The organism is Photobacterium chitinilyticum, assembly GCF_004104355.1.
Lineage (GTDB): Bacteria > Pseudomonadota > Gammaproteobacteria > Enterobacterales > Vibrionaceae > Photobacterium > Photobacterium chitinilyticum.
Genome location: NZ_RJLM01000008.1, coordinates 1 through 115343 on the forward strand (window position 1 = coordinate 1; position 115343 = coordinate 115343).

Consider the following 115343-nt stretch of genomic DNA (forward strand, 5'->3'; position numbering starts at 1 on the left):
GCTAGTAACGAGAACTCGAATTGACTGTGCCAAATAATAAGTAAACTTAAAATTTGTATTGGTCACTCAGTTCATTGATAAATCTTTCGACTTAACTCTTTCACGAGTGCCCACACAGATTGCATGGTCAAATTGTTAAAGAACGTTGTTGCCTCAGCTATCTACTAAGTAGTTTGTCGTGACAACGGAAGCGAATTATAGGGAGATATTTGGTAGAGGCAATAGTTTTTTTAAGAAAAAACACCGAACGCACAAACTTTATACGATTATGGTTATTATTGAATAAATCAAAAACGAAAACAGCACTAATTAAACTTCGAGCGCATTGTCGATAATGCAAGACTCTGCTTCTCTCCCTGCCTATCCGACCAAGTAACCGTCACTTGAGTTTGCTTCGCGCTACCTGACATTACAGCCTTATATGTACGAACCCAGTCATAAGTTCCATCAGAACGACTAATACTACCTGTTGCACCAGAGATTGAAGCAAACGCCAAGCTCTGGACATACTGCATATCATTTTCGGCTATCTGTAGGGCAGCAAGCCCCATTCGGGCATATTCACTTTTCTGCTCAAGGAAGATTTGCATTTTTACCAAACCCAAAATCGCTATGGCAACAACTAACATAGCCACGACAACTTCTACCAGTGAAAAACCACAGATTTGTTGCTGCTGTTTATTGATCACGCCAAGTTCCTTCTTTCCATTTAACAGAACTGCCACCAGACCCAGCCCCTCCCCCTGGCGAAATAATTCCTTGCCACTTGCTGATATCGTATTCCGCCCAAAGCGAGCCAAAGACTTCAAAGACTAAATCAGGCATATCCACTGCCAGTCCACCAAACGCATAAAGAGCACCATGGGTATAGAACGCTTTATTTTTATAGGGTGCACTATGAGCAGAACTTGAGCAAAATCCCGCCTTCTCACAAGACGTAACCATATCAGCCGTCATCGCGCTATCCGCTCGATCTCCCGTTTTAAACTGATAGACCAGCCCTGAAATACCAACCTGCCCTGCCGAATAAATAATGCCGTCGCGTACAACGATCATCACTTCCATACCAGTCTTATTATCCGCAGGCGTATTCAAATCTATCGGCATCCCGTCTGTTGCAGGTGTATCAGTACTCCCTAAATTACAGCTGCCATCAATCCAGATACGTTTAGCACCATTTTTATAAGCCTTGTTAATTTTATCAGCACAGTTTTCAACCATCACCCCGGTGTTATCTTTGTTAATGATGGCTGCATGACTCCCAGTAAATTGTGAATCCCGCACTTCTTTCCATTTATCCTTGCTTACCCCAAACAAGTCTTTGAACATATCCATTGTCGGGTCTTCATCAATATCGTTCGCCAGGTATTCACCCTCCCTTGTACCTACCTGGTTAAAACTTTGATATCCAGGAGCACAAGAAAAATCACCAAGCTTTGCGCTGTTATTTAGTACGGTTAAATCGACGCCGGGGGGAACCTGACCCTCGCTATATCCATCATTATCGCGAATAATCAACTTAGAGTTTGCGGTACTGTCGCTATGCACAAAATTCTTCTTGTCCTTTACCACCATGGTAATGCATTCGTTCTTCCCATCCTTGTTGGTGTTTTTATTAGGGAGCAAGGCAAAGTCGCCCGTAAGGCGAAGCATGGAGGAAGTCTTGAATATTCCGGGCATCACGGATTTCGTCGTCACTTCTATATTCTTTGAAACATTGCGATCCCCTCGGCCATTACTTTCTGATGCTTGACTCATCAAATCATAAAGTGAACCGCTCACGGTTTTTGCCGTCACCAATAAATCAAGCCTCCCCCGCTCGCCAACTGGCAATACTTCTTTTTCACAGTCGGTATAGCTTTGCAAAGTGGGAAGTACCCCGGTATTTTGCTTATTCACGACAAAGGCACATTCAAGTCCTCCCTGCGCAGCCCAGTGCAGTTTCTTAGCTACCAAGGTATTTTGGAAACGCTTAATAAGAAAAAGACTGATATCGGCAGATTCAAAAAAGGCATAACTACCGACAAGCAGCAACATAACGGCGATCATTAGCGTTAGAAATCCTGCCGACTTCTGGTTTTGCTTCATCATCCCATCCTTTAATTCATCAGGAAAACCTGAAATGCCATAACATCATCTTGGCCAGTTAGCTTAGAGTGCACTTGAATATCGACTTCATATAACGGAGCGTTAGTCCCATCAAAGGTTAACGCCTTAACCTGCATACTTTTGTTATCAGTAATCGCTTCTCCCCAGCGATCTCCCTTACCACAAGCCTCGGTTACATTAGGGATAAGTGTTGTCGTATCCTTAATTTCTTTCTCAAGTGTATACAGGCGTATAACCTTGTCAGCAGCAAAGTAAAACACAGTGGAATAGCGGATCATCTCCGTACCCGAGTCGTCAAACTCATAGGCATAAGCGATACACTGGTTGCTGGATAATATGGACAGTTCTGAAGTGGCCCCTGCCCACCTTACTGATCCTGTGCGTGCACCTTCAATCGCATAACCGGCTCTGCGCATATCATCGAGAATAAAACGAGAAACATCGTAAAACTCGCTGGAAAAATACGAACTATCAGTGATGCGCACCGCCGTTTTGGTTCCGGTCAAAAAGGTCGAGACCATTACAGATAAAGCCAGAATACCGATAGTCGTTGCCACCAGTAACTCAATCAATGTCAGCCCACGACATTTAGCAAGATTCGAAACCAACGATACCTCCCAAGCCACAGCGCCGTATACGGGACTTGTTACTCACCTTAACAATGAGAGCCTGACTAGAGGTCATGCTGTTTGTTGTAATTGTATAAGTCATACCTTGGTTAATGATGCTGCGGGATGCATCAAAATAGCCGTTACTTTTATTATTGCTAATTGAAAGAGAGGGAAACTCACTACCATCAATCACAGTCAACGCCTGCGTCAGATCCGATGCAGAACATCCACCCGGCGTTGTTGGTGTGGCTGTCATCACCACGCACCAACCAGTGCTGGTCGGCGATCCCATATTCACATTGTGAACATAAATGGTTTGGTTGATACGGATAGCTTCAGTACGAGCCAAGTGCAAATTCGTCGTCAATTGATTGGCCAGGCGCCTGAGCTTGTAATGTTCAAGTGTCGATGTAAAAGATGGTGCAGCCGCTGTAAGCAAGATAGTGGTTACAGAGATAACCACAAGCAGCTCAAATAAGGTAAAGCCTTGATCTGATACCCAATTTCGCATGCAACCCACCAAGCAACAATAAAACAAGTTGCGTAAACAGTATCACTCTTCAAAGATAGTCCTACCGTTCATCAATGGGTTAGCGATACACCTCGGGAGATAGCAGTGAACAAATTTAACAATTACCAAAAAGGTATGACGCTGATCGAATTATTAGTCACTATCGCCATTATCGGAATTATCACCACGTTTGCCTATCCGGCCTATACCGGACATATTGCCAAGAGTTATCGTGAAGATGCAAAAGCGGGACTGGTCAAGTTACAGCTATGGATGGAGGAAGAATACAGCAAGAGCGGCAGCTATCCGTCGACTGTTGATAACGCCAGCTGCCCGGGATGTAACCTGAACCTTGAACGGTATGACTACGGCGCGACATCTGGTACCGGAGCCAATATTTATAAGTTATCGGCAACACCCAATATTGATGACACATGCGGTACACTTTCTTTAAATGCCGCCGGAGTTGGCACTGCATCAGGAAGCGGTGATTGCTGGTAAGAACAAGCGGCTAAAAACAGGCACAAAAAAGCCGACTTTCGTCGGCTTTCAATAATAACATTAGACTAGCGATTAACCTGTCAGATCATCAAAAAACTTCTTCACACCATCGAAGAAGCCTTCCGATTTTGGCTTATGTTTTTTTGCCGCAGTGCCGCCTAGAGTATCTTCCAGCTCTTGCAGAAGCTCCTTCTGGCGCGAACTCAGTTTAACTGGCGTTTCAACCACTAGCTTACAAATCAAGTCGCCAACAGTACCACCGCGAACAGATTTCACCCCTTTACCGCGCATACGGAACATGCGGCCAGTTTGGGTTTCTGACGGTACTTTCAAGTTTACACGGCCATCCAACGTTGGGACTTCAACTTCGCCGCCGAGGGCTGCCATTGTAAAGCTCACCGGTACTTCGCAGTAAAGGTTGCTGCCATCACGCTCGAAGATATGGTGCTGGGCAACATGAACCTGTACATACAGATCGCCAGCTGGTGCACCGAACTCACCGGCTTCACCTTCACCAGACAGACGAATACGGTCACCCGTATCAACGCCCGCCGGGATCTTGACAGACAAGGTCTTGGTTTCTTCTTTACGACCCTGACCATGACAGGTGCCACAAGGCTCCTTGATGATCTTGCCGCGACCATGACAGTGCGGACAAGTCTGCTGTACGGCAAAGAAGCCCTGGCGCATCTGCACTTGGCCTTGACCATGACAGGTGCCACATGTTGTCGCTGACGTACCTTTCTTGGCACCAGAACCGTCACACGTATCACAACCCACCAAGGTTGGAACACGGATTTCTTTAGAACAACCACGAACGGCTTCTTCTAAAGTCAGCTCCATGTTGTAGCGTAAATCAGCACCACGCTGCGCACGCTGCTGGCCTCCACGACGGCCACCGCCGCCACCGAAGATATCGCCGAACACATCACCAAAAATATCGCCAAAGTCTGCGCCGCCACCGAAGCCGCCGCCGCCGCCCATTCCACCCTGTTCAAAAGCAGCATGACCGTACTGATCGTATGCAGCTTTCTTTTGAGGATCAGTCAAGATCTCATAAGCGGTTTTAACTTCTTTGAATTTGTCTGCAGCCTGCTCGTCACCCTGATTACGGTCGGGGTGAAACTTCATCGCAAGGCGCTTATAGGCCTTTTTAATATCACGTTCTGACGCGTCACGGCCAACGCCAAGAACTTCGTAAAAGTCACGTTTTGACATACTTAACTGTCACCTGCCTGAATACAGCTACGGGCGCAAGAGTATTCCTCCAACGCCCGCGCGAAAATAAGATTATGAAATAACTATCTTATTTTTTATCGTCTTTAACTTCTTCGAACTCAGCATCAACAACATTTTCATCTTGCTGTGCTTGCTGCTCGCCTTCGCCTGCTTGTGCCTGCTGAGCTTGAGCTTGCTGCTGAGCGATTTCCATTAGCTTCTGAGAAGCCGCAATTAGCGCTTGAACTTTCGCGTCGATCGCTTCTTTATCTTCACCTTTACGAGCTTCTTCTAGCTCAGAAATAGCGGTTTCGATTTTTTCTTTCTCATCAGCAGGAAGTGCTTCACCCGCTTCTTCAACTTGCTTACGTGTACCGTGAACTAGTTGGTCAGCTTGGTTACGCGCAGTTACTAACTCTTCAAACTTCTTATCAGCTTCTTTGTTAGCTTCTGCTTCTTGTACCATTTTCTCGATGTCTTCGTCGCTCAGGCCGCCAGAAGCTTGGATAGTGATCTTCTGCTCTTTGCCTGTGCTCTTATCTTTTGCAGATACGTGAAGGATACCATCCGCATCAAGATCGAAAGTTACTTCGATTTGAGGCATACCGCGAGGTGCAGCCTGGATACCTTCAAGGTTGAACTGGCCAAGAGACTTGTTGTAGCCCGCTTGCTTACGCTCACCCTGTAGAACGTGGATAGTTACCGCGTTCTGGTTGTCTTCTGCCGTTGAGAATACCTGGTTTGCTTTCGTTGGGATCGTGGTGTTCTTCTCGATAAGCTTAGTCATCACGCCACCCATGGTTTCAATACCAAGAGATAGTGGAGTAACGTCTAGTAGAAGAACGTCTTTCACGTCGCCCGCAAGAACACCGCCCTGAACAGCCGCGCCAACAGCAACAGCTTCATCTGGGTTCACGTCTTTACGTGGTTCTTTGCCGAAGAATTCAGTTACTTTCGCCTGAACCATTGGCATACGAGTCTGACCACCAACTAGGATAACGTCAGTGATATCGCCAACAGAAAGATCGGCATCTGCCAGAGCAACTTTAAGTGGCTCAAGAGAACGCTGTACCAGATCTTCAACAAGAGACTCAAGCTTCGCACGAGTCACTTTGATGTTCATGTGCTTAGGACCTGTTGCATCAGCAGTTACGTAAGGTAGGTTTACGTCAGTTTGCTGTGCAGAAGACAGTTCAATCTTCGCTTTTTCAGCCGCTTCTTTAACACGCTGCATTGCAAGAGGATCATTCTTAAGGTTGATACCTTGCTCTTTGTTGAACTCATCTACCAAGTAGTTGATCATGCGGTTATCGAAATCTTCACCACCAAGGTGTGTATCACCATTAGTTGCTAGAACTTCAAATGTTTTCTCGCCTTCAACTTCATCGATTTCGATGATTGAGATATCGAACGTACCACCACCAAGGTCGTAAACTGCGATAGTGCGGTCGCCGCCTTTCTTATCAAGACCGTAAGCCAGCGCAGCTGCTGTTGGTTCGTTGATAATACGCTTAACTTCAAGACCTGCGATACGCCCAGCATCTTTTGTTGCCTGACGTTGTGCATCGTTGAAATATGCAGGAACGGTTACAACTGCACCAGTTACTTCCTCACCAAGGAAGTCTTCTGCAGTTTTTTTCATTTTCTTAAGGACTTCAGCTGATACCTGAGGAGCAGCCATTTTCTGGCCTTTCGCTTCTACCCATGCATCACCGTTGTCTGCCTTAACAATCTTGAAAGGCATGATTTCGATATCACGCTGTACTTCTTCGTCTTCAAAACGACGACCGATAAGACGCTTGATAGCAAATAGCGTGTTTTCAGGGTTTGTTACCGCCTGACGCTTAGCTGGCTGACCAACTAATGTTTCACCATCTTGGGTGTAAGCGATAACAGATGCCGTTGTACGCTCACCCTCTGCATTTTCAATTACACGTGGTTTTTCACCATCAAGTACTGCTACACAAGAGTTAGTTGTACCCAAGTCAATACCAATGATTTTACCCATCAGGCTTTCTCCGAAATTCGTTTAGTTCTACTGACCTGCCCTAAATGTTGGGACAAGCGATGCGGACTCAACCGCAGAAATTAATTTACGATGTCGTATGACTACTAAATAAGGGCAGCCATCTTGTTTTCAAGGGCAACACCGAAAAAAAAACATAAAAAAATAAAAACCCGCCTCATCACGGGTTTTACGATCCTAGTGGCTCAGCTTACGCCTGGGTATCAACGTTACCCGCAGCCGCTTTAGAAACCATAACCATTGCTGGACGTACAACACGGCCATTTAGCTCATAGCCTTTTTGCATTACCAGAATCACAGTATTTGGTTCATGGTCTGCACTTTCCTGGATCGACATTGCCTGATGGAACTCAGGATTAAATGCTTCGCCCACAGGGTTAATTTGCTTAAGGCCGAACTTCTCGACAGTATCTGTCATCGTTTTCAATGTCAGTTCAACACCTTCAAGCATTGGCTTAATTGCTTCATCAGTCTTGTCAGACATTTCGATAGCACGTTCCATGTTATCGATAACTGGCAATAGCTCTTCGGCAAATTTGTTCAGAGCAAACTTACGAGCCTTGTCAACTTCCTGCTCGGTACGGCGACGCATATTGTCGATATCAGCGCGAGCACGCAATACACTGTCTTGCTGCTCTCTCACTTTAGCTTCGCTGGTTAGTAGAGCGGCTTCAAGTTCTGCAATACGTGCAACCTGAAGCTCCTCTGCCGTCATTTCTACTACTTCTTCCTCAGCAGATTCCGTTTCAGCTGCATCCACAGTGTCTTGCTGCAGCTGTTCGTCCTGTACTTTTTTCTCTTCGTTGCTCATGCTTTCGCTTCTCCGCCAAGATAATATTGTTCGTCGAATAAGTGGAAAAAACACTCAGATCCCACTCTTAAAAAACGTTCATGCGCATATTATGGGGATGAAGTTCAATGATTCAAGCCGAGATCGATCACAAAGCGCGACAAGTGTCTAAACCTAGCGCTATACTGGCCCCACTATCATCTGTCGGATCAAGGACATGAAGCGCATTTTTCAGACAATCGCGTTAATTGGTAAACCGAGAAACCCTGACGCCCTGCAAACACACAAAAGTCTCTATGACTGGCTGAACACCAAAGGCTATGACGTATTGGTGGATCACCGGTTGGCCAACGATCTGGACGTTCCTCAAGCAGCATTGTGCGATCTACTCACTATTGGTGACAAAGCCAGCCTGGCTATTGTTGTCGGCGGTGACGGAAATATGCTAGGTGCGGCCCGGGTACTTTCACGTTTTGATGTCGCAGTGATCGGTGTGAACCGTGGCAACCTCGGTTTTCTGACCGACCTTGATCCCGATGCCTTTGATTCAGAACTCGAACGGGTGCTGGAAGGCGATTTTATCACCGAGGAACGTTTCCTCCTTGAAGCCGAAGTACATCGCCACGGCCTGATCAAAAGCCGTAACGCGGCATTAAACGAAGCTGTGCTACATCCCGATAAAATTGCCCATATGATTGAATTCGAGGTATATATCGACGATAGCTTCGCCTTCTCCCAGCGCTCAGACGGCCTGATTGTCTCGACCCCGACAGGCTCAACCGCGTACTCGCTATCAGGCGGTGGCCCTATTCTGTCACCGAGCCTGAATGCCATCTCCCTGGTGCCGATGTTCCCGCATACGCTGTCATGCCGACCGCTAGTCGTCGACGGCAACAGCCGGATCAAGCTTCTGGTGTCGCCAACCAACGGCAGCACCCTTGAGGTCAGCTGCGATGGCCAGGTTTCTCTGCCTGTCAGCCCCGGTGACGAGATCCATATTTACCAAAGCCCCGATCAGCTCAAGCTGATCCACCCAAAGAACTACAGCTACTACAACGTACTGCGAGGAAAACTAGGCTGGTCAAGCAAGCTCTTCTGACAGCCCCTCCTCTGCCGTTTTGCAAAGCCAGCTCCCTGCTGGCTTTTTTATTTTGGCAATTCATCAGCTTAACCCACACCAAATTTTCTAAAGAAAACTTCACCCCACATCTTTACTGTATGTAGATACAGTATATACTGTATGAAAAAACAGGTGTTGATTTAGACAGGTGAACACATGCTTGCACATATGACGATCTCTAACTTTGCTATTGTCAAAAACCTCGAATTTGAACTGAAACCAGGAATGACAACCATTACTGGTGAAACGGGTGCCGGTAAATCTATTGCCATCGATGCGCTTGGTTTATGCTTGGGAGATCGAGCTGATGCCGGCATGGTTCGCCCGAATGAGGATAAAGCTGAAATATCGGCCGCCTTTTCACTGCAAAACAATCAGGCAGCCCGCCGCTGGCTGGAAGACAATGAGCTGATCGACGGCGAAGAATGCATTTTGCGTCGGGTGATCACCAAAGAAGGCCGCTCCCGCGGCTTTATCAACGGCAGCCCTGTTCCTGCCTCACAACAAAAAGCCCTCGGACAGCTATTGATCAACATTCATGGTCAACATGCGCACCAGCAGCTAATGCGGGCTGAATATCAGCAGCAGATGCTGGACCAATATGCCGGGCATCATCTGTTGATGGAAAAAACCCGAAAGGCCTATCAAATCTGGCGTCAGGCCAACAACGAGCTGAAACGCCTAACCCAAAACAGGGAAGAAAACGAAGCTCAGAAGCAGCTAACTCAGTATCAAGTCAAAGAACTCAATGAGCTTGCACTTGGCGAAGACGAATTTACCGAGATCGAAGAAGAACACAAACGGCTGTCAAACAGCGGCGAGCTTGCCGTATCAAGCCAGACGGCCCTGTCCGTCCTGTATGACAATGACGACGGCAACGCCCTGCAACTACTGCAAATGGCCAGCCAGCAAGTCATTAACCTTGGCGAGATAGACAGTAACCTAAGTACTATTCCGGCCATGCTCGATGAAGCCATTATTCAGGTTCAGGAAGCAAGCCAGGAGTTGCGCTGCTATCTGGACAACCTCGATATGGATCCCCAGCGCCTGATTTATCTTGAAGAGCGCCTGGCCAAAATCATGTCCCTGGCCCGTAAACACTATGTCATGCCAAACGAGCTCTACCAGAAGCATCAGGATTTATTAAAGGAACTCGATGAGCTGGATTGCAGCGACGAACGTCTCGAAGAGATTGCCGAGCAGGTAGAGGCCCAGCGTCAGAAATTCCTTGCCACAGCAGAAAAGCTCAGCAAGAGCCGTCAGCGATACGCCAAAGAGCTGGACAAGAAGATTTCCAACAGCATGCACGAACTGAGCATGGAGAACGGTATTTTCAAGATTGATATCCAAAGCGATGCCGAAGGCATGCTTAGCCCACTGGGCTTTGACAACATCACCTTCCTGGTATCCACCAACCCCGGCCAGCCGCTTCAGCCATTAGGCAAAGTTGCCTCCGGTGGTGAACTGTCACGTATTTCTCTGGCTATCCAGGTGATCACCGCACAGAAAGTCGAAACGCCAAGTCTGATCTTTGATGAAGTGGATGTGGGTATCAGCGGACCGACTGCGGCTATCGTCGGCAAGATGCTGCGCACCTTGGGAGAATCGACTCAGGTCATGTGTGTCACTCACCTGCCGCAGGTTGCCGGATGTGGCCACCAGCAAATGTTTGTCGCCAAAAAGTCGACCAAAGGCCAAACCGAGACCAACATGTTCCCGCTGGATGACAAGGCCCGGGTTTCCGAGCTGGCGCGCCTGCTCGGCGGCAGTGAAATTACCGAAAGGACACTAGCCAACGCAAAAGAACTGCTGTTTGCGGCATAAATGGAATAAACTTAATCCGTGATGCAACTATTTAGCTAGCTCACAGTCTCAATTACAGTTTTTTTCTTAACCGCTTTTTTTACTTCTGCCAAGAGCTTGTTTATCATCGCAGCAGTAAAAGCGAATTTGCCGGGATGCTATGAGTTGGAAAAACATTGCTGCACTAACATTAGCGGTAAGCCTGTTAGGTGGCTGTTCAGTCGTTGAAAGACTGGTCTATCGAATCGATATCAATCAGGGCAACTACCTTGATCAAAATGATATCAATACCCTTCGTCACGGTATGAACAAAGAACAGGTAAGCTATGTTCTGGGATCGCCAATGCTGGTTGAACCTGAATATCCAAATACCTGGTACTACGTTTATTACCACAAGCCGGGGCACGATGAGCCTGTTCAGAAGAGCTTGGTGATAACCTTTGATACTCAGAACAAACTTTCTGGGCTATCGGGTGATTACCAGTCTGGTCCAAACTTTATGGATCCTATTAACTGATACACACAAAAAAGCTCGCCTATGCGAGCTTTTTTATTCAATCCTGTAAACCACCCGACAATACGGTTAAGCTTTTTGTGCCGCTTTTGCGTCCAAGGCTTCCTGCTTGGCTTGTTCGGCACGCTTGCGGCGGATCTCTTTCGGATCGGCCAGCAGAGGGCGATAGATTTCAAGCCTGTCACCATCATGGACAGTCGCATTGAGCTTCACATTACGACTGTAGACACCTACTTTGTTTTTCTTCAGGTCTATCTCCGGGTACATTTCCAGCACACCAGACTGCTCAATAATTTCCTGTACCTGGGTATCTGGCGTAATCGCCAGCTTGATCACTCGCTGGGCTTCAGGTAGTGCATACACCACCTCAACATGGATCAACTTTTCTTCAGAAGTCATAGATCTCTCTGGCTCTTTGGGTAAACGCACTCACCATATTGCTGGTTAAATCGCGGAACACCTTGCCAAAAGCGGCTTCCACCAGCCCATTGGTAAATTCAAAATCCAGCTTCAGCTCAACCTTACATGCCTCAGCATCCAGTTCAGTAAAGTGCCATCCACCGACCAGGCGCTGGAAAGGGCCTTCCACCAGCTGCATGTCAATTTTATTCACCCCAATAAGCTGATTGCGGGTAACAAAGGTTTTCTTAATTCCGGCCTTGGATACATCGACAGATGCCATCATATGCTCATCAGAACTTTCTAATATTTTGGTCCCGGAACAACCCGGCAGAAATGCAGGGTAAGACTCAACATCATTAACAAGTTCAAACATTTTCTTCGCACTAAAAGGGACCAGTGCAGAGCGGCTAATCTGAGGCATAGTTTCTCCTTTACCCATCACAAGTGCCTCATCCCACAAGTATTTACATAGATAAACACCAATACCTATGAGAAGAGGTAGGCCAATGATACCATTACTCAGCGTACAGCCAAAATCCGTGCAAACTTGTATGGTGGTAGCCTAATAAAATACCGCAACAAGTATTGCACTTCGACCAAGAGATCAACGCATTATCTTGGGACCGCAACAGAGCGAAACGAGTAATTATGGCCAAGAAAAAACCAAACAAACCGGGTAGCAATACCATTGCAAAAAACCGCTCAGCGCGACATGAGTTCGCGATTGATGACGAATACGAAGCAGGCCTGTCTCTTCAAGGGTGGGAAGTAAAAGCGATTCGTGACGGTAAAATCAACATTTCTGAAAGTTATGTGTTCCTGCGTAACGGTGAAGCCTTTATCTCAGGCGTTACCATTACACCGCTAAATGCCGCATCCACCCACGTGGTTGCTGATCCAACACGTGTTCGTAAGTTACTGCTTAACCGCCGTGAAATCGAAAAGTTAGAGCACGCTGTACACCGTGACGGTGAAACAATTGTGGCATTAACCATGTATTGGAAGGCATCCTGGGTTAAAATAAAGATAGGTACCGCGCGAGGTAAAAAATTGCACGATAAGCGTAGTGATAGTAAAGATCGTGATTGGCAGCGTGATAAAGCGCGCATCATGAAACACAGCACAAGATAGTAAGCTCGTGGCTAAGTGTTCGCTTTTTATCCATAAACACTTTGCTACAAGGTAATTATGTTGACGCATATGTTTATTATGCTACTATCCAACGCGTAACAACTCTGGGGCTGATTTAGGATTCGACAGGATCACGAAGGCTTTGGGAGCATGCCGTGGGGCGGTTGGCCACGTTAAAAGCCGCAAAAAAATAGTCGCAAACGACGAAAACTTCGCACTAGCAGCTTAATACCCTGCTTAGAGCGCTCCTGCCCTAGCTTCCGCTTGTAAGACGGGGAATAACAGGGGTTCAAACCCAAACGAGATAGCGAGGGAACCTTTGACTAGAGAGGTGAACCGCGAAATAGAATTCTGGTATGTACTTGCATAGCGTGTCTGTTCGCAGTGTCGGGTACGAGAATAAAGACAGACTAAGCATGTAGCGCCTCTGGTTAGACTGATTTTGGACGCGGGTTCAAATCCCGCCAGCTCCACCAAACATACGTATGATAACGTCCTAGGACGTTCGGAAGGCCCGGTAAGCTGTTGCGCTGCCGGGCTTTCTTGTATCTATAGCATCCTAATACATCTTTTAACATCCTACCTTTTTAGCTATCCTTATAGCCATCCCACTTAGTTATCCCGCCACTGGGATAACTAAACACAACACCAGTGAAGGATAGCTATGGCAAGGATCACCAGACCCCTCACCAATACTGAGGTTAAGCAGGCGAAACCCAAAGACAAGCAATACACCCTCAGTGATGGTGGTGGCTTATTCTTACGGGTACGACCCAATGGTGCCAAGAACTGGATGTTTGACTATTATCAGCCATTCACCAAAAAACGTAGTGTTTTAAGCTTCGGTGCCTACCCCAGTGTTTCAATCGCTGATGCACGTAATAAACGTTCTGATGCCAAGACACTGCTCGCACAGGATATCGATCCCAAGCAACATCGCGACTCGAATATTCAGCTCCAGCAAGAAGCCAACGGTAATACACTTCAAGTGATCGCTGAAAAGTGGTTTGCAGTAAAAAAAAGCCAGGTTACCCCCGACTATGCCGAAGATATCTGGCGTTCATTGAACCTTCACATCTTTCCCTCTCTGGGCAAAGTTCCCATTGAGCAAATCAAAGCAACGGTTGTTATTGAGACAATCAAGCCAATTGCCGCCAAAGGCAACCTCGAGACAGTTAAACGCTTATGCCAGCGATTAAATGAAGTAGCAACCTTTGCCGTTAACACGGGCGTGATCCACTCGAATCCACTGTCCGGCATTAAAGCGGCATTCGCGGCTCCGAAGAAGAATCACATGCCTACCCTAAAACCTGCAGAGTTGCCCAAATTAATGCGTGCTTTATCCACCGCAAGTATCACAACAACAACTCGCTGCCTTATCCACTGGCAACTGCATTCCATGGCACGTCCAAGTGAGACCGCAGGTGCTCGCTGGGATGAGATCGATTTCGATAATAAGCTGTGGAACATCCCAGCAAGCCGGATGAAAAAGAATAAGCCACACTCTGTCCCTCTCACGCCAGCGACACTGGAACTGCTTGAAATCATGCGTCCGATTAGTGCCCGACATGAATTTATCTTTCCCTCGGACCGCATCCCAAACAAACATATCAATGAGCAAACGGCAAACGCAGCTTTAAAGCGAATGGGTTTCAGCGGCATTCTGGTTGCTCACGGCCTAAGGGCACTTGCTAGTACCACCTTGAACGAACAAGGCTTTGATCCTGATGTTATTGAAGCAGCACTTGCCCACGTGGACAAAAATGAAGTCCGTCGCGCATACAACCGCGCAGAATACCTGGAAAAACGCCGCGAACTAATGACATGGTGGAGTAACCACATTGTGGCTGCATCCCAACATGTCCTGATTTAATCCCCTCCCTATAATCAATTAGGAAGAACAATGAAGAACTGGTTAGACTACACCCAAGATATTGGCCCCATTATGCGCTTCAGTGTGGTAGTAAACGGATTTGCATTCGATGGCCTTGAGCCTGGTGACTACCCCTCTTGTGATATGCTTGATGACAGCCAAGACTTTATCTATCGGGCAATTCTTGCTGGTGAATTACGACACTTTAAGGACGGTAAAGCAATTGTTGGCGGTGAAATTCCTGCCCCATGCGAGCTTATCCTTCGCCGCACTGACTTAAGGGAGTGGTTACTTCACCACTATCCTGATATGAAGCCAAAATTCTTGTTTTGTGATTCAGAAAGGGCCGAAGTTGACGCTTTCACTCAACTAGCAGCTCTTAAAGAACAACTGGCTGAACGCAACAAACAATTAAAGATAGCAAACGATTACTGGAGTGATACTTACCCCTTGCTCGAACAGCTGAAAAAAGAAAATGAGCAATTGAAGCAAGAGGTTGAGTCAATAAGTAAGTTAAACAGCTCACAAAATGGCCGCGTAATCAGGACTAAAAATAACATAATTGCAGCCTTAACAAAGCTACTTCTCGAGCCATCCTCACTTAGCTCGACACCGTTGTGTAGCAGCCTACGTGAAGTTATTGATGCTATCTCGAATGACTATTCAGACACTAACCCTTATGGTTTATCTGAACGCAATTTGTTCAAACACTTACCGGAATCCTTAAAACAGCTAGAAAACGAAACCCTTACCTAGACTCCCCCCCCTCAACTTCGGGTACTGCAATTGCAGTGATTCAAAGATAGCTACCCCGTAAATTTACCCCATCAGTTAACAACATCCTAAGTGGGGTAAAAATGAACAACACCATCCAACTGAAGATTATTGACAAAAAGTCCGTACTAGAGCGCTTTAGCTTTTCAAATTCAACGCTATACCTACGCATTAATGCAGGGCTTATGACCCCCCCAGTGAACCTAGGTGGCCGCCGCGTTGGCTGGCCGGAACATGAGGTAGCCAATATTTTGGATGCAATGGTTGCAGGAAAGAACGCGAACTACATCAAGAAACTCGTTGCCTTCCTTATTAAAAAACGTTCGGCAGCATGGAGCGACCAGTAATGAACGAAAAGCCCCTTACTGTTGCAATGCATGAAGCTGGATGCTTCCCTGCCTCTCAGGCAGATACATCTTCTTCAACCTCGACTCTTCTTCACGAACTGTTTAACGTAACTGAAGAGGAATTTACCCTCATCACCGATAACTTATCGGTACAAGATCAAACGGCTGTGATTAATTCTCGCAACCAAGTGAGTACAATTGCTGAAATGACCCGCGGTAAATGGGGATATGTTCTCAATGCATTGGGGATCATCGTGGATGAAAAGGGCGGGCATACCGCCTGCCCTATCTGCGGCGGCAAAGATCGATTCCGGTTCGATGACCTAGAAGGGCGAGGTACATCATTCTGCAATCAGTGTCCCGAGCAGAGTCGAGATGGTCTGGCTCTTGTCCGTGATTATTACGGCTGTGACATTAAAGAAGCAGCTAACAAAGTGGCTGACACTTTGAACGTAACGAATGACGACCACATACCCAACACTCCTTCTCTGGGCTGCCAGAAAGAGAAGCTGGTTAATAATTTTGCACCTGAGTTCGATCTTCTGCCCGATGCTGATAGCAATCACCCTTATCTGCTAGCCAAGAAGCTGACTAGCGATGGCTTAAAGCAACAAGGTGGGGCGTTAGTCGTCCCTGCCTATAACGCTGAGGGAGTCATGACGGGCTTGCAGCGTCTATTTCCCAACGGAGATAAGCCATGGTTTAAAGGGTCAACAAAACGTGGTTCTTTTCTGGCACTAGGTGAAGGTGGTGACTACGGGGTCATCACCGAAGGCTGGGGCACGGGTCGTACTATTTACGAACAAACCGACATAACAACATATGTAGCGTTTGATGCTGGCAACATTAAGAACATTGTTCCAGTAGTTGCGGAAAAGCACGATTATGTGTTTATTGCCTCCGACTTTGACATGCCCGGCTTTAAGGCACTGGAAGAAGCTCAGGCGACTGCTCCACAAGCACCTGTTCTGAGCCTTATTCCGCCCGAGGATGGCGAGATACCAGAAAGCGGCGGTACAGACTGGTCTGATTTATACCTTTCTGGCCAGCCGATCAAAGCAATCATCGAAGCCAACATTGAAGCAGAGATTGGCGAGTATCATCAGGCAAGTAATCCAGTTGATGCCGAGAACGCCAGCCAAGATGATGAGCAGGAATATCCAGACTTTGGTGCCGCCATTCAAGCTTTAGAAGAAGACAAGTACAACGAACGTGCCTTTGACGCCGTGATTGGTTTTATCCATAAAGCAAACTTTATTGATGTAGGCCGAATGCGTCACCAACTTAAAGATATAACAGGCGTAGACATAGCTGATATCAAAGCCGCAGTAAAGGAACGCAAAGCCGCAGAAGAACCGATTCCACTGACTCATGGTGAGATGGCTGACAAGTATATTGAGAAACTCGGCGACGTCCGCCCAATTGGCGAATATGGTCGTCTATGGTTGTACAATGAAAATAATGGTATTTGGGTAGACACCGCACTATCACGAGTTGGTGTTGCTATTGCCAAGCTATTTAAAACCGAGGATCGCTGTAAGCGAGAAACGGACTATAAAGCGATTGCGTCACACAGCTACAACACAGTCGAGCAGAAAGGCTTCTTTGCCAATGCACCGAAAGGCATTTACGCCCCATCCGGTTTCATCTGCGTTCAGAATAGAAAACTAATGAACCTGCCACCATCGCCAGAACACCATGCTCGTTTCCGGTTAGAGATTGAACCTGTATTTGGTCGCGAGCCGGAACTTCTGCTTGGTGTCCTTCGGGAAGCTTTTGATTCGACTGACGTGGACGGGCAGATTCGTCAACTGCGGATGCTAACGGGCTTGTCCCTCCTGGGCTTACAAGCTCAAACACAACGAGCAATATTCTTATTCGGAGCTGGCGGCTCAGGTAAATCACTATACTTGAAGATCTTGGAGGCATTGGTCCCCAGCGAGTACAGGGCAAGCGTCAGCCCACATGAGATGGACAACGACTACAAAGTCGCATCGTTGGCCGGAAAGCTATTGAACCTTGTTCCTGAAATCGACAAAGACAAACCTGTGCCGAGTGCGGCATTTAAAGCGATTACTGGAGGTGATACAAAATCAGCCCGCGAGCCATACGGCAAAGTCTTTACTTTTATTCCCGATGCCGGGTGCTGGTTCAACGGTAACTTTTTCCTGACCACCAAAGATCATAGTGAAGGTTTCTGGCGACGCTGGGCTATCATTCACTTCGCAAACAGCAAGCCAGAGAGTGAGCGAGATCCAACATTAGTTGACCGCATTATTGATGATGAGTTACCAGCAATATTAGGCTGGGCAATCATGGGGGTGAAAGATTATCTCGATAACGGTCTATATTTGTCAGCGACACATTATAAATGTCTCAATGAATGGCAGCGAGAGGGGGATAGCGTAGCTTGCTGGCTTAATGATGACGACAGCGACATTGGGAACCGCAAAACGCTTAAGGCACGCCCCCCGTTAAAAGTTAGTCACGCTTATACGATTTACCATGATTGGTGCCGCCATAACAACAGGAAGCCGTACAGCAAGCAGCAATTCAAAGCATATATGGCGAACCATGGACACGTAGCTAGCCTTAACAGTGGGTATAGCTGCTATCCGTCACTCTATGACGATCGATCTTTACCGAGGTTCTAACGAAATATAATCGGGGAATAGGGGGCACTTCGCAGCCCCTTTCCCCTAGCCTTCTCACCCTATAAGATGTTGCGGCATTGCATCATTAAAGAACTACCCGGCAATCTAACCTGTCTAGGTGGAAAAAGTGGACTTTTTTCTTATTAATAACTTCCTATAATCACACACTTATTCAGCTTTTAACCAAGAACAACGAACGTGCGTTTGTACTATAGGAAAGGTGCCAGCTGAAAACCCACTTTTTCCACCTAACATGACCGTTCTATCTCTGGCTAGCCTAAAGTGAATACCGCAACACGGCCAAACCATCACCACCACGCTTACAAGCTAACAAATGTACAGCCGTGAAGTGTTGAAAGTTCAAAATGCAGCCAGCTTCCCCAATGAGGGTCCAGCATTAAGCTTCACTTACCGAACGGCCTCAAGCTAGCTGTATCCCATAACTCATAGGAAGGGGGGGATGGACCACAGCAAAATACCCCCTCCCCCCTTCACATATACCTATCCAAGATGTAACCGATTTTTCGAAGCCGGAAACTTTGATAATCTCTGCTAATATCTGGACTAGTTATATAGGAGGTATCAGCATGAAGCTATCTGATTGGAATGCAATGTGGCACAAAGCAGTTTTTGAAAATAATAATGGTGAGTCTGAGGGGCTCCCTCATGCCATTGAAAAAAGATTAAGAACAGAATTAACAAAAAGCAGGTTAACGGAAAAGACGTTTGATGATGAATGGATTTGTGTTGACGAAATGGAAGAGCGTGGCTGGTCAAGCGTAATGCGTAGAGAGCTCCTTCCTGGTAAGGAAGAAGTAAGGCTCTTGGGAGAAGAGTTGGTACATGGTTGCTATCCAAGAAAAGAGGTATTCAAAGTAGAGTCACAATCGAAATTCAACATAATGCAAGAGGAAATCACGGCGCGTCGGGATAGAGGTAATGCTCGCAGAAAAAGCCGTATTGTAGCTAAGCCTGAGAACACCGTAGTCAAAGACCTTCCTTGGGAAGATTGCATTACACAAAGTAAACTCCTTTCAAAAGGCGAGTGGACCTCAGCTATGACAAAAAGACACCTTCCAGCTCCAACAAAAAAAGTGTCCACTAATGGTAAGTTAGTAAAAGCCTATGCAATGGCAGACGTGCTAAAAGCCTTGGAAGATCAAGAATTACAACAATGGATGGCAGATCGTCAGGCCGATGATGACGAATATCACTGTCACTAAAAAATAATTGCAAAAGTTAGGACGTGTGAACCTATTTGAGCGCCCCCTCCCCCCTACAAAACCGAGAAACTCATTAGTCATGTCAGTTTGTAGGGTTTATAGGGTTCGTAGTAGGCTGGGGGTACTCTTGACGGAATAACTTGCCCGAAGCTCTGGCTTGCTTATGCCCCAAAGCGAGTTAATGCGACCTAAAACTAGTTCCTGAATATCAATATTTGCGATACTTAAACTAATCGAGACAAAAAGAAAGGCCTGACCCTCGTCATTCTGTAATATGCATCTCATTTAATGAGCTGTATCATTGTTTACCAATCCTCTTTACTGTATTTTGGCTTAGATTATTTTTCTTGTAACTTATTGATAGAAAGGTAAATTAAACGCTACTGTAGGATTGAAGATGCTTCCATCAGAAATAAAATACCTATCTCCTCAATGTGAACTTCATGTTATTGACATACCTACAATAGACGGAAATCTTGAAAAACTTCTCGATAAGTTTTTGGTATCCATATGTGAAGGCGATTCAGATAGTGAGTTGAGTTTAGTTAAGCTTAGACTTAGAAACTTTTTTGAAGATAAAAGAAAAAATACGAAAATGGGAGCTATTGCGGAATTCTTTGTTCACTTGTATCTGCAAGAGAGTGGGTATAAGCAGGAGTTTTTGTTTTTTAATTTAGAGGAAGGGTCTATAAAAAAAGGTTTTGATGGTTTTTTCTCCAAAAACTCAGATACCTTTTTATTAGAAAGTAAATCAGGTTCAATTAAAAGTAAAAAAATATCACATAAAGATAAATTAAAATCGGCTTATTCAGATCTAGAAAACTATGTATCAGGTAAAAGTGAGAAAGGTAAAAATAATCCTTGGAAAAATGCATATAACCATGCGTCTCATATAGATGTAGGCACAGAAAAGTCAATAAGAAAGAAAATCAAAAAATTGCAGGATAATTTTGACTTAGGTGATTATTCCAATATCGATGATTTTAATATCATCCCATGCTCTACAATATTTCTAGATGGCGCGTGGGATAATGGAATGACAAGTGAAATATTAATTGATTATGAATTTATATCAAAGTTCTCAGGTAATACAGTAAAGGCTATATGTGTTACTAAGGAAAGTATAGAAATATTTTTTAATTATTTGGATAAATAGAATGGCATCAAGTTTTAGCTGGTTGAAGGATGTTGGAATATTTTCAGAAGCAATGAAGAAAATGTCTTTAAACGTAGCTCTAAGTAATGAGGAGCTTGAGTTTGTCTTGTCGTGCGCTATTTTGTTTTTTAAGGAGTATGCAGGGGATAAAAGAAAATCTCCTTATTTTCAATTGGCATACTACATCACGCTAAAATGTGCCATCAATAATAATAATTATGAACCGCTATTAGATGCTAGTGCAAACTTTGGTTTATATCCTATATCAAAGTATATATTGAATAATATTTTGTCTGAAGATGATAATTTCAACAAGTTCTCTCTAGATTATCAATTGGAAAAATTTAAGCATGGTAATATATTTGAAACGTATGAACAAAGGCAATCTAGAGAAGAAATAGTTACTAGCTATAGCCAAGAAAATTGCTATGTGGCACCTACATCTTTTGGTAAAAGCTCACTAATTGTTGAGATTATCAATAAAGAGGAAATTGATAAGGTTGCTATAATAGTTCCTACTAAGTCTTTGCTTATACAAACTTACAAGTTAATGAAGTCAAACTTTCCTTTCGAGAATATAATATTTCATGATGAAATGTATGATGGATCTGATAGTTTTATTTCTATTTTCACTCAAGAGAGAGCTCTTCGTCTCTTAAAAAATAAAAAAATGTCATTCGATGTTTTAATTATTGATGAAGCCCATAATATATTTGAAATGGATGGAAGAAGCTTACTATTGACTAGGTTAATTAGGCGTAATAGGCAAAGGAACCCTAAATCTAGAAACTATTACTTGTCTCCCTTGATCTCTGAAATAGGAAATTTGAAAGTTTCAAATGGACAAGATATATTTGAGCGAAGAATTATAAATAACATTAAAGAAGCTGATATTAGTGAGTATAAAAACAATGGGGAAGTACATAAGTATAATCGTTTCTTAAATCAATTTTACCGCTCTGGAAGTAATAATAGTTTTATTGAATATATAATTGAAAATAAAAAAGAAAAGAACTTTATTTATCTTAGAGCTCCAAAGAGGGTAGAGCAGTTAGCGGTATACCTTGAGAGTGAGCTGGAGTTTATTAACTCTGAAGAACTCCTAGATCTATCAGATGTCATCTCTAAAAATGTGCATAATGATTTCTATTGTGTTGATTATGTAAAGAAAGGCTTAGTTTACTTACATGGTAAATTACCTGATCTCATAAAGGAATATTTAGAATATAAATTCACTCATACAAAAGAGATAAGTTACATAGTTGCTAACTCGGTTATACTCGAAGGGGTTAACCTTCCAGTAGATAACTTGTTTATATTAAATACATATAATTTGGATGCTAAGTCATTAACGAATTTAATAGGTAGAGTTAATAGGCTTAATGAAGTATTTGATGAGAATAATAAATCTTTAAGCAAATTATTACCTTCTGTGCATTTTGTTAACTCAATTGAGTTTAATGGAAAGAAAGGCAATATGGCTAATAAAATACAACTTCTTAAAAGTGGTTTTTTTAAAGATGTAGTAAAGAATCCATTATTGCTTAATTTTAGTTTTGATAATATAAGGAATGAGTTACAGCGAGCTAAAAATAAATCGGATTTTTATGATGTTAGTAAGATCGAGTCAAAAATAAAAACTATGGAAGAGATAATAGAAAGAGAAGATTTCCTAGTTTTCAATGAAGATGATGAAAATACTAGAGTTAAAAGAATATTAATGGAATCTGCACTTTCATCTGCATATTATGATTCGGACTTGATTTTTGATAAATTAGAAAATAGGATAAGTGAAATAGTCAGTGATACAAGTTGGTCTGATGCTTCGGTGATAGATAAGATATATCTATTTTTTATTTACGGCTTTGAGAATTATATTTCTAATGCGGAATTTTCTCGATTAAGACACCCCAAAGCTAGATCTTTTTATAAGATGTTCACTGAGAATCTCCACAGACTGACATTGAAAGAGCATATATCTGATACTGTTAAGTTTTTTTATTCAATTCGACGTTCTAATACAGGGAAAGAGTTTTTTATAGGCAGCTCTTATGGTGAGATACCTAAAAGCAGTGAATATGATTCTTATAGTAATAACGTATATATAGATCTTTCACAGAAAAGCCATAAAGAGTTGGTAAATATTGCGCTGGTTAAAATAAAAATTGAAAGTGACTTTGTTTCATATACTCTAAATGAGTACGTTAATATTCTATTTGAATTAGACCTAATAAGTGAAGAAGAATACGAGTTGCACATTTATGGGACTACAAATAAATCTAACTCTGAATTTGTGAAAATTGGATTGAGTGGTTCATTGATTAACAAGTTGGATAGAGATAATCAAATTGAAAATATAAAAATCAATGAGTATGGTGTTATAGAACACAATCAAAAATTTAGAGATTATCTTGAAAAACAAGACGATCTCATTCAATTTGAGGTCAGTAAATATATCGACATCTAATTAACTAGTTATTTATTTTTTGGATGGTATACCTTTTAAAGAGGTATACCAATAGCCCTGTGTTAACTCCAATGACCTTTCTTTTTTTCTCTTCGTATTTGTTCGTGTATGTACTCTTCATAAACGAGTGAAATCAGTGGGATATTCTCATTCTGTTGACGTACAGTGAACTCATTATAAGATTTATAGTAAGTAGATCAATCACCAGCAATAGCATTCTTCATTAAAGTTCTAAACTTATAGTCATTTTTATATGCACTAACAAATCCATCTGAGTAGTCATTGAGCTCGATGGATAACTTTAGAAGAATGGGGTCGCTTCTTGATTTTTGTCCTTTAAGGTTTCCCTTACTTTCTCTAATCCGCTTTTAGCTAATTTAGCAAAGCCGCTGACACATTTCTGTCCATAAGTGAGGTAATCTTGAGTCGAAGTTCGGGCTAGTATTTTATTAGAATCGCTCTCATACATACGCCCCCCTTCCAGAAAGCCTACAACCCCTACAAATCGGCTATTTCTGTCTTCATACCCTAAGACTTCAGGTCACGCGCGCGCGATATACATTAGTAAATTCTAATTTAACTTACCCAATGATATAATTTAGCCATCGCTAATATAAAGAGCTCAACCATGGTCGCACCAAAGGGAAATACTTATAACAACAAGTACAAACCTGAATACGTAGAGCAGGTGTATAAGCTGTGTCTGCTCAATGCCATCGACTGCGAGTTAGCTGACTTCTTTGAAGTAAGCGTTGACACCATCCGCAATTGGTCTATCCGGCATCCAGAATTTGATGCGGCGAAACGTGCGGGCAAGATGAAAGCGGACGCGGAAGTAGCGTCTAAGTTATTTAGCCGAGCTGTTGGTTGTTCGGTGAAAAAACAACGAGTGTTAAACAACGGCTCCGTCGTTGACTACTACGAAGAACTTCCGCCGGATACGCGTGCCATTGAGTATTGGCTGCAATGTCGAAACCACGATAAATGGAACTCAAAGCAGCAGGTAGAGCTTTCTGGTAATCAAGAGAACCCATTAGCCTTTCTTCTTGCCGAGGTTGCGACAGAGGCAGAGAACGCGAGTCCGTTTCCGTGTAACTTATCAACCAGACTCACAATCAAAGACTGCGATTTTCCTATCAAATAGCTATATCGTTATCCCGGTTAGACGAAATTGGTATAGCGACTGAGTGCTATAATTTTAATTTTGGCATAGACACAATCAACTTTAGCTATCCCACTAGCCATCCCAGCAAAAATCAAATTAAAATAAATAACTACAAAACAAATAATTAGCGATTAAGTTCAAATCCCGCCAGCACCAAACGTTTGGAAAAGGCCACCTTCGGGTGGCCTTTTTTGTTTCTGCCATTCCCATCCATATCAACTCATATAGATGCCAAAACTTTTCCCCACCAACTTCTAGCGACATATCATGTTACTCGAGTAAATACATGAGCCACTAAGTTAGAGGGAAGCAAGTTGTAAATAACTGCTAAGGTTTAAGTGAATGCTTTACTTCGTCACACTAATTATAAATTGATATGGATGCATAGGCATATTCAATATAGCTTACTCTCATTATCATTGAATAAGAGTAGGTTATGACTATTAACTTCAACCAAAAAGTACGAGGAACAAGAGTCTATCACAACGGGAAATCTACTAGACCTCGCCCACTCAAAGAACTCGACAAAGTTGCTCAGCAAGAGAGTTTTGAAAGTGACCGAGGGCGGATTCTCAATTCAGCAGCCATTCGAAGGCTCCAACAAAAAACTCAAGTATTTCCGCTAGAACGCAATGCAGCAGTTCGCAGTCGATTAACGCACTCTTTGGAAGTTCAACAAGTCGGTCGTTACATCACACAGCTAATTTTCAAGTCACTACCTAAAGACGCTCTTGAGCAATACAAACTAACGGAGTTAGAACGCCAAATAGAATCAATCGTCGAAATGTCATGTTTGATGCATGACGTTGGTAACCCACCATTTGGCCACTTCGGTGAACAAGCAATAAATGACTGGTTTTCTAGAAACTTAGCCTCTATGGCGAAAGATAAGGAAGGCAAACCAAGATTTGATTTACCAGATCCTATCCACCAAGATCTTATTAATTTCGAAGGTAATGCACAAGCAATCCGCTTAGTTCACACTCTTCTAGGACTCAATCTCACCTATTCCCAAGTTTCAGGGGTATTTAAATATACTCGCCGAGGAGATCAAGCATCTCCGAAAGAACAGCCAGATAATGCGCAACTCCAGGAGTATAACTACTTAATGAAAAAAGTGGGTTACTACTTAAGTGAGTACCGTTATGTTGAATCTCTAAAATCCGTTTTGGCCATGGGTTCCCATTGTCGCTCCCCATTTTCATACATAATGGAAGCAGCTGATGATATTTCTTACGGTATAGCTGATATCGAGGATGCTGTAGAAAAGGGCATACTGACTATTGAACAACTAAAAAGTGCCCTTGATACTGAGTTCCAATCCCTCGCTAAGCAGTATGAGTTAGCTGAGCAGAAAACTATGCAAGAAATAGTCAATATTGCTTACGAGAGTGCTTTGAGGGCTGATAACTGTGCCAATAGCCATTTTTTTGTGACTTTACGCGTAGAAATAAATAAGCGCTTACCGCAACATGCTTGCAAACAATTCATTGAAAATATTGAAAAGGTATTTCACGGCACATTTAATCGAGCGCTAATTGAAGATAAAAGTGTCAATCACGCCCTTGTTAAAACACTAAAAAACGTTGCAATGAACTATGCCTTCTGTGATCCAGAAGTCGAAAGGAGTGAATTACAAGGGTATCGGATTATCACCGGATTATTAGAAGCCTATAAGCCTTTACTGCTGCTAGATAAGAAAACTTTTTCTAATATTCAAGACGCGCCGTTATATGAAAGAAGACTCCATAAGAAGCTGCCAAACAAGCATTTAAAGGCTTATGACATCGCAATAAGAACATTAGATGAAGAAAAAGATAAAGAGCTGGATATTCCGTATCTACCCTACAGTTTTGATGATGAGGTTTGGGAGTTTTACTTCCGTGTTCGTCTGATTCAGGATTATATCAGCGGTATGACCGATCAATATGCCTTCGATGAGTATCGTGCACTTAATGTGCTTAACTAAACGATTAACCTACGAAATGAGAGGCTTTAACTAAATTGAATAAGTTGAATAAGTCTCGACTTGATCTGAGGAAATTTATCTATATTTACAGATTTATTCACCGCTCTTTCTTTCCGCCAACTCCACCAAACATACGTATGTTGGTGCTTTCTTACATTTGCATGGCTGATAACCTCAATTACCAGCCACTTCATGTCACTCCTATAAACGAAAACCGCAATTAGATATGGAAACGTTCCGTATAATGGCTCAGTTGCTCGCCAACGTCCGACAGGTGATCGGCCAGTTCTTGGTTATTGGTCGCGTTGTCGCGGGTTTTATGCGATGTATCTGCGACATGGACAATACGCTGGTTCATGTCATCGGCAACATCACTTTCTTCCCGTGTGGCCGTTGCAATATGGGCATTCATTTCGTTGATGGCCTCCACAGCCTCGACGATCCGCTCAAGCGCCTCGTCGGCCTGCTTCATATGTTCGACCCCGGAAGCTGCCTGCTCCTGGCCAGTACTGATCACTTCCACGGCTTGATGCGCCTGCGTCTGTAGCTTCACAACCATCTGCTGGATTTCGCTGGTCGAGTTGGCTGTTCTTGCTGCAAGTCCGCGAACTTCATCGGCAACAACGGCAAAACCACGTCCGGCCTCACCAGCTCGGGCTGCTTCTATCGCAGCATTCAGTGCCAATAGGTTTGTCTGTTCAGCAATATCATTGATAACATCCAGTACCTTGTTAATCCCCATGCTGTCGGCGTTGAGGGTATTAATCACAGTTCCGACCGACTGCACCTGCTGGTTGAGCTCATCAATTGTGGTAGCCGCCTCTCGCATAACGCCACGCCCGCGGTTGGCTTCCTGCTCGGCACGGTTGGTATATTCCGAGGCATTGGCACTGCTTGAGGCAACTTCTTGGATGGTGGCAGAGATTTCATTCATTGCCGTCGAGATCAGCTCGATCTCCTGATATTGCTGCTGCATACCGCTGGCATTTTCGGTCGCCGCTTTTTTAAGTTGGAGGCTGGACACACTTAGTTGTTCGCTCGACTTAACAACACTGCCCAGCATACTGGCAAATTCCCAGCGGGCCTCGTTGTAGTCAGTGTAAAGAGCGCCAATTTCATCACCGCTATCATCAGAAGGTAGCGGTTTTGTCAGATCACCTTTGGCAAACATCTGCAGCGCTTCGCGCAGTGGCAACAGCGGCTTCATCAGGTATTGATTGACGTAAAGATAAAGAATGCCGGAAAGCAACATCAATGTAAGGATCAAGCCCAGTGAGATCTTCATATTGACCGTTACGTTTGCATTGCTGGCAGTCTCCATCATTTTGACTGCCGTGTTCATTTCTTTGAGAATAATTGGAGAGCGTTGATAAAGCTCTCTTATTTGCCCAACGTTTTCTTCACTGCGGAGGTTGGTGTCTGCGGTGAGTAGTTTTTGGATACCAGCACGATATTCGCCCCACAGCTCGTTCACTTTACTTAACTGAGCCTCAATTTCAGAGGTCATCGGCGGCGCAATGCCATGTTCCGGATCGCCATTTCGCAACATCTGCATCGAGGATTCAAACAGTTCGACTGTCTTATTGACGCCCGCTTCCTGCTCCATTCCAGCCTGTACCAGCAGGGCTTCTTTAGCAACTCGTTGTGACAACATCCGCTGACGCCCTGCTACGTTAATTGTTGCAGCGTCAGCTTCCATCCCATAATAGATTATCCCCATGGCACTGAACCCGGATAAAACCAAGATGACACTTAGTAGCAGTAACTGCGCTTGGATACTCTTAAGGCCGATAGTTTGAAGTAGCTTTCTTATTATTTTCATTCTTTTGATTACTCTTAACGTGAAATAAAGGCAATGAATTTCAGTTAACACCACGTCAAATTGGAATTCCGTTGTCCAGTTAGACCCCAACTTGCTGAGCAGTAGCAATTGGTGCAATAACCTAGTTTTGACAATAAGCAGGCTAAGCCGATAATCGACGCCACCCGTCAAGTAAATGACACAACCATCAAAACTCAGACATAGTACAATAGTGGTATAAGCGAGGAATATAGCTTTGAATCAAAAAGTAGTATTAAATATGAATTATTTGATACGTATTCGATCAAGCATCAGATTTTCATCTGTAAACAAGTGCGACGTCAACAAGTTGACACAAGACGCTTTCTTGATTCATGCGGGAAAAAGCAGCATCCTGAAGAAATAAATAAGCCCCTAGAGAACTAGAGGCTTTGCAGTCATCGCCATAAACATGCATCAATCCAGAGTTTGGTTGAGAACCAAGACGACAGAAACTCTAGCGATGAACATGTTCAGGGGCATTCATTACATCTGCGAGAACACATTCATGATCACGCCACCTGAGATAATCAATCCCATCGCTATCATGGCCGGGAAATCAGGCTTCTGCTTGTAGAGGATCATCGAGAAGATTGTTACCCCGATAATACCGAAACCACACCATAGCGAGTACGCAATACCGACAGGGATATAACCCATGGCTTTGGTCAGTGCGAAATAGCACAGGCTGTATGCACCGATCACCAATGCCGACATGGCAGGATTACGGAAATTGTTGGTTTTCTTAATATATGAAGTGCCTGTGATCTCAGAGCAAATTGACAGTGCCAGCCACAAAAATCCTACGTTGAACATGGTATATCTCCTTACCCTTTAACTTCTTCAGCGTTAACTGCAATTTCAGTTTCTGTTTCTTCTTCACCCATCTTCGAAAACAGGTTCATAATGATAATCCCACTGGCAATCACCAGCATTCCGATCATGGCTGCCATATCCGGATGCTGACCGTAGAACACCATACCTAATGTCGATACCAGCAGGATCCCGGTACCAGACCACGTCGCATAGGCAAGACCAACGGGTAGATATTTAACCGCTTGAGACAGAGAGTAGTAACACACTACATAAAGCAGCACGATCACTGCCAACAAAGCCGTTTTAGTGAAACCTTCACTGGTATCGAACATTTTCAACGTAGAGGTTGCAGAGGTTTCTGAGGCGATAACAAGCGCCATCCAGAGCCATTTTTTTAATGATTCAGACATAGATACTCCTAAGTTTTCTTTCAATTTTATTTAGCGAATTGGATAAACATCATTTGCCGTGCTGAGCCTTCACATACTCTTGAGCCAGGTCGGTTAGCCGCCCCTGATCCGAAAGTACTGCCGCCCCTTTCTCCATGACCTCGGAAAGAGTGATGAAGCGTGGCAGTGTTGGCTCAATCTGGTGAACTGAGTTTGTTGTTATTGATTGGTTTTCCTCCGGCGTCGGCACACCGTCGAACAGGCCTATCGAACCAATGTTCAGTCCCATTACCTGCACCGTTTGACGCTGCACAGCCAGCCTGTCGATCATCGCCGGGTTACTGGAAAGCCCTTTTAGCTGATTGAGCTCGCTGTCTAGTCGGCACTGATAATCCAGCGCTATTGTGGATAGCCCTTTCATCAATGCCGTTTGCACCAGCACCGAACTTGGCGATCCAAACAGGCCGTTGGCGATCTCTGCCAGAGTGGCGATATCCAGAAACGGCAGCCATACCGCATCAAAACCGGCCAGAAACTGTGCTGCGTTGTTTCCGTCCCAGGCCAGAATTTCCCCTACGCCTTGCCATTGTTCAGCGGAATGAACTGCCGTCGCCGACGGCGGAATATAGATGGCAAAGTGACGTTGCTGGCACTGTTGTAACCGCGCAATGATCTGGGAGCGGTAGTCTGCTTCGTCACCTAACACAATCAGGGTTCGAGGCTGCATACCCGCAAGCACCCGCTTCACCATTGCTTCTATCTGTTGCTCGTTCATATCGACCTTCCTTTGCGCACTCATTTGGCCAACTGGGTCGGCCAAATTGCTCAGCCAAACTACTCTGTCAAAAAGACGTCTTGCCCAGAGCGAAGACCTGCTGCGTTGGCTTCATCGGTATCGATATGAAACTCCAGTGCGTACGCCGGACTCACCCGCACGACCACCTGCTCGAACACCAGACCGCAGCCGCCACCGGCACGGACTTTCACCCGCTGACCGTTCTGAACCTGAAAGCGCATCGCATCTTCCTGGCTCATGTGAATATGGCGCTGGGCGCAAATCACTTTCGAGTCCAGATGACAGAAACCGGCCGCGCCTACCAGCAGGGCATCTGCCGAGCTGGTCAAATCGCCAGATTCACGTACCGGCGCCTGAACACCGAGGGTGTAACAATCGGCTTTCGAGACCTCCAGCTGTGTCTCTGCCCGAGCCGGTCCCAGCACGCGTACGCGCTGAATTGATCCCTTGGGGCCGACAATCGTGACGCACTCCTTGGCCGCGAACTGACCCGGCTGCTTGAGCTCCTTGATTGGCGTGAGCTGGTAGCCCGCCCCAAACAACGCTTCAATGTCGGCCTGGCAAAGATGCACATGACGGTTCGATACCCCGGTCGGAATACCCAAGTCCGCCACGACGCTTGTCACAGACGAGAGCAGTGCACTCCCTTCCTGACGGCAACTTGGTGGCAGTTTTTGCTCAATCTGCGCCATTAACGTTGCACTGATCATTTTCGAGGTCCTTGTTTGCGGGTGCGCGCAGAGCGCTTCGCGGCCGGTTTATCATCTGACGGTGCTTTCGCACTTTCAGCAGGCTCCGGTTTCACCTTGCTGTCGGCCGGCTCGCTGAGTTTGGCTTCCGGTTTTACTTCCGGCTTTAACTCAACTTCTGGCTCGGCTGAAGGCTCTGGCTCAGCTTTTGATTCAGCTTTTGATTCAGCTTTTGCAGCAGGCTCCGAGCTATGTTCGGAACAGCCCTCTTCAGGCGGTTTCGGCGTCGAAGACGGCTCGTTTTCCAGCATCGCCAAGACACTGGTATCAGGGCGGGCAATCACCAATGAAGCCTCGACCTGCTGTGCTGCATCTACACCGTTTTCAACGGCTGCTGATACGGCACTGATCTCGCCGTGAAACATCACCGACACCAACCCCGAACCAATTTTCTTGCAACCCACCAGCGTGACAGCTGCCGACTTACAGGCTGCATCGGCAGCATGAATGGCAGAAATTAAACCGCGGGTCTCTATTACGCCTAAACTGGTCGTCATCGTTTCCTCCTTAATGTCGAACCAAGCGGATATCGAAATCGAACTGAGTAAAGAAGGCGCTTAGCTGGTCTAGCTCGTCATCGCTATAACCCAGGTCTTGCGTGATGGGATAAATCATGTCGAGCTTGTCGTATTTCGTTTTGCCAAACTGGTGGTATGGCAAGACATCAATACGCTGGATGTTGCCGCGCTTGGCGAGCTCCATGACATAATTGAAAGCCCCGGTGATCGAGTCGTAAGAATCGTTGTGACCACGGATCAAAGGCATTCGAATCACGATATTGGCGCCAAGATCCACCAACCGTTCAAGGTTGCGCTTCACCCCTTCATTACCGATACCGAATAACTGACGGTGTTGGTCGGTATTTATCTGTTTGATATCAAATAAGAAAAGATCTGTGCACGTTGCCAATTTCTCGTAATTTTCAAGGCTGGTTGTGCCCTGGGTTTCAATCGCAGTGTTGATCATCTGCTTTTTGCATTCGGTCAGCAGTGCCGTTGCGAAATCGGCCTGCAAGCTCAGCTCACCGCCGCCCAGAGTCACACCGCCGCCGGAAGACATATAGAAGTCATAATCCTGCATGATGATTTCCATCAGCTCCGGCACCGTGACGTCTTTACCCATCACATCCAGCGCATCACCCATGCAGACTTCTTCGCACTTCCGGCAACCAATACAGTCAACAGCCCTGTTGATCTTGTGTACGGCATTGCCGTCAGCGTCAGTGCTCATCAGATGCACACCGGCAGGACACACTTGGGCACACTTACCGCACGCCACACATTTGTCGTGGCTGAACATTACTTGAAACTGACTGCTTAGCCCTTCGGGGTTGGCGCACCAATCACACCGAAGGTTGCACCCTTTGAAAAAAATCAACGTGCGGATCCCATCACCGTCATAGATGGAATATTTTTGGATATTAAAAATCCGCCCTTTTAGTTCTGTTTCTTTGCTCACTTCTGCTATCCCAGTCATTGTTATCTCCTCACTTCGCTCATGCTCAGTGGCTTTATCAAGGGGCCTCTCGACCCCTTATTTCTGGGTTAGAATTTTTCTAGAACAGTACGGCTAATGATTTCGTCTTGAACTTCCTTACAAAGCTCGACGAAGTAGGCGCTGTAGCCCGCAACACGCACGATCAGATCGCGATATTTCTCAGGCTCTTGCTGTGCCTTCTTCAGCACTTCGTTATCCACGTAGCTGAATTGCATCTGGCCGTTGCCGAGAATAGAAGCGGTACGCAGCAAGGTGATCAGGCCGTTCTTGCCTTCAGGGGTATCTAGCAAGCCTTTAAGGAACTTGAAGTTATGCACCATGCCGATGTTCATGGTTTCAACGTTCATCTTGCTCACTGACTTGATGATCGCCGTTGGGCCCTGCTTGTCCGCACCCTGCGTCGGGCTGATACCATCAGACAGCGGCATCCACGCCAGACGGCCATTCGGCGTTGCGTTGGTCAGTTCACCAATCGGGGTATTGTTCGAGATAGACAAGGTGCCGTGGCTCAATCGCGAGTAAAGCATCTGGTACTTGCCGCACTCACGCTCTGTCCACTCAGTGATATCCAAGGCAAACTCATCGACATAGTTGTCGTCGTTACCGAACTTAGGCGCGTTGAGGCAGTCGCGACGTAGCTCTTCGAAGCCTTCGAAGTTGGCCAGCATCGCATCACGCATCTGCTCCAGGGTGTACTTCCTGTCTTCAAAGACCAGCTTGCGGATCGCGGCCATGGAATCGATGTACGTCGCCAGGCCAGAGAAGATCAGGCCCGGTCCGTAGTTCACCACGGCACCGCCGGCACTGACGTCCTTGCCTTGTTCCATACAGCCTTCGACCAGCAGTGACATCAGCGGTTTAGGGGCTACATCACGGTGGACTCGCTGGCTGATCACCGTACCGACGGCAGACAGTTTCACGATATGGGCGATTTGTTCTTTTACCGCCGCATCGAACGCATCGAATGTGGTCAGGCTGTTCAGGTCGCCGGTATCAAGGCCCTGATGGCTATCAAACAGCACCATGCGACCGCGGTTCAGTACGAATTCAATCGCGATAGGCCACTGGGTATAGCCTGTGGAAGTCCACTGGTAGATACGGCCTGATTTCTGTGGTTCTACACAGCCCATCAGACAGTAGTCGCGGGCATCTTCGAAGTCGTAGCCTTTGCGCAGCATCATCTTGATGTGGGAATCATCAAAGTGACAGGCAGGGAAACCCATACCCGCTTTCACTACTTCGACAATTTTTTCCATGTAGTGCTGCGGCGACTGGTTGTGAATACGACATGCCAGCGAAGGCTGGTACACTTTCACAAAGCGCACGGCATCCATGATCAGCAAGGTCAGATCATTGGTCGCGTCACCGCCCATGCGTTTCTGACCACCAACAGTCAAGTTGATGAACGGCTGGTAACCGGCAAAGTACTTCGCCCCCAGCTCGCTTGACATCCACATCAGTTCGGCACATTTGATGATGAATGCCTGCATCATCTCCAGCGCCTGTTCCTGAGTCAGACGACCAGATTCGATATCCGCCTGGTACATCGGGTAGCAGTATTGGTCAAGACGTCCAAGAGACAAACCGGTCTGATTCTCTTCCACCTCGAACAGTGACTCCACGGTCCAGATACTTTGCAAGGCTTCCTGCAACGTCTTCGGTGGGTTGGCCGGTACGTTTTCATTGGTCTCTGCTATGGTGAACAGCTCGGCACGGCGCGCCGGATCGGTTTCGGTCAACGCAAGCTCTCGCGCATGGTTAGCCAGGCGCTTCGCATAGGCCATTACGCCTTCACAGCTTTCGATAGACGCCTTGTAGAAGTAGATCTTGTCGATGTCTTCCGGGTTTTCCATGCTCAGCTGAGCCAGTTTTTCTTCTGCATCGGCCTTGATACCGTTCATGCCTTTGGTGAACAGCAAAACGTCATAACCCGGACAGGTATCACCACCACCGTTGATTTGGTGATAGGAAAGATCACTGACGTAGGTCTCGCCGCTGAATTCCCACAAACCGGCTTCGCGGTATTGCGCTTCGCAGATCTCATCCAGCGAACGGCCTTCCCAGAACGGAACGATCTCTTCGCGGATCACTTTCTTGTCCTCTTCAGAGATCTCGAACGGATCCTGCGGACGGGTACTCATGGTATCCAGCTCGTCACGCACCCAGCGCCACGCGATATCCGGCGAGAAGGCACCGGCACGGGGCTTGCCACATGGATGGCCAACAATCAGCTCATCATCCTGGATCAGTAGCGGTGCAGTTTCGCATGCAACCCGGAATGCTTTGGCACGCAGCAAGATTGGCGGTAGGCCCTGATGCTGCTTGGTAACTTCGGTGAACGCCAGCGCACGGTAGATAGAAACACTCGGGCGGGCTTTCAAATAGTTTTGGCGCAAACGCTGCATACGCGTCGTCAGGCCTTCCATCTCTTTGATTTCAGGTTCACTCGCGGCAGCAGCTTGTGGGGATACGGAAGCTACCGCAGCGCCGCCTGCCTGATAGAGACGCACAGTCAGTTTGCTATTGATGCTCGCCAGGTTGTTACGGGCAGCAAGCAGCATCTTGGACAGTTCGTTGACCACTAGCTGGCTGTCTTCGAAACGGCCGCCTTGTACCATCCAGTCAAACATCGGATAACCGTCGACGGCTTTTTCTGCACGGACTTCAGACAGTTCGCTCAGTTTTAGCCATAGGGACTCGACGACTTCGTAGGCTTGGGCTTCAGTAATAGCACCCGCCTGTAGATCTCGCTGGTAGTAGCTGTACAGAGCCTTATCAAAACCAGTCGAGCCAACCGCGTAGCTGCCGTTATCCAGGTGTATCATTAGCTGGAACAGATAGAAGGCCTGACAGGCTTCCTTGAATGACTGTGCCGGTTGGGCCGGAATGTTGCGAAGGATCGCAGCGTTTTCTTTCAGTTCGGCCTGGCGGTACGGGTGCGTTTCTGTCGCCGCCATACGCTCCATTTCTGCCGCCAGTTTGTCAGCCAGTGCGACGGCACCATTGCAGGCAAAGATCATGGCCTTGCCCTGATTCACTTCATCCATACCGCTGCGGCTGATCGCGCTGCCGATATTTTTCAGGCGTAGCTGAATATGCTGCTCAAGTACCTGGAAGCCTGAACTGATGACAGTCATGTAGTCAGGACTGTTGGTTTTATCGCAGTTTAGGAAACCAAACACAGACTCGTTATTTAGCTCGGCTTCCGTGTGGAAGATAGCACCGCGAGCCTGCGAGGACTGACTGCCGACAATCAGCTCGTCCTGGCCGATATGAACAGGCAGATCCGTCATAAGCTGGCAGAAACGCTGGGCGTTTTTAACCATCGGCGGCATACCGGCGATATCGTCGCCAATAGAGGCAAGAATTGTTGCGCGTTCGGCGCTGATAGTACTGTTTTGTGCAAGCAGTCTTTCCGCCAGCATTTTTACACGCGGCGTAAGGGAATAGTTGGCCATAATTCAGCCTCTCCTAATAATGTGTTTCACTCCGGCGGGGCCTGGCTGGCCCGCCGTTTGGGATATTGGATTGTTGTGCGCTATGCGGGATGTCTAGGTATGTGCAATACCTGCAAACGCTTGTCGGTATAGGGTTTCCATATGGTGGGTATTCACCTCTCGCGGGTTGGTTGGCGTGCAACCGTCTCGCAGGGCTTGCCCGACCAGCTCTGCCAGTGAGGCAAAGAATGCCGATTCGGCCACGTTGCAGTCTCGAATACCTGCCGGCATATTCATCTGCTCCTTGAGCACATCAATAGCCACGACCAGGCTGAGCACCCCTTCGCGGGTCGTCCGGCTTGGCAGCCCGAGCTGTTTGGCCAAATGGGCATATTTCTCGGCCGCAGGCGTCTGGCAACCACCATGCAAATTGGCGTTAAAAGCCACGACATGGCTCATTAACAGCGCATTCGCCCGCCCGTGAGGGATGCCAAAAACACCACCAAGGGCATGGGCCAGACTGTGGGTGATACCCAGCGAGGCATTGGTAAATGCCATACCGGCAATACACGAGGCGTTATGCATTTTTTCACGCGCCACAAGGTTGCTGCCGTTCTGGTAACACTCGAGCAAATGAGCAAAAACCAGGTGAACCGCCTTTTCCGCCAATGCATCGCTAAAATCCGATGCCTGAGTCGATACATACGCTTCGAGGGCATGACAAAGTACGTCCATTCCGGTATCGGCAGTGATGCCCGCAGGCACCGACTTCACCAGCTCAGGATCCAGGATGGCGTGGTCGGGCAACATAAACTCATCCACCACTACCCACTTTTCGCCGCGAGACTTGATGACCGAGAACGACGTCACTTCCGAGCCCGTTCCGCTGGTTGTCGGGATGGCAACAAAGCACGGTTTTTCTGCCAGCTTGCCGCTTTCCCACAGGGTGTAGATCACCCCTTTGGCCGCATCAATCACCGAGCCGCCACCCAGCGCAACAACCACGTCCGGGGTATCGGCATCCATCTGCTTCATGCCATTCACAATGACCGAAATATCCGGATCCGAGGTCACGTCAGCAAAAAGGCTGACAACCATCTGGTTGTCGAGCAGGCGCTGGCGAACTTTGTCGGCCATACCAAACTTGACCATCGCTTGATCCGTCACGATCAATGCGCGCTGTCCGGCCAGTGTTCCCAGCTTATCCAGGGCACCGTTGCCAAAATGGATCGTCGGCTTAATCAGAAATTCATTCATGCTCTCTGTTTTTCCTTATTTGTCCTGGTGGACTTTCTCCACGATGGCTACGATTGACATGGCCTTGTATTGCTCTTTGTGCAGCGCAAAATATTCCTCAACCAGGACCAGGTCACGAACGCCGGCACCCACACTGTCGACGGCAACATAGGTTCGGTTTTTGATCGGCTCTAGGTCATCCCCCAGCGCCGTTACCAGCAAGAGGTTGCTGCCTCGTAGTTCGTCATTCTTCTGGGGGGCGACGACATGCCCAGTTACCTTTGCGAGAATCATCGTTTTGCCACCTTCCGTTGCATTACTGCCAATTAGGACGCCAAGCGACCCATCACCTTTTTAATGATGCGTTCGACATTCTCTTCGTTAATGTCGTCACAGGCAGGAGCCGGAACACCGCAACCAAAGCGATCGTCTGCCGCAGAGACAGATGCTGCTACAGGTACAGGTGACGGGGCTGTGCTACCGGTAAAACGCGTATCTTCAAAGATGCTGGCGGGCGCATTTGATGCTGTAACCGCCACTGCAGGTGCAGAAGTAATTGGTGCTGACATAACTGATGCTGGTTTCACCGCTTCCGCTACACTTGACTCTGGCTGACGCAGATCATTGATATTGCGAACCCCGTAACCGACCTTGCGTACATTCAGCAAGTTCATCGGACCGACGTTGTCGGAGCTGGAGCCACCACCAAGCGCACCGCAACCTAGGGTCAGTGCAGGGATCAGGTTGGTTGTAGCACCAATGCCGCCCAGTGCTGCCGGCGTGTTGACCAGCATACGGAATACCGGTTTTTCCAGCGCAAACTGACGAACAATGTCTTGGTTCTGGGTGTGGATAACCAGGGTATGACCCATACCTTCGTTCGTTAGCAGTGATACGACGCGATCACAGGCCGAACGCCAGTCTTCCTCGATGTACAGTCCCAGAACAGGACACAGTTTTTCACGCGAGTATGGATTCTGGTGAGACACGCTATCTTGAAGGGAGATCAGTACCTTGATGTGGCCAGGGACAGTAAATCCGGCGAGTTCGGCCAGTGAAATCGCACACTTGCCAACGATAGCAGGGTTGATCATGCCGTTTGGACGAAGCAGGATATTCGCCAACTGTTGTGACTCTTGCTCATTCATGAAGTAAGCGCCCTGAGCCAGCAGCTCCTGGTGCACCTGATCATAAATGCAACGTTCTGCGATGATCGATTGCTCGGACGCACAGATCACGCCGTTATCAAAGGTTTTACTGGTAATAATGTCGCTTACCGCCTGCTTGATATCAGCACTGCGTTCGATGAATGCAGGGCCGTTACCCGGGCCGCCGCTGATGGTCGGAGTGCCAGATGCATAAGCTGCGCGTACCATGCCTTCGCCGCCGGTCGCCAGGATCAGCGACACATCTTTGCTGTGCATGAGCTCTTTGGTTGCTTCCATCGTCAACAGCGTCACCCCGTCAACGATACCGACAGGGGCACCCGCCTCCAGCGCTGCACGTTTCACCAGCTCAATCGCTTTTTGGCTACATGCTTTCGCGTTCGGATGAGGCGAGAAGATAATTGCATTACCGGCTTTTAGCGCGATCAAGGTTTTGTAGAAGATCGTTGACGTCGGGTTAGTTGACGGAACGAGTGCTGCGATCACCCCGAGAGGCACGCCCACTTCCATCACCTTGTTCACAGGATCATCTGAAATAATGCCGATCGTTTTGATTGACTGGATATGCTCGTGCACTTTGGTCGACGCAAAGGTGTTTTTCAGTACCTTGTCCTGCCAACGGCCAAAGCCGGTTTCTTCATGTGCCATTTTCGCTAGTTCTTCAGAATGACGAGCCGCTTCTGTAGCAATATGTGCCACAATGCTGTCGACCTTCTCTTGCGAGAACAACGCAAACTGCGCTTGCGCTTGCTTGGCCTGTTTCAGCAGCTCTCGGGCTGCCTGAATGGATTGTAAATCCTTGTCTAAAGTCATGATCTATAGTCCTTCACTTAACACGTGAAATGAGGAGGAGGATTGCCCTACAGCTAATGGGTAAGGCAAACTCAATCCGACATCTCGCACGGTGGCGACACTAGGCTTTGTGCTGAGACGCAATTTTCTCAATGTCGTTATGTGGGCGTGCAATGATGCGCGATGACACCACTTCGCCAATTTTTTGTGCCGCTTCAATGCCTGATTCAACAGCCGCATTTACCGCACCGACATCACCTTTCACCATGACAGTGACCAGACCGGAGCCAACATTTTCATAACCAATCAGCTCAATATTGGCGGCTTTGCACATGGCATCAGCAGCTTCAATACTTGGAACCAAACCCTTTGTTTCGATAAGACCAAGTGCATCTTTCATAGAACTTTCCTTTTATTCAGTCACTGTGTACTGAGAGACAATTTTCTCAATGTCGCTATGTGGGCGAGCAATCACTAACGAGGTAACCACTTCACCGACGCGTTGCGCCGAATCCACACCTGAATCCACCGCCGCTTTCACCGCACCAACATCGCCTTTCACCATTGCCGTAACCAGGCCAGAACCTACGTTCTCGTAACCGATAAGCTCGACATTGGCGGCTTTACACATGGCGTCTGCCGCTTCGATACACGCAACCAGTCCCTTAGTCTCGATAAGCCCTAAAGCATCACTCATTGTCAGGTCCTCCGTTAAAGACGCTTATGCCTTGTGTTTAATAACGATTTTATTAATATCGTTGTGCGGACGTGCAATGACCAATGACGTCACAACTTCACCGACGCGTTGTGCTGATTCCACACCTGAATCCACGGCAGCTTTTACCGCACCAACATCGCCTTTCACCATTGCCGTAACCAGACCAGAACCTACGTTCTCGTAACCAATAAGCTCGACATTGGCGGCCTTACACATCGCATCAGCAGCTTCCACACATGCGACAAGCCCTTTTGTTTCAATCAAACCTAATGCATCACCCATAACTCTTTCCTCCGTATATAGGTCTCGAATATTCGTTATTGAAAGAAAGGCCTCCAGGCCTTTATGTGGTTTTCTTTTGCGTTTTATTGGCCTGTTCCAACCACGAAAAACACTATATTCCCCAAAACAAACAAATGGCATTAAACTCCAAGAATGTAGGTAACTTAGTTTTTTACTCTGAAATGAGTAGCTATTCATCTAACTGTTTATGTATCAATGCTGTTTTTTATCTTTTAACAACATTGATAATTAGTCTAAATAGACGATCGAACTGAGGCTGAACCACATTAGTGACACTCCTCACAGTAACTCGGTTGATGAGTGCGGATTCAGCCCCATAAAATCAACAAAATGCCTATCGCTATTCAATAAAACACTTGTGATGATTCAAGAAAGTGCATGTTGGAAGATCGGTTTTAGTGTGATTAAGAAATGAAGCAGACTGTGGGGATAAATATCGAGTAGATAGAGAGAGCTGGCAGAATAAAGTCACAACGAAGTTAGATAATAATAAGGAGAGGGAGTTAACGGGTAATAATGAAGCAAATAGGAAGAGGAAGAGGAAGAGGAAGAGGAAGAGGAAGAGGAAGAGGAAGAGGAAGAAAAAAAAGCAGGTGAGTGAATATGTCAAAGCAGCCTTAATTGGCTGCCATGATCCTGTAAATAGCTCAGCGGAAACAACAATACCGCCTCCAGCTCCAAACATCTGGCTGAAATAAGGGGCATCAAGATATGGCTAGCGACAATTATTTATCACTCAGTGCGCAGACAAATAAAGGCGAGTTGATAGAGCTAAGTAATACAGTGTCATAACTTAGCTTCTCCACTTTAATCAGCAATTCATCATGACTATCTGACATTTCACGAATAAAATAATCAAAAAGCACATCAGGAGATTCGTCGATCGACGATTTGGTAGAAGTCCACTTATTCACTTGGTAGTGACGTTCATAGCCAGAAACCCGCTGACTCGTGTAGTCAAACTGCACATAACGCTGCATGTATAGCCAGCCAGCTTTTGAATCTGAATACCCTTCCACGACCAATGAACCTTTACCACGATCCCCAAATCGAAAGTGAACATTTACATTGACGGTTTCTGTTACTGTATCTTCAAAGTGCATAATAGCCCGTGCCGAACAACTCAGTTCACCAGTTTGCGATGGGATCACTTTTGATACGAAGGGTAGCGCGCACAGGAAAAATAAAATCAGCGCGTAGAAAAAAAAAATCTTACCGCTTTTGCGAGTTTGCATTATTACTTCCAAGAATAATAAAAATAGTTATCACAATAGGCGTAGGGGTTATTTTCATTTTCTGCACATCGTGCAATATAGGTTCGCCCTAACCCATTGCTTTGCAATTTGTCCCCATAGTAAAAAATAAATCGCTCGTCTTTCGCACATGACAAGCCAAGCTTGTCTCGCACGGCCTTGAAGTTAGTTTTATATTTTTCTCCCATCGCGTTATTGATCATCAGCTCGGGTGAAAACAGCTCGCACAAGCCACTTTCGACCTCTGTCAAAATCACAATATGAAGAGAACGCTCGGTAACAATGGCTGTCCACAACAAGGCCAGCGCCGCAATAAAGACTGTCGCACTGGCAATCATCCAACGACGCTCCTGCTGCTCAGTTTGCGGAGGCAATTCTTGCACTTTGGTATCTGTTACTACCGGAGGCTCAGATGGCAAGACATCCTTATCACTCGCTTGCTGAAATAATGGATGCAAAGGGTTGCCGTCTATAACTTCAATGGCCAACTCGGAATTAATTTCCAGCCGTCCACGAGGAATTGTTACAATCACATTATCAATACCATAACTGCGAAATGACTTTCTCAGCAGGCTCAAATACTGGTTCAAGTTGCTGTTCGAGGAAACCAGGCCATTATCATCCCATACCTTTTTCATCACTTCATCACGTGTCAACACGCCAGGATGCTGGATCAAAAAGTACAGTAATGCATTGGCAGTAATCGAAAGCTGGGTGTCACTTGTGGCTTGTTCATCAAGCTTTAGCGTGCCATCTATTGCATCGTAATATAGAAACCCATTAATTTTATACTTCATTGGTATAGGCTTATTCCGCTCAAAATGGCCATCATTCCCCCAGACTTGGACTCCCTTTAATGCCAGCTAAATATACAACCGCCAACTATCCTGTATTTACCAGTACATAATAATGCTGTGGATAGTAACAATCGCAGTTTCTAATTGGAGTGGGGAATTAATTGAGGATGAATCATACCGCTGGGTTGAGAAATGGATTTTTGATACAGATCAAAACAATCCGGTCAGACAAGATTGCAGATTCTTATTATGTCTACCAAGTCACATGAAACAAATCCTACAGACTGAAAAACATACCACATTGCCATTTTTCCTATAATGAAATTTATCAAAACCGTTCTTGCAAAGAAGCAGCCCAGAAAGTCTGCTATCGCTTTACCTGATTTTACTTTTTATAATTATTATTATTCCACGCCTACACTTTCATTATTACAACCAGACCGTTACTTTTGTTGTTATTATTGTCAACATAATAAGAACGGTATTATCGTTAGATCATCTATCTAGCGAATAGCCGTGAAGCATCAATCTGTGATGAGCACATCAGCTTCCTCCTGAATAATGAATATACCCAAACAGAATTATTACCGTTCACCCCGGCTATATTTACTACTATCACTAAACCCACAAAGTGCTGATTAAAACACCGCTATCGTAGCTGATAAAAAGGCTGTAAATACCGACGCGCTAATACCCGCCAAAGATCCATTGCAATGACCAATTTTAACCCCGCGCTGTATTAAACTCATCAATAACAATAAAAACAAATTAAATACAATAAGTTACAATTAAAAAACTACGTTCATTTGAATTGTACTGCCTTATATTTTACATAAAGGCCGAACAATCCGCGATCCTGCTTCCAGTTTGATTATTATTCGAAATCTTATTTCGCCATCAGAAATTTGTTCCAATTTTTACCCATCACTACAAATAGGTATATTCCTTTAACGAAATCAATCGCACTTTTTATGCTTCATAGCTTCCTTCTAACTCGTTATCGGTAAAATAGTTTATAACTTTTAAGAATGCCATTTGCATTTAAATTCTGTGAGCAGGAAGCTAGAGATTATGGAATATTTAGAGAGAATTAAGCGATTAGCCAAAATCCAGGGGATCAGCCAAAAGCAACTTGGCGAAGCTTTGGAGCTTCAACAGGGTACAATGAGCCGCAAGCTATCCGGAAAATACGGTATTGAAGTGCGCGAACTTGAAAAAATTGCGCAAACACTAAGTACTTCAATTAGCTACCTGCTTACCGGACAGATAGATACGGGTACTCAGGCGACAACGGCTATCTCCAACGAGTCGGCTCGGGGGTCAACCAGCACCTATATCCCTATCATTCACCGTAAGGATTTCATTTCCTATAGCCAGGGCGGCTCTGTCGATGTTGTTAGCAAACGAGCCATTCCGCAGCATCTGGACCGTGAAGAGTGTCTGGGATTACTGGTCGACAACGAAAACATTGCACAGTGCGCGCCTGTCGGTAGCTACGCCCTAGCAACTCGCAAGGCCTCGTACCGTCCGAAGCAGCCAGTCTTCGCCTCCGTGCGCGGCAGCGAGCCAGACTTCTATCACATGACACAACTGGCTGACGGCGTTGTCTTCTCAACCTCACAGCCTGATTTTCCGAACTTGTTTGTAAATAATGACGAATTCCAAATTCACGGATACATCATTCAGTCTGACTGGGCATACGACCGTTAAAACTAACTCAACAGTTTACGTGACTTCATTCCGACAAGCCGTAAAATAGCCCGAATGGAGGTAACCGTATGTCATCAGTAATCATCGCCTCAGCGAACCCTGCCAAAATATCGGCTGTCGCTGAGGCTTTTTCAACTGCTTTTCCGGAACAAACATTCTCTTTTCAGGGGATAAGTGTCGCCAGTGACGTTCGCGATCAGCCAATGTGTGCTGACGAAACCTTAGCCGGTGCCCGCAATCGAATCACCAATGCCCGTCTCCATACGCCAGATGCCGACTACTATGTCAGCATTGAGGCAGGTATTGATGGTCAGTTCACCTTTGCCTGGATGGTAATAGAAAACGCCAACCAGCGTGGTGAGGCTCGCTCAGCCTCTTTCCCGCTACCGCCAGAGGCCCTGGAGAAAGTCCACCAGGGGGTTGAGCTGGGAGATGTCATGGACGAAATGTTCAACCAGCACAACATTAAGCAACAAGGCGGGGCAATTGCCATGTTAACCAGCCACAAACTCAGCCGCAGTTCGGTATACCAGCAGGCACTCGTTTTGGCCCTGATCCCCTTCATGAACCAGGAGCTCTTCCCGGTTTAATGTCATAGCTCCGAGCACAAATAAAAAACCCTGCCGGTAGTGGCAGGGTTGTTTTCAACGAGTCAGCACGTACAAGCCATGCACTTCGATTAAAGCGCCTTCTTGGCAATCTGCTGTTGCAGTAATTCCGACAACCAGACCTTCGTTGATTCATCATGATGCTTCAACTCATTTGACCCGCGGGTAATGGTCGCAACACCAACCCCTAGCAATTCACTGATCTTACGCTGGCTTCGCTCTCCGTTTAATAGCTCATGAAAAATATTGATCCGGGAAAGCAGTACCGTCCGCTCATCCGGCGTCAGGAGCAACTTCAGCAAGGTATCATCTTTTTGCTCAGTCGCGGCCTGATGCAAAATATCGATCACCTGCTGCCAGTCAGTGAATTCTGGTGTTTCTGGAGTGGAAGACATTTAAACCTCATTGATGAGTACAGTTCTCAGTCTGGATTCTACCGTGTTCTTGGTACGCAACCAAGCTGCTAGCACCAACCACTGACACTAGTCGCTAATACTTGGCTTTCAACTCACTAGGTTTCAGCAGTGCGTTTTTTTTGCCAGTCAGGTCTCCATAGTAGACCTCGAACATCAAAATGTTCTGCACATAGCCCCGGGTTTCGGTAAACGGAATCGCTTCAATAAACTCATAGACATCCAGCTGACCATCCGTTTCCTGTCGCCAGCGGTTTACCCGGCTAGGGCCTGCATTATAAGCAGCAAAAGCAAAAATACGGTTATTGTCGTAGCGCTCCAGCATCATCTTCAGGTATCCGCTCCCCAGGCGAATATTCACACCGGGATCAAACAAGCTTTTCTTGCCCTGGTAGTTACGTCCCAACTTTTTCGCCGTCTCTTTGGCCGTCGTTGGCATCAGCTGCATCAGGCCTCGGGCCCCAACAGGCGATACCGCCTCAGCATTGAGCGCACTTTCCTGACGGGCCAGCGCCATCATAGTCGTTACCGACAAGCCACGCTTTTTACTGAAAAAGTCAAACCACCATTTATGGGCTATGGGGAAGCGCAGTTCGACATAATCCCACAATTGGCCTGAAATCGTTGCCTGCACGGCGAGGTGGTGCCATTTGTTTGCCGCGGCATAGGTGGCGAGCATAACCACTTGGTCATTATCCATTCCATCAAGCAGATAGTGCCATTCTCGGTTTGCAGCAAACAGCTTGTCCAGCGCGATCAACTCCTTGATACGCCGCAGTGCTTGGCCATACTCATAAGTCAGAGTCGTTGACTGCTTAGGCCCCTTGACCGGATAAACGATGTTTTTTTTCAGTACCGTCGCAGCTGCGGCACTGTAGAAGTCTCGCTGACCGAGAATCGAACGGTAAAGCTCCTCGGCAGCTTTCTTCTGCCCCTTCTTGGCCAGCAATTTAGCCTGCCAAAACGTCCAGCGAGTTGTTTTTAGTGCCGCCTTCGGCAGACGCTTAAGCCAGCGCTCTGTTTCTTCCCAGTCAGCCTCTCGGATTGCGACCCGGATACGGCGCTCAAGCAAACGAATACTGCGACTGGTCGACAGTTTCTGGTCTCGCCAGCTAAGTAAATTCTCGTCATCGGTAGAAAATAGCCGACCGGCGGTATAATCAGCCAGACGCTGCCGTTTATCCTTGGAAAAATGCTGACCATCCATAGTCCGCTGGTATTGCTTGACGGCTTCTCTGACATCATCCCTCACCAGGCGCTTGTAGGCCAATACCGTGAGGCTCTGATGAAATGGCGTAACCTTGCTCCGCTTGGCAAAACCCGCTACCCGCTCCGGGCTGTCGTACAGTTCGAGGACCGCCTTCCCTTTCGCTTTGCCGCTACCGCCCAGTTGCTTGTTCAGATATTTGAGGCGGGTACGGTTACCTTCTTCGTAAACCAGCAACATACGATCAAGGATCAGGGTATTGCTTCTCTGTCCCGCTTTCTGCCACTTGCTTAGTAGGGGATCACAGGCGTCACTCAGTGACTTGCCAGTCAACCATAAAGACTCCGCCCCCTGCCAGGCAACCTCTGTATTCCCTAGCTTGCTCTGGGCATAGTAATAGTGGCATTTCAGCACCTCACCACGAGGGGGCATCGGTTGTACCTCGACAAAATTTTGCCAACGCTCAGTATCGGCCAGGTACTCAAGATAGCGGGATTTGATAGTAGTACTAAACGGTAGACTTTTGTACTCGTTGATAAAATCTTCCACCTGCCTGGGTGTTTTCATAAACAACAAGCGAGAAAACTCACGATAGTCCAGATAAGGCGTAAGTACATAATCATCCAGCAGCTCACGCAGCTGAAGATACTCGTCGGTATTGTCCTCTTCCAGAGCGACACCTGCCTGCTCGTACCATTCGCGTTGCTGTTCAAGCGTGGCAGCAAAAGGCGCAGATCCGGCCAAAATACCAGCCGAGATGATAACAACCAAGAATGCCTTACGGATAAAATAGCCAATCACAACACAATCCTATGCTGATCCCCCCAACAGGGTCAGTCGAAACGTCCATCCAATAGATATGCCTAGCACTGCTTTCAGCAGGCTGGTATTTATTCATCTTAAACGCTAATTATGAACAATGCTGTTAAACTTATGTCCAGAACAGGTAAAATACCCTCCCCTTTAAATTAGAGATTGCAAACGGATATGGCTGAATACGTCTATACCATGTCGCGCGTGGGCAAAATTGTTCCGCCTAAGCGTCAAATTCTGAAAGATATTTCCCTAAGTTTTTTCCCTGGTGCCAAGATTGGTGTTCTGGGCTTGAATGGTTCAGGTAAATCGAGTCTGCTCCGCATCATGGCTGGTATCGATACCGATATCGAAGGTGAAGCTCGTCCCCAGAAAGGCTTAAAAGTCGGTTACCTACCGCAGGAACCGGTACTGGATGAAGAAAAAACGGTTCGTGAAATTGTTGAAGAAGCCGTCGCCGATGTTAAAAATGCACTAACCCGACTTGATGCAGTGTATGCGGCCTACGCAGAACCTGACGCTGATTTCGATGTGCTGGCAAAAGAGCAAGGCGAACTAGAAGCCTTAATCGAAACCAAAGACGGCCATAATCTCGAAATGCAACTAGAGCGTGCCGCGGATGCACTGCGCCTTCCTGAATGGGATGCACCAATCAAGTTATTGTCTGGTGGTGAACGTCGCCGTGTTGCTATCTGTCGCCTGCTTCTCGACAAGCCAGACATGCTACTGCTTGATGAGCCAACGAACCACCTGGATGCAGAATCTGTCGCCTGGCTTGAGCACTTCCTGGTTGACTACAGTGGTACTGTGGTCGCGATCACGCACGACCGTTACTTCCTTGATAACGCGGCGGGTTGGATCCTGGAGCTTGACCGCGGTGAAGGTATTCCATGGGAAGGTAACTACACCTCGTGGCTAGAACAGAAAGATGCCCGCCTGAAACAGGAAGCATCTCAGGAACAGGCTCGCCAGAAGACTATCGAGAAAGAGCTGGAGTGGGTGCGTCAGAACCCTAAAGGCCGTCAGGCTAAGTCCAAAGCGCGTATGGCTCGCTTCGAGGAGCTTAACACCAGCGATCACCAGAAACGTAATGAAACCAATGAGCTGTTCATCCCACCAGGTGAGCGCTTGGGTGACAAGGTTGTTGAAGTAAAGAACCTGACTAAATCGTTCGGTGATCGTGTTTTGATTGATGATCTGTCATTCAGCATGCCTAAAGGTGCAATTGTCGGGATCATCGGTCCAAACGGTGCGGGTAAATCCACCCTATTCAAAATGCTGAGCGGTGCCGAGCAGCCAGACTCAGGAACGGTTGAGCTGGGTGAAACGGTCAGCCTTGCTTCTGTGGATCAGTTCCGCGACAGCATGAATGACAACAATACGGTGTACCAGGAGATTTCTGAAGGGGCGGATATTATCCGTATCAACAACTTCGAAATTCAGGCCCGTGCTTACGTCTCTCGCTTTAACTTCAAGGGTAGCGATCAGCAGAAGCGCATTGGTGATCTGTCGGGTGGTGAGCGTAACCGTGTCCACCTCGCCAAGCTGCTTAAAGCCGGCGGCAACGTACTGCTGCTCGATGAACCGACCAATGACCTGGATGTAGAAACCCTGCGTGCACTTGAAGAAGCACTGCTAGAATTCCCAGGTTGTGCAATGGTGATCTCGCACGACCGTTGGTTCCTTGACCGTGTAGCGACCCATATCCTGGACTACCGCGACGAAGGTCAGGTTAGCTTCTTCGAAGGTAACTATACCGAGTACACCGACTGGCTGAAAAAGACCCTTGGTGCCCAGGCCGCTGAGCCTCATCGTATCAAGTACAAGCGTATCGCCAAGTAAAGGCCCTCACGCTCAAAGGCTGCATAATGCAGCCTTTTTTCTTGTCACATTTATTGCAATGTCATTTTTTAACCGATATCACTGCTGATCTAGCACATTTTTGTGATCCTATTCCTGGAGAAATGTCGCATTTCTGATTACACTTAAGTCTCTAATAATCAAAAAAGTATTGTTATGGCTGAACGACGTCACTTTATCCGCATCCTCTACCGGACTCCGGCGAAGCTACAGCAGGCGCAGGAACACTGGTCAGCTGAAGTGTGTGATCTTTCGCTACAAGGAATTCTGCTGACCTGCCCACCGAACTGGACACCCAGCCCGGACAAGTGCTATTCCGTCAGTTTTTGCCTGCATGACTGCGACATCGAACTGAATATGGAAACTCAGTTAGTCCATCACGACAGCGACTACCTGCGAATGCAGATCCTCCATATCGATATCGAAAGCGCCAGCCACCTAAAACGCCTAGTCGAACTCAATATCGGCACGGATGAACTATTACATCGGGAGCTAGAACAACTGGCTGATTTAAAAAAGCACCTTAACGAGTAGTAACCATTCACCATGTCGGAAAATATCTGTATATCGGTCTCTGATCACCGAGGCACCTCCCATTATTTGATAAACCGCTTTAAGAAGCGCTACCTTGCCTTGTCTGTGAGCCTACTGCTGGCCATCATCACTGCCGGTAGCTACAGTGTCTATAACCTATACCAACAAAACTTATTTTCGAACCAAAAGCTTAACCTGCTTAATATTCAGACCGAGCAGCTCACCGCCTCACTATCTGAAGAGAATGCCGCCAATCAGGCGCTGACCCAGGAGCTCGCGGTAAAAAAGGCAGCACTCAATATGCTGACCCAGCGCATCGACGATGTCGAAACCATCCTCGGCCTGCAAACAGGCGACGGTGATGAACTACCGCTGGAACAGCGAGTCGATAGTGCCGCAATCAGCTCTGCGGTCAGAGGGACGCTGTTTCGCTTGCTCCCCAATGGCAGTCCGACACCGGGTATTCGCATGTCTTCAGGTTTTGGTACCCGCGTCCATCCTGTCACCGGCAAGCGCAAGCGCCATCGCGGGCTCGACTTTGCCGCCAATACCGGCACGCCTATCTACGCGCCTGCCGACGGGGTAATTGAAGTCATCCGTCCGAGCAACAAAGGCTCTGGGAACTTTTTAAAGCTCAATCACTCGCTAGGCTTTGCTACCACCTATTCCCATATGAGCAAGTTTAATGTCAAACGCGGCAAGTTTGTTCGCAAGGGTGATCTCCTCGGCTGGTCGGGCAATACGGGCCTATCCACGGGACCACATTTGCATTACGAAATTCGCTTCCTTGGGCGCGCACTTAACCCGCGATCGTTTGTGGAGTGGACTCCGGATAACTTTGAGTCTTTGTTTAAAAAAGAAAAAACCGTGCAATGGGCCTCTCTGCTGGAGATGATCAATAACGTTGTCTCGATGCAGGTACAGCTAACCCATGTACCGCAGCCGCTAAAGCCTATTGAAACGGCAAGCAACCAAGCTCTGACCACAGAACATCGCAAGCTGTGATGCCCATCAGTATTTCTCTGATATAAAAAACGAGAGCCTAGCTCTCGTTTTTTGTCTCATTCATTAATGGGTATCCACCAGAATTCCTTCCCCTACAAAGCAACCCGCTCAAACGCCGTTAGCGCTTCCTGCAAGTCTTCCACCGCGATAATTTCAATACCATTGACCTTTCGGCTGGCATTGGCCTTTGGCACAATAGCGCGAGTAAAACCCTGCTTGGCCGCCTCACGAATACGCTCAATACCATTGGCAGCCGGACGAATGTCGGCATTCAGACCGATTTCGCCGAACACCAGGACATCCTGTGGAATAGGCGCATTTTTGAAACTTGAAAAAATAGCCAGCAACACAGCCAAATCGGCAGAGGTTTCCTCAATCTTGATCCCACCGACACAGTTGACGAAGATATCCATATCAGAGAGCATCACCCCTCCATGACGAGCCAAGACGGCAATCGACATCGCCAGACGATTAGAGTCATAACCCACGGTCAAACGACGGGGATTTTCCGTCACCGAGTTGTTGCACAGCGCCTGCACTTCCACCAGCAATGGGCGCGTCCCCTCCCATAATGTGGTGCATGCCGAACCAGCATGGTTCTTGTTGGAGCGGCTCAAAAAAATAGCCGAAGGGTTTTTCACCTGCTTCATACCCGTTTCCGTCATCGCAAAGAAGCACGACTCGGAATCGGCACCAAAACGGTTTTTCGAGGTCCGTAGCACCCGGAATTTTTCATCCGATGTTGATGACAGGGCAAAAAGGCCATCAACAATATGGATCAGCTGCATTGGGCCGGCGACGTTGGAGTCTTTGTTGATATGACCAACGATAACGAACGTCACACCTTCCGTTTTGGCAAAACGGGTTAGCGCTGCCGCCGACTCTTTCACTTGACTTGGACTACCTGCCGCCGACTCATTATGGGCGACGGTCATCGTCTGGATCGAATCAACAATCACGAACTCCGCTTTCTGCTGGGTCACATGATTAAGTACTTGCTCTACCGATGTTTCTGCCACAACACTGATTTTATCGATATTCGGGGTATTCAGGCGAATAGCCCGCTGCGAAATCTGGTGAATAGACTCTTCGCCCGACACATACAAGGCTGACTTGTCTACTGCCACCGCTCCAATACTCTGCAGCAGCAAGGTCGATTTACCCGCTCCAGGATCACCGCAGAGCAATAAAACAGAGCCCGGTACAATACCACTGCCCAGTACCCGGTCCAGCTCGGAAATTCCAGAGCTAAAACGCGGCAAGTCTTTGCTTTCCACTTCTGACAGCTTCTGAATTTTGGTTACGGCCCCGGCATAGCTACTTACCGCGCCCAGTCCCCCAGAACCAATCGCGGAACGGGTTTTGGGTACGGTAAATTCAGTGATCGTGTTCCAGGCCGCACAGGCACTACACTGCCCCTGCCAGCGAGGAAAATCCGCACCACAGTCACTACACACATAGGCACGTTTTATTTTGGCCATGTTTCACCTTGACTTATTGATCGTTAGCACACTATTTGCTGTTGGAATACTGCAACTGGTACATCCAGCAAGAAATAGTAACAACATACTAAACTTTTGCTGCAAAATGCAGATATTAAACTAAGGACTAATGTATCAGAAAGAGCTATGTTGCTGGACGACTATAAAGGATTGATAGAACAACTCATCCCTGTTTATGACAGTGATGATTTTGACGACGTCTTTCAAATGATAACGCAGGAAACTAATGGCCCGGCTCGACTCCAGATAAAAATGGAGCTAAACCGGATCATGGCGCCCTGCCATCAACTTGTCGATCTTCGCGGTCGGGTCAAGGGAGAATGTCGCCCGTATGAATTACACGGCCAGAGGCACTGGCTGGACGATGTGGCAATCAATACCTACCATAAGCGAATCAAGGCTTATGGCGGTAAGTATCGGGTCGGGCTCTACGAGGCCCTTATGAGTACCCGCAACAATTTCCGAGTCCTTCACCAACAGGAAAGACAGGAAACGAACACCGAAGAGACACCTCAGCGAGATACCCAGTTCGATGCCAATCTTATTCGTTTTGGCCATTATCTAACCCGGGATGAGAACCGTCTTCAAATCACCACCCAGGTTAACCTTGCTTTGCCTTTCAACCAGTCCGTCCATGGCGTTACCTCTGATTTGTCCTATTCTGGCGCCAAATTTAAAGTCCCCTCGGCATTTAAATACAACCTAGGCCAGACAGTCGTCGCCACATTTCCCAAAATGGCCGAGAAATTCAATGACCCACGGCTACTAAACCAAGGGACAAAATATAGAATTCTAGGCATTGATGACAACAAGGAAAACGACAGCTTCAAGTGGTTACGACTTAAAATAACCAGTGACAATAGCGTAATCAAACAGACGATTGATCGTAGCCAACAAGTTTTACAACACCGAACCCGCAAGAATCATGAAGACAAGGTGATCCAGGTTCGAACCAAAGGCTACGAACACTGCTTCCTCAAGCACACCACCAGCATGCCGCTGTTCTTTGCTGGCAATGAACTGAAATATAGCCTGCTAACCGACCATAACCGTCATATCTGGGATAGCTGGCATGATGAGAGAAACCAGCCTGTCATCAACCATCTGCTTTCCAAAGACCGCATGGCCATCCTTGGCAAGGCCGGACTCAAACAATGCAGTACACTGATTTATAGCTTCGTTCACGAACATGACCGCAAGAGCTTTTTCTACTCTGCCGCCCTGCCGGAAATGACCATGGAGCAACGTCACCTGTTCTGGCATGTCGGGGCCTCAAGAAAGAGCTGGCAAGTCACCCGCCTGACGGTACATCCCATCAGTGAAAAAGACTTGGAACGGTTGCAGGACATTGCACCTGAAATGCTTGATCAGTTGAGTAAGCTTACCCATATCGGTATTTTGCAGGATCTCACCAACGAACAAGCCCAGCAAGATTACCGTCTGCCGGTTAAACCCCAATTACCGGGTAAAGCACTCCAGACCTTCCGCCACCCTCGAAATCCGGTCTCTACGGCCAAGGCGATTTACTTTGACCCTAAGCCGCAGCGTAGTGAGTCGCGGTTTAAATTCCAGACTGCAATCGAGCTGCATCACCCTGACTTTCCGCCAATAACCGGTACCACGATTGATTTTTCTATCCGCGGTTTGAATTTGGATATCATCCAGCCTCTCCCGATCAAGCGAGGTGATGAGGTCACTATTAAATTTGTGGATTTACAAAAACTGGATAAAAACGCACCACTCAGTCACGTGCCGTACAAAATCGTGAGGGTCAGTCCGGACTTCAGCAATATCCAGCTCACTACCGGCAGCGGTGATTACGCATTTAGGGGGGAACAGTTCTTGCGCCGCCTGATTAAGCACAACGAGAGCAAGTTTAAAGTCTTGGAAGAAGTTCTCCCGAGTGGCGAGCTGTTATTGGCCATGCACCAGATGCTGCTAACACGCCTTAACTGCATTCCTTACTTTACCGAAAAAGTCGACCACAAGATAAAGATCAAAGCAATTGGCTGTAATTTCCCAATGCCGGCATTGCCGAAACTATTCAATCAGGTCGCCGGAGGAAAGGACTTCTCGCTTGAACCTATTTTCAAAAACCGGCTCAAGAAAATGCTGGCTGAAACCATGCGACCAGTCGAGATCCGCAAGCCCTATATTCATGAACTGTATCTGTCGATCCAACGAAAAGGTAACACAATAAAGCACCTAGATAGCAAACTCATTGATGAGTTCGGCACAGTGGATGAACGGATAAAATTCATCAAAGGGGCCAAAGCGAAAGGGGAATTCATGGCGATTAGGGTAACAGCAGTACCAGTATTGAACCCGATGACCGTCCTGACAGGCATCGAACTCGGTGAACTGGCCCGAATGGCACTGCACCGTGCACGGGCACTGGAAGTAGAGTTTAACTCGCTGATCGGCTGCGGTGAAATATACGATATTACCGATGAAGTGCAGATAAGGCTGGAAATAGGCTAGCTAGACTCCACCCTAGCCCTCCCCTTCGCAAGGGGAGGGAACAAGAGCCAGTAAAACCTACCAGCTAATTCCCTGCGGCATAAGGGAAGCAGAAAGAATACACATCACCCCGCCCAGATCCGCATGGCGGATAACGACCGGCGCTTCGGCCTCGACTTTCGGTTTGGCATGGTAGGCAACTCCCAGACCAGCGACTTTAAGCATTAATAGATCATTGGCTCCATCACCGACGGCAACGGTATTATGCAATGCAATCTCGTGTTGATCGGCCAGTTCACGCAAAATGTCAGCTTTGGCTTGGGCATCAACCACATCACCAAGCACCTTGCCGGTCAGCTTGCCGTTTACTATCTCTAACGTATTCGACTGAGCATGAACAAGGTTCAACTCTTCTTTTAGGTAATCCGAAAAATAGGTGAAGCCACCCGAGGCTATCGCCACTTTCCAATCGTAGTGATGAAGTGTCGCGACCAGCTCACGCAATTCAGGCATCATCGGCAATGTTGAGCGTACAGATTCCAATATCGACTCATCGGCACCGGCCAGTGTCGCAACCCGCTGACGCAGGCTCTGTTCAAAATCAAGCTCCCCCAGCATTGCTCGCTCGGTCACCTCGGCAACTTGCTCTCCCACTCCGGCTAGCACTGCAATTTCATCAATACACTCAATCTCAATAGCAGTAGAGTCCATGTCCATCACTACCAGACCAGGCTCGGACAAATCAGGCAGCTCACTGGTAGAAACAAAATCGATCTGATAGCGGATCAATGCCTGCTCCAGCAGGCCAGAGAGATCATTGCTGATCAGTACCGCATCATAGGAGCCAACCTTCCATGCAGCGACCACCTCGAGAGCATTACCGGCATAAGCGGCAATATCAGCCATGAGCTCAGGTGTAATCTGCCGCCCGTAAATCAACCCACTGGCTTGTTTTCTTACCAGATTAGAAGCGGATGTCGCATCGGGGAAACGCTGCTGAAGCGACGTATGTTTTTTAACTTTTAGCACGTTTTTTACATCCATGTTTAAGTTCAGTTATTTTAACCACGGCTACCAAAGTACCCTATTGCAATTTATCAGGGCAAGCCCCAATATGGCATTCGTGCATTTCGGCTTTGATTCCACTATACGTTAATATGATGATACTGAAAAAAACACGGCTAAAGCGAACATGGCAATTTCTGGTATTGGTGATCTGCTTAGGCGGATTAATTGCCATGCTGGAATACGGTTCGGATTTAAATATCCGCAGCTACCGGGCACTCAGCGAGCAGACCCAATCTCTGTCACGCATTATCGTTCGGCAAGCCGCAACAACGGCAGCCAAAGATGTCCTCGATAAAAACCAGGACAAACTTCAGGCGCTCATTCAGCAGCTCTCCGAAGAGCCTCTGATCCTTGATGCCAGCATTTATGATCTGGAGGGCATTGCGATTGCCAAAACAGAAGAAGCGATGCCATTAGAGCAGGTAACAGGGATCTCCACCCCGCTATCCGTCGCCAGCTTCGGCCGACAGCAAATTGTTGAACCGATCGTTATTGATAAACAGGTCGTTGGTTTTGTCCGGATTACCCTAGAGCACGGCAAGCTATTAGAAAGTGCCGCCAGCCAGGTCGAATATATGACCAATACTATTCGTGGTCTGATATTGGCAGCCTTGTTTATTGGCTTCTTGCTGGCCTTCACCTTCGGTCGCCGCAAAGATATCTGGCACTTCCCGTTCTTGTTAACCTCGAATGCAAAAGATTAACTTTATGCTACTCGTCACTGATATTCACGTATAAAAAAAGACGGCCGTGGCCGTCTTTTTTTACATATTCCTACCAACGCATGCTTATTCAGCATCACCTAGCAGAACAGATTCCAGTGCGATTTCCATCATGTCGTTGAATGTCAGCTGACGTTCTTCAGATGTAGTCGCTTCACCACGGAGAATGTGATCTGAAACAGTACAGATAGTCAGTGCCTTAGCACCAAACTCAGCTGCTAGGCCGTAGATACCTGCCGCTTCCATCTCAACACCAACGATGCCGTATTTCTTCATTGTCTGGAAGAAATCAAAATCAGGGTTGTAGAATAAATCTGCAGAGAAGATGTTACCCACTTTAACGTCGATACCTTTTGCTTTTGCTGCTTCTACGGCATTTTGTACCATGCCGTAATCAGCCAGCGCTGCAAAATCGTGATCGCCGAAACGAATACGGTTCACTTTAGAGTCTGTTGATGCACCCATACCGATCACAACATCGCGTAGGTTTACATCGTCACGCACCGCACCACAGCTACCAACTCGGATGATTTTCTTCACGCCGAAATCTTTAACCAGTTCAGTCGCGTAGATTGAGCATGAAGGGATACCCATACCGTGACCCATTACAGAGATCTTACGGCCTTTGTATGTGCCTGTGTAACCGTACATGTTACGAACATTACACACTTCTTTTGCATCATCCAGGAATGTTTCAGCAATATACTTGGCACGTAGCGGATCACCAGGCATCAGAACTACGTCTGCAAAATCACCCATTTCTGCATTAATATGTGGAGTAGCCATCGTAATTTCCTTCCATTTATCCGTCAGCCTGATTCAAACCAACGGCAATTCATTAGTGTTAGGTTGCTGTTTCGAACTACATCAAATATAGAACGAAACAGCGGCAGGGATATGTTATTAGCCTTACAGGAATGACTTACCGTATTCCATGTCAGACGTACCAAAGTATTCAGCCAGGGTTTGACCGATATCGGCAAATGTCTCACGACGACCAAGAGAGCCAGCTTTCACTTTAGGGCCTGTTACAAGAACGGGAATGTGCTCACGAGTATGGTCAGTACCTTCCCATGTTGGATCACAGCCATGGTCCGCAGTCAGGATCAATACATCATCTTCCTGAAGCAGCTCAAGAACTTCCGGTAGACGCTTATCGAAATATTCCAACGCAGCTGCATAACCGGCAACATCACGGCGGTGGCCATAAGCCGAGTCAAAATCAACGAAGTTAGTGAATACGATGGTGTTGTCACCCGCTTTCTTGATCTGCTCAAGTGTTGCCTCAAACAGTGCAGGGATACCGGTCGCTTTCACTTTCTGAGTAATACCACAGCCAGCATAGATATCGGAGATCTTACCGATAGACACAACATCACCGCCTTTCTCGTCAACCAGTTTCTGCAGCACGGTTGTTGCAGGTGGCTCGACAGACAGATCACGACGGTTACCCGTACGCTCGAACTGGCCTTTGCCGGCACCGGTGAACGGACGCGCGATAACACGGCCAATGTTGTAATCTTCTAGCTCTTCGCGAACAATTCGGCAAAGCTCCATCAGATTGTCCAAACCATAGCTTTCTTCATGACAGGCGATCTGGAAAACAGAATCCGCTGAGGTATAGAAAATTGGCTTGCCGGTTTGCATGTGCTCTTCACCCAGATCATCAAGAACCTGAGTACCGGATGCATGGCAGTTGCCCAGGTAACCCGGAAGGTTGGCACGCTTAACAATGCTATCTAGCAGCTCCTGAGGGAAGCTGTTTGAGTGATCAGTGAAGTATCCCCAATCAAACAATACCGGTACGCCTGCAATTTCCCAGTGACCTGACGGAGTATCCTTGCCTGATGACAGTTCTTTGGCATGGCCATATGCACCAGTAATTTCTGCCGCAGGATCCAGTCCTTCAGGGAAAGTACCTGAAGACTCTTCACAGGCCTTACCCAAGCCTAGCTTGTTTAGGTTAGGTAGATTAAGAGGACCGCTACGATCACCGTTGTCAGCTTCGCCACGGGCACACTGCGCTGCAATATGACCTAGCGTATTCGAGCCTACATCGCCGAAATCAACAGCATCTTCTGTTGCGCCGACACCAAAAGAATCGAGTACAAGAATAATTGAACGTTTCATTTTGACTCCATTAAACATCTTCAGGGCGAACGCGACGGTAAACCTCTGGGGTCGGTTCTGGTTTCTGGTCAGCAACAGTAATGTTGTTACGAACAGCCTGAGCCGCTTCTTCCCATTGTGCTTCGGTACGAGCGTGGATAACGGCTAGCGGGGTCTCTGCATTCACTTCAGTACCCAGAGCAATCATGTCGCTAAGACCAACTGCGTAATCGATAGTGTCGGATGCTACGCGGCGACCGCCCCCCATACCAACAACAGCCATACCCAGACCGCGGGTATCCATCGCGAATGCATAACCTGTGCTTTCTGCGAAAACAGGCTTCACGATTTCAGCTTTATCTAGGTAATTGTCGTAGTTTTCCATGAAGTCAACCGGACCGCCAAGGCCTGAAACCATCTTGCCGAAACACTCTGCTGCTTTACCGTTGTCCAGTACTTCCTGCAGTTTCGCGTTCGCTTGTTCCAAATCAGCAGCCAAGCCACTGTTTACAAGCATTTCGGCACACAATGCCATGGTAACGGTAAATAAGCGAGGGTTGCGATATTCACCGGTTAGGAACTGAACGGCTTCACGTACTTCCAGGGCATTACCTGCAGTTGAAGCCAAAACTTGGTTCATGTCAGTTAGCAAAGCGGTTGTTTTGGTACCAGCGCCATTCGCTACCGCAACAATAGACTTAGCCAGCTCTTCCGATGCTTCGTAAGTCGGCATGAATGCGCCAGAACCTACTTTAACATCCATCACAAGCGAACCTAGGCCGGCAGCCAGTTTCTTCGACAAGATAGATGCCGTGATCAACGAGATGTTATCAACCGTTGCTGTTACATCACGGGTAGCATAAACACGCTTGTCAGCCGGAGCCAAATCACCAGTCTGACCGATAATTGCTACGCCTGCATCTTTAGTCACCTGACCAAACACTTCGTTAGTCGGTGTGATGTTATAACCAGGAATAGACTCTAGCTTGTCCAGCGTACCGCCAGTGTGGCCCAGGCCACGGCCTGAAATCATTGGTACGTAACCACCGCATGCTGCCACCATAGGGCCAAGCATTAGCGATGTTACATCACCGACACCACCAGTAGAGTGTTTGTCGACAATTGGACCATCGAAGTTCATGTGATCCCAGTTGATCACCATGCCAGAGTCACGCATTGCACAAGTCAGGGCTACACGCTCGTTCATGGTCATGTCATTGAAGTAGATTGCCATTGCAAAAGCTGCAATCTGGCCTTCAGATACGGTGTCTTTAGCAACACCCTGGATAAAGAAGCTAATTTCGTCTGCAGATAGTTCGATGTTGTCGCGTTTTTTTCTAATGATTTCTTGTGGTAAATACATGGTATTCCCCGCTCAGATAATAATGTAGGGCAGATGACAATTTACCTTGCGTAACCCATTCTTGGAAAAGGCCTCACAGTATGATTCTCAGCCGCACAGGTGCCGCTCGCGCCGCAGCCGGGCAAGAACCAAACAGTAAATAGTCACAGGCAAAAAAAGTAAGGTGGCAATAAATGCCACCTTACGGGATTAGATTAGTAGCCGCCTTCAGCTGCTTTTTCACCTTCACCTAGAGTGTGAAGTAAATTAGCTAGCAGGCTTGATGCACCAAAACGGTAGTGCATGTTGTCAGCCCACTCAGCACCGTGAATGCTGTCAGCCATAGCAAGATATTGCTGTGCATCTTCAGCGGTACGGACACCACCTGCAGGCTTGAAGCCAACAGTTTTCGCTACGCCCATCTCTTTGATCACGTTCAGCATGATCTCAGCGTATTCTGGTGTTGCGTTTACTGGCACTTTACCAGTCGATGTTTTGATAAAGTCAGCACCGGCTTTAATTGAAAGCTCAGACGCTTTTTTGATCAGCTCTTCTGTTTTAAGCTCACCCGTTTCGATGATAACTTTCAGCAGAATATCACCACACGCTGCTTTACACTGCTTAACCAGCTCAAAGCCAACTTCTTCGTTACCGGCCATTAGCGCGCGGTAAGGGAATACTACGTCTACTTCGTCAGCGCCGTAGGCTACTGCAGCTTTAGTTTCAGCTACCGCAATCTCGATATCGTCGTTACCGTGTGGAAAGTTAGTAACAGTTGCAATACGGACTTCTGGTGTACCCTGCTCACGCAGTTGCTTCTTAGCAACAGGAATAAAACGTGGGTAGATACATACTGCTGCTGTGTTACCTACAGCTGTTTTAGCGTTCTTACACAACTCGATCACTTTCGCATCAGTGTCGTCGTCGTTCAGAGTGGTAAGATCCATTAGTTTAAGTGCACGTAGTGCAGCAGCTTTTAAATCGCTCATGACTATCTCCAGTCCAGTTATTTTCTACCAAGCTTATAGAAACTGTTCCATACGCTTGACGGCAATCTGTTGCTATACCGTCAAACGGCCCGCCGACAGCGAACAGTTAGATGAGCGGACTTGGTTCCTTGAAGACTCAGGGAAACAATGCGAGATTGTCGTCCTGATTGATATCCATTTCACCGCGCAAGATGCTCAGGCAACCCTGAGCACTTGCAAGTTGTGCCGTCCAGCAAACCGTGACAGTACTTCCATCACGACGGGGAAACGCTGAAACAGCAATCGTCAGTTAATGATGGTGCTCACGTATAATACCAAGCTCCGATACGCCTCACCATCAAAGTCGTGTTTCCAGTGGTGGATAATGTGTTTACCGCAAGAAAATACTGTAAACAATTGTTATTACTCAAATAACTCTATTCAAGTAAAGAAACGTTCCACGATCCACTGATAAGCAATACCTCCTGCATATACGCCGAAAATTCCCATCACTCCGGAAAGGACTGGCGGCGCAGGTATCGGCAGTTTTATCGCTGAAAATAAGACTCCAACGATGAACCCTGCCATCAGCGCCAGTATGACTTCACTCATAACGTTTCTCTCTGTCTTTACAGAACAAAGAAAGTGTAGCCTGCCGGTACTGAGGTGTCGCTGTAACGTGAGATGATGGTAGCAAAGGAAGATTGCAGAAACCGGAGCGCAATCGATTTTATGATACAAAAAGCGAGCGCGTTGCACGTTTTTACCAAATCTGTTGATCGGGATTTACGGGCAGGATCCTAGCTTTTAGATCCTAGATTTTGAATCCTAGGGGAAGTGTCGAGGGGCTAGTGACGCGAACCGAGAGTTATACCTGTCTGAATGAGTAATTATTCAGATCGTTGCGAAGGAATTGCGCCGGAGAAATCGCTTAGAACAAAACAGGGAGAGAGCTAGCTCTCGAAACCTACAAACACAAAAACGCCACAGCTTAGCTGTGGCGTTTATTATTCTTAGCTGAACGAATCAGTAATTACATTGCGCTTAGAGAGAAGAACAAACCAGCGATTGTTGCAGACATTAGGTTAGATAATGTACCTGCAGCTACAGCTTTCATACCAAAGCGTGCAATGTCGTGGCGACGGTTTGGAGCAATGCTACCAAGGCCACCAAGCAGGATTGCTACTGAAGACAGGTTAGCAAAACCACATAGAGCAAAAGAAATGATTACTTTTGTCTTTTCAGAGATAACTGCAGGAGCAGCATCGCCTAGGTAAGGAACATAGCCTAGGTAAGCAACAAATTCATTCAGGATCAGTTTCTGACCGATGAAAGAACCTGCAATGTTCGCATCAGCCCATGGCACACCAATTAGGAATGCTAATGGCTGGAATACATAACCAAGGATCAGTTCTAGTGTTAGTTCAGGCATACCGAACCAACCACCGATACCACCTAGCATACCGTTGATTAGGGCAATCAGACCAACGAATGCCAATAGCATTGCGCCGATGTTAAGAGCCAGTTGCATACCAGCAGATGCACCGCCAGCTGCAGCATCGATTACGTTAGCAGGCTTATCGTCGCCCTGCGCTTCGTCACCAGCTAGTTGCTCAACAGGCTCATCTGTTTCAGGCTTGATGATTTTAGCGAACAACAGACCACCAGGTGCAGCCATGAATGATGCTGCAATCAGGTACTCTAGAGGTACACCCATTGCCGCATAACCAGCAAGAACACCACCAGCAACCGAAGCCAGACCACCACACATTACGGCAAACAGCTCAGACTGCGTCATTTTTGGTACAAACGGACGCACAACAAGCGGTGCTTCAGTCTGACCAACAAAAATGTTAGCTGTTGCAGACATTGATTCTGCGTTAGAGGTTCCAAGTACCTTCTTAAGACCACCACCAAGAACATTGATTACTACTTGCATAACACCCAAGTAATAAAGAACGCTGATCAGTGCAGAGAAGAAGATAACTGTTGGCAGAACTTTAAATGCGAAGATAAAACCAATACCTTCAACAGAGAAGTTCACTAGGCTACCGAATAGGAATCCGATACCGACGTTACCAAAATCAATGACGCTCTGAACACCGCTACTCGCAGCACCAAGAACATCTTTACCCCAAGGTACATATAGAACAAATGCACCTAACAAAAATTGGATGGCAAATGCGCCACCAACAGTACGTAGATTAATAGCTTTACGGTTATCAGATAGTAGAACAGCTAGACCTAGCAGTACTAACATCCCAACCAGGCTCATAAACAGGCTCATAGTTTATGGCATCCCTTTAGTTAAGTTTGGCGTCTCGACAATTTGGCTCATTAAGAGTCCGGCGCATTATACTAACGCGGCGGCCGATAAAGTAATGCCGCCATCACACTTTCCAAGGAAAGAGAGTGAAAGTTTAGTCACAAACGTGACATAAATCACAAAGGAAAATGCAGCTCACGCAACCGTTTCGCGCAATCGTTTTCTTTTAGATCTAGATCACATCAAAAGTTGAAAAAGTTCAGCTGCGGTTAAACTCGTGGCTTCTTCAATTTCAGCCTCAGACTCTTCCCTGATATCAACAAGCGATTGCATAACGTTGCGTAACCTATCGGGGCGATTAGGCTGCCCCTGGAAGCCGGCAACAGGCATATCTGGCGCATCGGTCTCTAGCATCAGTGCTGCCAATGGCAGTGCTGCTATTGTAATGCGAGTTTTATTGGCCCGGCGATATGTAATCGTTCCACCAACACCAATTTTGATACCTAGATCGATTAATTGCTCGGCCTGCGAGAGACTGCCACTGAAACCGTGATAGACACCACCAGCAACCGGCGGGTTTCGTTTCAATATGCCAAGCAGCTCAGAGAAGGCCTTCCGGCAGTGAAGGATAACCGGCAAACCATAGTCACTTGCCAGCTTCAGCTGTGCTTCCAATAGTTCGACCTGCCGATCCCGGTTTACATCCGCAATGGCAAAGTCTAGACCACATTCACCCACCGCAACGCAATTAACATCCTTATTGCCTTCTCCTCCGATGACTTCTTCTAACTGCGCCTTCAGCAAGGCCAAGGCATCAGGGCTATGCTCCTGGCTAAAAAACGGATGCAACCCGAGTGCATAGTATAAATTGTCAAACTGCTGGCTAAGAGTCCTCACCGCCTGCCAATTACGTTCACCGACAGAAGGAATGATGATCTTGCCGACCCCGGCCTTGCGTGCTAGCTCAAGGTAATAAGCAGGATCCGAGGAAAAAGGCTCAAAATCGAAATGACAATGACTATCGATAAGCATGGCTAGCTCTCGCTATATATTGTTTGCTCACACCACTGCTCGTATTTGGCAGCCACTTGCTTTAGCCATTTAAGCATCTCTTTCTCCTTAGCCACTATTAACCCCGTGGTTTTGCCACCATCACGATCATACTACGCCCTGTCACCAAAATGGTATCGTGCAGATACTTTGGTGACTGCTCGATAGTATAGATGTCTCGAGGGCTTTGCTCTGCCGTATTGACCAACAAATGCCAGTCCCGACCCTCTCGGTTCGGCAAGGTAAACACCAACGGATCCCAATAGGCATTACAGATTATATAGAGCTCGTCCTCGCTGATCGGATGGATCACTGTCGATGCCAGCGAATGGGAATGCTCTGACCAATCAGGTTGATTTGGCTGAAGGCCATGCCAGCTGATCCCGACATTCTCAACTACCGAGCTCAGCGACATATGCATGTTCCAGTCGATTGTCGGTTCGGTCCGCCGAATTTGGTTCATCAGTGTCACAAACCGCAGCATATCAGCATGCTTATCGGTGAGGCGCCAATCAAACCAGCTAATCTCATTATCTTGGCAGTAGGCATTATTATTGCCCCGCTGGGTACGCCGAACCTCATCCCCCATTGAAATCATTGGGGTGCCCAGTGACAACAACAGTGTCGCCAGCATATTTTTACACTGGCGGTTACGCAAGGCTTCGACCTCTGCAATGTCCGTCGGTCCTTCCACACCATAGTTATTCGACAGATTATGACTGTCGCCGTCACGGTTGGCCTCGCCATTATCCCAGTTATGTTTCTCGCTGTAACTCACCAGATCATTGAGGGTAAAACCATCATGGGCACAGATAAAATTCACTGAACGGTGCGGCGAATGGCGATCGCTGCAGTAGATATCCGGAGATCCCAAAGTACGAGAAGCAAAACGGCTGACGCTGTCACTGTCTCCGCGCCAAAAAGCCCGCACATCATCACGAAACTTCCCGTTCCACTCATTCCAGCGATCACCAATAAATGATCCTACCTGATAAAGACCTGCGGCATCCCAGGCCTCGGCGAAGATTTTGGTACTACTCAGGATCGGATCGGAATCTATCGACCATAACAGAGGCGGCTCTTTCATTGGTTGCCCCAGACTATCTCTGGCCAGCACCGATGCAAGATCAAAACGGAAGCCGTCGACCCGCATTTCGGTCACCCAAAAATGCAGGGCATCAATAATCATCCGCCTCAGTACACTGTGGTTGGCATTGCAGGTATTGCCGCACCCGCTGTAATTCGCATATTGGCCACTTTTCTTGTCTACGATGTAATACGCCCCGTTCTGCAATCCCTTAAAGCAAAACGTCGGACCGCTCTCGTCACCTTCAGCCGTATGATTGAAAACGACATCCAGGATCACTTCAATATCTGCTTTATGTAGCTCCCTCACCAGGGTCTTGAATTCAGTGATAGCAGCCAGCGGATCTTTCTCGACACTGTAGCCGGCATGAACGGCAAAGAAGTTAATCGGACTATAGCCCCAGTAGTTTTTCCTTCCCTCGGGTGCATCATCGACATCAAACTGCTGGATAGGCATCAGCTCAACGGCTGTCACTCCTAGCGACTTCAGGTAAGGGATTTTCTCAATGACACCAGCAAACGTTCCCCGTTTAGACTCTTCGATACCCGACGAAGGATGTTTGGTAAAACCGCCGACATGCATTTCATAGATCACGGTATCTGTTAATGAATGGCGCGGAGCCTGGGAGCCCTGCCAGTCAAAGGCTCGCTGATCAACCACAACACTTTTCATTCCGCTATCTATATTCGGATCGGAACCAATCGCCTTGTCACGGCAATAATGGCGTCCAAAGCAAATCGCCTGACTGTAGGGATCTATCAGTATTTTTTCCTTGTTGAAGCGCAGTCCGACCTCCGGTTTCCAGGGGCCAGCAACCTGAAAGGCATACACCTGCCCATGACCAATATTGGCAACAAACAAAAACCAGTAATGTCCCCGCTTGTGAACCACAGGATCAAGTTCGAACGAGAGAGATGGTGTAGTGGTATCCTGACTGTCAAACAGGTGCAGTATTACTTTCGTTGCGTCTTTGGAGTAAAGGCTAAAGTTCACGCCCTGCTCTTTTATAGTGGCACCTAACGGGGATGGCTCCCCTGGCCAGGAGTAAACATCTTTTCCTACAGAAAATTCCATCATTCCTATCCCCGCCAATACGCAACACAGAGAATATTAGACCGAGAAAAAGAGAATGAAAGAGAGGCGTAACCGATTCGTAAAAAAGGATAAAAAAAACCGCCACAACTGTGACGGCTTTTGACTTTCGGGTTGAAATTCAACCTTTAAATGATTTGATTAGTGTTCGCGGGTCGCACGGAAATCAACGTCCGGGAAGCGCTCTTTGGCCAAGTTCAGGTTTACCATCGTCGGAGCGATATAACTTAGATTATCACCGCCATCCAATGCTAAGTTAGCCTGGCTCTTGCGCTTGAACTCTTCCAGCTTCTTGGTATCACCACACTCAACCCAGCGCGCAGTTGCAACGTTAACGCCTTCGTAGATAGCTTCTACGTTGTACTCAGCTTTCAAACGCGCTACAACCACATCAAACTGAAGTACACCTACAGCACCAACGATCAAGTCGTTGTTTTGCAGCGGACGGAATACCTGTACTGCACCTTCTTCAGATAGCTGAACCAGACCTTTAAGCAGCTGTTTCTGCTTCAGTGGATCTTTCAGACGAATACGACGAAACAGTTCTGGTGCAAAGTTAGGGATACCGGCAAATTTCAGGCTTTCACCTTGGGTAAAAGTGTCACCGATCTGGATCGTACCGTGGTTATGCAAGCCGATAATGTCACCCGCATAAGCCATTTCTGCACGAGTACGGTCACCGGCCATAAAGGTTACCGCATCAGAGATGCTAACATTCTTGCCGGTACGGACATGGTTCATTTTCATGCCCTGATTATACGTACCCGATACGATGCGCATAAAGGCAATACGGTCGCGGTGCTTCGGATCCATATTAGCCTGGATCTTAAATACGAAACCAGAGAACTTCTCTTCCGTTGCTTCAACATCACGCTCGTTTGCCTTGCGCGGCATAGGCGCAGGCGCCCACTTGGTCAGGCCGTCAAGCATATGGTCGACACCGAAGTTACCCAGTGCCGTACCAAAGAAGACCGGTGTGAGTTCACCATTCAGGAAAAGTTCCTGGTCAAACTCGTGCGATGCACCAATAACCAGTTCAAGCTCTTCACGAAGCTGCTCTGCCAATACACCACCAATTGCTTCATCAAGCTCAGAGTTTTCCAGACCTTTAATGATGCGCTGTTCTTGAATCGTGTGCCCCTGGCCCGTGCTGTACAAAATAGACTCGTCACGGTGGATATGATAAACACCCTTAAACTCTTTACCACAACCAATCGGCCATGATACTGGCGCGCATGCCATGTTCAGTTCGGTTTCAACTTCATCCAACAATTCCATCGGATCACGAATATCACGGTCCAATTTGTTCATGAAGGTCACGATAGGTGTATCACGCAGGCGGGTAACTTCCATCAGCTTACGGGTACGATCTTCGACACCTTTCGCGGCGTCGATCACCATCAGGCATGAATCAACCGCGGTTAGCGTACGGTAGGTATCTTCCGAAAAATCTTCGTGTCCCGGGGTATCTAGCAGGTTAACCAGACAATCATTGTACGGGAACTGCATCACCGAGGTGGTTACCGAGATACCACGCTCTTTTTCCATCTCCATCCAGTCTGACTTGGCATGCTGGTTTGAGCCACGGCCTTTAACCGTACCGGCTTTCTGGATCGCGTTTCCGAATAACAATACTTTTTCGGTGATGGTTGTTTTACCCGCATCCGGGTGAGAAATGATCGCAAACGTACGACGTTTGTTCACTTCAGGTAAAAAAGACATAAGCGTTGATAATCCTGTGAGAGATTTCAATAATCGAGCAGCAACTCACTAGCTGTGAGTTGCCCAGCTCCTAATATAAAGACCTAACTAAGTATTTGAATAGAGACCTAACTAGGTTTCATCATCTGCGCTGGCAGAAAACAAAGGGTGATTTCATTTTAGTGAATTACATGTTTGTCTCTATCCTACGCAGCGTTGTCGATGACTATTGGGAGCCTGAAAGATGGCGGAATTATACGCAAACTCCGCAGAAAGAAACAGCAGTAACACTGTGCTGTTTCTGGCACCGGCCTCTGGCTGGGCAGCTACATCACCAGATACGTCATAATCAATGCATCTTCACGGCCGTTTTCCGAGGGGTAATAGCCGACCCGACGATTAATTTCATTAAAGCCGATAGCTTCATATAGCTGAGCTGCACGGGTATTGCTGGCCCTGACTTCTAACCAGATCTCTTCGGCATTCAACGCCGACAGCTGGTCAATAAAGCCTTCAAGTAATAGTTTGCCGTATCCCTTGCCCTGAAAATCAGGATCAATAGCGATATTCAGCAATGTTGCCTCTCCTGCCACATTCTGGCCAAAACAATAGCCGACGATCTTATCATCAACTTGTAAGGCAAAATTAGCGGCAATCTTATTCGGCGCTTTGCGGATCAACGACTCAGCCCATGGAAACGCATGAGCAGCCTGCTCGATACGCCAGACATCATCAAGATGGTGCGGTGCTAGGGAAACAATTTTATGAGTCATAGGAACAAATCTGCTGCCATAAGGCTTTTTTACTGGCTGGGTTAGTATGCATTTGTTTCAGTGATACCGATGTCAGCAATTGGCACCCTGCGGGGTGAGCCACCTGGCAACCAGCCAGCCAGCACCACGTCAAATGATGCTCCCTGATCTGATCCAATGCCTGAGGCGGCAGTAGTAACGCCTGTTCGGGGCTAAGCTTCATGCTCTTCAGGATCCGGCCAAATAACCAACTGTCATGCTCATCCAGCTCATCTGAACAGACAAACAACAGCTGACAACTCTCCGGAAGGTCAATCACAGGTACCTGCATATCAGGAAAAAATGACGGCTTTCTTACCTGCCAGTAAGTCAGGCCCATCTCCTGCAATACCTGTATATCTCTCTGATTCATCGTATTACCATTTTCAACCTGGTGGCATCACTTCGACTGACGATCCTATCAGATCATCATACGAAATAGAGCCACCACAGTCCGAATAATTATCTGGCCCAATAAAAAATACCACCCACAGGTGGTATTTCTTCAATTCAGGCTCAAGCTGCCATCATCACATGTCCGAAAACTCGGAACAATATTCCACCAGCCCTACCGTCTCGGCCAGAGAGCCGGGGATCAGCTCTAACACCATAAACGCTTCATCCGGCACTGGCCAGCTGCAGCGCAGTCCGTGTTCCGATGCTTTGACAAACCCCACTTTGGGATAATAGTCACTATGGCCCAGCACCACTGTAACCGGGTAACCCAGTTCAGCCAAAATGCTCTTAGCCTCTTCCATCAGCGCCAAACCAACACCTTGCCGTTGGTATTCGGGTTTCACTGCCAGCGGTGCCAGCCCCTGCCAGTTAGCATCTTGCCCATCGACCGTCACCGGGCTGAATAGCAAATGGCCAACCACCTCACCTTCGTCGCTGCATGCCACTAAAGATAATGTCCGGTTACCATTTTCACGCAGCTTCATCACCAGCTTCGCTTCCGCCTCGGTGTCAAATACCGCTTTCAGCAAACTGTCGATAGGAAGAATATCCGCCGGTGCTTCGGTTCTAATGAGCATTAATAACCTCTTTATCCGCAACCATATCCTGCATCCCTTTCTGGATGAAGTCTGCTGATTGCTGCAATACAAATTTAACAGGGGCCGGAAGCAGTTCCAGATCGATACTGTCCATCAAGTTTTTCACTTCCAACCCTAACTCGGTATCACCCTCTATGCGAAGGCGACGCTGGAAAAAGAGTGTATCAGGATCTTCCTTACGTGCGGCAATTAATACCAAATCATTGCACTCCCCGCTAAAGCTCACATCTTCCTGTTCAGCATGCTCCGAGACGACCAGCTGCTCATCTTGATAACTGATGTACCACTGCAAGCCAAGATCCCTCACCTCGACCTTTAGCCAGCGATCCTCCAAAAATTCAAAATCGCCATCCTCCAGCGCTTCTTTGAAGACCATCGCCAAACCATCAAGCATCACTTTTTTCTGAATGGCAAACGGGGTCATCTTGGCTGGTACTCGGATCAGAGCCGGACCATACTGCACCATGTGCTTTCGTAGTTGAGCAATCACTGTATTATTATTCCTGTCTCTGTCGTCGCAATTATTGACTGATTGTATGGCAATTGCGGGGGGGCTTTTCATGCCTTGAGTCAAAAAAAACGCTTCTCTGGGCGCAAAGTTTGGAATTACAACATTATCACAGGTTATAGTACGAAACACTTATTTGAACGGCCCCTCTTGCCGGAGCCTAACACATACGGATATATGCACCTTCAATGCCGACTGAGCAACTCAACTACTGGTTCCCGCTGCTAACCGATAACAGTCCTTTTCTGTTTGCAGTACTAGATCCGGACCATAACTATCTGGTCGTCAACAATCGCTATTGTGAAGTTAGCGGGTTGGAGCGCGAAGAATTGGTGGGGCGAAATGATAAGGATATTCTTGGACAGGCATTCTATGACTCACTGAGCCCTTATTACGAGCGAGCATTCAATGGTGAGTCTGTCGAAGGCGAAGTGGTGTTGGACGACAACCGCCACGATACCAGCATACATTTTAGCTTGGCTCCGCTTCGAGATATCGCGGGCAATATCCCCTACATAGTCTTGCACTCCGCCGATACGTCAGAACGCCAGGTACTGGTTAACTCACTGGCCGAACTGGAGCACCAGCTCAATCAGCTCAACGAGCTTATCACCGACGGCAGCTGTCTTATCGAAGGCGAGATCATTATCTCTGCCAACCAAACCGCGGCAGATATGCTGGGCTTTGAGTCTCCGCAGAAACTCATCGGCGAGGAATTAGGGCGGCTATTAATCGATAACAGCAGCCAGCGTATCCTCGGTGACCAAATCAGCCAGCTGGACAGTCGTGAACAGCGACAATGTCAAACCAGCCCACGCTGCAGCACCGACAAGACACTACAGGTCTCATCCTCGGATATCACCCTGCTGGGATCACCGGCAAAACTCATTCTGCTGCAAGACACTTCCGAGCGAATGGTCCAGCAGGGCCAGGTAGAACAGCTTGTCCACACCGATCCGCTGACAGGGCTATATAACCGTCATGGTTTCAGCCGCCGGCTGGAACAGCTGATCAACAACGAAACACCTTTGGTAATGATGTATTTGGATCTTGATAACTTTAAAAATATCAACGATTCCCTTGGGCACCACATTGGTGACAGAGTACTACAGGAAATCTCCCTGCGTCTGCGACGCCTGCTACCGGAAACGGCAATTATCAGCCACCTGAGCGGCGACGAATTTGCCATTATCCTTCAGGAGCCCGAGCACGACCGCAGTGGTGAATTGATATCCCAGCAGCTCATCGCCCTAATCAATCAGCCTTTTGATCTGCACCACTTCAGCAAACACCTGGCCTGCTCGATAGGCATGGTCAACTATCCCGGTGATGGCAACGATGCCCGAATCCTGCTTCAGAATGCCGATACCGCAATGTATGAAGCAAAAAAACGTGGCCGCAACCGGCTAGTCAAGTTCAGCGAAGAAATGAACAAAGAAGCGCGGATGCAGCTATGGCTGGAAATTGAATTGCAAAAAGCACTGCAACATAATGGGCTTGAGGTTTGGTACCAGCCCAAAGTCAGTGCCCGTGACTATGCCATTGACGGCGCAGAAGCCCTGGTACGCTGGAAACATCCGGTAGAAGGCTACATTAGCCCAGCCCAATTTATTCCGGTGGCAGAGCGCTCCGGCATGATAGAACAGCTGGGACAGGTGGTGATGAAAGAGGTTTTCACCACGGTACACAAATGGAAGCAACAAGGTCTGTTAGCCGGGCGGGTTGCCATCAACCTTTCACCGCAGCAGTTTGGCAATCCGAACCTGATCAATTTTGTCGACAAGCTAAAAAAGGCAACCGGGGTAAACCCCAATGACATCACGTTTGAGCTGACAGAAAGTGCGGTGATGAGTGACGGCGAGCATACAATTCAGATGCTTAATGCCATTAAGAAGCAAGGCTTTGCCCTCTCGATTGATGACTTCGGTACAGGGTATTCATCATTGTCATACCTTGCCCGCTTCCCGCTGGACGAACTAAAAATCGACCGGGCGTTTATCAAAGATATTGAAACGATTCCCAAGCAGGTAACACTGATCGAGAATATCATCAACCTCGGTAAAGCTCTGAGTATGAGTATCGTTGCCGAAGGCGTCGAAACCCGCCAGCAGGCTACCTTGCTATCGAACCTCAATTGCGACTATATCCAGGGGTTCCATTTCTACAAACCGCTGCCGAAGAACGAGCTAGATGCCATTTTACTCAAACACCGTCGTCACAAAGATTAAATCAACTACCACTTTGTAGCTATAAAAGATAGTGAAAAAAGTTGTTCTAAATCAACAAAACCTGCCTGATATCAAAACAAGGGGGCACTAAGCCCCCTACTATTTGCCCCATTACTTTTATTCCCACACTGGTAGATATAATAATATGGAGCTACTTTGCCCCGCCGGTAACCTTCCGGCGCTGAAAACTGCCATTGATAACGGTGCGGATGCCGTGTACATCGGTTTTAAAGATGACACCAATGCCCGCCATTTTGCAGGTTTAAACTTTACAGGCAGAAAACTCGAAAGAGCAGTACAGTATGTGAAAGATCACAACCGCAAGCTGCATGTTGCCCTAAACACCTTTGCCCATCCGGACGGTTTTGACCGTTGGAAAAATGCCGTCGACAATGCAGCAGCAATGGGAGTTGACGCCCTGATCGTTGCCGATATTGCGGTACTGGATTACGCGGCAACTCATTACCCGGATCTTGAGCTGCACCTCTCGGTACAGGCTTCGGCAACCAACACGGCAGCGATTGATTTCTATCAGCAGAACTTCAACGTCAAACGTGTGGTACTTCCCCGTGTATTGTCGATCCATCAGGTGAAGCAACTTGCCCGCAATACCGACATGCAGCTGGAAGTTTTTGCATTCGGTAGCCTGTGTATCATGTCAGAAGGCCGCTGCTACCTATCCTCCTATATGACAGGCGAATCACCCAATACCGTGGGCGCCTGCTCACCGGCAAAATATGTTCGCTGGCAGGAAACCCCACAGGGATTGGAGTCTCGCCTCAACGACGTATTGATTGACCGCTATGAAGCAGGTGAGAACGCTGGCTACCCTACCCTGTGCAAAGGCCGTTTTGAAATCGATCTTGAGGGTGAAAGCAAGCGCTACCATGCCTTGGAAGAGCCAACCAGCCTAAACACCTTGGAAATTTTGCCGGAATTATTCAAAGCCAATATTGCCTCGGTGAAAATTGAAGGCCGCCAGCGCAGTCCTGCCTACGTCGAGCAGGTCACCCGTACCTGGCGTGCAGCCATCGATCGCTACCTAGCCAACCCTGAAGGCTACAGTGTCGATCCGGCGTGGAATGCCTGTCTGGGCAATGTTTCCGAAGGCAAGCAAACCACCCTTGGTGCCTACCACCGAAAATGGCAATAAAGGAGAATACTATGAAATACTCACTAGGCCCGCTCCTTTACTTCTGGTCGAAGCCTGATGTCGAAGCCTTCTATCAGCAGGCTAAAGACTCCGATACCGATATTATCTATCTCGGTGAAACAGTATGTTCGAAGCGTCGTGAAATGCGCCCTGCCCATTGGTTTGATATTGCCAAAGACATCTCAGCGACAGGTAAGCAGGTAGTTCTGTCGACGATGGCGCTGCTGGAAGCACCAAGCGAAGTCAATGTAATGAAAAAGTACATTGATAACGGTGATTTCATCATCGAGGCCAATGATGTTTCGGGCATTCAGATGGCACATGAGAAAGGTATTCCGTTTGTCGTGGGCCCGGCAGTCAACTGCTACAACGCCCAGACTCTGAACCTGTTTCTGAAAAAAGGCATGATGCGCTGGTGTATGCCGGTCGAGCTGTCACGGGACTGGCTCCAGAACGTGGTGAACGAATGCGAAAAAATGGGGATTCGTGATCAGTTCGAGACCGAAGTCTTCAGCTATGGTTATCTACCGCTGGCCTACTCGGCGCGTTGCTTTACTGCCCGCGCCGAAGACCGTGCCAAGGACGACTGCGAAACCTGCTGTATTAAGTACCCAAACGGGATCACCGTCAACAGCCAGGAAGAACAGAAAGTCTTTACCCTAAACGGCATCCAGACCCAGTCAGGCTACTGTTACAACCTAATCAACGATCTCAAGAGCATGGCAAACTTAGTCGATGTTGTGCGCCTAAGTCCGCTAGACAGCGATACCCTGTCGCTGGTTGACACGTTCCGCAGCAATGAGCTTGGCGGTACGCTGCACCAACTGGAGGGAGGCCGCCAGTGCAACGGTTATTGGCATAACGTTGCCGGATTGGACATCGTATAACCCGATGGCTTATAAGAACCTAACTGACAATAAAAAGCCGCGTTAATCGCGGCTATTTTATCAGCTATCTTGTTATCGCTAGCTTCTTATCAACTATCGCCGGCAGTGGCTGTCGGTTGCTCAATATTCGCCTCGGCCATCAAACGACTCAGCTCCAGCAGCGAGAAGCGGTGTTCGACAAACTCATAGACATTGCCTGCCAACGCTAATTTGTACAGCATCAGTGCTGATTGGAAATCTTTGTTGTAGTGATACAATTTGCCCATATAGAAATACGCTTCGGTCAGGCGCTGGGCAAGCATGTCATTATCTTCGCTTTCGGTTGTGATCTGGCCGAGGAACTCACTTTCGGTGATCTCTCCCAGATACAGCCGAACAACCTGCCATCCCCAGTCCTGCTTGTCGCTTACGTCATAGCGTCGCTGCAGTTTGTCTTTGGCTGTTTCAGGTTCTTTTTCCAAATCAACTAGGTACAACCAGATTACTCGGTAAGGATCATTAACATTTTGCTGGTAATGGGCAATGAGATCTTCAAGAGCCAGTTCATAGCGCCCGCCATAGTACAAGGCAATTCCCCGATTACGCTGGGCGAAAGGGTGGCGGAGGTTTAACTCGAGAGTTGAGTCAAATGCTTCATAGGCCGCATCAAAGTGAGCGCTCTGGGTAAAATAAACCCCCAGAATATTGAAGACATCAGGTTGATCTGGCTTCAGCGACAGCGACTGGTTGAAATCAAGGCGAGCAAGGTCACGTAATCCGATACTGTCGTGTAACAATCCGCGCTCATAGTAGACCTGAGCCAGGGTATCATCATTAAGATCATTGCGTTTAAGTAACTGATCAATACGTGCCAGCTGGATCTGCTGTTGGATAGTTGGCTGGAAGGGCACCGCCATTGGAGGATGAGTCCAGTTTGACTGAGGGGCTGCCGTACAGCCAGCCAACATTATAATCATCGCAACGCATGCGATTGTTAACCTGTTTGCAATCAATGCAATTCTCCCTGAGGTGATACAGTCTTCTTACTAGCTTATACCATCATTATCAATATGGCGGAGCCCGAGTCTCGCTCGATACTTGCCTAAGTAATTCATGGATATAAAAAAGGGGCTTAAGAGCCCCTTTATAACATGCTTTTTAAAGAAAGACTTAAGCTTCTGGCTTTGCGTCTGCTGCTGGTGCTGGGCTTTGCTCAGCAACGGCTTCTTTCATGCTTAGACGGATACGGCCCTGACGGTCGATCTCAAGTACTTTAACCTGAACTTCCTGACCCATCTGTAGGTGATCGGCAACCTTCTCGATACGCTCCTGAGCGATTTGAGAAATGTGTACCAGACCTTCCTTCGTACCGATAACAGATACAAACGCACCGAAGTCAACGATACGCATAACTTTACCAGTATAGATACGACCTACTTCAACGTCTGCTGTGATTTCTTCGATACGACGGATTGCTTCTTTCGCAGCAGTTCCTTCAGTCGCAGCAATCTTCACAGTACCGTCATCTTCGATTTCAATCGTTGTGCCAGTCTCTTCGGTCAGCGCACGGATAACCGCACCACCTTTACCGATCACATCTTTGATCTTCTCAGGGTTGATCTTCAGAGTGTGGATACGAGGAGCAAACTCAGAGATATCGTCACGGTGAGTACCGATTGCATCGTCCATCACGCTAAGAATGTGCTTACGTGCACCTTTAGCTTGGTTCAGAGCGATCTGCATGATCTCTTTGGTGATACCTTCGATTTTGATATCCATCTGCAGTGCAGTAATACCGTCATCAGTACCGGCTACTTTAAAGTCCATGTCACCTAGGTGATCTTCGTCACCAAGAATGTCTGAAAGAACAACGAAGTCGTCGCCTTCTTTAACAAGACCCATAGCGATACCGGCAACAGATGCTTTGATTGGCACACCCGCATCCATAAGCGCTAGAGAAGTACCACATACTGAAGCCATTGAAGATGAACCGTTAGATTCAGTGATTTCCGATACAACACGTACTGTGTATGGGAATTCGTCAACAGATGGCATTACTGCGGCAATACCACGCTTAGCCAGTTTACCGTGGCCGATTTCACGACGCTTAGGAGAACCAACAAAACCAGTCTCACCTACACAGTATGGAGGGAAGTTGTAGTGTAGAAGGAAGTGATCTTTCTTCTCACCCATGATGCTATCGATGATCTGTGCATCACGCTGTGTACCAAGCGTTGCAGTTACAAGCGCCTGAGTTTCACCACGAGTGAACAAAGAAGAACCGTGTGTACGAGGAAGCACACCAGTACGTACGTCTAGCGCACGAACCATGTCTTTTTCACGGCCGTCGATACGAGGGTTACCCGCAATGATGCGGCTACGTACAACGTTCTTCTCTAGTGAACTTAGCATGCCGCGGATTTCGCGCTCGTCAAGTTCTTCGTTTTCGCCGATAAGCGCTTCAACGACATCGTTCTTAATCGCGCCTACTTGGTCGTAACGCGCCATCTTTTCAGTGATCTGGTACGCGTCAGCTAGACGTGCTTCCGCTTTTTCAGCAACTTGAGCTTTAAGCTCAGTGTTTACTACAGGCGCAGTCCAGTCCCATGCAGGAGTCGCAACTTCAGCTGCAAACTCGTTGATTGCGTTAATAACAACTTGCTGCTGGTCGTGACCGTAAACTACCGCTTGTAGCATTTGCTCTTCAGATAGGCGGTCAGCTTCTGACTCAACCATAAGAACAGCGTCTTGAGTACCAGAAACAACTAGGTCTAGACGGCTTTCCGTAAGCTCAGTATTGCTTGGGTTTAGTACGAATTGATCGTTAATGTAACCAACACGTGCAGCACCGATAGGACCGTTGAACGGTAGGCCTGAAATTGCAAGTGCCGCAGACGTCGCGATCATCGTGATCATGTCTGGGTTTACATCTGGGTTGATAGAAACCACAGTTGCGATAACTTGCACTTCGTTTTTGAATGCATCAGGGAATAGCGGACGGATTGGACGGTCAATCAGACGTGCAGTCAGTGTTTCGCCTTCAGAAGGACGACCTTCACGCTTGAAGAAACCACCAGGGATTTTACCTGCCGCGTATGTACGCTCTTGGTAGTTTACTGTTAGTGGGAAGAAGTCTTGGCCTTCAACAGCCGCTTTCTTACCAACAACAGATACGAATACAGATGTATCGTCCATGCTAGCCATAACAGCAGCAGTTGCTTGACGAGCCATAACACCAGTTTCTAGAGTAACCGTGTGGTTACCGTACTGGAAAGTCTTTACGATAGGATTCACGTGAATTTCCTTAAATTTATTCCGCTTTCTATTTGCGCCGTTAAGTATATCTGACACAAGGAAAAGCGTCATGCAATGAAAGACACTTTACGGTAATTTCACGTATCGCGACTAATGAAAATTCTCACTGGAAGGAAGAACTGTCATTAGCCGCGACCTGAAGGTCGACGAAAACGACTCGTGATATCACGATGTAAAAATGTCGGTGATAGTTCATCAATTTGCTCACTACAGGATCATTCAATCAGCAATGACGGTGCAGGTACGGATGAAACTGTAAGAGAGGGGTATAAATGAACATAAAAAGAAAGGAGCCATAAGGCTCCTTTCTCGAAAGCAATCTTAGCGACGTAGGCCTTGACGCTTGATAAGATCTTGGTAACGATCAAGATTCTTACCTTTAAGGTAATCTAGAAGCTTACGACGGCGAGAAACCATACGTAGCAGACCGCGACGGCTGTGGTGGTCGTGTTTGTGAGCAGCAAAGTGACCTTGAAGGTGGTTGATTTGTGCTGTTAGAAGCGCAACCTGAACTTCAGGTGAACCAGTGTCGTTTTCACATTGTGCGTATTCAGCAACGATTGCTGCTTTAGTTTCTGCATTCAGAGACATAACTCTTCCTAATACTAGATGTTTTAATTTGTGCCGCCAATCTCTGATTCAGCCGGCACCCAAGCCGCGGATTATACTTGGAGCCCATCCTAACAGCAAGGGAAGATTTGCAATAAGCGCAGAGATTAATAAGGACGAGATGCGAGGGAAGAGCCGGGGCTATAGTCCAGCAGGCAGGTAACAAAAAGCGGAATGCTCAAATCAAGCACTCCGCTCTTTTCACAGGACCTTTTTTACAGAACCATAGTGACACTCTTCTCCGCGTCACGGATGCGAAGCGTCACTCGCCTCACGATTCTTTAGTCTTGCTTATTCGCCATCACACGTTTCGGCGCTAGCATACCGTCTTCGTCGATAACACCAACGCCGATAAACTCACGCTGATCGCCCACGGAAATGCGAACCAAAGTACCCGTTTCAGGTACACGGCCGGCTTGAACCGGATTACCGTTAAGGATGTACACCGCCAATGCAGGCAGAATATTCACTTCCGGCAAATCTTGAACCGCACTGTCTGTCGGCAGCAGTAGCGGATCTAGTAATTCGCTTGGTGAGATTTCCTGCTCGTTGGCTTGATCGAGCAACCCCTGCAACTGTTCCAGCGTCACGACACGTTCCATCGGAAAGTTAGAAACCCCAGTACGGCGCAAGTAAGTAACGTGCGCGCCACAACCAAGCATTTCGCCTAGATCATCAACAATGGTACGGATATAAGTACCTTTCGATACATGCAGTTCCATTTCGACTTCATTGTTGTCAAAGCGGATAAGGTCGACAGAGAACACCGTAATTTTACGAGACTCGCGCGGAACCTCAATCCCTTCACGGGCATATTCATACAGCTTGCGGCCCTGGTACTTCAACGCTGAGTACATCGACGGAATTTGATCCGTTGTACCGCGGAACTTGGCAATACAACGCTCAAGTTGACCACTATCCACTTTCACTTCGCGCGTTTCGACGACTTCTCCGTCGGAGTCCGACGTATCGGTACGTTCACCCAATTTGGCGATGACACGGTAGCGCTTGTCTGAATCAAGCAGAAACTGAGAAAACTTCGTCGCTTCACCAAAGCAGATAGGCAACATGCCGGTCGCCAATGGATCTAACGCACCAGTATGACCCGCCTTTTGTGCAAAGAAGATACGCTTTACTTTCTGCAGTGCATCGTTTGAGGAAATACTCGTTGGCTTGTCGAGTAAAATCACTCCATCAATTGGACGCCCCTTACGACGACGTGCCATGACTTATTCCTCGCCTTTGTCTGAAGAAGTATCATCTTCGTCGACACGACGCTCTTCGTCATCACGAACTGCGTTAGAAACAAGGTTAGAAATACGCATACCTTCAGTTAGAGACTTATCAAAGATAAACGTAAGTTCAGGTGTTACACGCAAGCGGATTTGCTTACCCAGCAGTGAGCGAATGTACGGTGCCATCTCACGCAATACTTCAAGGCTGCCTTCAGGCGTTTGCTCACCAATCGTTAAAAAAGTAACGTAGACTTTTGCGTATCCCATATCACGAGAGACTTCAACACTTGAGATGGTTGTCATGCCCACTCGCGGGTCTTTTAGTTCACGTTGCAAGATAACAGCCAGTTCTTTTTGTAGCTGCTGTGCAACGCGTTGAGTTCGACTGAATTCTTTTGCCATTTTATTTATCTCTCTTAAAGAAGAGAGCTCTTAAAGAGTAAGGCTCTCTTGACAGAATGGGGAGCCGAAGCTCCCCATTGGATTATTTATTTTATCTAGAAAAGCAACAACCTAGGCAATTAGTCCAGAGTACGTTGAATCTCAACGATTTCATAAACTTCAATCTGGTCACCAACGCGAACATCATTGTAGTTCTTAACGCCGATACCACATTCGTAGCCGTTCTTAACTTCAGGCACGTCATCTTTGAAGCGACGTAGTGATTCTAGCTCACCTTCGTAGATAACAACATTATCACGTAGAACACGGATAGGGTTGCTACGCTTAATGGTACCTTCGGTAACCATACAACCAGCGATAGCGCCAATCTTAGGTGACTTGAACACATCACGTACTTCAGCAAGGCCGATGATTTCCTGACGGAATTCAGGTGCAAGCATGCCGCCCATTGCCGCTTTTACTTCATCAATCAGCTGATAGATGATTGAGTAGTAGCGTAGATCTAGGTTTTCATTCTCAACCATACGACGAGCCGGAACATCAGCACGAACGTTGAAACCAAGAATAATAGCGTTAGATGCCGCAGCAAGTACTGCATCAGTTTCGGTAATACCACCAACACCAGAACCAACAACGTTCACTTTAACTTCATCTGTAGACAGTTTCAGTAGTGAATCAGCAATCGCTTCGATAGAACCCTGTACGTCAGCTTTCAGTACTACGTTCAACTCTGCAACGTCACCTGCGGTCATGTTAGAGAACATGTTTTCAAGTTTCGCTTTCTGCTGGCGTGCTAGTTTAACATCACGGAATTTACCCTGACGGTAAAGTGCAACTTCACGTGCCTTACGCTCATCACGTACAACTGTTGCTTCGTCACCTGATGCAGGAACGCCTGAAAGGCCTAGGATCTCTACCGGAATAGAAGGACCCGCAGACTCGATGTCTTGACCTAGCTCATCGCGCATTGCACGAACACGACCATGCTCTAGACCACAAAGAACGATATCGCCCTTGCGTAACGTACCAGACTGAACGAGAACAGTTGCAACCGGACCACGACCTTTATCAAGGCGAGATTCAACAACAACACCGCTTGCCATACCTTCTTTAACTGCAGTCAGTTCAAGAATTTCAGACTGAAGCAAAATAGCTTCTAGCAGACCGTCAATGTTAGTTCCTTGTTTCGCAGAGATGTGAACGAACATGTTCTCACCGCCCCACTCTTCAGGAATAACATCGTACTGAGCCAGCTCGTTCTTAACGTTGTCTGGGTTAGCGTCTTCTTTATCGATCTTGTTCACAGCAACAATTAGAGGTACACCGGCCGCTTTCGCGTGCTGAATAGCTTCAATTGTTTGTGGCATCACGCCATCATCTGCTGCGACAACCAGTACAACGATATCTGTCGCTTGAGCACCACGAGCACGCATTGCGGTAAACGCGGCGTGTCCAGGAGTATCAAGGAAAGTGATCATACCGTTGCCAGTTTCCACATGGTATGCACCAATATGCTGGGTGATACCACCGGCTTCGCCTGAAGCTACGTGCGCTTTACGGATGTAATCAAGCGTTGATGTTTTACCATGGTCAACGTGGCCCATGATAGTTACAACAGGTGCACGAGATTCAGTAATTGCATTCTCGTCACGATCAGACATGAGCGCTTCTTCAAGTTCATTCTCTTTACGAAGAATAACTTTGTGGCCCATTTCTTCAGCAACTAGCTGTGCGGTTTCTTGGTCGATAACCTGGTTAATGGTAACCATTGCGCCCATTTTCATCATCGCTTTGATGATTTCGGTCGCTTTCACTGACATTTTGTTTGCCAGTTCAGAAACAACAATGGTTTCACCAATAACAACATCAGATTTAGCAACTGTTGCGGTCTTATCAAAGCCATGCTGCATTGATGATGGTGCGTTAACCTGTGGCTTTCTCTTACCGCCACGGCCACGCTGGTTACGTCCGCCACGACCTTTATTGCGGTCATCAGCCTTCGCTGCAGGTTTTTTCTTCTTACGACGACCACCTTCTTCTTTGCGGTCCTGCTCATCTTCCGCAGCGCGGGCATGAGTTGACGTCGTAACGTGGTAATCTGTTTTTTCCATACTGGCTGTAGCCTGTTCAGGTTTTGACCAGTTCTTTTCGTTTTGTTCTGCCATTTTGCGTGCCTCTTCTAGCTGGCGCTGACTCTCTTCTTCGGCTTTACGCTTGGCTTCCTCTTCCCGGCGACGTTGTAGCGCCTCAGCATCATTTTTAGCCTGTTGGTCAGCGACGGCGCGTTTAGCTTTTTCTTCAACTAAGCGCTTGTCCTTAGCATCACGATCCGGCTTATCCTCAGCGTCACGTTTAGCCTTGTGTTCTTGTTTAGCTTTTTCTTCAGCTAAACGCTCATCTTCAGCTAAACGTTTTGCTGCTTCTTCAGCTTCACGTTTTGCCTGCTGTTCCGCTTGACTCTTAGCAACATCATCTGCTGCACGTTTAGCGGCTTCTTCAGTTTCACGCTGAGCAATATCTTCTGCTTGGCGCTTTGCTTCTTCTGCTAAGCGCTGCTCTTCTTCAAGCGCAGAACGTTTAACGTAGGTGCGCTTTTTGCGCACCTCTACCTGAACACTTTTATTCTTGCCGCCAGAACCCGATACACTCAGTGTGCTACGAGTCTTGCGCTGCAGAGTAAGGCGTGTAGGAGCCTCGCCAGTACTGCTGTCGCCACCATGTTCTTTCTTTAGGTGGGATAGCAAAGACTGTTTTTCCTGTTGGCTTACGCTTTCTCCAGCTTTCTTGCTGATACCAGCATCGGCAAACTGTTGAAGCAAACGATCAATCGGAGTACCAATTTCCTCGGCTAATGCTTTAACTGTAACCTCTGACATGCTGCTCCTCCCTTGCTTTTAAAATTTACGCTTCGTCGCTGAACCAGCAAATATTACGCGCAGCCATAATCAGCTCGCCCGCTTTAGCTTCGTCCATGCCTTCGATGTCGGTCAGGTCATCTGTACCCTGATCCGCCAGATCTTCAAGCGTGCTAATACCTTTCGCAGCCAGTTTGAACGCCATTTCGCGCTCAAGACCGTCAAGGCCAAGCAGGTCATCAGCAGGTTCTACACCTTCAAAAGACTCTTCTTGAGCAAGAGCAAGCGTTGTCAACGCTTCTTTAGCACGGTTACGAAGTTCGTCGACCATGTCTTCATCAAGACCGTCAACGCTCATTAGCTCGTTAACTGGTACGTAAGCGATTTCTTCAAGTGTGGTGAAACCTTCTTCAACCAGTACAGTTGCGAAGTCTTCATCAAGATCAAGATGCTTAGTGAACACCTCAATAGATTCCTGTGCTTCTTCCTGATGTTTTTTCTGTAGATCCTCTACAGTCATTACATTCAGTTCCCAGCCTGTTAGCTGAGAGGCCAGACGCACGTTCTGACCACTACGGCCGATTGCCTGAGCAAGGTTATCCTTCTCGACAGCAATGTCCATAGTATGGTTGTCTTCATCAACGATGATTGAGCTAACTTCAGCTGGTGCCATCGCATTGATTACATATTGTGCTGAGTTCTCGTCCCAAAGCACAATATCGATGCGCTCGCCGCCAAGCTCGCCAGAAACAGCCTGAACACGTGCGCCACGCATACCAACACACGCACCAACTGGGTCGATACGCTTATCGTTAGTTTTCACTGCAATTTTTGCACGAGAGCCCGGATCGCGAGCCGCACCCATCAGTTCAATCAGCTCTTCGCCAATTTCAGGCACTTCGATACGGAACAGCTCAGTTAGCATCTCAGCCTTAGAGCGTGTCATGAACAACTGGAAACCACGCGCTTCAGGGCGTACTGCGTAAAGCAGGCCTCGAACACGGTCTCCCGGACGGAAGTTTTCGCGCGGTAGCTGATCATCACGCTGGATAACCGCTTCAGCATTATTGCCCAGGTCAATGATAACAGCGTCACGGTTTACTTTTTTGACAACACCAGTGATTAACTCACCCTCGTTGTCAATAAACTGCTCTACAATTTGAGCGCGCTCAGCTTCACGGACTTTCTGTACGATAACCTGCTTCGCAGTCTGGGTCGTGATACGGTCGAACGTTACAGACTCGATATCATCTTCCACGTAATCGTCAAGCTCGATAGTTTCATCTTCGAACTTAGCCGCTTCCAAGGTAATTTCAAGGGTCGGCTGAGTCACTTCCTCTACTGCTTTCCAGCGACGGAACGTTTCGAACTCACCGGTTTTGCGGTCGATAGCAACACGAACCTCAATCTCTGCTTCGTGTTTTTTCTTCGTCGCCGTTGCTAGTGCGATCTCAAGAGCTTCGAAGATACGCTCACGAGGAACAGCTTTTTCGTTGGATACCGCTTCAACGACAGCCAAAATTTCTTTGTTCATTTCTAATGCCCCAATTTTAGCGGTTAGAATTTTGGAACCAGGTTGGCCTTGGAAATATTGCTCAGCGCAAAACTTTCTTCATTGCCATCAACTTTTACAGTGACTAGCTCGCCTTCGACAGCAATGATGTCACCTTTCCACTTACGGCGATTATCCATCGCCATTTTCAATACCAAGCTGACCTCGTGGCCAATAAATTGCTGGTAATGTGCAGCTTTGAATAGCGGCCTTTCAAGACCAGGGGAAGATACCTCCAGGTTGTAAGCCACAGTAATTGGATCTTCTACATCCATTACCGCACTAATTTGGCGGCTAGCCTCGGCACAATCATCCACAAAAATACCGTTTTCATGGTCTATGAAAACACGCAGTGTTGAATGCGCACCTGCACGGATAAATTCCAAACCGACTAATTCATACCCTAAAGCCGTTACTGGCGCTTCAAGCAATTCGGTTAGTTGCATCTCTAAAGCTGTCAAAACAACCCCCTGGAAACAAAAAAAGGGCACAAAAGCCCAGTAGATACCTGAATGGTCATTTTTCAGATAATAAAAAACCCCGAATTACGGGGTTTTTTATCACTGGACCCTGATTGCCACGACACTTGGTCATGGCAGAAAAACAAACGTCCTTAATAGGATAGTCGCTTTTCCGGAAAGTGGTTGCGGGGGCCGGATTTGAACCGACGACCTTCGGGTTATGAGCCCGACGAGCTACCAAGCTGCTCCACCCCGCGTCCGTAATCTGAGCCGATTATATCGCCCAGAAGTTACTCATTCAAGTAACAAATAATGGTGCCGAGAAGGGGACTTGAACCCCTACACCTTGCGGCACTAGCACCTCATGCTAGCGTGTCTACCAATTTCACCATCTCGGCTAAATCTTTAATTACTGAGGAATGTCACTATTTACTGGTGCATTCTCAGTTTTTTCTACAACTTGCTCAGTCGCTGGAGCACTTAGCTCATCCCAGCCACTGGTTTCCTTTGCTTGCTTAGCACTGATATTGCCAAGAACAAGACTGATTACAAAGAAAACTGTTGCACAAACTGCAGTCATTCGGGTCAGAAAATTTCCAGAGCCGCTCGCGCCGAACAGGGTTCCTGATGCGCCAGCCCCAAATGAAGCTCCCATATCTGCGCCTTTACCTTGCTGAACCAAAACCAGGCCAATAACACCAAGCGCAGCCAACAGATAAATCACAAGTAGAATTTCGTACATGGGTTCCACCTATGGTTAAATTGTTGTGCCGGCTTTGCTCAAGCAGTGCCAGCGCACCCCCTTCAATCAAGGAGCGAGTGAATACTAGCGAAAGCCTAAACCTGTGACAAGTAAAATTTCACCAAAAAGCTATAACAGTGAATTACTTGACCAAGTTTTAAACAAAGCCGACAATAAAGTCACCGTTCCCGGTGCACCCAGTTAGCAGTTATCTTTAACCGCCTGAGCAATAGCCAGTGCAGATTCTTGTACTAAATCAGCATCTTCACCTTCAACCATCACGCGAATCAAAGGTTCTGTACCTGATTTGCGCAATAATACACGGCCACTATCACCCAGTTTAGCTTCAACAGCTGCCTGTGCAGACAATACCGCATCCGATTCCAGCGGATTGGATTCACCGGCAAAACGAACATTCTCCAGAACCTGCGGGAACATGGTCATCCCGTCAGACAGTTCCTTCAGTGACATCTTGCTACCAACAATCGACGCCATGACTTGCAGGCCAGCAACAATACCGTCACCCGTGGTCACTTTATCAAGCATGATCACATGGCCGGAGTTCTCGGCACCTATCAGCCAATTGTGCTTTTTCAACTCTTCCATAACATAACGGTCACCGACTTTGGCACGAACGAACGGGATGCCTAGGTTCTTTAGGGCAACTTCCATACCTAGGTTCGTCATCAGTGTACCGACCACACCACCTTTCAATTCTCCGCGTCGAAGAGCATCGCGGGCGATGATATAAGCAATCTGATCACCGTCAACTTTGTTGCCTTCCTCGTCAACCATGATCACGCGGTCACCATCACCGTCAAGGGCGATACCAAAGTGGGCTTTTTCTTCTAATACCTTAGCCTGAAGTAGAGCAACATCTGTCGCTCCGACTTTGTCATTGATATTAATACCATTTGGCTCGCAACCAATCGTAATCACATCTGCACCAAGCTCTTTGAAGACATTAGGGGCAATGTGGTACGTTGCACCGTGTGCGCAGTCAACCACAATCTTATAACCCGCAAGGCTAAGCTCTGACGGGAATGTTCCTTTACAGAACTCAATGTAACGACCTGCAGCATCCGCAATACGGTGCGCCTTACCCAGCATCGCCGATTCCACGCAGGTCAACGGTTTTTCCATCTCGGCTTCAATCGCGAACTCAATGTCATCCGGCAGTTTCGTACCTTCAGATGAGAAGAATTTGATGCCATTGTCGTAATACGGGTTATGCGAAGCTGAGATCACGATTCCAGCTTCAGCACGAAAAGTTCGTGTCAGGTATGCTACTGCTGGTGTTGGCATTGGTCCAGTAAATGCGGCCTGCAGACCAGCAGCAGCCAAGCCAGCTTCCAGTGCCGATTCCAGCATATAACCAGAAATACGGGTATCTTTACCAATGATAACTTTTTTGGTGCCCTGCTTAGACAGTACACGACCAGCCGCCCAGCCCAGTTTCAATACAAAGTCCGGGGTGATTGGAGCCTGTCCAACCAACCCACGAATACCATCGGTACCAAAGAACTTACGTTCAGCCATTTTCAGCTCCTAGCAATTATTAATTTTTTTCCTGCCGTATCACAAAAGAAGCAATCACCTAAAGGTTTTGGTTATTACTTCGTTTGGGATAACGTCATTTGACACACTTTCAAGACATCAACGGTTTCTTGTGCATCATGAACGCGAATAATCTGAGCGCCTTTCATCGCGGCAATCGCTGCACACGCCAGGCTTCCAGCCATACATTCAGCAGGCTTTTTATCAAGTAACTTAAATATCATTGATTTACGCGACATACCAACCAGCAAGGGTAAACCAAATTGGTGAAACTTATCCAAATGGGCGAGCAACTGATAGTTATGCTCCAAGGTTTTACCAAACCCATAGCCGGGATCCAGCACAAGCTGTTCGCGACGGATACCAGCCTGTTCACAGGCTGAAATACGCTCCGCAAGAAAATCGCTGATATCAGTGATCAAATCTTCATATGTCGGCTGGGACTGCATTGTACGCGGTTGGCCTTGCATATGCATTAAACAAATAGGCACCCCCGCTTGTGCTGCCGCCATCAGCGCACCGGGCTCTTGCAAGGCTCGGACATCATTGATCAAATCAGCGCCAGCTGCGACAGCCTCGGTCATCACCAGTGCTTTGCTGGTATCAATAGAAATCCAGCAATCGAATCGTTGACGAATAGCCTCTATCACCGGCACCACGCGGTCAATTTCATCACCAGAATCCACATCCGCGGCCCCTGGGCGAGTTGACTCGCCACCGATATCAATAATGCTTGTTCCGGCAGCAAGCATCGACTCGACATGGTATAACGCATTGTCAAGACGGTTGAACTTTCCCCCGTCGGAAAATGAATCAGGGGTAACGTTGAGGATCCCCATCACATGGGAACGAGAGAGATCGAGTGTTTTATCTTTGCTGGTCAGAATCATTGCTATATCCATTTATTACAAACCACGAGATAAAAAAAACCCCGAGCCAGCTCGGGGTTTCATTTTCAAGAACAACAATTACGCTTGTGGCTTGTCGTCTTCTTTATCTTCTGTCTTCGGCGCTTCTGCACTATCCGACTCAGCTTTTTCTTCAGCAGGCGCTTCAGCCTTCTCTGCATCAGAAGCCTTCATTGTATCGCCTTCGTCTGTCCAGCCTTTCGGTGCACGAATTTCAGCTTTACGGTCCATCAGATCATCTATCTGGCCAGCATCGATTGTCTCATACTTCATCAATGCTTCTTTCATAGCATGCATGATATCCATATTCTGACTCAGAATTTCACGCGCTCGCTCGTAGTTACGATCAACCAGCGCACGAACTTCAGTATCGATGGCACGAGCTGTTTCGTCAGACATATGTTTCGTCTGTGTCACAGAGCGGCCAAGGAACACTTCACCTTCGTCTTCTGCGTACAGCAGCGGACCTAGCTTGTCGGAGAAGCCCCACTGGGTCACCATCTTACGTGCAATGTCAGTTGCCCGTTCGATATCATTCGACGCCCCTGTCGACACTTTATCTACACCGTAGATAAGCTCTTCAGCCAAACGACCGCCATAAAGGCTAGAAATCATTGATTCCAGGAATTCACGCGAGTGGCTGACACGGTCTTGCTCTGGCAAGTACATTGTCACACCCAACGCACGACCTCGAGGAATGATCGATACCTTGTAGACAGGGTCATGATCCGGAACCAAACGACCGATGATCGCGTGACCCGCTTCATGATATGCCGTCGACTCTTTCTGCTCATCCGTCATCACCATGGATTTGCGCTCGGCACCCATCATGATTTTATCTTTAGCCAGCTCGAATTCCACCATGGTAACCGTACGCTTGTTACCGCGTGCAGCAAACAAGGCGGCTTCGTTTACCAAGTTAGCCAAGTCGGCCCCCGAGAAGCCAGGAGTACCACGTGCGATCAATGACGGTTTCACGTCACCATCTAGCGGGACTTTTCGCATATGAACTTTCAGGATCTGTTCACGTCCGCGAACATCCGGTAGGCCAACTACGACCTGACGGTCAAAGCGACCAGGACGGAGCAACGCTGGGTCCAGTACGTCTGGGCGGTTCGTTGCAGCAATAACGATAATGCCTTCATTACCTTCGAAACCGTCCATTTCAACCAACATCTGGTTAAGTGTCTGCTCACGTTCATCGTGACCACCACCAACACCAGCACCACGCTGACGGCCGACGGCATCAATTTCATCAATGAAGATAATACAAGGTGCCGCTTTCTTTGCCTGCTCAAACATGTCACGGACACGGGATGCACCCACACCGACAAACATTTCTACGAAGTCAGAACCAGAAATCGTGAAGAACGGCACTTTCGCTTCACCTGCGATGGCTTTTGCCAGCAAGGTTTTACCCGTACCAGGAGGACCCACCAGCAAGATACCCGTTGGGATCTTACCACCCAACTTCTGAAAGCGGCTCGGATCACGCAGGTAATCCACCAGCTCCTTCACGTCTTCTTTCGCTTCGTCACAACCTGCAACGTCGCTAAAAGTCGTTTTGATCTGATCTTCACTCATCATACGCGCTTTAGATTTACCGAACGACATGGCACCTTTGCCACCGCCGCCCTGCATCTGGCGCATAAAGAATATCCAAACACCAATCAGAAGGAGCATAGGGAACCATGAAATGAAGATTGAAGCCAGCAGGCTTGGTTCTTCAGGTGGTGTACCCATCACCTTTACATTAGCGTTAATGAGGTCGTCTAATAGCTTTTGGTCGTTGTAGACAGGCAGATAAGTGACGTATCGCGTGTTATCACGTTTATATACCGTGATTTCACGATCATTGAATCGCGCTTCCCTTATCTGATCCTGACCGATTTCACGGACAAAGGTTGTATAGTCGACTTGACGGCCAGCACTATCACCGGGACCGAAGCTCTGAAATACAGACATCAGAACCACAGCGATGACCAACCACAAAATCAAGTTTTTTGCCATGTCACTCAAGGTGTTAACCTCGCGATAACTTAAAGATGAATTTAGGGTACTACAGTTTATAACCTGTAGCTACAATATAGACCTCACGAGAGCGATCTCGTGATGAATCTGGTTTACGAATTTTAACCACTTTGAACATGCTACGTACGTCAGCCAGATACTGGTCAAAGCCTTCACCTTGGAAAACTTTTACCGCAAAGCTGCCGTTCGGCGCAAGTACTTGTCTACACATATCTAATGCTAGTTCAACAAGATACATTGCTCTAGGTTGATCTGCCGCCAAGTTGCCACTCATGTTAGGGGCCATATCTGAAAGAACCACATCAACCATATCTGGCTGAATGCGTTCGAGCAGTGCATCTAACACAGCCTCTTCACGGAAATCGCCCTGCAAGAAGCTTACCCCCGGCAAAGAGTCCATCGACAAAATGTCACAGGCAATAACCTGTCCATCGTCACCTACCCTTTCAGCGGCGTACTGCGACCAGCCTCCCGGTGCCGCCCCCAGATCGACAACTGTCATACCCGGTTTTAGCAACTTATCCTTATTTTGAATCTCTTCAATTTTAAAGATAGCGCGAGAACGGTAGCCTTTCTTCTGAGCTTCCTGAACATATTTATCATCAAAATGTTCTTTCAGCCAACGTCCGGAGCTACCCGATTGTTTTTTTCGACTCATGATTTACCTAATGAGTTAGCGTACTTATAAAGTATACTCGGCCACTTTACAGTGACGTATACTAAACAAATTAGTCTTCTAGACTAGATGGCGTTAGAATACCCCGTTTTCAACCCTTATCATCAAAAAATAGAGTCACCATGAATCTAAGCACCAAACAGAAGCAATACCTTAAAGGCCTTGCTCACAACCTAAAGCCTGTTGTCCTTATGGGTGCAAACGGTCTGACTGAAGCTGTTTTAGCCGAAATCGAACTCGCGCTTGACCACCATGAACTTATCAAGGTTAAGGTTGCAGCCGAGGAACGTGAAACTAAAGTTTTGATCGTGGATGCTATTGTTCGCGAAACTAAAGCTGAAAAAGTACAGGTTATCGGTAAAACACTTGTGCTTTACCGTCCGAGCGAAGAACGTAAAATCGAGCTTCCTCGTAAATAGAAAAGGCCGCCGACGCGGCCTTTTTTACACCGGAATAATGGCACGGAACGCCACTTTTTACTGCCAGCTTTTACATTCACTAACAATAAACCATGTCTACTGCCAGTTAAACGTATACAACTTCGGCAATTTCGAATTCTTTCTGACCGCCTGGAGTGGTAATAACCACTTCGTCATCCTGCATTTTACCAATGAGACCACGCGCAATCGGTGAATTGACTGAAATTCGGCCAGCCTTGATATCAGCCTCGTCATCACCAACGATCTGGTACTGGACTTCATCTTCGGTATCGACGTCAATCAAAGTCACCGTCACACCAAAAATCACCTTTCCGGTATTTTCCATTTTGGTCACATCAATAACCTGTGCAACAGAGAGCTTGTATTCAATATCGCGGATCTGCGCTTCACAGATCCCCTGCTCTTCACGTGCGGCATGGTACTCAGCGTTTTCCTTTAGATCACCCAACTCACGCGCTTCACCAATCGCCTGAGAGATAATAGGGCGGCGCTTCATTAATATTTCCAGTTCATCACGCAGCAACTTCTCGCCACGTACCGTCATTGGAACCTTATCCATAACTTTATTTACCTCAAAGCCCGTTAAGTACTTAGCACTATTTTGAGCAAAAAAAAGCTAGTCCAGCCTACGCTGAACCAACATCGTTAATAGGGAACAGAATTCATTTTAAACAAAGATGAGCAAGAGATCACCCTGGATGCTATCTCAAACTTGTTAAGACTTTATCCGCTACAGGAAACCGATAGGCATTAATGTGTAATCGCTCACAAATATAAACAAGATTACAAAATAAGTACCACACAAAAATCTCAACCAACTTCTAAAGACAACTAAAAGTTCACTTATGCAGAGAACTTTCCCTTCCACACGTAAACACCTGAATAATCTACACAATAAAAATCAAAAAGCACCAAATCACATTTCGAATAAGTATTTTTCAGTTTTTTTTACTAACTATCAACGTCCAATAACCAGTAAAAAGAACACCATGCATTTAGCACTCTCATGCATACATCAAAATAATTCCAAAAAGGATTCGACAATGAACAAGAAACTGATTGCTTTGGCAGTAGCAGCAGCATCTATCTCATCTGCAGCAACAGCTGCAGAAGTATACTCTGACGAGGTTTCTAGCCTAGCAGTAGGCGGCCGTTTTGAAGCCCGTATGGTTATGGCTGATAACGACGCTGGTGATAGCAAAGTTACTGACGCAACTCGTGTACGTGTAAACATCGCAGGTAAAACAGATATCACTGAAGACATCTACGGTATCGGTTTCTGGGAAGGCGAATACACAGATGGCAACGACCTTGACAACCGTCACCTTAACGCTGGTATCGGCGGTGAGTTCGGCCAGGTTCGCTACGGTAAGACTGACGGCTCACTAGGCATGCTAACAGACTTCACTGATATCATGGCTTACCACGGTAACGAAGCGGGTAACAAGCTAGCTGCTGCAGACCGTACAAGCAACAACCTTGCTTACGTTGGCTCTTTTGACCTGGCAGGCGACAACCTGACAGTTAAAGCAAACTACGTGTTCACTGGCGAAAACGAAAGCGCCGGCAAAACTTACGATGTTGACGGTTACTCTCTTGCGGGCATGTACGCAATGGACATGGGCCTAGCATTCGGTGCGGGTTACGGCGAGCAAGACGGCCAAGCAGCACTAAACACTGAAACAGGTAAGCAGGCATTCGGTGCTATCTCTTACACCTTCGGTGACTTCTATGTAGCTGGCCTGTACCAGGATGCAGAAAACACTGAAGTACACGGTGCAAATGTAGAAGAGTCTAAGGGCTATGAATTCGCAGCATCTTACACAATGGGTAAGACTGTATTCATCGCGACTTACAACTACCTAGAAGACTCGAAAAACGACGCTGACCTACGCGACTCTATCGCAGTTGACGCGACTCACTACTTCAACAAGAACTTCCGTACTTACGCTTCTTACAAGTTCAACAACCTTGATTCTAAAGATGTTGGCAATAAGCTAGCATCTGACGAGCTTGTACTGGGTGCACGCTACGACTTCTAATCCAATCAGGATTACAAGCGCTACATGCTAATAAGGGCGCCAACCTTCGGGTCGGCGCTTTTTTGCTATATGATAGTTGAACTACTCTCATATGGTTATTAACTTGATGCTCCGTGCTATCCCCTTACTGCTTGGTCTGCTACTTAGCATGCCCGTTTTTGCCAGCTTCTCTCCCCTACCAGCAATGAGCCACCTACCGAGCGGTCATGATATCGCTCTGATTATTACAGACCCAACAACAGATCATAATATTTATAGCCAAAGGGATGAGCAGCTTCAGGCTCCGGCCAGCACTCAAAAACTCATTACGGCACTGGCCGCCAAGCTCTACCTTGGTGATAGCTTCCGCTTTACAACCGATATAGAACGCAATGGGGACAATATCATTGTTCGCTTTGGCGGTGATCCCAGCCTATCTCGCCAGCAGCTTGCCTCGCTGCTCGCACAGTTGAAGCATCACAGGCTTTCGACGATAAAAGGCAACATCATCCTTAATGGTGCTGTATTTGGCGGCTACGAGCGAGCACCGGGCTGGCCATGGGATATTCTCGGGGTCTGCTATAGTGCGCCATCAAGTAGCATCTCATTGGAACACAATTGCGTACAAGGCGCGCTATACAGCAATAAGGCTCCGGGCCAGCTTACGCGGGTAAATATACCCGCCCACCAGCCGATCAGCGTCACTAGCGACGCGGTTATTGTCAGTAAAGAGCAACAAAAAGCACAATACTGTGATTTGACACTGACCGCCGACAACAGCAACAGCTACCAGCTAAGCGGGTGCTTACCCAAACGCAGCCAGCCCCTGCCGCTTAACTTTGCAGTCCAAAATACGGTTGACTATACCGCAGCCGTGATCCGCAGAGAACTCCAACGCGCCGGGATCCGCTTCAACGGCGAAATCGTACGAGACGACAAGGCCAGCGGCAAGCGTATTGCCCGTCATGCTTCAGAGCCACTGAATAAACTGCTTGAAACCATGCTCAAGGAATCAGACAACCTGATTGCCGATAATCTGACCAAGACCCTCGGGCGTAAATATTTCGAGCAACCGGGCACCTTCGGCAACGGTGTGGCAGCCATAAAGACTATCTTAAGTGAGAAAGCTGGTATCGATTTAAATCAGGCTGTGCTGGTGGATGGCTCTGGCCTATCACGCAATAACCGCCTTACAGCAAGCCAGATGATGGAAGTGGTCACTTACCTCTATCAACATAATAAAGGGTTAGGCTTGCTTGATACCCTGCCAGTCAGTGGCCAGAGCGGTACCCTTCGCTATAGGCAGAGTATTCGTCACCGCCCTCTTCAAGGCAATATTACCGCCAAAAGCGGTTCGCTGTTTGGTACTTACAACCTTGCTGGCATCATCACAACCAAGTCAGGCAAAGAGCTGTTATTTGTACAGTTTGTGACGAACTACCATCCTAAAGAGCCAACGGAAGAGGCGCCGAAAGTCGCACCGCCGATTGAGCGTTTTGAGCGGGAACTGTATCGGGCGATGTATGATAGTTTCTAGAGGCGGGAAACGAGTGGCGTGAGGGTTCCGAATCTTTGGTTTTTGCACATAACTCAATGTGACAAAGAATGCCCCTCCACCTTTTCAAGGGGAGGGGGTTAGCAATAATCTCAGGCAACGGCAGATGCTGATTGTTTCGCTAAACCCCCACCTACATAAGAGGAAGGAATAAAACAAATCCCTACGCCAACCCCAGCATCCAGTTTACCGTAGTGAAGTAAATCATCATGCCGGTGATATCTACCACCGATGCCAGTACCGGGCTCACCAGTACTGCCGGATCAAGCTGGCATGCCCGTGCGACCATCGGCAAAACACCACCGATAGTGGTAGAAAGGACCACCTGCAGTGAAATTGCCATCCCGATAGCCAGCGCAATATCATGCAGGTCCATGCCAATAGGCAACACCGTACTGTCACTGAACATCATCACCCGGCCGACAATGACCACAGCCAACACCGCTGCAATCACAATCGCAACGCGGAACTCTTTCCACATTACCGCCACCCAGTCTCGACACCGTATTTCCTCCATGGCCAGCGCTCTGACTACCAGCGTAGCCGCCTGAGAGCCAGTGTTACCACCCGCAGCCGCGATCACCGGCATATAGATAGCCAAGAGCACCAGCTGACTCAGCGTGTCTTCATAGTGAGAAATGATCAAACCCGACACGATGCCCAGCAACGCCAGACCGACAATCCAGCCAATACGTTCGCGGACATGACTAAATACACTATTTTTCAGGTAGTGTCCGGCAGGTTCGGCCTCCGAGCAAATCAACCCGAGCCCACTGGCCAAGTGACGCATACGGACGTGTTCATTCATCTCGTCCAACAGGTCGAGCAAAGTCTGAACATGGCGCAGCGGACATTCATGCAATACCGCAATGGCTTCTGAAATGGGCATTTTAGCCAACAGCTTTGCCTGCTCATCGATATTGTATTTCAGAAAAGCATTACGTACGGCCAAAACATCGTTCTGAGCCAAATTTTCAGTTGTAGTTACAGCCTGAGCTGCAAAGTTCATTACCGCCATGGCGAATCTCCCGATTGGCTAACAGTAACGACCACCAGAATAGAGCTACACGCCAGAGAGAACATGCATAAAACTATCGGAACTGAACTGCAAAACAGTACGTATAAACCGACAGCTAGAAGCCTGTCATTCACTGCAAAATCAGCGACATTCTATAATGAGAAATAGGCAAGAAAACCGAGGAATGGTTTGTCAGGATAAGGTATCAAAGAAGAGAAGATACAGCAGACATACTATTCCGAACCCGGGCAGGTTCGGAACTACAGGAGACCGACACCGCTAACGGGTTTGATTTTCCACCTTCATACTCGGGGGATGGTCGGTATCGTTCATTTAAGTCTCCAAAGAATTTGCCGCTTATGCGACGCCGCCAATTGTACGCAATTCAGTAATCAGTTCAAGTGCTATAAGCACTGAATTTGACACAAAGTATTAATAACGGCTTTTGCAGATAAAAACAAAACAGCCCGCACAAAGCGGGCTGCTGTCTTCTGTCGGTTACGAGCGGTTAAGCGTTGTTTAAACGCGCATGTAGCTCTTGAACTGACGTCACCTTGTTACGGTCATCTGCCGTCCAGGCCATACATGTCGCAAAGGCCGCATTCAGGGTCGTGGTATAGTTCACTTTCTCAGCCAAAGCGCCGCGCCGAAGAACTTTCGAGTCTTCAATCGCCTGGCGGCCTTCGGCCGTGTTCACGATGTAGGAGTACTCATTGTTCTTGATACGGTCAAGAATATGAGGACGACCTTCGTGTACCTTGTTCACCAAACGAGGGTTAATACCCGCCTCACCCAGCACGACTGCCGTACCGTGAGTCGCATCCAGCTCATAGCCTTGTTTCACCAGTTTAGACGCCAGGTCAACAACACGCTGTTTGTCGTTACCGCGAACAGACAATAATGCACGGCCCTTCGCCTGCTTTTCTTTGCCACAGCCAAGTTCTGCTTTGGCAAAAGCCTCTGCGAAGGTATCACCAACTCCCATCACCTCACCGGTAGAGCGCATCTCTGGACCTAACAGCGGGTCAACACCCGGGAATTTGTTGAATGGCAATACCACTTCCTTGACTGAGTAGTAAGGAGGTATGATCTCTTTGGTAAAGCCCTGAGACTCGAGAGACTGGCCCGCCATTACACGCGCGGCGATTTTCGCCAGCGGAGCACCCGTTGCTTTCGATACGAACGGTACCGTACGCGCTGCACGTGGGTTCACCTCAATCAGGTAGACTTCGTTGTCTTTTACTGCAAACTGGGTATTCATCAAACCGCGAACACCGAGCTCAAATGCCAGTTTCTCGACCTGCTGACGCATCACATCCTGGATTTCCTTGCTTAGCGTATAAGCAGGAAGAGAACATGCCGAATCCCCCGAGTGAACACCCGCCTGCTCAATGTGCTCCATAATGCCGCCGATAACGACACGTTCACCATCACAAATCGCATCCACATCCACTTCAACGGCATCATCAAGGAAGCGATCAAGCAGTACTGGTGATTCATTCGAAACACTTACTGCTTCGTTGAAGTAACGGCGCAGGTCACTTTCATCGTAGACGATTTCCATTGCTCGGCCACCCAGTACATACGAAGGACGCACAACTAGCGGGAACCCAATTTCTTTCGACTTTTCAACAGCTTGCTCCATCGCTGTTACTGTCGCATTTTCAGGCTGAAGTAAACCTAAACGCTCAACGGCAGCTTGGAAACGCTCGCGGTCTTCGGCGCGGTCGATAGCATCTGGGCTGGTACCAATGATTGGTACACCGGCAGCCTCTAGTGCACGCGCCAGTTTCAGCGGCGTTTGGCCACCGTACTGCACGATAACACCTTTCGGCTTTTCAACGCGGGCAATAGCCAAAACATCTTCTAGCGTAACTGGCTCAAAGTACAGACGGTCTGACGTATCATAATCAGTTGATACGGTTTCAGGATTACAGTTCACCATGATGGTTTCGTAACCATCTTCACGCAGCGCAAGCGACGCGTGTACACAGCAGTAATCGAACTCGATACCCTGACCGATCCGGTTAGGACCGCCACCCAAAATCATGATCTTGTCTTTGTCTGTCGGGTTGGCTTCGCACTCTTCGTCATACGAGGAGTACATATAAGCCGTATCTGACGAGAATTCAGCGGCACACGTATCTACACGCTTATAGACAGGGTGAATGTCATGCTGGTCGCGAAGTTTGCGAATTTCGCTTTGTGCGATACCCAGTAATTTAGCCAGACGCTCATCTGAGAAGCCCTTGCGCTTCAGTTGGCGTAGTTCTTTAGCATGAAGACCTGCAAAGCCGTTATCTTTAACTTGCTGCTCGGTCTTAACGATGTCTTCAATCTGGACAAGGAACCAACGGTCAACATTCGTTAGGTTGAATACGCCGTCGACAGACATACCGGCACGGAATGCATCGGCAATGTACCAGATACGCTCGGCACCCGGCTCTTTCAACTCGTGGCGAATTTGTGTCAGGGCATCTGGCGCATCCAGATCAACCATCTCATCAAAACCTGTCGCGCCAACTTCTAGGCCACGCAGTGCTTTATGCAATGATTCTTGCTGGTTACGACCAATTGCCATCACTTCACCGACAGATTTCATCTGTGTTGTCAGACGATCATTGGCACCGGCAAATTTTTCGAAGTTGAAACGAGGAATTTTAGTCACAACGTAGTCGATGGTAGGCTCGAATGATGCTGGTGTTGCGCCGCCCGTGATGTCATTCATCAATTCATCAAGAGTAAAGCCAATCGCCAGTTTCGCGGCGATTTTCGCAATCGGGAAACCTGTTGCTTTTGATGCCAGTGCCGAAGAGCGCGATACACGCGGGTTCATCTCGATGATAACCATGCGGCCATCTTTCGGGTTGATACCAAACTGAACGTTTGAACCACCAGTCTCTACGCCGATTTCACGTAGTACTGCTAGCGATGCATTACGCATCAGTTGGTATTCTTTATCTGTCAGTGTTTGGGCTGGTGCAACCGTGATTGAGTCACCGGTATGGACACCCATTGCATCGAAATTCTCAATTGCACATACGATGATACAGTTGTCGTTTTTATCACGAACTACTTCCATCTCGTATTCTTTCCAGCCAATAAGCGACTCATCGATAAGCAGCTCGTTAGTTGGAGAGAGGTCTAAACCGCGAGAGCAGATCTCTTCAAATTCTTCCTTGTTGTATGCAATACCACCACCGGTCCCCCCCATCGTAAACGAAGGACGGATAATACAAGGGAAGCCGACCATCTCGAGGACTTTGTAAGCTTCTTCCATGCTTTTTGCGGTATCGGCAGTAGGGCATTCAAGACCTATCGATTTCATTGCCTTGTCAAAACGAGAGCGATCTTCGGCTTTATCAATGGCATCAGCCGTTGCACCAATCATTTCGACATTGAATTCTTCCAGCACACCGTGCTTTTCAAGATCCAATGCACAGTTAAGTGCTGTCTGGCCGCCCATTGTCGGCAATACAGCATCTGGACGTTCTTTTTCGATAATTTTACGTACAACTTCCCAGTGAATTGGCTCAATGTATGTCGCATCGGCCATATCAGGATCAGTCATGATTGTTGCCGGGTTAGAGTTAACCAGAATAACTCGGTAACCTTCTTCGCGCAGTGCTTTACATGCCTGCGCGCCGGAATAGTCAAACTCACACGCCTGACCGATAACAATCGGGCCAGCACCTAGAATCAGAACACTTTTAATGTCAGTACGTTTTGGCATTTCTTACTACTCCCGGCTTAGGCGCTGTGCTTCTTAATTAATTCGATAAAGTGATCAAATAGTGGTGCTGCATCATGTGGACCAGGACTGGCTTCTGGGTGTCCCTGGAAACTAAATGCAGGCTTGTCGGTACGATGGATACCTTGAAGAGAGCCATCAAACAGGGACTTATGCGTTGCTCGCAGATTGTCAGGTAGCGTGGCTTCATCAGCGGCAAAACCATGGTTCTGGCTGGTGATCATCACGACGTCACGATCAATATCTTTAACCGGGTGGTTCGCACCGTGATGACCAAACTTCATTTTTACTGTTTGGGCGCCACTTGCTAGTGCAAGAATTTGGTGGCCAAGACAAATACCAAAAATTGGCAGACCTTTTTCTAGAAATGTTTTTGTAGCTTCAATGGCATAGGTACAAGGTTCTGGGTCACCCGGGCCATTCGATAAGAACACACCATCAGGATTCATCGCCAGTACATCCTCAGCAGACGTTTGTGCCGGAACCACCGTAAGACGGCAGCCGCGGTCAACTAGCATACGCAGGATGTTGCGCTTTGCACCGAAATCATAGGCGACTACATGGTATGGCAGTTCGCTATCATCTTTTGCTTCAGGTAAACCATTTAGCAACGTCCATGACCCCTGCTTCCACTGATATGTTTCTGCGGTGGTCACTTCTTTTGCCAGATCCATGCCTTTCAGGCCAGGAAACTCCTTCGCTTTTGCTAGTGCCAGCGCTTCATCAAGGTTGTCGCCAGCCATAATGCAGCCGTTCTGTGCACCTTTTTCACGCAAGATGCGCGTTAGCTTACGCGTATCAATGTCGGCAATGCCCACAATGCTTTGCGATTTAAGGTAGTCAGAAAGGGAAAGTTCGTTACGGAAGTTTGAAGCTAGTAGAGGAAGATCGCGAATTACCAGGCCTTGCGCGTGGATTGAGGTGGATTCTTCATCTTCGGAATTGGTACCGGTGTTGCCAATATGGGGATAGGTAAGAGTCACAATCTGTTGTGAATAAGAGGGGTCAGTAAGAATTTCCTGATACCCCGTCATCGAGGTGTTAAAAACAACTTCACCAACGGCCGAACCATCTGCCCCTATGGACACGCCGCGGAACACTGTCCCATCTTCAAGGACTAACAGCGCAGATTTGCTCAAGACAACCTCCAAAAAAAATAATAATGCACTTAAAACAGATAAACTTGCAACTACCCATTCCATACAAAGTCAAAAAGCGAGTCAAGCTGATTTTTGACAAATTCCGCGCAGTCTAGAGATCACGGTGAATACTGTCAAGAAATCGGTAAAAATAAATCTAACTTTTATCAATCTTACACCACAAATTAAGCAAAGACGTAAAAAGAATAAACTTTCTATGCTTCCGCCAAGCCATAACTAACATCCGATCTCATTTTATCGTTTGCTAAATTTACCAAATCAAAGAAAACAATAAAAACACGAATACAGTCAAAAAAAGTAGGAGAAATTAAGCAATTTAAGAGCCCAAGGAAGGATTTTGGCAATTGACAGCCAAAATAACAACAAAACACAGACATTAAAGAAGAAAGGGAAAGTGATGACGAACAAGGAAAAGAACAGCGAACGAAATCACTGTTTATGCAGAAAGCACAAAAGGGCTAATAATCAACTTCCTCAACAAAGATCGTTAAGACGACCCCTGAAGAGAAAGTTAAACGAAAAATACAGCTGTATATGGGGCGAAAAGGTTAAAGCTCGTCCAACCCCAGTACGTCCTGCATAGTATAGAAACCAGGAGCCTTGTCGCTCAGCCATACCGCGGCACGAACAGCACCATTGGCAAAGGTCATACGATCTGTCGCTTTATGGGTGATTTCCACTCGCTCGCCAATATCCGCAAACATCGCAGTATGCTCACCAACAATATCGCCGGCACGAATAGTAGCAAAACCGATTTCATCACGGCTTCGCTCTCCGGTGATCCCTTCCCGGGCATACACCGCAACATCACCCAGATTGTTACCCATTGCACCAGCTATCGCTTCACCCATTCCAATCGCCGTTCCCGACGGTGCATCAACCTTATGACGGTGATGGGCTTCAATCACCTCAATATCACAGTAGTCCCCCATCACTTTGGCCGCTTTCTCAAGGAGCTTGAATACCAAATTAACCCCGACACTATAGTTAGGTGCCATAACTATCGATATTTGCTCAGAGGCTTTGTCAATCAACAAACGTTCTTCATCACTGAACCCCGTTGTCCCGATGACAATTTTCTTACCGTGCTGCTGGCAAAACTCAATATTCGCCAGTGTCGCCACCGGCGCAGTAAAATCAATCAGTACATCAAAGTCATCTTTTGCTGCTGCCAAATCATCCACAATCGAGACAGATACGGCTCCGACCCCAGCCAGCTCACCGGCATCCGCTCCCACCAATGTCGAACCGCTCCTTTCTGTGGCGGCACCAAGCTGAGCGTGTTCTGAAATATGTGTCGCTTTAAGCAGCTGGCGGCCCATGCGTCCTGCCGCACCAGCAATCGCAATTCTTACCATTGCGTTATTTCTCCCTGTTTCTAGATCTTGTTTGATTGGTATTGCTTCAATGTAGCCTTTTGGTGAATATAAAAAAAGCCCCAGCAGTTGCTGAGGCTTCAATTGAGCTCGATTGGTGCAGTCTAACTAGACATTTTTAACTTGTAGCTCGCGGGGTACTTCGAAGAACATATTTTCTTCTCGGCCACTCAGCTCTTCCACCTCTGCGCCACTCAACTGTTGAATACGTTCAATGATCTGATTGACCAACTCTTCCGGAGCCGATGCCCCAGCGGTAACCCCAACCTTGGTTTTTCCCTCAAACCAAACCGATTCAACATCTTCGGGACAATCAGTCAAAAAGCCCGGTGTACCGAGTTTTTCAGCCAGCTCGCGGAGGCGGTTAGAATTTGAAGAGTTTTTCGAACCAACCACTATCATGACATCCACAGTCTTTGCCATTTCGCGTACTGCATCCTGGCGGTTCTGCGTGGCATAACAGATATCATCTTTGCGCGGTCCCTGAATGTCCGGGAAAACGTCTCGCAACTTGTCGATCACATCAGCCGTTTCATCAACCGATAAGGTCGTCTGGCTGACATAATGCAGGTTAGTCGGATCTTTGACTTCCAGCTTGTCGACGTCTTCCGGTTTCTCAACCAAGTACATGCCGCCAGCTTCACTGGCATATTGCCCCATTGTCCCTTCAACTTCAGGGTGACCGGCGTGGCCGATCAATACTACTTCCATGTTGCGACGGCTAGCACGCGCCACTTCCATATGTACCTTGGTTACCAATGGGCAGGTTGCATCAAATACGCTGAGCTGACGAACCTTGGCTTCGTTGCGTACCGCCTGCGAGACGCCATGAGCAGAGAAAATCACAATATTATCATCAGGTACTTCGTGCAACTCTTCGACAAAAATAGCACCACGCTGCTTGAGCCCTTCAACCACAAAACGGTTATGCACGACTTCATGACGGACATAAATAGGCGGCTGGTACATTTCGAGTGCGCGCTCGACAATACTGATGGCGCGGTCAACACCGGCACAAAAACCGCGTGGGTTGGCTAATAAGATTTTCATTGCTAACAGCTCTTAGTTTTCTATGGTCACAACTTCAACATCAAAGGTGACGCGTTGCCCCGCAAGAGGGTGATTGAAGTCAACAGTCACCGAATCACCGACAACTTCAGTAATAATTCCGGGGATATCATTACCATCAGGCCCGGCAAAGGCAATAATGGTTCCCACTTCAGCTGGCGCATCAGCACCAAACTTGGTCAAATCGACATGGTGAATATTATCAGGGTTGGAAAGGCCAAATGCATCTTCCGGCTCGAGAGTAAAACTACTCGCCTCGCCTGCCGTCAACCCCATGAGGCATTTTTCAAAATTGTCCGTCAGGCTGCCATCGCCCATTCGGAATTTTGCCGGTTTACCCATCGCCTGGGTCGACTCGGCAACGGAGCCATCTTCCAGTTTAATGGCAAAGTGCATCAGTACTTCGCTGCTTTCCATAATTGCCGACATGTAGGGTCCTTTTGTATGGTGTCGTTATGTTTTATCCGCCCATTTAACAACAAAGCGCCGCCCGTATCAACGGACAGCGCTCAGGGTTATAACTTGTTACGCCTTTTAGCGGTTAACTGGTTGTTTCTTCTTGTCGGCCAGAAAGCCTTCCAAAATGATCAAACCGGCACCAGTGCAAATAGCAACATCTGCGATATTGAATGCAGGCCAATGATGGGTTCCGACATAAAAATCAAGAAAATCGACCACAAAGCCATGATACAAACGATCAAACAAGTTGCCGAGGGCACCACCAATGATCAGAGCGTAGGCACTATTTGCCAGTCGATTTGATACTGGAGAACGACGCATCCAGAATACCAACAGGCTGCAAACAGCCAATGCAATCGCCGTAAACAACCAGCGCTGCCAGCCTCCCGCATCACTCAAAAAGCTAAATGCCGCACCGTAGTTATGGACATAAAGCAGATTGAAGAACGGCAGCAGTTCAATACGGTTAGGCCAACCGTATTCCATGGTGCTCATCACCAGCAGCTTGCTACCAATATCGAGTATAAACACCAGAGCGGCCAGCCAAAGCCAGCGAACTCCAGATTGTTTAAGCGATAGTGCTTGTTTAGACGATAACATGGTCATTAGGCAAACTTACGCTCTTCACCTTCACCGTTAATGTTGCTCACACAACGGCCGCAAACTTCTTCGTGCCCTTCGATAGTGCCAACATCAGCCACATGGTGCCAGCAACGGTCACACTTCGCCGCTTCAGACGCGTTAACTGTGACAAACAGACCTTCAACCTCAGTTTCCTGAGCACCTTCTGGTTTGCTGTCCGCAACAACAACTTCGGCTTTCGACGTCAGCAGAACAAAACGCAATTCGTCTTCCAGCTTATTAAGCTTCGCGGCAAGCGCCTCGTTCGCGTGAAGAGTTATCTCTGCCTGCAGAGCACCACCAATCACTTTATCTTTACGTGCACCTTCAAGCAGTTTGTTCACTGCGCCACGTACCTGCTGAATGTCAGTCCAGAACTCGTTGCTTAGCGCTTCGCCTTCAGCCAGACCAAACAAGCCGTCGAACCACTCACCAGTGAACACGAACTTATCGCGTTGGCCTGGCATCTCGTTCCAGATCTCATCGGCAGTGAACGACATAATCGGTGCCATCCAGCGAACCAGGGCTTCAACGATATAATACAGTGCTGTCTGACAGCTACGCTGCGCGTGTCCACCGCTCTTCGCCGTGTACTGACGGTCCTTGATCACATCAAGGTAGAAAGAACCCATTTCAATAGAGCAGAACTGCATCAGACGTTGAGTTACCGTATGTAGGTTGTACTCGTCGTACGCCTGAATGATTTCATCCTGCGCTGCCTTCGCTCGACCTACAGCCCAACGGTCAAGCGCCACCATTTCTTCCGGCGCAACAAGATCCGTTTCTGGGTTGAAACCACTCAGGTTGGCCAGGAAGAATCGTGCCGTGTTACGGATACGACGGTAAGCATCAGCGGAACGCTTCAGAATTTCATCAGAAACCGCAACTTCACCGGTGTAGTCAGTTGAAGCGACCCATAGACGCAGGATATCGGCACCTAGCTTGTTAGTGACATCTTTCGGTGCAACAACGTTACCAACCGATTTAGACATCTTGCGGCCTTGGCCATCAACTACGAAACCGTGAGTCAGAACTTGGTTATATGGCGCTTTGCCTTTCATCGCAACCGATGAAATCAGTGAAGACTGGAACCAGCCACGGTGCTGATCCGAACCTTCTAGGTATAGGTCAGCAGAGTTGCCGTTGTACTCTTCACGGCTATCAACCACAGAGAAGTGCGTTACGCCGGAATCAAACCATACGTCCAGGGTATCTAGTACCTTCTCGTAGTTTGCAGCATCGTCTTCACCCATCAGTTCAGCATGATCAAGATCCCACCATGCCTGAATACCTTTCTCTTCGACCAGCTTAGCGACTTTTTCAATCAGCTCCGGTGAATTCGGGTGCAGATCCTGTGTTTCTTTGTGAACGAACAGTGCAATTGGCACGCCCCAGGTACGCTGACGCGAGATACACCATTCAGGACGACCTTCAACCATACCTTCGATTCGGCTCTGGCCCCACTCAGGCATCCACTGAACGTTTTTGATTTCTTCTAGTGCCTTGGCACGCAGACCGGCCTGCTCCATTGAGATGAACCACTGCGGTGTCGCGCGGAAGATGATCGGCGTTTTGTGGCGCCAGCAGTGCGGGTAGCTGTGCTCATAAGCATGGTGATGTAGCAATGCACCGTGCTCTTTCAGTGTTTCAACTACAGCATTGTTTGCTTTGAATACATGTTGGCCCGCAAACAGCTCGGTGTCTGGCAAATAAACGCCGTTGCTGCCCACAGGGTTTGCCACTTCAAGACCGTATTTCTGACCAACAACGAAATCTTCCTGACCGTGGCCCGGTGCCGTATGAACACAACCAGTACCTGATTCTGTCGTAACGTGATCGCCAAGAATTACCGGCACATCAAAGCTGTAGAACGGGTGATTGAAGCGCATTAGCTCCAGATCCGCGCCTTTACAGAAACCAAGGTTGTGGAAATGCTCAATACCCGCACGATCCATGACATCTTTTGCCAGCTCAGCGGCAACAATCAGACGTTGAGGAGCCAGCTCATTTTCAGAGTCACCCTCAATCTGGATCAGGACATATTCAAGATCATCACGGATGGCTACCGCGCGGTTTGCCGGTAGAGTCCAAGGTGTTGTTGTCCAAATAACAATAGATACATCACCCTGACCTTCGTGACCTTCTGCACAGCCGAATTTAGCAATGACAGCAGCTTCATCGACAGCTTTGAATTTCACATCGATAGATGGTGATACTTTATCTTTATATTCTACTTCTGCTTCTGCCAGTGCAGAACCACAGTCAGTACACCAGTGAACAGGCTTGAAGCCCTTCAATAGGTGACCTTGATCAGCAATTTTGCCCAGAGAGCGAATGATGTTCGCTTCTGTTGCAAAATCCATTGTGCGATAAGGCTTATCCCACTCACCCAGTACACCAAGGCGAATGAAACTTTCTTTCTGACCTTCTACCTGGCCAGCGGCATAGGCGCGACATTTCTCGCGGAACTCAGCAGCCGTAACTTTATGACCGGGTTTACCGACTTTCTTCTCTACCATCAATTCGATTGGCAGACCGTGGCAGTCCCAGCCTGGGATATACGGTGCATCAAAGCCAGAAAGAGTCTTTGACTTAATAATAATGTCTTTAAGAATCTTATTCAGCGCGTGACCAATGTGAATATCACCGTTGGCATAGGGAGGGCCATCGTGTAATACGAAGGATTTTTTACCCTTCTTGGCTTTACGGATCTCACCGTAAAGGTCTTCATCATACCAACGCTTAAGCATCGCAGGCTCACGGTTAGCTAGATTGCCTCGCATCGGAAACCCTGTTTCAGGCAGGTTCAGGGTATCTTTATAGTCGCTCATTGATTCTCGATTCCGTTACTTGGGCGAAGTTGGACATTATTACGCTCAGACAGCCACACCCGTGCTGTTTGAGCATCACGCTCTATTTGTGCTTTTAGCGCATCAAATGATTCGAATTTAATTTCGTCACGCAGCTTATAGTGCAGCACAACTTCAATCTGACGTCCGTAGAGATCAGACTGAAAATCAAACAGGTGTACTTCAAGTTGTTGTCGTACCCCGTTTACTGTCGGCCGGTGGCCGACATTGGCAACTCCGGAAATAGGAGCACCATTGACACCGTTCACCTCTACCGCATAGACACCGGATACCGGTGAAACACGACGTTTAAGAGGGACATTGGCGGTCGGAAAACCGATGGTGCGGCCGAGTTTTCGTCCATGTGATACCCGCCCGCTAATACTGTACGGACGTCCCAACATGGATTCAGCCAGTTGCAAGTTATCACTTGCCAAGGCTTGGCGAATTGCCGTACTGCTGACCCTTTGCTCTAACACGCAAAAGCTCTGAGTACTGACAACAGTAAAACCAAACTTTTTTCCGGCTGCTACCAGCATAGTAAAATCACCGCTGCGACCTTTGCCGAAGCGAAAATCATCACCGACAACCAGAAACTTAACACCCAATTGCTCGACCAACAAGCGGCGAACAAAATCTTCCGCCGACATATTAGCAAAATGGGCATTAAAATTGACACAAAGCAAACGTTCTACGCCAACTTGCTTCAACTGCAAGTATTTATCACGAAAACGCGTCAACCTTGCCGGAGCCTTGTCACCCGCGAACAATTCCATCGGCTGAGGCTCAAAACTCATCACCGTAGCCGGACAACCCAGTGCCCGTGCTTTCGCCAGCACCTGACGCAACACAGCCTGATGACCTAAGTGAACACCATCAAAATTACCAATCGTCACCACACTACCGTGATGCTCTGGCTTGATATTATGTATACCTCGGATTAATTCCATGCGCCGCTTTCATTTTTGCAGAGTGAAAAACTGACGGATTATATACTACTCTGAGCCCATCATACCAATCTGAATCAGATTCTGACTAGTTCACCACATTAATCGTAGCGAAGAACCGTCTAGCCCTCGACCTTAAGATGATGCAGGCGAATACCCAGCACGAGCACCGTCACCAAATAAGCTATCGCACCGAAAACGATCAGACCTGCCAGCCAGAGTACCCGGTAGCTCAGTGACCACGCCAGCCACTGACTCATAACCGGAAGTACCCATAGCAGGGCAGCGGCCATCACCGCCCCAGCGAGCGCCAAACGCAACACAAACAGCAGCGTTGTTCTCGATATCCGATATACATTCGCACGGTGCAGGCCCCGATAGAGCAACGCGGCATTAACCAGTGCCGACAGCGCCGTCGCCATCGCCAAGCCAACATAACCGTAGAGGTAAGCAAAGATGGCGTTAAATACCATATTGGTTAGCATTGCTATGATACCGTAGCGCACCGGGGTTTTAGTATCTTGCCGTGCATAGTAGCCCGGAGCCAATACCTTGATTAACATAAAGTTGAGCAAACCGGATGCATAGGCCAGCAATGACAACGAAGCCTGTTCTACATCTATCGGCGAAAACTCACCACGCATAAACAGCACCATCAGCATCGGCTTGGCTAGTACCATCAGACCCAGCATGGCTGGAATCCCCAGCAGCAGCACCATACGAACTCCCCAGTCCATGGTATGGGAAAAATGCTCGCTGCTTTTTTCGACATGCTTACGAGACAGAGCTGGCAAGATCACTGTGGCTATCGCAATTCCGAACAGCCCGAGCGGAAATTCCAACAAGCGATCCGAGTAGTACAGCCAGCTGATCGAGCCTGTCATCAGAAAACTGGCAATAAAGGTATCAAACAGCAAATTGATCTGGCTGACTGACACTCCAAACAGAGCTGGGATCATTAGGGTTCGGATTTTGGTCACACCGGGATCGTTCCATCCCCACTGCGGTTTAACCAACATTCCTTCTTTATATAAAAACGGTATCTGAAACAAAAACTGAATCAGACCACCTAAGAAGACCCCGACAGCCAGGCCAATCTCCGGCTGGTCAAGATTTGGGGCCAAAAACCAGGCACAGCCAATAATCGCGACATTGAGAAAAACAGGCGTAAAGGAGGAGACAGCAAATTTACCCAAGGTATTGAGAATCGCTCCCGACAGTGCAACAAAGGTAATAAACCACAAATAAGGAAACGTAATTTTCAGCAGCAGGCTTGCCAATTCAAATTTCGGTGCCGATGGTCCGTCATTTAACCAATCGAGAAACCAACCCGCTCCGAACAACGCAGTGACGACTCCAGAGCCTAACACCCCCAGCAAGGTCACTACGGTAACAATAACACCCAGCGTACCGGATGCACGCGCAATCAACAGACGGGTCTTGTCGATATCTTCAGAGGCGTGGCATTCAGTCAGTACAGGGACAAATGCCTGTGAGAAAGCCCCCTCGGCAAAAAGCCGGCGCAAAAAGTTCGGAATTTTGTTGGCAAAGAAGAAAACATCAGCCGCAGCCCCTGCTCCCATCAGGTTCGCCACCACCACATCTCGCACCAAACCCAGCACCCGAGAGACCAAAGTCATGGTGCTGACTATCAGTCCGGAGCGTAAAAGACGCTTACTCACAAAAAAAACCTCATAAAGATAGCCCAGAAAGGTGACTTACGGGGCGAAAAGCTGGTAAAATCTGCCGCCATATTAACCGTGTTAATCCGCAAGTGCCAACTCTGTTGGTTAGGCGGTTATTTGCACAAATCATTTGACAATCTCTGGTATTGCAGGCATAGTCCTCGGCCTTAAATTGTCACCGTACCAAGAATTTGGGAGTTACACCCTTGGCAAATATCAAATCTGCTAAGAAACGTGCTATCACTTCTGAGAAACGTCGCCAGCATAACGCTAGCCGTCGTTCAATGATGCGCACTTTCTTCAAAAAAGTAATCACTGCTATCGAAGCTGGCAACAAAGAAGCAGCTTCTCAGGCGTTTGCTGAAATGCAACCTGTTATGGATCGCATGGCTACTAAAGGCCTGATCCACAAAAACAAGGCTGCACGTCATAAAGCACGTCTAGCTGCAAAAATCAAAGCTCTGTAATTTTAAGAGTCGAGATTTAGCATTAAAAAAACCGGCTTTGCCGGTTTTTTTATGTCTAAAATATGAAATTTACACGGTATTTTCGCCTTCCGCACCACAATACATTTTGTGAAGCAGCTGAATCATAGCCCGGACTTCCTCGCTCTTTAAGCGATAATAAACCGTTTGTGCGACTTTTCTGGTCTCCACCAACCCGTCACGTCTAAGCCATGCCAAATGCTGTGATAATGCAGACTGACTCAAACCCAGCTTGTCACTCATCATCCCAACCGACATTTCCCCTTCCAGCAAATAGCACAGAATAAACAAACGTCGCTCGTTCGCCATGGCTTTCAGTAGTGCTACGGCCTTGGGAGCATTCTGCTCCATTTGCTGCAGTTCCATACTTCCACCATTATTTAAATTAAGTTAATGCTAATGTACTTAATTTGAGCAGGGTTTTCTAGCCATCAATGTTGAATTTTCGTACTAACAACCAGAAATACGCAACACTATTTAAACAATTTGCCAAAATCCGCCTCGCAGATCTTCTTTACTGCCGGGTGCATAATCATACGTTCCGCAAAAATGACGTAGTACTCTTCCTTGATTTCTTTTACTCGCTTCACTTCGCATATAGTATTGGATTCTACAATTTCTACCGCATATATAGAGGGAGCGACAAACATTGACTGATGATAAGAGCCAAACGCCTTCATCAGAGCGGCATCGTCAAACTCACCAAGAATGTTCGGGGTAATCCCCTGCTGATCGAACCAATGATGTAATTTTCGCCCCATAGCGGTACGGCGCCCCGGAACCAGCAGTTTGTAATCTTCGATACAAGCAGGAAAGTTTAGCGCTTTGGCTGGCTGAGAGCAGAAAAAGCTCATGGTAGACTCACCAAGCTTTTTGCTATACAAGCCAGGGCTTTGTGTTGAGTCGACCGGGCAGTCCGACAAAATCATATCCAGCTTATGCTGAGAAAGCTGCTCTAGCAGCATCTCATGGGTAGACTCATAGCAACGCAGGTGGATCCGTTCATCTTCAGGGATCCCTTCCAGCAGTACCTTACTGACGAGCCGTTTAGAGAGGGCATCCGCCACACCGACCTCAAGCAACTGGTTTTCCCGCTGGGTATAATTGACGATATCCAGCATCTCGTAACTTAGGTCGAACATTTTATCGGCATATTTAAAGACTAATTGCCCTAATTCAGTTGGCTCGATATTCCGTCCGACGCGCTTGGTCAACTTGCCTTTCAACCTTTCTTCCAGTGCTCGGATCTGGCCTGTCACCGTTTGAGGGGCAAGAAACAGCGCATCCGCCGCTTTGGTAACAGAGCCCTGCTTGCAAACCATCCAGAAATAATAGAGGTGGTTGTAATTTAGATGAGACATCCTGCTTTGCTAACTTCCCAGATATAAAAAAACCCCAGACGCGCAGCTTACGCTGAGCCTCCGGGGTCTTCAACCGTTATCACCATGGCTAATGATTTGCCATGGAAATATCTCGTCAGTTTGTTGACTGAATCGACTTTTTCTCAGGCTGGACAGTTTTACGGTAACGCTCTCCTACACGCTGCTCCAGTGCGCGAGAGCGGAAAGTCTCTTCCTGCCCCATCATCGCAGTGTCTTCAACGCTAGCCTTACCATGGCTAAGACCGGCCAGATAGGCCTGACAAACTTCCGTATTACTATTATTAATGCAACTATCATAATCAGGCGCCGCGATGGCAGCTGAAGATGCCAGAAATGCAACGGTTAGAAGATAACGCTTCATATTATGCCTCCGTTTTTGGCAGGGCACGGCTCAGTAAGAAATAACCCAATACAGCTGATACCGTTGACCCCAATAAGATCCCTAGACGTGAATAGGTACTGAAATCATCTGGTGCACCGACAAAGGCCAGCGACGAGATAAAGATAGACATGGTAAAGCCGATACCACACAGCACTGAGACTGCAAAGATATGGGTAAAACCAATGCCGTCAGGCAACCTGGCAATACCACTCTTCACCGCTAGGTAGCTAGCTGTAAAGATCCCAAGCGGCTTACCAACTAACAGGCCAAGAGCAATGCCCAGTGGCAACATCGATGTCAGGCTAGACACCGATACCCCTTCGAGCGATATACCAGCATTGGCAAAAGCAAACAATGGCAGAATCAAGAAAGCGACATATGGATGCAAAGCATGCTCTAGATGTTTCAGCGGAGAACGCTTCGCAGAGCTTCCATCCTCGCCCGAAAGCGGTATCGCAAAGCCAAGTACAACACCGGCTAGCGTGGCATGTACGCCAGACTTCAGCACACTGAACCATAAGATAAAGCCAACAACCAAATACCAGGACAGCTTAGTTACGTTCTTGGCATTCATCACAAACAATGCCGTCGTTGCCGCAAAGGCCACAGCCAGTGCCACTGTGGACAAATCGCTACTGTAGAACAGTGCAATGATCACAATAACGCCAAGGTCATCAATAATCGCCAATGCGAGTAAAAAGGCTTTCAGGGAAACCGGTACACGTGGACCTAGTAACGCCATAACACCCAATGCGAATGCAATATCCGTTGCGGCAGGAATTGCCCAGCCTTTGACAGCCATTGGATCGGCAAAGTTAAAGGCGACATATACTAAGGCCGGTGCCAGCATGCCCCCGACAGCAGCTATCGCCGGGAAGATTGCTTTCTCTTTGGTATTAAGGGCACCTTCAATCAGCTCACGCTTTACTTCCAAACCTATCAGCAGGAAGAAGACGGCCATCAGACCATCATTGATCCAATGCGACACTGAGAGGCCTGCCACATAAGAATGCAGCGTCCCGTTGTAAAGAGGCTCCAATGGCGAGTTCGCAACCATCATTGCGATCGCTGCAGCGACAATCAAAATAATGCCGCCAGCGGACTCTAACTTGAGAAAATTACGAATTGCATCGGTCATCGACCGTAACTCCTTTACATGAAACAAATATCACACCGAATATGTAAATTTAGTTTAGTCGTCACACTACTCATGTGAGAAATCGTTTGTTTAGAGATAAACACTCGGAAAAACCGAGCTATTGGACCACTTAGTAAGTAATATCCGCACAATAAGTTTTAGACTGTCATACAGCGTCATATTTCGTACTACCGATTGACTCAATAACGGGGAAAAGTAGCTGTTTTTGTTCAGTGGCAAAGCAAAAGATCTCGCTTCTTCCCCCTGTATGAAAGTAAATATTATACTCTTTAAAAACAAAAGTTTAACTTTAAAGGTAAAGTAATTATTACACTGAGGCAGACTCTATTCGCTCACAAAACATACACAAATTTACTTTATGACAGTGAGTGTCATATTTCTGAAATATTCGATCTCTACCATCGCCCCCAGATTTCAAAAAAATGAAACCCAAACGACATATCCTTGTCATGGAGAAATGATTATGACTACCCAAGCCACTACTGCTGAGCCAATGAACAGCTCTATGCGCTGGGTCCGCTGGGCAAATCTGGCGTTCATGCTTTACGTTCTACTTGTTGCTGTCTCGATGGTCAGCAGCGGCTTTAAATGGTCGGTAGGTGAACAAGCTAAAACGCTGTTTGAATTTGCATCCCACCCAGTTGCCGGTCTGATGATTGGCTTGGTGGCAACTTCGCTAATTCAATCGTCCAGTACTGTTACTTCGATTATTGTCGGCCTCGTGGCTGGTGGGTTACCTGTCGAAACGGCGATCCCGATGGTGATGGGCGCTAATATCGGCACAACAGTGACCAATACGCTTGTCAGTCTGGGCCACGCTCGCTGCAAAGACGAGTTCCGCCGTGCATTTGCAAGTGCAACCGTACATGATTTCTTCAACCTTCTAGCAGTTGCGATCTTCCTGCCGCTGGAAATGATGTTTGGCTTGCTTGAGAAAGTGTCTTCATGGCTCGTTTCGCCAATGATGGGTGCCGGCGATATGAGCATGAAGGGTCTTAACTTCATGAAACCACTAACCAAACCTGCTGTAGAAGTAGTGAAGGGCCCGCTGGAAGTAATGGGCAACATGGGTGGTATCGTACTTATCTTCATCGGTATCGCACTTATCTTCGTTGCCATCACGGCAATGGGTAAGCTAATGCGAAGCCTAATGGTTGGCCGTGCTCGTGAAATACTGAAAAGTGCGATTGGCCGCGGGCCGCTGCACGGTATTGCATCTGGTACTGTGGTTACTGTTTTGGTTCAGTCATCGTCAACAACAACTAGCCTAATGGTTCCGCTAGTAGGTACAGGTGTTCTAAAGGTACGTGATGTCTACCCATTCACACTGGGAGCAAACATCGGTACCTGTATCACGGCGCTACTGGCAGCAACCGCAATCTCCGGTGACTACGCTGTATTTGCCCTGCAAATTGCACTAGTACACCTGTCATTCAACGTAATGGCGACACTGTTTATCTTCGGTATCCCGACCTTGCGTGAACTACCGCTTAAAGCTGCCTTCTTCCTAGGCGAGCTCGCAACAAAGAGTAAAATGGCGGTAGCCGGCTACCTTGGCCTCGTGTTTATCGCGATTCCGAGTACGATCCTGGCCTTTACCGCCTAAGTACTCGCGACCAGACATTAACAAATATAAAAAAAGCCCCGTAATTCGGGGCTTTTTGTTGTCCTTAATTTCTATTTCGGGAAACCAAAGTATTTCAATGCTGAATTTTTGTAACCCGTAGAAACAATTTTATACAGAAAAAGGGTATTTGATCGGCTCGTGATGCTGGTAGCCCACCACTTCAAAATCATCCATCGTGACCCAGGTTTCCAAATCTTCGAGGCTTTTGATCTCAGGGTTGATAATCAGCTGCGGTGAGCCAAACGGCTCGCGCTTGAGCTGTACATCTCGCATCAGCTCCAGTTGATCTTCATAGATATGAGCATTGATGATCTTATGGTAGGCCTGACCGGGCTTCTTACCGGTTATCTGTGCCATCAATGCCAGCAAGGTATACACCTGGATTTGGTTAAAATTCAGGCCAAGCGGCACATCACAAGAACGCTGATAACTGGTGAGGTACAGAGTATCTCCCAGCAACGAAAAGGTATGGGTATGCATACAAGGACGCAGGCAGCCCATGTCGAACTCACCCGGATTATAAAACGTCAGTATTTCACCTCGGTCATCAATCCCCCGGCTCAGATCATCAACAATCTTCCGCAACTGGTCAATTGTCGAGCCATCCGACTTCTGCCAGCTGCGTCCCTGAACCCCATAGACCCGGCCCATATCATCATGGCCCTTCCGGTGTGGGTTATTCAGCCAAGCCTGATTGTCATTGGCATTCATGTCCCAGGTTTTAGTACCCAAAGCACGGAAATC

Annotated in this window: 101 protein-coding genes, 2 tRNA genes and 1 other RNA gene (1 of these 104 running past the window's edge); 31 read left to right on the top strand and 73 right to left on the bottom strand. The window is 47.5% G+C overall.

Annotation, left to right across the window (positions count from 1 at the left end):
- Positions 1-305: 305 nt before the first annotated feature.
- Genes EDI28_RS17580 through EDI28_RS17590 form a run of 4 tightly spaced genes read right to left on the bottom strand, consistent with a single transcriptional unit; the run spans position 306 to position 3231 of the window.
- Entirely contained in the window at positions 306-689 is a 384-nt protein-coding gene (locus tag EDI28_RS17580) for a prepilin-type N-terminal cleavage/methylation domain-containing protein (RefSeq protein ID WP_164918585.1), read from the bottom strand.
- The gene (locus EDI28_RS27030) at positions 679-2091 is read right to left on the bottom strand and encodes a hypothetical protein (RefSeq protein WP_164918586.1); all 1413 of its coding nucleotides are present in this window, start codon (positions 2089-2091) and stop codon (positions 679-681) included. Before EDI28_RS27030 ends, EDI28_RS17580 begins: the two co-directional genes overlap by 11 nt.
- Positions 2092-2099: 8 nt before the next feature.
- Positions 2100-2717, bottom strand: coding sequence for a PilW family protein (locus tag EDI28_RS17585; RefSeq protein WP_164918587.1), 618 nt, complete (start codon positions 2715-2717; stop codon positions 2100-2102).
- Positions 2698-3231, bottom strand: coding sequence for a GspH/FimT family pseudopilin (locus EDI28_RS17590; protein WP_128785202.1), 534 nt, complete (start codon positions 3229-3231; stop codon positions 2698-2700). The genes EDI28_RS17585 and EDI28_RS17590 overlap by 20 nt, the downstream gene beginning before the upstream one ends.
- Positions 3232-3336: 105 nt before the next feature.
- Here EDI28_RS17590 and EDI28_RS17595 point away from each other — a divergent pair, with 105 nt between their 5' ends.
- Complete coding sequence (locus EDI28_RS17595) at positions 3337-3732, top strand: type IV pilin protein (protein WP_128785203.1); 396 nt, start codon at positions 3337-3339, stop codon at positions 3730-3732.
- Between the two features lie 72 nt (positions 3733-3804).
- Here the strand turns inward: EDI28_RS17595 and dnaJ are convergent, their stop codons facing one another.
- From dnaJ to grpE, 3 genes are all read right to left on the bottom strand, one after another.
- Positions 3805-4950, bottom strand: coding sequence for a molecular chaperone DnaJ (gene dnaJ, locus EDI28_RS17600; RefSeq protein ID WP_128785204.1), 1146 nt, complete (start codon positions 4948-4950; stop codon positions 3805-3807).
- 88 nt (positions 4951-5038) lie between these two features.
- Positions 5039-6958: a molecular chaperone DnaK gene (dnaK, locus tag EDI28_RS17605; RefSeq protein WP_128785205.1), complete on the bottom strand. Its 1920-nt coding sequence runs from the start codon at positions 6956-6958 to the stop codon at positions 5039-5041.
- A gap of 208 nt (positions 6959-7166) precedes the next feature.
- On the bottom strand, positions 7167-7787 hold the full coding sequence (grpE, locus tag EDI28_RS17610; RefSeq protein WP_128785206.1) for a nucleotide exchange factor GrpE: 621 nt from the start codon (positions 7785-7787) through the stop codon (positions 7167-7169).
- A 196-nt stretch (positions 7788-7983) separates the two neighbouring features.
- On the opposite strand from grpE, the gene nadK reads away from it, so the two are divergent.
- The 3 genes from nadK to bamE all read left to right on the top strand — a co-directional run bounded on the left by nadK (position 7984) and on the right by bamE (position 11206).
- Positions 7984-8865, top strand: coding sequence for an NAD(+) kinase (gene nadK / locus EDI28_RS17615; RefSeq protein WP_128785207.1), 882 nt, complete (start codon positions 7984-7986; stop codon positions 8863-8865).
- Positions 8866-9042: 177 nt separating this feature from the next.
- The gene (recN, locus tag EDI28_RS17620; protein WP_128785208.1) at positions 9043-10710 is read left to right on the top strand and encodes a DNA repair protein RecN; all 1668 of its coding nucleotides are present in this window, start codon (positions 9043-9045) and stop codon (positions 10708-10710) included.
- A gap of 139 nt (positions 10711-10849) precedes the next feature.
- Positions 10850-11206 (top strand): outer membrane protein assembly factor BamE, encoded by a 357-nt coding sequence (gene bamE, locus EDI28_RS17625; protein ID WP_128785209.1) that lies wholly within the window; start codon positions 10850-10852, stop codon positions 11204-11206.
- 66 nt (positions 11207-11272) lie between these two features.
- Here bamE and EDI28_RS17630 read toward each other — a convergent pair whose 3' ends face one another.
- Positions 11273-11602, bottom strand: coding sequence for an RnfH family protein (locus EDI28_RS17630; protein WP_128785210.1), 330 nt, complete (start codon positions 11600-11602; stop codon positions 11273-11275).
- Positions 11592-12026 (bottom strand): SRPBCC family protein, encoded by a 435-nt coding sequence (locus EDI28_RS17635; protein ID WP_128785211.1) that lies wholly within the window; start codon positions 12024-12026, stop codon positions 11592-11594. The genes EDI28_RS17630 and EDI28_RS17635 overlap by 11 nt, the downstream gene beginning before the upstream one ends.
- A 227-nt stretch (positions 12027-12253) precedes the next feature.
- On the opposite strand from EDI28_RS17635, the gene smpB reads away from it, so the two are divergent.
- The 11 genes from smpB to dgt all read left to right on the top strand — a co-directional run bounded on the left by smpB (position 12254) and on the right by dgt (position 26364).
- Complete coding sequence (gene smpB, locus EDI28_RS17640) at positions 12254-12736, top strand: SsrA-binding protein SmpB (RefSeq protein WP_128785212.1); 483 nt, start codon at positions 12254-12256, stop codon at positions 12734-12736.
- A 106-nt stretch (positions 12737-12842) separates the two neighbouring features.
- Positions 12843-13212: a transfer-messenger RNA gene (ssrA, locus tag EDI28_RS17645) on the top strand.
- Positions 13213-13400: 188 nt separating this feature from the next.
- Positions 13401-14609 carry an integrase domain-containing protein gene (locus tag EDI28_RS17650; RefSeq protein ID WP_128785213.1) on the top strand — a complete coding sequence of 403 codons (1209 nt, stop codon included), beginning with the start codon at positions 13401-13403 and terminating at the stop codon, positions 14607-14609.
- A gap of 30 nt (positions 14610-14639) precedes the next feature.
- Positions 14640-15365 carry a hypothetical protein gene (locus EDI28_RS17655; protein WP_128785214.1) on the top strand — a complete coding sequence of 242 codons (726 nt, stop codon included), beginning with the start codon at positions 14640-14642 and terminating at the stop codon, positions 15363-15365.
- Between the two features lie 101 nt (positions 15366-15466).
- A complete protein-coding gene (locus EDI28_RS17660; protein ID WP_128785215.1) occupies positions 15467-15730 on the top strand; it encodes a helix-turn-helix transcriptional regulator in 264 nt (87 codons plus the stop codon).
- Positions 15730-18384 (top strand): phage/plasmid primase, P4 family, encoded by a 2655-nt coding sequence (locus tag EDI28_RS17665; protein WP_164918588.1) that lies wholly within the window; start codon positions 15730-15732, stop codon positions 18382-18384. The genes EDI28_RS17660 and EDI28_RS17665 overlap by 1 nt, the downstream gene beginning before the upstream one ends.
- A 587-nt stretch (positions 18385-18971) precedes the next feature.
- Positions 18972-19607, top strand: coding sequence for a hypothetical protein (locus EDI28_RS17670; RefSeq protein ID WP_128785217.1), 636 nt, complete (start codon positions 18972-18974; stop codon positions 19605-19607).
- Between the two features lie 397 nt (positions 19608-20004).
- Positions 20005-20763, top strand: a complete 759-nt coding sequence (locus tag EDI28_RS17675) for a Hachiman antiphage defense system protein HamA (RefSeq protein ID WP_128785218.1) — start codon at positions 20005-20007, stop codon at positions 20761-20763.
- A gap of 1 nt (position 20764) precedes the next feature.
- On the top strand, positions 20765-23230 hold the full coding sequence (locus tag EDI28_RS17680; protein WP_128785219.1) for a DEAD/DEAH box helicase: 2466 nt from the start codon (positions 20765-20767) through the stop codon (positions 23228-23230).
- 628 nt (positions 23231-23858) lie between these two features.
- Entirely contained in the window at positions 23859-24374 is a 516-nt protein-coding gene (locus tag EDI28_RS17685) for a hypothetical protein (protein WP_128785220.1), read from the top strand.
- Between the two features lie 457 nt (positions 24375-24831).
- Positions 24832-26364: a dGTPase gene (gene dgt / locus EDI28_RS17690; protein ID WP_128785221.1), complete on the top strand. Its 1533-nt coding sequence runs from the start codon at positions 24832-24834 to the stop codon at positions 26362-26364.
- Positions 26365-26584: 220 nt separating this feature from the next.
- On the opposite strand, the gene EDI28_RS17695 is transcribed toward dgt, so the two are convergent.
- From EDI28_RS17695 to EDI28_RS17775, 16 genes are all read right to left on the bottom strand, one after another.
- Positions 26585-28186: a methyl-accepting chemotaxis protein gene (locus tag EDI28_RS17695; RefSeq protein ID WP_128785222.1), complete on the bottom strand. Its 1602-nt coding sequence runs from the start codon at positions 28184-28186 to the stop codon at positions 26585-26587.
- Between the two features lie 504 nt (positions 28187-28690).
- Positions 28691-29020, bottom strand: a complete 330-nt coding sequence (locus EDI28_RS17700) for a DMT family transporter (RefSeq protein WP_128785223.1) — start codon at positions 29018-29020, stop codon at positions 28691-28693.
- A gap of 11 nt (positions 29021-29031) precedes the next feature.
- Positions 29032-29430, bottom strand: coding sequence for a DMT family transporter (locus EDI28_RS17705; protein ID WP_128785224.1), 399 nt, complete (start codon positions 29428-29430; stop codon positions 29032-29034).
- A gap of 49 nt (positions 29431-29479) precedes the next feature.
- Positions 29480-30184, bottom strand: coding sequence for a hypothetical protein (locus EDI28_RS17710; RefSeq protein ID WP_128785225.1), 705 nt, complete (start codon positions 30182-30184; stop codon positions 29480-29482).
- Between the two features lie 59 nt (positions 30185-30243).
- Positions 30244-30915, bottom strand: a complete 672-nt coding sequence (pduL, locus tag EDI28_RS17715; RefSeq protein WP_128785226.1) for a phosphate propanoyltransferase — start codon at positions 30913-30915, stop codon at positions 30244-30246.
- A complete protein-coding gene (locus tag EDI28_RS27895; protein ID WP_128785227.1) occupies positions 30912-31451 on the bottom strand; it encodes a BMC domain-containing protein in 540 nt (179 codons plus the stop codon). Before EDI28_RS27895 ends, pduL begins: the two co-directional genes overlap by 4 nt.
- A gap of 10 nt (positions 31452-31461) precedes the next feature.
- Entirely contained in the window at positions 31462-32430 is a 969-nt protein-coding gene (gene cutD / locus EDI28_RS17725) for a choline TMA-lyase-activating enzyme (protein ID WP_128785228.1), read from the bottom strand.
- 68 nt (positions 32431-32498) lie between these two features.
- Positions 32499-35909 (bottom strand): choline trimethylamine-lyase, encoded by a 3411-nt coding sequence (gene cutC / locus EDI28_RS17730; protein ID WP_128785229.1) that lies wholly within the window; start codon positions 35907-35909, stop codon positions 32499-32501.
- 93 nt (positions 35910-36002) lie between these two features.
- Positions 36003-37145 (bottom strand): 1-propanol dehydrogenase PduQ, encoded by a 1143-nt coding sequence (locus EDI28_RS17735; RefSeq protein ID WP_128785230.1) that lies wholly within the window; start codon positions 37143-37145, stop codon positions 36003-36005.
- Positions 37146-37160: 15 nt separating this feature from the next.
- Positions 37161-37418 (bottom strand): EutN/CcmL family microcompartment protein, encoded by a 258-nt coding sequence (locus EDI28_RS17740; RefSeq protein WP_128785231.1) that lies wholly within the window; start codon positions 37416-37418, stop codon positions 37161-37163.
- 32 nt (positions 37419-37450) lie between these two features.
- The gene (locus EDI28_RS17745) at positions 37451-39103 is read right to left on the bottom strand and encodes an acetaldehyde dehydrogenase (acetylating) (RefSeq protein WP_199287458.1); all 1653 of its coding nucleotides are present in this window, start codon (positions 39101-39103) and stop codon (positions 37451-37453) included.
- Between the two features lie 100 nt (positions 39104-39203).
- Complete coding sequence (locus tag EDI28_RS17750) at positions 39204-39482, bottom strand: BMC domain-containing protein (RefSeq protein ID WP_128785233.1); 279 nt, start codon at positions 39480-39482, stop codon at positions 39204-39206.
- A gap of 12 nt (positions 39483-39494) precedes the next feature.
- The gene (locus tag EDI28_RS17755) at positions 39495-39779 is read right to left on the bottom strand and encodes a BMC domain-containing protein (protein WP_128785234.1); all 285 of its coding nucleotides are present in this window, start codon (positions 39777-39779) and stop codon (positions 39495-39497) included.
- Positions 39780-39803: 24 nt separating this feature from the next.
- A complete protein-coding gene (locus EDI28_RS17760; RefSeq protein WP_015670698.1) occupies positions 39804-40082 on the bottom strand; it encodes a BMC domain-containing protein in 279 nt (92 codons plus the stop codon).
- Positions 40083-40828: 746 nt separating this feature from the next.
- A complete protein-coding gene (locus EDI28_RS17770) occupies positions 40829-41338 on the bottom strand; it encodes a FidL-like protein (RefSeq protein ID WP_128785236.1) in 510 nt (169 codons plus the stop codon).
- 2 nt (positions 41339-41340) lie between these two features.
- Positions 41341-42153, bottom strand: coding sequence for a transcriptional regulator (locus EDI28_RS17775; RefSeq protein WP_128785237.1), 813 nt, complete (start codon positions 42151-42153; stop codon positions 41341-41343).
- A gap of 1071 nt (positions 42154-43224) precedes the next feature.
- Between EDI28_RS17775 and EDI28_RS17780 the strand changes: the two genes are divergently transcribed.
- Together EDI28_RS17780 and yjjX are read left to right on the top strand one after the other, a co-directional pair.
- Positions 43225-43863: a helix-turn-helix domain-containing protein gene (locus EDI28_RS17780; protein WP_128785238.1), complete on the top strand. Its 639-nt coding sequence runs from the start codon at positions 43225-43227 to the stop codon at positions 43861-43863.
- Positions 43864-43931: 68 nt separating this feature from the next.
- Complete coding sequence (yjjX, locus tag EDI28_RS17785) at positions 43932-44453, top strand: inosine/xanthosine triphosphatase (RefSeq protein WP_128785239.1); 522 nt, start codon at positions 43932-43934, stop codon at positions 44451-44453.
- Positions 44454-44542: 89 nt separating this feature from the next.
- Here the strand turns inward: yjjX and trpR are convergent, their stop codons facing one another.
- Positions 44543-44866: a trp operon repressor gene (gene trpR, locus EDI28_RS17790; protein WP_128785240.1), complete on the bottom strand. Its 324-nt coding sequence runs from the start codon at positions 44864-44866 to the stop codon at positions 44543-44545.
- A gap of 94 nt (positions 44867-44960) precedes the next feature.
- Complete coding sequence (sltY, locus tag EDI28_RS17795) at positions 44961-46892, bottom strand: murein transglycosylase (protein WP_128785241.1); 1932 nt, start codon at positions 46890-46892, stop codon at positions 44961-44963.
- A 186-nt stretch (positions 46893-47078) separates the two neighbouring features.
- On the opposite strand from sltY, the gene ettA reads away from it, so the two are divergent.
- The 3 genes from ettA to EDI28_RS17810 all read left to right on the top strand — a co-directional run bounded on the left by ettA (position 47079) and on the right by EDI28_RS17810 (position 50303).
- Positions 47079-48746: an energy-dependent translational throttle protein EttA gene (gene ettA / locus EDI28_RS17800; protein WP_128785242.1), complete on the top strand. Its 1668-nt coding sequence runs from the start codon at positions 47079-47081 to the stop codon at positions 48744-48746.
- A gap of 174 nt (positions 48747-48920) precedes the next feature.
- Positions 48921-49298 carry a PilZ domain-containing protein gene (locus EDI28_RS17805; RefSeq protein WP_128785243.1) on the top strand — a complete coding sequence of 126 codons (378 nt, stop codon included), beginning with the start codon at positions 48921-48923 and terminating at the stop codon, positions 49296-49298.
- Between the two features lie 12 nt (positions 49299-49310).
- The gene (locus EDI28_RS17810; RefSeq protein WP_128785244.1) at positions 49311-50303 is read left to right on the top strand and encodes a M23 family metallopeptidase; all 993 of its coding nucleotides are present in this window, start codon (positions 49311-49313) and stop codon (positions 50301-50303) included.
- Positions 50304-50395: 92 nt separating this feature from the next.
- On the opposite strand, the gene radA is transcribed toward EDI28_RS17810, so the two are convergent.
- A complete protein-coding gene (gene radA / locus EDI28_RS17815) occupies positions 50396-51784 on the bottom strand; it encodes a DNA repair protein RadA (RefSeq protein ID WP_128785245.1) in 1389 nt (462 codons plus the stop codon).
- Between the two features lie 147 nt (positions 51785-51931).
- On the opposite strand from radA, the gene EDI28_RS17820 reads away from it, so the two are divergent.
- Positions 51932-54286 carry a PilZ domain-containing protein gene (locus tag EDI28_RS17820; RefSeq protein WP_128785246.1) on the top strand — a complete coding sequence of 785 codons (2355 nt, stop codon included), beginning with the start codon at positions 51932-51934 and terminating at the stop codon, positions 54284-54286.
- 57 nt (positions 54287-54343) lie between these two features.
- Here EDI28_RS17820 and serB read toward each other — a convergent pair whose 3' ends face one another.
- Positions 54344-55309, bottom strand: coding sequence for a phosphoserine phosphatase (gene serB, locus EDI28_RS17825; RefSeq protein ID WP_128785247.1), 966 nt, complete (start codon positions 55307-55309; stop codon positions 54344-54346).
- A 113-nt stretch (positions 55310-55422) separates the two neighbouring features.
- Between serB and EDI28_RS17830 the strand changes: the two genes are divergently transcribed.
- A complete protein-coding gene (locus tag EDI28_RS17830) occupies positions 55423-56037 on the top strand; it encodes a YtjB family periplasmic protein (RefSeq protein WP_128785248.1) in 615 nt (204 codons plus the stop codon).
- 84 nt (positions 56038-56121) lie between these two features.
- Here the strand turns inward: EDI28_RS17830 and deoD are convergent, their stop codons facing one another.
- The 4 genes from deoD to deoC all read right to left on the bottom strand — a co-directional run bounded on the left by deoD (position 56122) and on the right by deoC (position 60495).
- Positions 56122-56841 (bottom strand): purine-nucleoside phosphorylase, encoded by a 720-nt coding sequence (deoD, locus tag EDI28_RS17835; RefSeq protein ID WP_075762499.1) that lies wholly within the window; start codon positions 56839-56841, stop codon positions 56122-56124.
- A 123-nt stretch (positions 56842-56964) separates the two neighbouring features.
- Complete coding sequence (gene deoB / locus EDI28_RS17840; protein ID WP_128785249.1) at positions 56965-58185, bottom strand: phosphopentomutase; 1221 nt, start codon at positions 58183-58185, stop codon at positions 56965-56967.
- Between the two features lie 10 nt (positions 58186-58195).
- Entirely contained in the window at positions 58196-59527 is a 1332-nt protein-coding gene (deoA, locus tag EDI28_RS17845) for a thymidine phosphorylase (protein ID WP_128785250.1), read from the bottom strand.
- Between the two features lie 194 nt (positions 59528-59721).
- Positions 59722-60495 carry a deoxyribose-phosphate aldolase gene (gene deoC / locus EDI28_RS17850; protein ID WP_128785251.1) on the bottom strand — a complete coding sequence of 258 codons (774 nt, stop codon included), beginning with the start codon at positions 60493-60495 and terminating at the stop codon, positions 59722-59724.
- A 55-nt stretch (positions 60496-60550) separates the two neighbouring features.
- Here deoC and EDI28_RS17855 point away from each other — a divergent pair, with 55 nt between their 5' ends.
- The gene (locus tag EDI28_RS17855) at positions 60551-60769 is read left to right on the top strand and encodes a hypothetical protein (RefSeq protein ID WP_128785252.1); all 219 of its coding nucleotides are present in this window, start codon (positions 60551-60553) and stop codon (positions 60767-60769) included.
- A gap of 146 nt (positions 60770-60915) precedes the next feature.
- On the opposite strand, the gene EDI28_RS17860 is transcribed toward EDI28_RS17855, so the two are convergent.
- From EDI28_RS17860 to ubiT, 9 genes are all read right to left on the bottom strand, one after another.
- The gene (locus tag EDI28_RS17860; RefSeq protein ID WP_128785253.1) at positions 60916-61086 is read right to left on the bottom strand and encodes a XapX domain-containing protein; all 171 of its coding nucleotides are present in this window, start codon (positions 61084-61086) and stop codon (positions 60916-60918) included.
- A gap of 421 nt (positions 61087-61507) precedes the next feature.
- Positions 61508-62761 carry a NupC/NupG family nucleoside CNT transporter gene (locus EDI28_RS17865; protein WP_128785254.1) on the bottom strand — a complete coding sequence of 418 codons (1254 nt, stop codon included), beginning with the start codon at positions 62759-62761 and terminating at the stop codon, positions 61508-61510.
- 216 nt (positions 62762-62977) lie between these two features.
- Positions 62978-63772 (bottom strand): TatD family hydrolase, encoded by a 795-nt coding sequence (locus tag EDI28_RS17870; protein WP_128785255.1) that lies wholly within the window; start codon positions 63770-63772, stop codon positions 62978-62980.
- A 97-nt stretch (positions 63773-63869) separates the two neighbouring features.
- Positions 63870-65954 (bottom strand): glycogen debranching protein GlgX, encoded by a 2085-nt coding sequence (gene glgX / locus EDI28_RS17875; protein WP_233353464.1) that lies wholly within the window; start codon positions 65952-65954, stop codon positions 63870-63872.
- Between the two features lie 156 nt (positions 65955-66110).
- Positions 66111-67691 (bottom strand): peptide chain release factor 3, encoded by a 1581-nt coding sequence (prfC, locus tag EDI28_RS17880; protein WP_128785256.1) that lies wholly within the window; start codon positions 67689-67691, stop codon positions 66111-66113.
- A 305-nt stretch (positions 67692-67996) separates the two neighbouring features.
- On the bottom strand, positions 67997-68443 hold the full coding sequence (gene rimI, locus EDI28_RS17885) for a ribosomal protein S18-alanine N-acetyltransferase (protein ID WP_128785257.1): 447 nt from the start codon (positions 68441-68443) through the stop codon (positions 67997-67999).
- Positions 68433-68834 carry a DNA polymerase III subunit psi gene (locus EDI28_RS17890; RefSeq protein WP_128785258.1) on the bottom strand — a complete coding sequence of 134 codons (402 nt, stop codon included), beginning with the start codon at positions 68832-68834 and terminating at the stop codon, positions 68433-68435. Before EDI28_RS17890 ends, rimI begins: the two co-directional genes overlap by 11 nt.
- Positions 68835-68991: 157 nt before the next feature.
- Positions 68992-69495: a GNAT family N-acetyltransferase gene (locus EDI28_RS17895; RefSeq protein WP_128785259.1), complete on the bottom strand. Its 504-nt coding sequence runs from the start codon at positions 69493-69495 to the stop codon at positions 68992-68994.
- On the bottom strand, positions 69485-70006 hold the full coding sequence (gene ubiT, locus EDI28_RS17900; protein WP_128785260.1) for a ubiquinone anaerobic biosynthesis accessory factor UbiT: 522 nt from the start codon (positions 70004-70006) through the stop codon (positions 69485-69487). Before ubiT ends, EDI28_RS17895 begins: the two co-directional genes overlap by 11 nt.
- 206 nt (positions 70007-70212) lie before the next feature.
- Here ubiT and EDI28_RS17905 point away from each other — a divergent pair, with 206 nt between their 5' ends.
- From EDI28_RS17905 to EDI28_RS17915, 3 genes are all read left to right on the top strand, one after another.
- A complete protein-coding gene (locus EDI28_RS17905; RefSeq protein ID WP_128785261.1) occupies positions 70213-72252 on the top strand; it encodes a sensor domain-containing protein in 2040 nt (679 codons plus the stop codon).
- A 145-nt stretch (positions 72253-72397) separates the two neighbouring features.
- Positions 72398-73405, top strand: coding sequence for a ubiquinone anaerobic biosynthesis protein UbiU (gene ubiU / locus EDI28_RS17910; RefSeq protein ID WP_128785262.1), 1008 nt, complete (start codon positions 72398-72400; stop codon positions 73403-73405).
- An 11-nt stretch (positions 73406-73416) separates the two neighbouring features.
- On the top strand, positions 73417-74292 hold the full coding sequence (locus EDI28_RS17915) for a U32 family peptidase (RefSeq protein ID WP_128785263.1): 876 nt from the start codon (positions 73417-73419) through the stop codon (positions 74290-74292).
- A gap of 89 nt (positions 74293-74381) precedes the next feature.
- Here the strand turns inward: EDI28_RS17915 and nlpI are convergent, their stop codons facing one another.
- The 15 genes from nlpI to rlmE all read right to left on the bottom strand — a co-directional run bounded on the left by nlpI (position 74382) and on the right by rlmE (position 90596).
- Positions 74382-75284, bottom strand: a complete 903-nt coding sequence (gene nlpI, locus EDI28_RS17920; protein ID WP_128785264.1) for a lipoprotein NlpI — start codon at positions 75282-75284, stop codon at positions 74382-74384.
- 157 nt (positions 75285-75441) lie between these two features.
- Positions 75442-77571: a polyribonucleotide nucleotidyltransferase gene (gene pnp, locus EDI28_RS17925; protein ID WP_199287462.1), complete on the bottom strand. Its 2130-nt coding sequence runs from the start codon at positions 77569-77571 to the stop codon at positions 75442-75444.
- A 336-nt stretch (positions 77572-77907) separates the two neighbouring features.
- Positions 77908-78177, bottom strand: a complete 270-nt coding sequence (rpsO, locus tag EDI28_RS17930; RefSeq protein ID WP_107284024.1) for a 30S ribosomal protein S15 — start codon at positions 78175-78177, stop codon at positions 77908-77910.
- Between the two features lie 299 nt (positions 78178-78476).
- Positions 78477-79421: a tRNA pseudouridine(55) synthase TruB gene (gene truB / locus EDI28_RS17935; RefSeq protein WP_128785266.1), complete on the bottom strand. Its 945-nt coding sequence runs from the start codon at positions 79419-79421 to the stop codon at positions 78477-78479.
- A 3-nt stretch (positions 79422-79424) separates the two neighbouring features.
- Positions 79425-79832 (bottom strand): 30S ribosome-binding factor RbfA, encoded by a 408-nt coding sequence (rbfA, locus tag EDI28_RS17940; protein ID WP_128785267.1) that lies wholly within the window; start codon positions 79830-79832, stop codon positions 79425-79427.
- 119 nt (positions 79833-79951) lie between these two features.
- A complete protein-coding gene (gene infB / locus EDI28_RS17945; RefSeq protein WP_128785268.1) occupies positions 79952-82708 on the bottom strand; it encodes a translation initiation factor IF-2 in 2757 nt (918 codons plus the stop codon).
- 25 nt (positions 82709-82733) lie between these two features.
- Entirely contained in the window at positions 82734-84221 is a 1488-nt protein-coding gene (gene nusA / locus EDI28_RS17950; protein ID WP_128785269.1) for a transcription termination factor NusA, read from the bottom strand.
- A 23-nt stretch (positions 84222-84244) separates the two neighbouring features.
- Complete coding sequence (rimP, locus tag EDI28_RS17955; protein WP_128785270.1) at positions 84245-84700, bottom strand: ribosome maturation factor RimP; 456 nt, start codon at positions 84698-84700, stop codon at positions 84245-84247.
- 180 nt (positions 84701-84880) lie between these two features.
- Positions 84881-84957, bottom strand: a tRNA-Met gene (locus EDI28_RS17960).
- Positions 84958-85013: 56 nt separating this feature from the next.
- Positions 85014-85098, bottom strand: a tRNA-Leu gene (locus EDI28_RS17965).
- A gap of 11 nt (positions 85099-85109) precedes the next feature.
- Complete coding sequence (gene secG, locus EDI28_RS17970; protein WP_128785271.1) at positions 85110-85442, bottom strand: preprotein translocase subunit SecG; 333 nt, start codon at positions 85440-85442, stop codon at positions 85110-85112.
- A gap of 201 nt (positions 85443-85643) precedes the next feature.
- Positions 85644-86981, bottom strand: a complete 1338-nt coding sequence (glmM, locus tag EDI28_RS17975; protein ID WP_128785272.1) for a phosphoglucosamine mutase — start codon at positions 86979-86981, stop codon at positions 85644-85646.
- A gap of 74 nt (positions 86982-87055) precedes the next feature.
- Positions 87056-87889 carry a dihydropteroate synthase gene (gene folP / locus EDI28_RS17980; protein WP_128785273.1) on the bottom strand — a complete coding sequence of 278 codons (834 nt, stop codon included), beginning with the start codon at positions 87887-87889 and terminating at the stop codon, positions 87056-87058.
- 78 nt (positions 87890-87967) lie between these two features.
- The gene (ftsH, locus tag EDI28_RS17985; RefSeq protein WP_128785274.1) at positions 87968-89917 is read right to left on the bottom strand and encodes an ATP-dependent zinc metalloprotease FtsH; all 1950 of its coding nucleotides are present in this window, start codon (positions 89915-89917) and stop codon (positions 87968-87970) included.
- A gap of 49 nt (positions 89918-89966) precedes the next feature.
- On the bottom strand, positions 89967-90596 hold the full coding sequence (gene rlmE / locus EDI28_RS17990; protein WP_128785275.1) for a 23S rRNA (uridine(2552)-2'-O)-methyltransferase RlmE: 630 nt from the start codon (positions 90594-90596) through the stop codon (positions 89967-89969).
- 140 nt (positions 90597-90736) lie between these two features.
- Between rlmE and yhbY the strand changes: the two genes are divergently transcribed.
- Positions 90737-91033, top strand: a complete 297-nt coding sequence (gene yhbY / locus EDI28_RS17995; protein ID WP_007464838.1) for a ribosome assembly RNA-binding protein YhbY — start codon at positions 90737-90739, stop codon at positions 91031-91033.
- Positions 91034-91139: 106 nt separating this feature from the next.
- Here the strand turns inward: yhbY and greA are convergent, their stop codons facing one another.
- Positions 91140-91613 (bottom strand): transcription elongation factor GreA, encoded by a 474-nt coding sequence (gene greA / locus EDI28_RS18000; RefSeq protein ID WP_128785276.1) that lies wholly within the window; start codon positions 91611-91613, stop codon positions 91140-91142.
- A 484-nt stretch (positions 91614-92097) separates the two neighbouring features.
- Between greA and EDI28_RS18005 the strand changes: the two genes are divergently transcribed.
- Together EDI28_RS18005 and dacB are read left to right on the top strand one after the other, a co-directional pair.
- Positions 92098-93096 carry a porin gene (locus tag EDI28_RS18005; RefSeq protein WP_128785277.1) on the top strand — a complete coding sequence of 333 codons (999 nt, stop codon included), beginning with the start codon at positions 92098-92100 and terminating at the stop codon, positions 93094-93096.
- Positions 93097-93202: 106 nt separating this feature from the next.
- Positions 93203-94612 (top strand): serine-type D-Ala-D-Ala carboxypeptidase, encoded by a 1410-nt coding sequence (gene dacB, locus EDI28_RS18010; RefSeq protein ID WP_128785368.1) that lies wholly within the window; start codon positions 93203-93205, stop codon positions 94610-94612.
- Positions 94613-94793: 181 nt separating this feature from the next.
- Here dacB and EDI28_RS18015 read toward each other — a convergent pair whose 3' ends face one another.
- The 10 genes from EDI28_RS18015 to murJ all read right to left on the bottom strand — a co-directional run bounded on the left by EDI28_RS18015 (position 94794) and on the right by murJ (position 109561).
- A complete protein-coding gene (locus EDI28_RS18015) occupies positions 94794-95648 on the bottom strand; it encodes a magnesium transporter (protein WP_128785278.1) in 855 nt (284 codons plus the stop codon).
- 508 nt (positions 95649-96156) lie between these two features.
- Positions 96157-99381 (bottom strand): carbamoyl-phosphate synthase large subunit, encoded by a 3225-nt coding sequence (gene carB / locus EDI28_RS18020; RefSeq protein WP_128785279.1) that lies wholly within the window; start codon positions 99379-99381, stop codon positions 96157-96159.
- 17 nt (positions 99382-99398) lie between these two features.
- Positions 99399-100538, bottom strand: coding sequence for a glutamine-hydrolyzing carbamoyl-phosphate synthase small subunit (gene carA, locus EDI28_RS18025; RefSeq protein ID WP_128785280.1), 1140 nt, complete (start codon positions 100536-100538; stop codon positions 99399-99401).
- A 569-nt stretch (positions 100539-101107) separates the two neighbouring features.
- Positions 101108-101917, bottom strand: a complete 810-nt coding sequence (gene dapB, locus EDI28_RS18030; protein WP_128785281.1) for a 4-hydroxy-tetrahydrodipicolinate reductase — start codon at positions 101915-101917, stop codon at positions 101108-101110.
- Positions 101918-102043: 126 nt separating this feature from the next.
- Complete coding sequence (gene ispH / locus EDI28_RS18035) at positions 102044-102985, bottom strand: 4-hydroxy-3-methylbut-2-enyl diphosphate reductase (protein ID WP_128785282.1); 942 nt, start codon at positions 102983-102985, stop codon at positions 102044-102046.
- 12 nt (positions 102986-102997) lie between these two features.
- Positions 102998-103432 (bottom strand): FKBP-type peptidyl-prolyl cis-trans isomerase, encoded by a 435-nt coding sequence (gene fkpB / locus EDI28_RS18040; RefSeq protein ID WP_128785283.1) that lies wholly within the window; start codon positions 103430-103432, stop codon positions 102998-103000.
- A gap of 105 nt (positions 103433-103537) precedes the next feature.
- Positions 103538-104068 carry a signal peptidase II gene (gene lspA, locus EDI28_RS18045; RefSeq protein WP_128785284.1) on the bottom strand — a complete coding sequence of 177 codons (531 nt, stop codon included), beginning with the start codon at positions 104066-104068 and terminating at the stop codon, positions 103538-103540.
- Positions 104068-106914, bottom strand: coding sequence for an isoleucine--tRNA ligase (gene ileS / locus EDI28_RS18050; RefSeq protein ID WP_128785285.1), 2847 nt, complete (start codon positions 106912-106914; stop codon positions 104068-104070). The genes lspA and ileS overlap by 1 nt, the downstream gene beginning before the upstream one ends.
- The gene (gene ribF / locus EDI28_RS18055) at positions 106911-107882 is read right to left on the bottom strand and encodes a bifunctional riboflavin kinase/FAD synthetase (protein WP_128785286.1); all 972 of its coding nucleotides are present in this window, start codon (positions 107880-107882) and stop codon (positions 106911-106913) included. The genes ileS and ribF overlap by 4 nt, the downstream gene beginning before the upstream one ends.
- Positions 107883-108001: 119 nt before the next feature.
- Positions 108002-109561: a murein biosynthesis integral membrane protein MurJ gene (gene murJ, locus EDI28_RS18060; protein ID WP_128785287.1), complete on the bottom strand. Its 1560-nt coding sequence runs from the start codon at positions 109559-109561 to the stop codon at positions 108002-108004.
- A 209-nt stretch (positions 109562-109770) separates the two neighbouring features.
- On the opposite strand from murJ, the gene rpsT reads away from it, so the two are divergent.
- Positions 109771-110031, top strand: coding sequence for a 30S ribosomal protein S20 (gene rpsT / locus EDI28_RS18065; RefSeq protein WP_128785288.1), 261 nt, complete (start codon positions 109771-109773; stop codon positions 110029-110031).
- A gap of 69 nt (positions 110032-110100) precedes the next feature.
- Here rpsT and EDI28_RS18070 read toward each other — a convergent pair whose 3' ends face one another.
- From EDI28_RS18070 to nhaA, 4 genes are all read right to left on the bottom strand, one after another.
- Positions 110101-110415: an ArsR/SmtB family transcription factor gene (locus EDI28_RS18070; protein WP_128785289.1), complete on the bottom strand. Its 315-nt coding sequence runs from the start codon at positions 110413-110415 to the stop codon at positions 110101-110103.
- A gap of 107 nt (positions 110416-110522) precedes the next feature.
- Positions 110523-111410 (bottom strand): transcriptional activator NhaR, encoded by an 888-nt coding sequence (gene nhaR / locus EDI28_RS18075; protein ID WP_128785290.1) that lies wholly within the window; start codon positions 111408-111410, stop codon positions 110523-110525.
- Between the two features lie 115 nt (positions 111411-111525).
- Positions 111526-111792: a hypothetical protein gene (locus EDI28_RS18080; protein ID WP_128785291.1), complete on the bottom strand. Its 267-nt coding sequence runs from the start codon at positions 111790-111792 to the stop codon at positions 111526-111528.
- 1 nt (position 111793) lies between these two features.
- Positions 111794-112951, bottom strand: a complete 1158-nt coding sequence (gene nhaA / locus EDI28_RS18085; protein ID WP_128785292.1) for a Na+/H+ antiporter NhaA — start codon at positions 112949-112951, stop codon at positions 111794-111796.
- Positions 112952-113435: 484 nt separating this feature from the next.
- Here nhaA and EDI28_RS18090 point away from each other — a divergent pair, with 484 nt between their 5' ends.
- Positions 113436-114578 (top strand): Na/Pi symporter, encoded by a 1143-nt coding sequence (locus tag EDI28_RS18090; RefSeq protein ID WP_128785293.1) that lies wholly within the window; start codon positions 113436-113438, stop codon positions 114576-114578.
- 129 nt (positions 114579-114707) lie between these two features.
- Here EDI28_RS18090 and EDI28_RS18095 read toward each other — a convergent pair whose 3' ends face one another.
- Positions 114708-115343, bottom strand: partial view of a thymidylate synthase gene (locus EDI28_RS18095; RefSeq protein ID WP_128785294.1) — the 3' portion only. It continues 216 nt past the right edge of the window; the window shows 636 of its 852 coding nt (coding positions 217-852); the start codon falls outside the window, past its right edge — the gene reads right to left on this strand; the stop codon is at positions 114708-114710.

Bases quoted from the DNA above. Each gene is read 5' to 3' on its own strand.
- EDI28_RS27030 (WP_164918586.1), bottom strand. From the start codon at position 2,091: ATGATGAAGCAAAACCAGAAGTCGGCAGGATTTCTAACGCTAATGATC.
- EDI28_RS17590 (WP_128785202.1), bottom strand. From the start codon at position 3,231: ATGCGAAATTGGGTATCAGATCAAGGCTTTACCTTATTTGAGCTGCTT.
- dnaJ (WP_128785204.1), bottom strand. From the start codon at position 4,950: ATGTCAAAACGTGACTTTTACGAAGTTCTTGGCGTTGGCCGTGACGCG.
- dnaK (WP_128785205.1), bottom strand. From the start codon at position 6,958: ATGGGTAAAATCATTGGTATTGACTTGGGTACAACTAACTCTTGTGTA.
- grpE (WP_128785206.1), bottom strand. From the start codon at position 7,787: ATGAGCAACGAAGAGAAAAAAGTACAGGACGAACAGCTGCAGCAAGAC.
- nadK (WP_128785207.1), top strand. From the start codon at position 7,984: ATGAAGCGCATTTTTCAGACAATCGCGTTAATTGGTAAACCGAGAAAC.
- recN (WP_128785208.1), top strand. From the start codon at position 9,043: ATGCTTGCACATATGACGATCTCTAACTTTGCTATTGTCAAAAACCTC.
- bamE (WP_128785209.1), top strand. From the start codon at position 10,850: ATGAGTTGGAAAAACATTGCTGCACTAACATTAGCGGTAAGCCTGTTA.
- EDI28_RS17630 (WP_128785210.1), bottom strand. From the start codon at position 11,602: ATGACTTCTGAAGAAAAGTTGATCCATGTTGAGGTGGTGTATGCACTA.
- EDI28_RS17635 (WP_128785211.1), bottom strand. From the start codon at position 12,026: ATGCCTCAGATTAGCCGCTCTGCACTGGTCCCTTTTAGTGCGAAGAAA.
- smpB (WP_128785212.1), top strand. From the start codon at position 12,254: ATGGCCAAGAAAAAACCAAACAAACCGGGTAGCAATACCATTGCAAAA.
- EDI28_RS17650 (WP_128785213.1), top strand. From the start codon at position 13,401: ATGGCAAGGATCACCAGACCCCTCACCAATACTGAGGTTAAGCAGGCG.
- EDI28_RS17655 (WP_128785214.1), top strand. From the start codon at position 14,640: ATGAAGAACTGGTTAGACTACACCCAAGATATTGGCCCCATTATGCGC.
- EDI28_RS17660 (WP_128785215.1), top strand. From the start codon at position 15,467: ATGAACAACACCATCCAACTGAAGATTATTGACAAAAAGTCCGTACTA.
- EDI28_RS17665 (WP_164918588.1), top strand. From the start codon at position 15,730: ATGAACGAAAAGCCCCTTACTGTTGCAATGCATGAAGCTGGATGCTTC.
- EDI28_RS17670 (WP_128785217.1), top strand. From the start codon at position 18,972: ATGAAGCTATCTGATTGGAATGCAATGTGGCACAAAGCAGTTTTTGAA.
- EDI28_RS17675 (WP_128785218.1), top strand. From the start codon at position 20,005: ATGCTTCCATCAGAAATAAAATACCTATCTCCTCAATGTGAACTTCAT.
- EDI28_RS17680 (WP_128785219.1), top strand. From the start codon at position 20,765: ATGGCATCAAGTTTTAGCTGGTTGAAGGATGTTGGAATATTTTCAGAA.
- EDI28_RS17685 (WP_128785220.1), top strand. From the start codon at position 23,859: ATGGTCGCACCAAAGGGAAATACTTATAACAACAAGTACAAACCTGAA.
- dgt (WP_128785221.1), top strand. From the start codon at position 24,832: ATGACTATTAACTTCAACCAAAAAGTACGAGGAACAAGAGTCTATCAC.
- EDI28_RS17695 (WP_128785222.1), bottom strand. From the start codon at position 28,186: ATGAAAATAATAAGAAAGCTACTTCAAACTATCGGCCTTAAGAGTATC.
- EDI28_RS17700 (WP_128785223.1), bottom strand. From the start codon at position 29,020: ATGTTCAACGTAGGATTTTTGTGGCTGGCACTGTCAATTTGCTCTGAG.
- EDI28_RS17705 (WP_128785224.1), bottom strand. From the start codon at position 29,430: ATGTCTGAATCATTAAAAAAATGGCTCTGGATGGCGCTTGTTATCGCC.
- EDI28_RS17710 (WP_128785225.1), bottom strand. From the start codon at position 30,184: ATGAACGAGCAACAGATAGAAGCAATGGTGAAGCGGGTGCTTGCGGGT.
- pduL (WP_128785226.1), bottom strand. From the start codon at position 30,915: ATGATCAGTGCAACGTTAATGGCGCAGATTGAGCAAAAACTGCCACCA.
- EDI28_RS27895 (WP_128785227.1), bottom strand. From the start codon at position 31,451: ATGACGACCAGTTTAGGCGTAATAGAGACCCGCGGTTTAATTTCTGCC.
- cutD (WP_128785228.1), bottom strand. From the start codon at position 32,430: ATGACTGGGATAGCAGAAGTGAGCAAAGAAACAGAACTAAAAGGGCGG.
- cutC (WP_128785229.1), bottom strand. From the start codon at position 35,909: ATGGCCAACTATTCCCTTACGCCGCGTGTAAAAATGCTGGCGGAAAGA.
- EDI28_RS17735 (WP_128785230.1), bottom strand. From the start codon at position 37,145: ATGAATGAATTTCTGATTAAGCCGACGATCCATTTTGGCAACGGTGCC.
- EDI28_RS17740 (WP_128785231.1), bottom strand. From the start codon at position 37,418: ATGATTCTCGCAAAGGTAACTGGGCATGTCGTCGCCCCCCAGAAGAAT.
- EDI28_RS17745 (WP_199287458.1), bottom strand. From the start codon at position 39,103: ATGACTTTAGACAAGGATTTACAATCCATTCAGGCAGCCCGAGAGCTG.
- EDI28_RS17750 (WP_128785233.1), bottom strand. From the start codon at position 39,482: ATGAAAGATGCACTTGGTCTTATCGAAACAAAGGGTTTGGTTCCAAGT.
- EDI28_RS17755 (WP_128785234.1), bottom strand. From the start codon at position 39,779: ATGAGTGATGCTTTAGGGCTTATCGAGACTAAGGGACTGGTTGCGTGT.
- EDI28_RS17760 (WP_015670698.1), bottom strand. From the start codon at position 40,082: ATGGGTGATGCATTAGGTTTGATTGAAACAAAAGGGCTTGTCGCATGT.
- EDI28_RS17770 (WP_128785236.1), bottom strand. From the start codon at position 41,338: ATGCAAACTCGCAAAAGCGGTAAGATTTTTTTTTTCTACGCGCTGATT.
- EDI28_RS17775 (WP_128785237.1), bottom strand. From the start codon at position 42,153: ATGAAGTATAAAATTAATGGGTTTCTATATTACGATGCAATAGATGGC.
- EDI28_RS17780 (WP_128785238.1), top strand. From the start codon at position 43,225: ATGGAATATTTAGAGAGAATTAAGCGATTAGCCAAAATCCAGGGGATC.
- yjjX (WP_128785239.1), top strand. From the start codon at position 43,932: ATGTCATCAGTAATCATCGCCTCAGCGAACCCTGCCAAAATATCGGCT.
- trpR (WP_128785240.1), bottom strand. From the start codon at position 44,866: ATGTCTTCCACTCCAGAAACACCAGAATTCACTGACTGGCAGCAGGTG.
- ettA (WP_128785242.1), top strand. From the start codon at position 47,079: ATGGCTGAATACGTCTATACCATGTCGCGCGTGGGCAAAATTGTTCCG.
- EDI28_RS17805 (WP_128785243.1), top strand. From the start codon at position 48,921: ATGGCTGAACGACGTCACTTTATCCGCATCCTCTACCGGACTCCGGCG.
- EDI28_RS17810 (WP_128785244.1), top strand. From the start codon at position 49,311: ATGTCGGAAAATATCTGTATATCGGTCTCTGATCACCGAGGCACCTCC.
- radA (WP_128785245.1), bottom strand. From the start codon at position 51,784: ATGGCCAAAATAAAACGTGCCTATGTGTGTAGTGACTGTGGTGCGGAT.
- EDI28_RS17820 (WP_128785246.1), top strand. From the start codon at position 51,932: ATGTTGCTGGACGACTATAAAGGATTGATAGAACAACTCATCCCTGTT.
- serB (WP_128785247.1), bottom strand. From the start codon at position 55,309: ATGGATGTAAAAAACGTGCTAAAAGTTAAAAAACATACGTCGCTTCAG.
- EDI28_RS17830 (WP_128785248.1), top strand. From the start codon at position 55,423: ATGATGATACTGAAAAAAACACGGCTAAAGCGAACATGGCAATTTCTG.
- deoD (WP_075762499.1), bottom strand. From the start codon at position 56,841: ATGGCTACTCCACATATTAATGCAGAAATGGGTGATTTTGCAGACGTA.
- deoB (WP_128785249.1), bottom strand. From the start codon at position 58,185: ATGAAACGTTCAATTATTCTTGTACTCGATTCTTTTGGTGTCGGCGCA.
- deoA (WP_128785250.1), bottom strand. From the start codon at position 59,527: ATGTATTTACCACAAGAAATCATTAGAAAAAAACGCGACAACATCGAA.
- deoC (WP_128785251.1), bottom strand. From the start codon at position 60,495: ATGAGCGATTTAAAAGCTGCTGCACTACGTGCACTTAAACTAATGGAT.
- EDI28_RS17860 (WP_128785253.1), bottom strand. From the start codon at position 61,086: ATGAGTGAAGTCATACTGGCGCTGATGGCAGGGTTCATCGTTGGAGTC.
- EDI28_RS17865 (WP_128785254.1), bottom strand. From the start codon at position 62,761: ATGAGCCTGTTTATGAGCCTGGTTGGGATGTTAGTACTGCTAGGTCTA.
- EDI28_RS17870 (WP_128785255.1), bottom strand. From the start codon at position 63,772: ATGCTTATCGATAGTCATTGTCATTTCGATTTTGAGCCTTTTTCCTCG.
- glgX (WP_233353464.1), bottom strand. From the start codon at position 65,954: ATGATGGAATTTTCTGTAGGAAAAGATGTTTACTCCTGGCCAGGGGAG.
- prfC (WP_128785256.1), bottom strand. From the start codon at position 67,691: ATGTCTTTTTTACCTGAAGTGAACAAACGTCGTACGTTTGCGATCATT.
- rimI (WP_128785257.1), bottom strand. From the start codon at position 68,443: ATGACTCATAAAATTGTTTCCCTAGCACCGCACCATCTTGATGATGTC.
- EDI28_RS17890 (WP_128785258.1), bottom strand. From the start codon at position 68,834: ATGAATCAGAGAGATATACAGGTATTGCAGGAGATGGGCCTGACTTAC.
- EDI28_RS17895 (WP_128785259.1), bottom strand. From the start codon at position 69,495: ATGCTCATTAGAACCGAAGCACCGGCGGATATTCTTCCTATCGACAGT.
- EDI28_RS17905 (WP_128785261.1), top strand. From the start codon at position 70,213: ATGCCGACTGAGCAACTCAACTACTGGTTCCCGCTGCTAACCGATAAC.
- ubiU (WP_128785262.1), top strand. From the start codon at position 72,398: ATGGAGCTACTTTGCCCCGCCGGTAACCTTCCGGCGCTGAAAACTGCC.
- EDI28_RS17915 (WP_128785263.1), top strand. From the start codon at position 73,417: ATGAAATACTCACTAGGCCCGCTCCTTTACTTCTGGTCGAAGCCTGAT.
- rpsO (WP_107284024.1), bottom strand. From the start codon at position 78,177: ATGTCTCTGAATGCAGAAACTAAAGCAGCAATCGTTGCTGAATACGCA.
- truB (WP_128785266.1), bottom strand. From the start codon at position 79,421: ATGGCACGTCGTCGTAAGGGGCGTCCAATTGATGGAGTGATTTTACTC.
- rbfA (WP_128785267.1), bottom strand. From the start codon at position 79,832: ATGGCAAAAGAATTCAGTCGAACTCAACGCGTTGCACAGCAGCTACAA.
- infB (WP_128785268.1), bottom strand. From the start codon at position 82,708: ATGTCAGAGGTTACAGTTAAAGCATTAGCCGAGGAAATTGGTACTCCG.
- nusA (WP_128785269.1), bottom strand. From the start codon at position 84,221: ATGAACAAAGAAATTTTGGCTGTCGTTGAAGCGGTATCCAACGAAAAA.
- secG (WP_128785271.1), bottom strand. From the start codon at position 85,442: ATGTACGAAATTCTACTTGTGATTTATCTGTTGGCTGCGCTTGGTGTT.
- glmM (WP_128785272.1), bottom strand. From the start codon at position 86,981: ATGGCTGAACGTAAGTTCTTTGGTACCGATGGTATTCGTGGGTTGGTT.
- folP (WP_128785273.1), bottom strand. From the start codon at position 87,889: ATGATTCTGACCAGCAAAGATAAAACACTCGATCTCTCTCGTTCCCAT.
- ftsH (WP_128785274.1), bottom strand. From the start codon at position 89,917: ATGGCAAAAAACTTGATTTTGTGGTTGGTCATCGCTGTGGTTCTGATG.
- rlmE (WP_128785275.1), bottom strand. From the start codon at position 90,596: ATGAGTCGAAAAAAACAATCGGGTAGCTCCGGACGTTGGCTGAAAGAA.
- yhbY (WP_007464838.1), top strand. From the start codon at position 90,737: ATGAATCTAAGCACCAAACAGAAGCAATACCTTAAAGGCCTTGCTCAC.
- greA (WP_128785276.1), bottom strand. From the start codon at position 91,613: ATGGATAAGGTTCCAATGACGGTACGTGGCGAGAAGTTGCTGCGTGAT.
- EDI28_RS18005 (WP_128785277.1), top strand. From the start codon at position 92,098: ATGAACAAGAAACTGATTGCTTTGGCAGTAGCAGCAGCATCTATCTCA.
- dacB (WP_128785368.1), top strand. From the start codon at position 93,203: ATGCTCCGTGCTATCCCCTTACTGCTTGGTCTGCTACTTAGCATGCCC.
- EDI28_RS18015 (WP_128785278.1), bottom strand. From the start codon at position 95,648: ATGGCGGTAATGAACTTTGCAGCTCAGGCTGTAACTACAACTGAAAAT.
- carB (WP_128785279.1), bottom strand. From the start codon at position 99,381: ATGCCAAAACGTACTGACATTAAAAGTGTTCTGATTCTAGGTGCTGGC.
- dapB (WP_128785281.1), bottom strand. From the start codon at position 101,917: ATGGTAAGAATTGCGATTGCTGGTGCGGCAGGACGCATGGGCCGCCAG.
- ispH (WP_128785282.1), bottom strand. From the start codon at position 102,985: ATGAAAATCTTATTAGCCAACCCACGCGGTTTTTGTGCCGGTGTTGAC.
- fkpB (WP_128785283.1), bottom strand. From the start codon at position 103,432: ATGTCGGCAATTATGGAAAGCAGCGAAGTACTGATGCACTTTGCCATT.
- lspA (WP_128785284.1), bottom strand. From the start codon at position 104,068: ATGACCATGTTATCGTCTAAACAAGCACTATCGCTTAAACAATCTGGA.
- ileS (WP_128785285.1), bottom strand. From the start codon at position 106,914: ATGAGCGACTATAAAGATACCCTGAACCTGCCTGAAACAGGGTTTCCG.
- ribF (WP_128785286.1), bottom strand. From the start codon at position 107,882: ATGGAATTAATCCGAGGTATACATAATATCAAGCCAGAGCATCACGGT.
- EDI28_RS18070 (WP_128785289.1), bottom strand. From the start codon at position 110,415: ATGGAACTGCAGCAAATGGAGCAGAATGCTCCCAAGGCCGTAGCACTA.
- nhaR (WP_128785290.1), bottom strand. From the start codon at position 111,410: ATGTCTCATCTAAATTACAACCACCTCTATTATTTCTGGATGGTTTGC.
- EDI28_RS18080 (WP_128785291.1), bottom strand. From the start codon at position 111,792: ATGAAGCGTTATCTTCTAACCGTTGCATTTCTGGCATCTTCAGCTGCC.
- nhaA (WP_128785292.1), bottom strand. From the start codon at position 112,951: ATGACCGATGCAATTCGTAATTTTCTCAAGTTAGAGTCCGCTGGCGGC.
- EDI28_RS18090 (WP_128785293.1), top strand. From the start codon at position 113,436: ATGACTACCCAAGCCACTACTGCTGAGCCAATGAACAGCTCTATGCGC.